This window comes from Fluviicola chungangensis (genome assembly GCF_007558725.1).
GTDB classification, from domain to species: Bacteria; Bacteroidota; Bacteroidia; order Flavobacteriales_D; family Crocinitomicaceae; genus Fluviicola; species Fluviicola chungangensis.
On record NZ_VLPL01000002.1, the window covers coordinates 1 to 115,343 of the forward strand.

At 41.7% G+C, this 115,343-nt stretch carries 93 protein-coding genes and 1 tRNA gene (1 of these 94 running past the window's edge); 40 read left to right on the forward strand and 54 right to left on the reverse strand.

The features are described from left to right. From FO442_RS03695 to FO442_RS03725, 7 genes are all read right to left on the reverse strand, one after another. Positions 1-4,040 (reverse strand): delta-60 repeat domain-containing protein (locus tag FO442_RS03695; protein ID WP_186279877.1); only part of this gene is annotated, 4,040 nt, incomplete at its 3' end. A gap of 194 nt (positions 4,041-4,234) precedes the next feature. Beyond that, positions 4,235-4,960, reverse strand: a complete 726-nt coding sequence (locus FO442_RS03700) for a hypothetical protein (RefSeq protein ID WP_144331806.1) — start codon at positions 4,958-4,960, stop codon at positions 4,235-4,237. A 139-nt stretch (positions 4,961-5,099) separates the two neighbouring features. After that, positions 5,100-7,052 (reverse strand): tetratricopeptide repeat-containing sensor histidine kinase, encoded by a 1,953-nt coding sequence (locus FO442_RS03705; RefSeq protein ID WP_144331807.1) that lies wholly within the window; start codon positions 7,050-7,052, stop codon positions 5,100-5,102. Continuing rightward, positions 7,052-7,795, reverse strand: a complete 744-nt coding sequence (locus FO442_RS03710; protein WP_144331808.1) for a LytR/AlgR family response regulator transcription factor — start codon at positions 7,793-7,795, stop codon at positions 7,052-7,054. Before FO442_RS03710 ends, FO442_RS03705 begins: the two co-directional genes overlap by 1 nt. 89 nt (positions 7,796-7,884) lie before the next feature. After that, entirely contained in the window at positions 7,885-11,709 is a 3,825-nt protein-coding gene (locus FO442_RS03715) for a T9SS type A sorting domain-containing protein (RefSeq protein ID WP_144331809.1), read from the reverse strand. Between the two features lie 82 nt (positions 11,710-11,791). Further along, the gene (gene gcvP / locus FO442_RS03720) at positions 11,792-14,629 is read right to left on the reverse strand and encodes an aminomethyl-transferring glycine dehydrogenase (RefSeq protein WP_144331810.1); all 2,838 of its coding nucleotides are present in this window, start codon (positions 14,627-14,629) and stop codon (positions 11,792-11,794) included. A 191-nt stretch (positions 14,630-14,820) separates the two neighbouring features. Beyond that, positions 14,821-15,075 (reverse strand): hypothetical protein, encoded by a 255-nt coding sequence (locus FO442_RS03725; protein WP_144331811.1) that lies wholly within the window; start codon positions 15,073-15,075, stop codon positions 14,821-14,823. 97 nt (positions 15,076-15,172) lie between these two features. Between FO442_RS03725 and FO442_RS03730 the strand changes: the two genes are divergently transcribed. From FO442_RS03730 to FO442_RS03745, 4 genes are all read left to right on the forward strand, one after another. Then, positions 15,173-16,303, forward strand: coding sequence for a methionine aminotransferase (locus FO442_RS03730; RefSeq protein WP_144331812.1), 1,131 nt, complete (start codon positions 15,173-15,175; stop codon positions 16,301-16,303). After that, on the forward strand, positions 16,291-17,082 hold the full coding sequence (locus FO442_RS03735; protein ID WP_144331813.1) for a nitrilase-related carbon-nitrogen hydrolase: 792 nt from the start codon (positions 16,291-16,293) through the stop codon (positions 17,080-17,082). Before FO442_RS03730 ends, FO442_RS03735 begins: the two co-directional genes overlap by 13 nt. 73 nt (positions 17,083-17,155) lie before the next feature. Further along, positions 17,156-18,988 (forward strand): T9SS type A sorting domain-containing protein, encoded by a 1,833-nt coding sequence (locus FO442_RS03740; protein ID WP_144331814.1) that lies wholly within the window; start codon positions 17,156-17,158, stop codon positions 18,986-18,988. Between the two features lie 61 nt (positions 18,989-19,049). Further along, a complete protein-coding gene (locus tag FO442_RS03745) occupies positions 19,050-19,466 on the forward strand; it encodes a YqaA family protein (RefSeq protein ID WP_144331815.1) in 417 nt (138 codons plus the stop codon). Here the strand turns inward: FO442_RS03745 and FO442_RS03750 are convergent. Then, positions 19,453-20,604: a 1-deoxy-D-xylulose-5-phosphate reductoisomerase gene (locus FO442_RS03750; protein WP_144331816.1), complete on the reverse strand. Its 1,152-nt coding sequence runs from the start codon at positions 20,602-20,604 to the stop codon at positions 19,453-19,455. The two genes, FO442_RS03745 and FO442_RS03750, sit on opposite strands and share 14 nt — an antisense overlap. Before the next feature lie 88 nt (positions 20,605-20,692). Between FO442_RS03750 and FO442_RS03755 the strand changes: the two genes are divergently transcribed. From FO442_RS03755 to FO442_RS03770, 4 genes are all read left to right on the forward strand, one after another. Next, positions 20,693-21,745 carry a hypothetical protein gene (locus FO442_RS03755; protein WP_144331817.1) on the forward strand — a complete coding sequence of 351 codons (1,053 nt, stop codon included), beginning with the start codon at positions 20,693-20,695 and terminating at the stop codon, positions 21,743-21,745. A gap of 92 nt (positions 21,746-21,837) precedes the next feature. Next, positions 21,838-22,305 (forward strand): DUF6495 family protein, encoded by a 468-nt coding sequence (locus FO442_RS03760; RefSeq protein ID WP_144331818.1) that lies wholly within the window; start codon positions 21,838-21,840, stop codon positions 22,303-22,305. 154 nt (positions 22,306-22,459) lie between these two features. Next, positions 22,460-22,861 carry a hypothetical protein gene (locus tag FO442_RS03765; RefSeq protein ID WP_144331819.1) on the forward strand — a complete coding sequence of 134 codons (402 nt, stop codon included), beginning with the start codon at positions 22,460-22,462 and terminating at the stop codon, positions 22,859-22,861. A 102-nt stretch (positions 22,862-22,963) separates the two neighbouring features. Further along, positions 22,964-23,578 carry a suppressor of fused domain protein gene (locus tag FO442_RS03770; protein ID WP_144331820.1) on the forward strand — a complete coding sequence of 205 codons (615 nt, stop codon included), beginning with the start codon at positions 22,964-22,966 and terminating at the stop codon, positions 23,576-23,578. Between the two features lie 146 nt (positions 23,579-23,724). Here FO442_RS03770 and FO442_RS03775 read toward each other — a convergent pair whose 3' ends face one another. Genes FO442_RS03775 through kynU form a run of 4 tightly spaced genes read right to left on the reverse strand, consistent with a single transcriptional unit; the run spans position 23,725 to position 27,738 of the window. After that, the gene (locus tag FO442_RS03775; protein ID WP_144331821.1) at positions 23,725-24,084 is read right to left on the reverse strand and encodes an arsenate reductase family protein; all 360 of its coding nucleotides are present in this window, start codon (positions 24,082-24,084) and stop codon (positions 23,725-23,727) included. 11 nt (positions 24,085-24,095) lie between these two features. After that, positions 24,096-25,010, reverse strand: a complete 915-nt coding sequence (locus FO442_RS03780; protein ID WP_144331822.1) for a hypothetical protein — start codon at positions 25,008-25,010, stop codon at positions 24,096-24,098. Between the two features lie 39 nt (positions 25,011-25,049). After that, positions 25,050-26,396: an FAD-dependent oxidoreductase gene (locus FO442_RS03785; RefSeq protein ID WP_186279942.1), complete on the reverse strand. Its 1,347-nt coding sequence runs from the start codon at positions 26,394-26,396 to the stop codon at positions 25,050-25,052. A 58-nt stretch (positions 26,397-26,454) separates the two neighbouring features. Beyond that, positions 26,455-27,738 (reverse strand): kynureninase, encoded by a 1,284-nt coding sequence (gene kynU / locus FO442_RS03790; protein WP_144331824.1) that lies wholly within the window; start codon positions 27,736-27,738, stop codon positions 26,455-26,457. A 166-nt stretch (positions 27,739-27,904) separates the two neighbouring features. On the opposite strand from kynU, the gene hemL reads away from it, so the two are divergent. Further along, entirely contained in the window at positions 27,905-29,209 is a 1,305-nt protein-coding gene (hemL, locus tag FO442_RS03795; RefSeq protein ID WP_144331825.1) for a glutamate-1-semialdehyde 2,1-aminomutase, read from the forward strand. Positions 29,210-29,748: 539 nt separating this feature from the next. On the opposite strand, the gene FO442_RS03800 is transcribed toward hemL, so the two are convergent. Both FO442_RS03800 and FO442_RS03805 read right to left on the reverse strand, forming a co-directional pair. Continuing rightward, positions 29,749-30,225, reverse strand: a complete 477-nt coding sequence (locus FO442_RS03800) for a BTB/POZ domain-containing protein (protein ID WP_144331826.1) — start codon at positions 30,223-30,225, stop codon at positions 29,749-29,751. Between the two features lie 211 nt (positions 30,226-30,436). Further along, on the reverse strand, positions 30,437-30,652 hold the full coding sequence (locus tag FO442_RS03805; RefSeq protein WP_144331827.1) for a helix-turn-helix domain-containing protein: 216 nt from the start codon (positions 30,650-30,652) through the stop codon (positions 30,437-30,439). A 92-nt stretch (positions 30,653-30,744) separates the two neighbouring features. Between FO442_RS03805 and FO442_RS03810 the strand changes: the two genes are divergently transcribed. Further along, on the forward strand, positions 30,745-31,029 hold the full coding sequence (locus FO442_RS03810) for a hypothetical protein (protein WP_144331828.1): 285 nt from the start codon (positions 30,745-30,747) through the stop codon (positions 31,027-31,029). Between the two features lie 114 nt (positions 31,030-31,143). After that, on the forward strand, positions 31,144-31,713 hold the full coding sequence (locus FO442_RS03815) for a tetratricopeptide repeat protein (protein ID WP_144331829.1): 570 nt from the start codon (positions 31,144-31,146) through the stop codon (positions 31,711-31,713). A 78-nt stretch (positions 31,714-31,791) separates the two neighbouring features. Here FO442_RS03815 and FO442_RS03820 read toward each other — a convergent pair whose 3' ends face one another. From FO442_RS03820 to FO442_RS03835, 4 genes are all read right to left on the reverse strand, one after another. Next, on the reverse strand, positions 31,792-32,337 hold the full coding sequence (locus FO442_RS03820) for a hypothetical protein (protein ID WP_144331830.1): 546 nt from the start codon (positions 32,335-32,337) through the stop codon (positions 31,792-31,794). Positions 32,338-32,339: 2 nt separating this feature from the next. Continuing rightward, positions 32,340-33,290, reverse strand: a complete 951-nt coding sequence (gene metF, locus FO442_RS03825) for a methylenetetrahydrofolate reductase [NAD(P)H] (protein ID WP_144331831.1) — start codon at positions 33,288-33,290, stop codon at positions 32,340-32,342. A gap of 342 nt (positions 33,291-33,632) precedes the next feature. Further along, a complete protein-coding gene (locus FO442_RS03830) occupies positions 33,633-34,283 on the reverse strand; it encodes a hypothetical protein (RefSeq protein ID WP_144331832.1) in 651 nt (216 codons plus the stop codon). A 250-nt stretch (positions 34,284-34,533) separates the two neighbouring features. Beyond that, a complete protein-coding gene (locus FO442_RS03835; protein WP_144331833.1) occupies positions 34,534-36,042 on the reverse strand; it encodes a hypothetical protein in 1,509 nt (502 codons plus the stop codon). Between the two features lie 122 nt (positions 36,043-36,164). On the opposite strand from FO442_RS03835, the gene FO442_RS03840 reads away from it, so the two are divergent. Then, on the forward strand, positions 36,165-37,721 hold the full coding sequence (locus tag FO442_RS03840) for a monooxygenase (RefSeq protein WP_144331834.1): 1,557 nt from the start codon (positions 36,165-36,167) through the stop codon (positions 37,719-37,721). Between the two features lie 11 nt (positions 37,722-37,732). Here FO442_RS03840 and FO442_RS03845 read toward each other — a convergent pair whose 3' ends face one another. The 3 genes from FO442_RS03845 to FO442_RS03855 are packed head-to-tail and all read right to left on the reverse strand — an operon-like array spanning position 37,733 to position 40,465. Then, complete coding sequence (locus FO442_RS03845; RefSeq protein WP_144331835.1) at positions 37,733-39,304, reverse strand: S41 family peptidase; 1,572 nt, start codon at positions 39,302-39,304, stop codon at positions 37,733-37,735. Then, positions 39,305-39,757 carry a deoxycytidylate deaminase gene (locus tag FO442_RS03850; RefSeq protein ID WP_144331836.1) on the reverse strand — a complete coding sequence of 151 codons (453 nt, stop codon included), beginning with the start codon at positions 39,755-39,757 and terminating at the stop codon, positions 39,305-39,307. It lies immediately after the preceding gene. A 15-nt stretch (positions 39,758-39,772) separates the two neighbouring features. Further along, on the reverse strand, positions 39,773-40,465 hold the full coding sequence (locus tag FO442_RS03855; protein WP_144331837.1) for a response regulator transcription factor: 693 nt from the start codon (positions 40,463-40,465) through the stop codon (positions 39,773-39,775). Positions 40,466-40,556: 91 nt separating this feature from the next. On the opposite strand from FO442_RS03855, the gene FO442_RS03860 reads away from it, so the two are divergent. The 3 genes from FO442_RS03860 to FO442_RS03870 are packed head-to-tail and all read left to right on the forward strand — an operon-like array spanning position 40,557 to position 45,265. Then, complete coding sequence (locus FO442_RS03860) at positions 40,557-43,043, forward strand: T9SS type A sorting domain-containing protein (RefSeq protein WP_144331838.1); 2,487 nt, start codon at positions 40,557-40,559, stop codon at positions 43,041-43,043. A 1-nt stretch (position 43,044) separates the two neighbouring features. Next, on the forward strand, positions 43,045-44,169 hold the full coding sequence (locus FO442_RS03865; RefSeq protein ID WP_144331839.1) for a glycosyltransferase: 1,125 nt from the start codon (positions 43,045-43,047) through the stop codon (positions 44,167-44,169). After that, on the forward strand, positions 44,162-45,265 hold the full coding sequence (locus FO442_RS03870) for a glycosyltransferase (protein ID WP_144331840.1): 1,104 nt from the start codon (positions 44,162-44,164) through the stop codon (positions 45,263-45,265). Before FO442_RS03865 ends, FO442_RS03870 begins: the two co-directional genes overlap by 8 nt. Positions 45,266-45,386: 121 nt before the next feature. Here the strand turns inward: FO442_RS03870 and FO442_RS03875 are convergent, their stop codons facing one another. Continuing rightward, positions 45,387-46,097: a cell division ATP-binding protein FtsE gene (locus FO442_RS03875; RefSeq protein WP_144331841.1), complete on the reverse strand. Its 711-nt coding sequence runs from the start codon at positions 46,095-46,097 to the stop codon at positions 45,387-45,389. Between the two features lie 260 nt (positions 46,098-46,357). Between FO442_RS03875 and FO442_RS03880 the strand changes: the two genes are divergently transcribed. The 3 genes from FO442_RS03880 to FO442_RS03890 all read left to right on the forward strand — a co-directional run bounded on the left by FO442_RS03880 (position 46,358) and on the right by FO442_RS03890 (position 51,669). Beyond that, a complete protein-coding gene (locus FO442_RS03880; protein WP_144331842.1) occupies positions 46,358-49,444 on the forward strand; it encodes a tetratricopeptide repeat protein in 3,087 nt (1,028 codons plus the stop codon). Then, positions 49,444-51,171: a TonB-dependent receptor gene (locus tag FO442_RS03885; protein WP_144331843.1), complete on the forward strand. Its 1,728-nt coding sequence runs from the start codon at positions 49,444-49,446 to the stop codon at positions 51,169-51,171. Before FO442_RS03880 ends, FO442_RS03885 begins: the two co-directional genes overlap by 1 nt. 84 nt (positions 51,172-51,255) lie before the next feature. After that, on the forward strand, positions 51,256-51,669 hold the full coding sequence (locus tag FO442_RS03890; protein ID WP_144331844.1) for a hypothetical protein: 414 nt from the start codon (positions 51,256-51,258) through the stop codon (positions 51,667-51,669). Positions 51,670-51,677: 8 nt separating this feature from the next. On the opposite strand, the gene FO442_RS03895 is transcribed toward FO442_RS03890, so the two are convergent. From FO442_RS03895 to FO442_RS03915, 5 genes are all read right to left on the reverse strand, one after another. Continuing rightward, positions 51,678-52,037, reverse strand: coding sequence for a winged helix-turn-helix transcriptional regulator (locus FO442_RS03895; protein WP_144331845.1), 360 nt, complete (start codon positions 52,035-52,037; stop codon positions 51,678-51,680). Positions 52,038-52,212: 175 nt separating this feature from the next. Then, positions 52,213-52,893, reverse strand: a complete 681-nt coding sequence (locus FO442_RS03900; protein WP_144331846.1) for an ABC transporter ATP-binding protein — start codon at positions 52,891-52,893, stop codon at positions 52,213-52,215. Position 52,894: 1 nt separating this feature from the next. Further along, the gene (locus tag FO442_RS03905; RefSeq protein ID WP_144331847.1) at positions 52,895-54,145 is read right to left on the reverse strand and encodes an ABC transporter permease; all 1,251 of its coding nucleotides are present in this window, start codon (positions 54,143-54,145) and stop codon (positions 52,895-52,897) included. After that, on the reverse strand, positions 54,142-55,218 hold the full coding sequence (locus FO442_RS03910; RefSeq protein ID WP_222101970.1) for an efflux RND transporter periplasmic adaptor subunit: 1,077 nt from the start codon (positions 55,216-55,218) through the stop codon (positions 54,142-54,144). Before FO442_RS03910 ends, FO442_RS03905 begins: the two co-directional genes overlap by 4 nt. Positions 55,219-55,287: 69 nt before the next feature. After that, positions 55,288-56,499, reverse strand: coding sequence for an HU domain-containing protein (locus FO442_RS03915; RefSeq protein WP_144331848.1), 1,212 nt, complete (start codon positions 56,497-56,499; stop codon positions 55,288-55,290). A gap of 97 nt (positions 56,500-56,596) precedes the next feature. Between FO442_RS03915 and FO442_RS03920 the strand changes: the two genes are divergently transcribed. Then, entirely contained in the window at positions 56,597-58,846 is a 2,250-nt protein-coding gene (locus tag FO442_RS03920; RefSeq protein WP_144331849.1) for a T9SS type A sorting domain-containing protein, read from the forward strand. 47 nt (positions 58,847-58,893) lie between these two features. On the opposite strand, the gene FO442_RS03925 is transcribed toward FO442_RS03920, so the two are convergent. The 6 genes from FO442_RS03925 to FO442_RS03950 all read right to left on the reverse strand — a co-directional run bounded on the left by FO442_RS03925 (position 58,894) and on the right by FO442_RS03950 (position 64,023). Further along, positions 58,894-60,357, reverse strand: a complete 1,464-nt coding sequence (locus FO442_RS03925) for an oligosaccharide flippase family protein (RefSeq protein ID WP_144331850.1) — start codon at positions 60,355-60,357, stop codon at positions 58,894-58,896. Continuing rightward, the gene (locus FO442_RS03930) at positions 60,358-61,140 is read right to left on the reverse strand and encodes an enoyl-CoA hydratase/isomerase family protein (protein ID WP_144331851.1); all 783 of its coding nucleotides are present in this window, start codon (positions 61,138-61,140) and stop codon (positions 60,358-60,360) included. An 83-nt stretch (positions 61,141-61,223) separates the two neighbouring features. Then, positions 61,224-61,772, reverse strand: a complete 549-nt coding sequence (gene hemJ, locus FO442_RS03935) for a protoporphyrinogen oxidase HemJ (protein WP_144331852.1) — start codon at positions 61,770-61,772, stop codon at positions 61,224-61,226. Between the two features lie 68 nt (positions 61,773-61,840). Continuing rightward, entirely contained in the window at positions 61,841-62,371 is a 531-nt protein-coding gene (locus FO442_RS03940; protein WP_144331853.1) for a hypothetical protein, read from the reverse strand. Positions 62,372-62,443: 72 nt separating this feature from the next. Further along, a complete protein-coding gene (locus FO442_RS03945) occupies positions 62,444-63,211 on the reverse strand; it encodes a cyclase family protein (RefSeq protein WP_144331854.1) in 768 nt (255 codons plus the stop codon). Between the two features lie 8 nt (positions 63,212-63,219). Beyond that, positions 63,220-64,023: a M48 family metalloprotease gene (locus FO442_RS03950; protein ID WP_144331855.1), complete on the reverse strand. Its 804-nt coding sequence runs from the start codon at positions 64,021-64,023 to the stop codon at positions 63,220-63,222. A gap of 126 nt (positions 64,024-64,149) precedes the next feature. Between FO442_RS03950 and uvrC the strand changes: the two genes are divergently transcribed. Beyond that, positions 64,150-65,937, forward strand: coding sequence for an excinuclease ABC subunit UvrC (gene uvrC, locus FO442_RS03955; RefSeq protein WP_144331856.1), 1,788 nt, complete (start codon positions 64,150-64,152; stop codon positions 65,935-65,937). Here uvrC and FO442_RS03960 read toward each other — a convergent pair. Continuing rightward, a complete protein-coding gene (locus tag FO442_RS03960) occupies positions 65,934-66,584 on the reverse strand; it encodes a hypothetical protein (RefSeq protein WP_144331857.1) in 651 nt (216 codons plus the stop codon). The two genes, uvrC and FO442_RS03960, sit on opposite strands and share 4 nt — an antisense overlap. Positions 66,585-66,751: 167 nt before the next feature. Further along, the gene (locus FO442_RS03965) at positions 66,752-69,094 is read right to left on the reverse strand and encodes a TonB-dependent receptor (protein ID WP_144331858.1); all 2,343 of its coding nucleotides are present in this window, start codon (positions 69,092-69,094) and stop codon (positions 66,752-66,754) included. A 44-nt stretch (positions 69,095-69,138) separates the two neighbouring features. Between FO442_RS03965 and dprA the strand changes: the two genes are divergently transcribed. The 3 genes from dprA (at position 69,139) to FO442_RS03980 (ending at position 71,881) form a co-directional block, all read left to right on the forward strand. Then, the gene (dprA, locus tag FO442_RS03970) at positions 69,139-70,242 is read left to right on the forward strand and encodes a DNA-processing protein DprA (RefSeq protein WP_186279879.1); all 1,104 of its coding nucleotides are present in this window, start codon (positions 69,139-69,141) and stop codon (positions 70,240-70,242) included. 54 nt (positions 70,243-70,296) lie between these two features. Beyond that, entirely contained in the window at positions 70,297-71,493 is a 1,197-nt protein-coding gene (locus FO442_RS03975; RefSeq protein ID WP_144331860.1) for a C1 family peptidase, read from the forward strand. Between the two features lie 64 nt (positions 71,494-71,557). Next, positions 71,558-71,881, forward strand: a complete 324-nt coding sequence (locus FO442_RS03980) for a BlaI/MecI/CopY family transcriptional regulator (protein ID WP_144331861.1) — start codon at positions 71,558-71,560, stop codon at positions 71,879-71,881. 261 nt (positions 71,882-72,142) lie between these two features. Here the strand turns inward: FO442_RS03980 and FO442_RS03985 are convergent, their stop codons facing one another. The 3 genes from FO442_RS03985 to mfd form a co-directional block, all read right to left on the reverse strand. Beyond that, the gene (locus FO442_RS03985) at positions 72,143-74,251 is read right to left on the reverse strand and encodes a M43 family zinc metalloprotease (protein WP_144331862.1); all 2,109 of its coding nucleotides are present in this window, start codon (positions 74,249-74,251) and stop codon (positions 72,143-72,145) included. A gap of 97 nt (positions 74,252-74,348) precedes the next feature. Further along, positions 74,349-74,933, reverse strand: a complete 585-nt coding sequence (locus FO442_RS03990) for a hypothetical protein (protein WP_144331863.1) — start codon at positions 74,931-74,933, stop codon at positions 74,349-74,351. Between the two features lie 312 nt (positions 74,934-75,245). Then, the gene (gene mfd, locus FO442_RS03995; RefSeq protein WP_144331864.1) at positions 75,246-78,593 is read right to left on the reverse strand and encodes a transcription-repair coupling factor; all 3,348 of its coding nucleotides are present in this window, start codon (positions 78,591-78,593) and stop codon (positions 75,246-75,248) included. A 256-nt stretch (positions 78,594-78,849) separates the two neighbouring features. Between mfd and FO442_RS04000 the strand changes: the two genes are divergently transcribed. The 6 genes from FO442_RS04000 (at position 78,850) to FO442_RS04025 (ending at position 85,416) form a co-directional block, all read left to right on the forward strand. Then, positions 78,850-79,374 carry a DUF4382 domain-containing protein gene (locus FO442_RS04000; protein WP_144331865.1) on the forward strand — a complete coding sequence of 175 codons (525 nt, stop codon included), beginning with the start codon at positions 78,850-78,852 and terminating at the stop codon, positions 79,372-79,374. Positions 79,375-79,589: 215 nt separating this feature from the next. Beyond that, entirely contained in the window at positions 79,590-81,116 is a 1,527-nt protein-coding gene (locus tag FO442_RS04005) for a T9SS type A sorting domain-containing protein (RefSeq protein WP_144331866.1), read from the forward strand. A gap of 98 nt (positions 81,117-81,214) precedes the next feature. After that, positions 81,215-82,105: a hypothetical protein gene (locus FO442_RS04010; RefSeq protein ID WP_144331867.1), complete on the forward strand. Its 891-nt coding sequence runs from the start codon at positions 81,215-81,217 to the stop codon at positions 82,103-82,105. Positions 82,106-82,286: 181 nt separating this feature from the next. Next, positions 82,287-84,182 (forward strand): formylglycine-generating enzyme family protein, encoded by a 1,896-nt coding sequence (locus FO442_RS04015; protein ID WP_144331868.1) that lies wholly within the window; start codon positions 82,287-82,289, stop codon positions 84,180-84,182. Positions 84,183-84,197: 15 nt separating this feature from the next. Further along, positions 84,198-84,806: an RNA polymerase sigma factor gene (locus tag FO442_RS04020; RefSeq protein WP_144331869.1), complete on the forward strand. Its 609-nt coding sequence runs from the start codon at positions 84,198-84,200 to the stop codon at positions 84,804-84,806. Between the two features lies 1 nt (position 84,807). Beyond that, positions 84,808-85,416: a hypothetical protein gene (locus FO442_RS04025; RefSeq protein WP_144331870.1), complete on the forward strand. Its 609-nt coding sequence runs from the start codon at positions 84,808-84,810 to the stop codon at positions 85,414-85,416. Here the strand turns inward: FO442_RS04025 and FO442_RS04030 are convergent, their stop codons facing one another. The 3 genes from FO442_RS04030 to fbp form a co-directional block, all read right to left on the reverse strand. Next, positions 85,417-86,091, reverse strand: coding sequence for a tetraspanin family protein (locus FO442_RS04030; RefSeq protein ID WP_144331871.1), 675 nt, complete (start codon positions 86,089-86,091; stop codon positions 85,417-85,419). Between the two features lie 105 nt (positions 86,092-86,196). Next, positions 86,197-86,538 carry a hypothetical protein gene (locus FO442_RS04035; RefSeq protein ID WP_144331872.1) on the reverse strand — a complete coding sequence of 114 codons (342 nt, stop codon included), beginning with the start codon at positions 86,536-86,538 and terminating at the stop codon, positions 86,197-86,199. A gap of 1 nt (position 86,539) precedes the next feature. Continuing rightward, entirely contained in the window at positions 86,540-87,556 is a 1,017-nt protein-coding gene (gene fbp / locus FO442_RS04040) for a class 1 fructose-bisphosphatase (protein WP_144331873.1), read from the reverse strand. A gap of 100 nt (positions 87,557-87,656) precedes the next feature. On the opposite strand from fbp, the gene FO442_RS04045 reads away from it, so the two are divergent. Further along, positions 87,657-88,562 (forward strand): DMT family transporter, encoded by a 906-nt coding sequence (locus FO442_RS04045; protein ID WP_144331874.1) that lies wholly within the window; start codon positions 87,657-87,659, stop codon positions 88,560-88,562. A 66-nt stretch (positions 88,563-88,628) separates the two neighbouring features. Here FO442_RS04045 and FO442_RS04050 read toward each other — a convergent pair whose 3' ends face one another. Then, positions 88,629-90,146, reverse strand: a complete 1,518-nt coding sequence (locus tag FO442_RS04050) for a GH3 family acyl-acid amido synthetase (protein ID WP_144331875.1) — start codon at positions 90,144-90,146, stop codon at positions 88,629-88,631. Positions 90,147-90,302: 156 nt separating this feature from the next. On the opposite strand from FO442_RS04050, the gene FO442_RS04055 reads away from it, so the two are divergent. Next, positions 90,303-91,121, forward strand: a complete 819-nt coding sequence (locus FO442_RS04055) for a universal stress protein (protein WP_186279882.1) — start codon at positions 90,303-90,305, stop codon at positions 91,119-91,121. A gap of 50 nt (positions 91,122-91,171) precedes the next feature. On the opposite strand, the gene FO442_RS04060 is transcribed toward FO442_RS04055, so the two are convergent. From FO442_RS04060 to FO442_RS04070, 3 genes are all read right to left on the reverse strand, one after another. Beyond that, positions 91,172-91,570 (reverse strand): hypothetical protein, encoded by a 399-nt coding sequence (locus FO442_RS04060; protein ID WP_144331877.1) that lies wholly within the window; start codon positions 91,568-91,570, stop codon positions 91,172-91,174. A gap of 62 nt (positions 91,571-91,632) precedes the next feature. After that, positions 91,633-95,541, reverse strand: coding sequence for an adenylate/guanylate cyclase domain-containing protein (locus FO442_RS04065; RefSeq protein WP_144331878.1), 3,909 nt, complete (start codon positions 95,539-95,541; stop codon positions 91,633-91,635). Positions 95,542-95,602: 61 nt separating this feature from the next. Then, positions 95,603-96,115 carry a ferritin gene (locus FO442_RS04070; RefSeq protein WP_144331879.1) on the reverse strand — a complete coding sequence of 171 codons (513 nt, stop codon included), beginning with the start codon at positions 96,113-96,115 and terminating at the stop codon, positions 95,603-95,605. Positions 96,116-96,217: 102 nt separating this feature from the next. Between FO442_RS04070 and rnr the strand changes: the two genes are divergently transcribed. Continuing rightward, a complete protein-coding gene (rnr, locus tag FO442_RS04075; protein ID WP_144331880.1) occupies positions 96,218-98,374 on the forward strand; it encodes a ribonuclease R in 2,157 nt (718 codons plus the stop codon). Between the two features lie 59 nt (positions 98,375-98,433). Here rnr and FO442_RS04080 read toward each other — a convergent pair whose 3' ends face one another. From FO442_RS04080 to FO442_RS04100, 5 genes are all read right to left on the reverse strand, one after another. Further along, positions 98,434-98,940, reverse strand: a complete 507-nt coding sequence (locus tag FO442_RS04080; RefSeq protein ID WP_144331881.1) for a hypothetical protein — start codon at positions 98,938-98,940, stop codon at positions 98,434-98,436. A 62-nt stretch (positions 98,941-99,002) separates the two neighbouring features. Beyond that, on the reverse strand, positions 99,003-99,671 hold the full coding sequence (locus FO442_RS04085) for a hypothetical protein (protein ID WP_144331882.1): 669 nt from the start codon (positions 99,669-99,671) through the stop codon (positions 99,003-99,005). A 40-nt stretch (positions 99,672-99,711) separates the two neighbouring features. Next, on the reverse strand, positions 99,712-100,119 hold the full coding sequence (locus tag FO442_RS04090; RefSeq protein ID WP_144331883.1) for a GNAT family N-acetyltransferase: 408 nt from the start codon (positions 100,117-100,119) through the stop codon (positions 99,712-99,714). A gap of 54 nt (positions 100,120-100,173) precedes the next feature. Continuing rightward, complete coding sequence (locus FO442_RS04095) at positions 100,174-101,808, reverse strand: S8 family peptidase (RefSeq protein WP_144331884.1); 1,635 nt, start codon at positions 101,806-101,808, stop codon at positions 100,174-100,176. Between the two features lie 115 nt (positions 101,809-101,923). After that, positions 101,924-102,685, reverse strand: a complete 762-nt coding sequence (locus FO442_RS04100; RefSeq protein WP_144331885.1) for a response regulator — start codon at positions 102,683-102,685, stop codon at positions 101,924-101,926. A gap of 664 nt (positions 102,686-103,349) precedes the next feature. Here FO442_RS04100 and rpiB point away from each other — a divergent pair. Beyond that, positions 103,350-103,790: a ribose 5-phosphate isomerase B gene (gene rpiB / locus FO442_RS04105; RefSeq protein WP_144331886.1), complete on the forward strand. Its 441-nt coding sequence runs from the start codon at positions 103,350-103,352 to the stop codon at positions 103,788-103,790. Between the two features lie 78 nt (positions 103,791-103,868). Continuing rightward, on the forward strand, positions 103,869-105,329 hold the full coding sequence (locus FO442_RS04110; protein ID WP_222101971.1) for a M28 family peptidase: 1,461 nt from the start codon (positions 103,869-103,871) through the stop codon (positions 105,327-105,329). On the opposite strand, the gene FO442_RS04115 is transcribed toward FO442_RS04110, so the two are convergent. Then, entirely contained in the window at positions 105,313-106,542 is a 1,230-nt protein-coding gene (locus FO442_RS04115; protein ID WP_144331888.1) for a peroxiredoxin family protein, read from the reverse strand. The two genes, FO442_RS04110 and FO442_RS04115, sit on opposite strands and share 17 nt — an antisense overlap. Positions 106,543-106,641: 99 nt before the next feature. Between FO442_RS04115 and FO442_RS04120 the strand changes: the two genes are divergently transcribed. Next, positions 106,642-107,175 (forward strand): RNA polymerase sigma factor, encoded by a 534-nt coding sequence (locus FO442_RS04120; RefSeq protein WP_144331889.1) that lies wholly within the window; start codon positions 106,642-106,644, stop codon positions 107,173-107,175. Further along, a complete protein-coding gene (locus FO442_RS04125; protein ID WP_144331890.1) occupies positions 107,168-108,106 on the forward strand; it encodes a T9SS type B sorting domain-containing protein in 939 nt (312 codons plus the stop codon). Before FO442_RS04120 ends, FO442_RS04125 begins: the two co-directional genes overlap by 8 nt. A 261-nt stretch (positions 108,107-108,367) precedes the next feature. Here FO442_RS04125 and FO442_RS04130 read toward each other — a convergent pair. The 3 genes from FO442_RS04130 to gltX form a co-directional block, all read right to left on the reverse strand. After that, positions 108,368-108,438 (reverse strand) — tRNA-Cys (locus tag FO442_RS04130). 38 nt (positions 108,439-108,476) lie between these two features. Next, positions 108,477-108,839: a dihydroneopterin aldolase gene (gene folB / locus FO442_RS04135; RefSeq protein WP_144331891.1), complete on the reverse strand. Its 363-nt coding sequence runs from the start codon at positions 108,837-108,839 to the stop codon at positions 108,477-108,479. Next, positions 108,836-110,347: a glutamate--tRNA ligase gene (gene gltX, locus FO442_RS04140; RefSeq protein ID WP_144331892.1), complete on the reverse strand. Its 1,512-nt coding sequence runs from the start codon at positions 110,345-110,347 to the stop codon at positions 108,836-108,838. Before gltX ends, folB begins: the two co-directional genes overlap by 4 nt. Before the next feature lie 181 nt (positions 110,348-110,528). On the opposite strand from gltX, the gene FO442_RS04145 reads away from it, so the two are divergent. From FO442_RS04145 to mnmG, 4 genes are all read left to right on the forward strand, one after another. Continuing rightward, positions 110,529-113,864, forward strand: coding sequence for a hypothetical protein (locus tag FO442_RS04145; protein ID WP_144331893.1), 3,336 nt, complete (start codon positions 110,529-110,531; stop codon positions 113,862-113,864). A 26-nt stretch (positions 113,865-113,890) separates the two neighbouring features. Further along, entirely contained in the window at positions 113,891-114,304 is a 414-nt protein-coding gene (locus FO442_RS04150) for an ATP-binding protein (RefSeq protein WP_144331894.1), read from the forward strand. After that, the gene (gene ybeY / locus FO442_RS04155) at positions 114,304-114,741 is read left to right on the forward strand and encodes an rRNA maturation RNase YbeY (protein ID WP_144331895.1); all 438 of its coding nucleotides are present in this window, start codon (positions 114,304-114,306) and stop codon (positions 114,739-114,741) included. The genes FO442_RS04150 and ybeY overlap by 1 nt, the downstream gene beginning before the upstream one ends. Before the next feature lie 123 nt (positions 114,742-114,864). Next, positions 114,865-115,343 carry the beginning of a tRNA uridine-5-carboxymethylaminomethyl(34) synthesis enzyme MnmG gene (gene mnmG, locus FO442_RS04160; RefSeq protein ID WP_144331896.1) on the forward strand. Its footprint extends 1,393 nt past the window's final position, so only the first 479 of its 1,872 coding nucleotides appear in the window; its start codon is at positions 114,865-114,867; its stop codon lies beyond the right edge, outside the window.

Genomic DNA, 115,343 nt, shown 5'->3' on the forward strand with positions numbered 1-115,343 from the left:
GTAGAAGAAGTGTATGTATTTCCATCAATCCAATCGTAGGAATCACAAGCAGTTTGAATATCCGTTCCCGTCGTCGAATGATTAATAGTTAGATTCAAAGTAACGGTGGAATCACAACCTGCGACATTTTGTAATACAAAAGTCGGTGTGTTTGTAGAAGAAGTGTATGTATTTCCATCAATCCAATCGTAGGAATCACAAGCAGTTTGAATATCCGTTCCCGTCGTCGAATGATTAATAGTTAGATTCAAAGTAACGGTGGAATCACAACCTGCGACATTTTGTAATACAAAAGTCGGTGTGTTTGTAGAAGAAGTGTATGTGTTTCCATCAATCCAATCGTAGGAATCACAAGCAGTTTGAACGTCCGTTCCTGTCGTAGAATGTGTAATCGTTAGATTCAAGGTAACTGTAGAATCACAACCTGCGGCATTTTGCAACACAAAAGTCGGTGTGTTCGTAGAAGAAGTGTATGTATTTCCATCAATCCAATCGTAGGAATCACAAGCAGTTTGAATATCCGTTCCTGTCGTAGAATGATTAATAGTTAGATTCAAGGTAACTGTAGAATCACAACCTGCGGCATTTTGCAATACAAAAGTCGGTGTGTTTGTAGAAGAAGTGTATGTATTTCCATCAATCCAATCGTAGGAATCACAAGCAGTTTGAACGTCCGTTCCTGTCGTAGAATGATTAATAGTTAGATTCAAGGTAACTGTAGAATCACAACCTGCGGCATTTTGCAACACAAAAGTCGGTGTGTTCGTAGAAGAAGTGTATGTATTTCCATCAATCCAATCGTAGGAATCACAAGCAGTTTGAATATCCGTTCCTGTCGTAGAATGATTAATAGTTAGATTCAAGGTAACTGTAGAATCACAACCTGCGGCATTTTGCAATACAAAAGTCGGTGTGTTTGTAGAAGATGTATACGTATTTCCATCAATCCAATCGTAGGAATCACAAGCAGTTTGAACGTCCGTTCCTGTCGTAGAATGATTAATAGTTAGATTCAAGGTAACTGTAGAATCACAACCTGCGGCATTTTGCAACACAAAAGTCGGTGTGTTCGTAGAAGAAGTGTATGTATTTCCATCAATCCAATCGTAGGAATCACAAGCAGTTTGAATATCCGTTCCCGTCGTCGAATGATTAATAGTTAGATTCAAAGTAACGGTGGAATCACAACCTGCGGCATTTTGCAATACAAAAGTCGGTGTGTTTGTAGAAGAAGTGTATGTGTTTCCATCAATCCAATCGTAGGAATCACAAGCAGTTTGAACGTCCGTTCCTGTCGTAGAATGTGTAATCGTTAGATTCAAGGTAACTGTAGAATCACAACCTGCGGCATTTTGCAATACAAAAGTCGGTGTGTTCGTAGAAGAAGTGTATGTATTTCCATCAATCCAATCGTAGGAATCACAAGCAGTTTGAGTATCTGTTCCACTATTCGGATGAGTAATCGTTAAATTCAATACAATGATCGAATCACAGCCAAATATATTCGTCAGGGTATCTGTATATTGACCGGAAGACGTATAAACAGTACCATTTTGAGGCCAAAGATAAGTCACACAGTTGCTAACTGTTTGAATCAAATTTGAGGGTGGATAAATCGTTAGGTTCAAGGTATAAACCGAATCGCACCCGTTTGCCAATGCTCCGCTAACAGTATGTGTGTAAACTCCGCTTGTGGTATAAGCCTGACCTGTTAAATTCCAGTGATAGGATGAACAAACTGCTTGATTCTCCAATGCTGTTTCCGGTTCACATACCCGTAATCGCGCAATGCGATTTCTTGGAATTCCGTTGTAATTCGTAAATGCGCCACTAATCACTATGCGGCCATCGGATTGGATATTTATTGCATTTATAGAAAGGTTTGTTCCTGTTTCAGTTTCAAAAACGGAATCTATCGAACCGTCCGGATTCAGTCTGATCAAACGGTTAACCGGTGTACCATTATAAGTTGTGAAATCTCCTCCGATCAGTAGCTTCCCATCCGTTTGAACGTTGATTGTTTCAACGGCGGCATTAAATCCGGATCCGGAATTAAAGGTCCCATCCATTGATCCATCCGAATTTAATCGGAGGATTTTAGCGGCTGCCATACCATTGTAAGTGGTAAAATCTCCACCAACCAGTAATTTCCCATCTGTTTGTAATTTAAGGTCCCTTACTTTTCCATTAGGACCGGCTCCAATCACAAATGAAGGATCCGGAATTCCTGTAGCTGTGAGTCTAAGCAGTTTATTTGCAGAGGATCCGTTGAAAGAATTGAAGTTTCCGCCTACCAAGATTTTTCCGTCCGGCTGCAAACTGATTGAAGTTACTGTTGTATCGAATCCCGAGCCGATGGAGAATGAATTGTCTATCGATCCATTTGTATTCGACCTAACAATTCGATTTACACTATTTCCATTGTAACTTGTAAAATCTCCGCCAAGAACAACTTTGCCATCAGACTGTGATACAATAGTTTGGATTGTTTTATTTGCTCCTATAAAAGAGTTATAGGACGAGTCCAGATCTCCATTTGTTGTTAATCGGGCAATTCTGTTAATTGACGATCCTTTATACGTAGTAAAATCCCCTCCAACGAGGAATTTACCATCACTTTGAACTGCAAGTGTTTTTACGGATGCATTCATACCGGAGCCAATATGGAACGATGTATCGAGTACTCCATCGTCTTTCAATCTGGCAATTTTACTATAAGGGATTCCATTATACCCGGTAAAATCTCCTCCAATCAGTATTTTGCCATCCGATAGAATTTCAGAAGCATTAATTGTAGAATTTGTACCTGATGAAGGATTAAATGTGAAATCCAGATGACCGTTGGAATCTAATCTGACAATTCTGGAAGTTAAGTAACCATTAAATACAGTGAAATCTCCAACAAGAATAATTTTGCCATTCGCCACCAATGCTGAACTATAGACCGTACCATTAAACCCTGTTCCTGCATCAAAGCCCGGATCTATCGTTCCATCAGAATTCAATCTTATTATCCTATTGGCAGTGGTTCCATTATACGTAGTGTAGATTCCTCCCAAGATTAACTTATTGTCAGATTGCTGGCTTATTGTATAAACATATCCGCCGCTAACTCCCGTTCCGGGGTTAAAACTATTGTCTAAGGTTCCATTCGCATTTAATCTTGCCAAACCTCTAATTGAAGTTCCATTATAGCTCAGGAATGAACCCTGTATCATAATTTGATCATTCGCTAAAAGGGCACTTGTTTCTATATAGGATGCTCCGCTACCGGAAAGGAATGTATTATCGATTGACCCGTTTGCATTCAACCTCGCAATACCGTTTCTACTATAGCCATTGCATACACTGAAATCGCCACATACAATGATTTTATCGTTTGATTGAACAGATATTGAATTAACCGGATCGTTTGTACCTTGACCCGGTCCTCCGAAAGAAGGATCTAGTGTTCCATTGGCATTCAATCTGGCAATAAAATTTCTTGTTGCTGTATTGATCCTGGTGAAATAGCCACCAATTATTATTTTTCCATCGGATTGACGTTGCATAGTATATATTAATCCTTGATTAAGGGCATTTCCACCAGGATAAGAAGGAGTGGACTGAGAGAAAAAGGATTGATCCATTGTTCCATTCGCATTCAATCTGAAAACTCCCAATGCCAGTATTCCGTTATAAGATGAAAAACCACCACCGGCAAGTACAATTTTCCCATCTGGCTGAAGTACCATGCAACGTAAATATCCTGCATTCAATCCGGTCCCTGTATGAAAAGAAGTATCCAATGTCCCATCCGGATTTAATCTTGCAATTCCATTAATTGGAATGCCATTATAAGTAGTATTGGCTCCCGAAGCAATAAGTATCTTTCCGTCCGGTTGAATGACAGTTACCCAGGTAAGATTACTAACTCCATCGCCCATCCCATTAACCAAGTTGGGTGGGCTAAATGTCGGATCGTTGCTACCTGGTTGTGCAAAGGCATTTTGTGTAATAAAAATTGCAAGAAGTAGTAAGAATGTGCAAAATTGATTCATCTGATTAAATTGATTCGACAAACATACAAAATCTATTTGCAGTTTCAAGATTAAGTCGCTCAAATTGTTGGTTTCAAGTGTTTCACTTCAACAAAAAAATCCGTCTCCCATCCTATGACAGGATGAAAGACGGATTCGGGCATTGGCTTGAGTTACAGCGCCCTTTCTTTTAGTAGGGTGGGTTATTGAGTTTCTTATTTCACGGTTACCACTATTTTGGAAATGTTGTCCCCGTCCCAGCTTACTTCCACTGATTCGTACCACAGTTCCGCAGAACAAACATACGTTCCATCTGCTTTGATGTTGGTAATTTGAAGTCCTTTCGTTGCAGGATCTCCAAACATTGGTTCTCCGTTTTCAGTAGTGATATCGTAAGGATTCACGCCACTTTTCACATAGTTCTTAGCTGCTTCCAAAATGCGACCACCTTCCGCAAATTCATTCAGGAATGCGTTCATCCGGTCACTCACTTTCACCGTTGCTTCATCTTTCAGCACTCCCACATTCAATGTTGCGGATGCATCCCCGAATGAATTGATTTCAATGGTGTACTTTCCATCTGCATCTACTAAGTACAAATTGCTTTTATCCGGACTTGTTGCAATATCCAAATCTCTAACAAAAGGTCCCGCTACCAGGAAATCCACTTGTTCGATTTCTTTATCTCCTTCTTTCAGGGAAAGGAAATAATTGCTGTTTTCAGCTTTTACATCCACTACGATGTAGATTTTACCTTCCGGTGCAATCAGTGTTTGTTGCTCTTCTTCGTTTACCAAAACAGAACTTGCTTTAAAATCAACTGTGATTTTTTGATCATCAAATTTGGTTTCAGTTCCTTTTTTGATCGATACAGGTGGTTCGGAGGTACAGGACCCAAGCAGTAATCCTACTGCTGCGATTGATACTAGAATTAATCTCATAATTTCTTTGTGTTTGGAAGCAAAAATATAGCAACCAAAGCTAGCGAAACAGCCTGTTTTGGTGTCCGGACAGGAACAATTGGTAAGTGTACCCTTTTTTCAAATAAGCGTTCCGGCTTTTGGTCAATTGTCCGAAGTTTTAATCAAAAAGCGTGTTGTATGGAATGGAGAAGACCACCCTTGTTCCTTCCATCGGGATGGAGCTGATTTCAAATTTGAAAGCCCCTTTCCATTTTTTGTTTAACAGTTGGATCCGCTTTTCAGTAATTTGAATGGCCATGGATTCGTGTTCTTTTTTCGTGTTCACGGGTCTATTTGTTGAAAACCCTCTTCCGTTATCCGTAATTGAAATCGCTACCTCTTTTCCTGTTTTCTTATAGGAAATGGTCAATTTTCCGGGTTTATCCAATTCTGAGAATCCATGCTCGATGGCATTCTCAATAAAGGGTTGAATAAGCATCGGTGGCAATAACAGGTTATCGGGTGATAATTGTTCGTCTATTTCAATGGTATAATCAAATGCATTGCTAAAGCGCAATTGTTGTAAACGCATGTAATCTTTCAACCATTTTAACTCTTCCTCCAGGGAAATATTATCGGTTGAAGAATGCTGTAGGATAGACCGCACCAATCGTGCAAATGAAGTAAGGAGTTTCCCGGATTCTTCCGTATCTTTTCTCAACATATAGGTATGAATGGCATTGAGTACATTGAAGATAAAATGCGGGTTCATTTGGCTTTGCAATAAACGCTGTTCCATTTCAACGGCAATTTTTCCAGCCTTCAATCGGTTATAGCGCACGGTCGTATAAGCAATGACACTAATAAGCAAAAGCAATAAAACGGACCCGTAGATGAAATAATTAAGTCGGTCTAACTTAATGTCTTTCAGCAGGTTTTGCTGTCTTAACTGCAAATTCTCCCGTTGCTTTTTTTCTGTTTCATACTGTTCCTTCATGCGGGAAATCCCATGTTGGATCTCCATACTGCTGTTATTGTCTTCCAGTTCTTTAGCCTCTTCAAAATATTCCAGCGCAACTTCCATTTTTCCCATGGTTTTGTAAACCCTGTAATAATGCCAAAGCATATCTGCTTCCAATTCAGAGTAATCGCGATTATTGCGTATCCAATTATGTTTTGAGTTCAAAACAGCAAGTGCTTTGTCGTACTGCTTTTGTTTCATATAGGCAATACATTGGTAAAAAGAAATTTTCACTGCATTCACTGTGTCTTTTTCTTCCAGATAAAATGCTTCACATTCTTTGACCAGCTCCAATGCTTTCCTGCTCCTTCCGGTTTCAGCATAAACATGGGCCAGATTCGCCTGAGCGGTTTTAATCACCCTTTCTTGTTGAAAATCTTTTTGCAGCCGCAAAGCTTCCAGCAAATATGGTTCTGCACTGGTGTATTGTTTTTGCTCCGCGAGCATCCCTCCCAGATTCAATGAAGCGATGGACTGTCCGCTAAAATCTTTGATCTCTTTCCGGATCCGAATCGACCGTTTATAATAATCCGCGGCTTCCTTGTACCGTTCGAGCTGTTGCAGTAAAATTGCTATTGCTCCCAACATCTTTGCTTCATCCGACTTGGGGCCGTTCTTTTCATGGTAATGGAGTATCTCCAGGTTAATTTGAAGTGCTTTTTTATAATCCCCTTGCAATTTGTAGTAATGTGCATATAATCCCTTACTGAACATTAATCGGGATTGCTCATTTCCTAACTTTCTGAAAATACTATCGGATTTCTGAAGATTGTACTTCATTTTATCCCAGTCGTTGAGTGACATATAGTAATTCCCGTAAGCCGCATAAGCGAGTCCTATTCCTTTGCTGTAATTGATCCTGCGTGACAGACGCTGAACACTGTCCATATAAGAACGGAACTGTGCTTTATCACTGTAGAAATAGCTAACCCCAATATCGTAATAGAGCTTTGCTTTAATCGAATCTTCCTGCTGGTAACGGACTTTGCGCAACAAACTGTCGAGCGGTGGCTGGGCATTAAACGAGTGCGTAAATGCACAAAAAAAACAAAGGATCAAACGGCGTCCGCGTTGCTGCGCACTGAAATGCTTTCGGAAGAACTCTTTCATTATTGATTTGCCTTAAAATGCGCCATTACTTCTTCCTTTTTGCGCGTAGATACCGGTATTTCGATTTCATTTGCTAAGATCAGGAATCCCCCGTTGCGTTTATCGAACTGAGTTACGTAGCGCATGTTTACCAGGTAACTCTGATGGGTCCGAATAAATTGGTTACTGTCGATAATGTTCTCGAAATGCGCAAGCGTTTTGGAAACCAGAATGGGTTTGCGGTCCGCAAAATGGAAATGGGTATATGCGCCATCTGCCAAGCAATAGGTAATATCGTTTAGGTCAATAATGTGCAGCACATCTGCCGTATTCAGCACAATACGCTTTGGTTCTGCAGGTTTGAATTGCTGGCGGAATACATCCAATTGTTCCAGGATCTTGTTATTCTGAATGCGGGTATGCGTTTTTAGCAACGCGGCACTCAAATCCGACGGATCAAAAGGTTTCAGCAGGTAATCCAATGCGGATACCTGGAATGCTTTCAAAGCGAAATCGTTATATGCAGTTATAAAAATGGTCGGAATATACCGTGGTGCGATGGTTTGAAGAATATCGAATCCGCTTTTATCATGCAATTGGATATCCAATAACAACAAATCGGGATTGAACTCGTCAATTTCTTTTAAAGCAGCGGGAACACTGTCTGCTTCGCGAACCACCAAGTTGTCAATACTGCTTCTGGACAGTACCATCTGACAATTTTCACGGGCCATTTTTTCGTCATCTATAATTAAGATTTTCATTCATGGAGGTAAATGGGAGCTTAAAAATACAAAATCCAGTTATCGATTGATAACCGGATCTTGAATATAGTTAGTAATAACGGATACTGTCACTGCTTCACCATCCGCTGAACGCTATGTCCCTGCGAATTGTTGAAATCGAATAAATACACTCCGCGTTCCATATGTTGCAAGGAAACGACTCCCTGGTTTTGGATTTTCTCTTTCAATACCACTTTCCCCTGAACATCATAAACCGTCAATTCGGCATCGGAGCCGGAGAAAGAAATATGAACCTGATCGTTGGTTGGGTTCGGATAAAGTTCAAAGAGATCCTTACCGTTATTGGTCAGGCCGGCCGTGCTCACATTTCCATTGTTGAAGTAGATTGCTTCCGTTACTGTGAAGTACTCTCCCAACGATTTATTCGGACAGAAGACGCTCAATTGCAGCCAGTAAACGCCATTTCCATTATTCAGAACATAACTGGTCGTGTCGAAATTAGATCCGTTGGAGTCTACAATATTCCAGATTACGTTTACGGTATTTCCGTTTGCCCAGATCGAATCAATGTAAGCCGTGTCAATTCCGGCGTAGTAAATGTCACAGTTAGTCATCGTGACGCCCAAAGAATCCTGCGCCAACGAATCGATGAACGGGTTATTGAAGACAAAGTTGGAGTCGACCGGAATGACGATCGTCGTGGAAAGGGTGTCTCCACAATTATCCGTTACATGCAGATCGTGAGTTCCGGGGCATAAGCCTGCGACCAAACTGTATCCGTTTGAAGTGATGATTTGTGAACCGCTGTCGAAATCGAGTTCGAACGGTGCGTTTCCTGAAAGATCAATTGCTGCTTCACCTATACAGGTATTTGCATCGGAAGGCAAGGAGAAGGAACTTTCGATTACTAACGGCAAGGCTGGAATAATTGTCAGATCTAATGTTATGATGGAATCGCAACCTGCTGCATTCGGAATGGTATCCACATATTGACCGGAAGCTGCATAGGTTTGACCATTAATCGGCCACGTGAAAGAACCGCAGGCAGTTTGGGTTTCGGTATTCGAACTTGAATTCAAAATCGTTAAGTCTAATGTAATGATCGAATCACAACCTACTGCGTTTGGAATGGTATCGATGTATTGACCGGATGCCATATAAGTTTGATTGTTGACCGACCAGGTAAAAGGACCACAGTAAGTTTGGCTTTGGCTACTACTAGTCGAGTTTAGAATAGTTAAGTTAAGGGTTATAATAGAATCACAGCCAGCTGAATTTGATATAGTGTCTAAATATTGACCCGAAAAAAAATATTGATTACCATTGAATAAATAACTATTACATTCAACCGTATTAATCGTGCTTGATGATGGATTACTTACAATAAGAGACAGGGTAATAATTGAATCACAACCATACATATTCGTAAATTGATGGGAATAAAACCCACTAGTTGAATAAGCTTGACCATACCAGTTATATACGTCACATGTTGAAACAAATAATGTATCGTTTGTATGTTGAATACTTAAGTTTAAAGTAATAATTGAGTCGCACCCTTGAGAATTAATTAATGTCTGGGTGTAAATCCCACTTGACGTATAATTTTGGCCATTCAGAGTATAATTGTTGCACGCCGAGGCAGTAATTGAACTAGTTGAAGGGTAACAATTCAATAACCGAGTCAACCGGTTTCTTGGATTACCATTATAATTGGAAAATCTTCCACCCACAAAAATTTTCTGATCCGCTTGTAGCAGTAACGAAAGTACTTCATCATCAAATCCGGTACCTGAAATAAATGTACCATCCAAACTGCCATCACTATTCAAGCGCACTATCCTGTTTCTACTAATTCCATTGTATGATGTGAAACTTCCTCCAATAATTATTTTACCATCGTCCTGAACAATAATCGTTTTCACATCCCCATTAAGTCCACTTCCTGTATTAAAAGTAGCATCCAAACTGCCATTACTATTCAAACGAACCAGTCGGTTTTTAGGTAAACCATTAAATGTTGTGAAATTACCCCCGACTAAAATTTTTCCATCCGCCTGAATAGCACTAGTATAAATACTATAATTTGGTCCGTTTCCTGAATTAAATGTAAGATCGATACCGCCATTTGTATTCAAACGCGTAATTTTATTTACACTATTTCCATTACAATAAGTAAAATCACCTACAACAACAATCTTTCCATCAGGTTGTATAATGGATGAGTATACCGGATTATTTGAATTCCAGATAAATGTTTGATCTTGGCTTCCGTCAGCATTTAATCGTATAAAATAGTTTTGAGTATTTCCATTAAACGATGTAAACGTTCCCCCTGCAAGTATTTTTCCATCACCTTGAACACATAAATTTCGAACATAGTTATTAAAACCACTTCCAGGATCAAATGTGGAATCCAAACTGCCATCAGGATTCAAGCGGGCTATTTTTAAACGACTTAAACCATTATACAACGAAAAATCACCTGCAACTAATATTTTATCATCATCTTGTATCCTTATTGTTGATACCGTATTGTTAAATCCTTCACCAATATCAAAGGTTGTATCTATATCGCCATTCGAATATATGCGTGTTATCTTATTTTGGATAATCCCATTGTATTTTGAAAAGTTTCCTCCTATTACTTGCTTCCCGTCTGCTTGAAAACCCATGCTGCCTGCAAATTCATTAAACCCGGAACCTTGATTAAAGGTCTCATCTAGATTCCCATCAACGTTTAATCGAAGCATGCTACCTGTTAGCGTCAAATTATAAGAGGAAAAAGATCCAAGTACAATTATTTTCCCGTCATTTTGTATACTAATGTCCTCAACTTGACTATTAAGCGCAGCACCCAAATTTGAACTAAAAACCGGTTCGACAGAGCCATTTGAATTGATTCGAACTAAATACGCACATAATGTTCCATTATAAGAATAATGGGTTCCGCCTACCATAATCGTTCCATCATTTTTTATTTTTACAGCTGTACAATACCCCGTATTAAATCCGCTTCCAATTACAAATGAAGCATCAATAGTACCATTGCTATTTAGTCTTGCTATTCGACTACTACTTTGACCATAAAATGATGTAAATCCACCAACAGCGACAATTTTTCCGTCTGTTTGTATATCCAAATCCCAAACTGTGCCATTAAAACCAGACCCTGGATTAAATGTTGCATCTAAACTACCATTTGTGGTTAATCTTGCTATCCCAAGTCTCGTGGTCCCGTTGTAACCTGAGAAACTTCCAACTGCTATCAGTTTACCATCTGGTTGAAGTTTAATTGAAGATACTCCACTATTACTTAATCCTGTAAAGCCAGTTCCGATAATATAACTTAAATCTATAGAACCATCTGTATTTAATCTAACTATGCGTGAACGAGAAAATCCATTGAAAGAATTAAAGTTTCCTGCTACAATTATTTTTCCGTCTGTCTGAACTGCAATTGATCCAATACTACTTCCAAAAGGAAAACCCATTCCAGGATTAAAAGTTGTATCCAAGCTCCCATCTGTATTTAAGCGTGCTATTCCATTTCTAGTAACACCATTACAAGTCGTAAATGGACCTCCTGCAATAATTTTACCGTCACTTTGAAGAGCAATCGCATTAGTCCAAGAATTGAATCCTGTGCCTAAATTAAAAGACAAATCTATACTTCCATCAGTATTAATCCTGGTTATTCCATAATGAGTAAACCCATTATAATGTAAAACAGGATGAGAATTGGCTCCTCCAACCAAAATTTTACCATCTGCTTGAATTAATGATGAATAACATACAGTTGATAAACCGTTACTATTGCCATAAAAGCCATTATCTGACGCATTGAAAGATGGATCATTTGTACCTGGTTGTGCTAGGGAAATTGTTGTTAATAAATAAAATATTGCTAGAATAGATTTAAATGGTTTCATAAACGTCAGTATTTAAAACAAAAATAAACAAAAAATCCGGCTCAATTTCTCAAGACGGATTTCCTTATTAATTATTCTGTTCCTAAGCCTCCACGTGCATGTAGCTCTCCACGCTCGGACAAGAACACACTAAGTTTCTGTCTCCGTATGCGTTGTCTACTCGGCGTACCGGAACCCAGTATTTCCACTCTTTCAAATAAGCAACCGGGTAAGCTGCTTCCTGCGGAGAGTATGGGTAGTTCCAGTCTTTGTTGATGATACAATCTGCAGTATGCGGAGCGTTTTTCAACAAGTTGTTTTCTTTATCGGCGTGGCCGTTCTCGATTTCTTTGATCTCTGCACGGATCTTGATCATGGCTTCGATGAAACGGTCCAGTTCTTCTTTGTCTTCGGACTCTGTTGGTTCAACCATTAAGGTTCCTGCTACCGGGAATGATACCGTTGGTGCGTGGAATCCGAAGTCGATCAAACGCTTCGCCATATCAGCTACTTCTACGTCTGCTGTTTTCTTGAAATCGCGGCAGTCTAAGATCATTTCGTGTGCTACGGTTCCGTTTTTCCCGGTGTACAATACGTTGTAATGTCCTTTCAATTTCGCTGCAATGTAGTTTGCGTTTAAAATTGCTGCTTCCGTTGATTGACGCAATCCTTCCGCTCCCAACATCTTGATGTACCCGTAAGAGATCAACAAGATCAAAGCACTTCCGTATGGTGCTGCAGAAACTGCGTGGATCGGGTTGCTTCCTCCAGCAGCAACAACCGGGTTGCTTGGCAGGAAAGGAGCCAAATGCGCAGCCACTCCGATTGGTCCCATTCCAGGGCCACCACCTCCGTGAGGAATTGCAAATGTTTTGTGTAAGTTCAAGTGACAAACGTCTGCACCGATATTTCCCGGATTGGTTAATCCGACCTGTGCATTCATGTTTGCACCGTCCATGTATACTTGTCCACCGTTTTCGTGGATGATCGATGTGATTTCACGGATTCCTTCTTCGTAAACACCGTGCGTTGACGGATAAGTGACCATCAAACCGGCCAATTCGTTCCCGATTTGGTTGGCTACCGTTCTTAATTCTTCGATGTTGATGTTCCCGTTTTCGTCACAACCGGTTACAACCACTTCCATTCCTGCCATCACTGCAGAAGCCGGGTTGGTTCCATGTGCGGAGGAAGGAATGATCATTTTTGTACGTTGCTTGTCGCCACGGCTTTCGTGGTATGCTTTGATCACCATCAATCCGGCATACTCACCCTGTGCCCCTGAATTTGGTTGTAAAGACATCGCGGCAAATCCGGTAGATTCACACAAATCTTTTTCCAACTGGCGGAACATGGCGTGGTAACCGGCTGCCTGCTCAACCGGAGCAAACGGGTGCATATTTGCGAACTGAGGATTCGTGATCGGAATCAACTCAGAAGCTGCGTTCAGTTTCATGGTACACGATCCCAACGGAATCATGGAATGAACCAATGAAAGGTCTTTGTTTTCCAAACGTTTCAGGTAACGCATCATTTTGGATTCCGAATGATGCTTGTTGAAGGTTGGATGAGTCAGGATCGCATCCATGCGCAATGCAGAAGAGGCGATGTTTGAATTATTGATGGTTCCTGCCTTGTTTGCCCCGAATACTTCCAATACGGCATTCACATCGTCCAACGTGTGTGGTTCCCCGAAACTGATTGTCAGTTCCGATTCATTGATGATGCGGAAATTCATTTCTTTCGCTTCAGCTGCAGCTTTAATCTTAGCAGTGTCTACTCCTTTTACCCAAATAGTGTCGAAGAAAGAATCCGAACCAACCTGGATTCCCGCTGTTTTCAATCCGCTTGCAGCTGTTGCAGCCAACTTGTTTACGTATTCTGCGATTTCTTTCACTCCTGCAGGACCGTGGTAAACGGCATACATGGAAGCCATAACTGCCAACAAGGCTTGTGCCGTACAGATATTCGATGTTGCCTTATCTCTTTTAATGTGTTGCTCACGTGTTTGCAAAGCCATGCGCAAAGCCAGGTTATCATCTGCATCTTTCGATACCCCGATGATGCGGCCAGGAATGGTGCGTTTATAATCTTCTTTTGTTGCGAAAAATGCAGCATGTGGTCCGCCATAGCCCATCGGGACCCCAAATCGCTGGGAAGAACCGAATACGACATCAGCTCCCAATGAACCCGGAGATTTCAACACGACCAATGAAAGAATGTCTGCAGCGACTGCCGTTTTCAATCCGTTATTGCGGCCGATAAACCCGGCTACATCCGTAATATTCCCGTAAACATCCGGGTATTGGATAATTGCTCCGAAATACGTACCGTCATTGGTGAACGTTGTTTCATCTCCTTCAACCAATTCAATTCCCAGGTTGATCGCTCTTCCCAGAACCACCTCTTTCGTTTGAGGAAATGCATTTTTGGAGATGAAAAACTTATTTACTCCATCTTTCACTTCCTGGCGTGAGCGGGAATTCCAAAACATGATCATAGCCTCCGAAGCAGCAGTTCCTTCATCCAGTAAAGACGCATTTGCTATTTCCATTCCAGTCAGATCCAATACCATGGTCTGGAAATTCAGTAAAGCCTCCAGGCGGCCCTGTGAAATTTCTGCCTGGTAAGGCGTATATGCAGTATACCATCCCGGATTTTCCAAAACATTCCGTAAGATCACGGAAGGCACAATGGTTTCATTATAACCCAATCCTATAAAAGACTTATATACTTTATTCTGAGCTCCAAGTGCCGTGATGTGCTGCAAATATTCCTGCTCGCTCAACGCGTGATCGATCTTTAATTCTCCGGATAAACGAATCGGTGAAGGGATCGTTTTGTCTACTAATTCTTGAATTGATTTGACACCAATAGCAGCTAACATCTCAGATTTCTCAGCTGAATCAGGTCCAATGTGACGGGATGAAAATGCACTCATAAAAATTTCACTCTTTTTTGAAACCTACCTTAACTGGTAAGCAGGTGCAAAGATAGCGATTTTCACGTTTTATTTTTTCGATTTAGTGTGGAATATTTGTTAACTCAAACCGGGAGTTTTCCATAGACATTCAAGAATGGAATTAAAATCTGGAAAGCTACTGATATTCAGACACAAATGATTATGGCTTTCTACTTGCAGCTTGCTTTTCTTTTCATCATTTCCGGACCACTCATTTGCTCAAATTCTTTGCACTTAGCCTTCTTCGTTTTGATGAGTTCTTTGACTTCTTTTTGCCCTTTGTTACTCAATGCTTTTGTTCGCAGCTCATCGTATTTAGCATTCAGTTCATCGCTTGCGCGGATACAATCACAAATGGAATCTTCCCCACAAGAGGTTAGTATCAAACCAAAAAATACCGGGAAAGCTAAAATACGGAGTTTCATCAAGTTCATTTTAAGTGAATTCCTGCTAAAATGTGCCTGTTTCGATACCATATAAGGCAGGAATGATTTACTTTGCTATTGCAAACAAATGTAATTCATGCAAACAAAACTTCCAAAAGTAGGAACCACCATCTTTACTACGATGAGCCAAATGGCAAACCAGTATCAGGCCATTAATCTTTCCCAGGGGTTTCCCAATTTTCCAATTGATCCCTTGATTGAAGACCTATTGGCAAAAAACAGCAAAGAAAATGTTCATCAATATGCGCCAATGGCAGGACTTCCCGTTTTATTGGAAGGAATTGCCCAAATGGTTCATCGGGTGTATCAAAGAGACATAAATCCATCGACTGAAATTTTGGTGACTTCCGGAGCAACCCAGGGAATTTTTGCAACTCTCCAGGCATTGGTTCATCGGGGCGATGAGGTAGTGATCCTCGATCCGGCATACGATTGCTACAGCCCGGCGGTACATTTGGCCGGTGGGAAGCCCGTTCACATTCCTATGCGGGAAGATTTTACGATTGATTGGCGCGAACTCAGACAAACCGTGAATCAAAAAACGCGGGTTCTAATCATCAACAACCCTCATAATCCGTCCGGTAAGATGATGGACAAGGAAGATTTTGATGCCTTGGTACAGGTGATGATTGATCACCCCAACCTGATTCTTTGCTCGGACGAAGTATATGAGTTCATTACCTTTGAAAAGAAGCATTTTTCCGCGCATAACCATGAAATTTTGCGAAACAGAAGTGTGATCGTTTCTTCATTCGGTAAAACATTTCACATAACCGGATGGAAGGTAGGTTACCTGATCGCTCCGGAATACATTTTAAAGGAAATTAAAAAAGTGCATCAGTACCTGGTTTTTTCCGTAAACAGTGTCGCTCAGAAAACCCTTGCAGATTATATTTCCGGGACAGACGTTACCACCCTTGGAAAATTTTACCAGGATAAACGGGACCGTTTCAAAGAACTGATGGCTAAAAGTAAATTCGAGTTTCTTCCAAGCGAGGGGACTTACTTTCAAACAGTGCGGTACAACACCATTTCAAATCTTCCCGACGTGGCTTTTTGCGAATGGATGGTAAAAGAAATGGGAGTAGCGGCTATTCCACTTTCCGTCTTTTACGAAGAGCGGAATGACTATCATACCATCCGGTTCTGTTTTGCAAAAACCGACGAAACACTCATTCAAGCAGCAGAAAGATTATGCAAGATTTAAGCATCACATTGATCCAGGCAAATCAGATTTGGGAAGACAAAGCTGTCAATTTGAAACACTATGAAGAGTTGCTGAAACCGGTCTCCGGAAGCAATCTCATTCTACTGCCGGAAATGTTTCAAACGGGATTTTCGATGAATACCCGCGCTCTGGCGGAAAAAATGGATTCCAGTTCCAGTATTTTGTGGCTGAAGCAACAAGCTAAGCAAAAGAATGCTGCTTTTTACACTTCCCTGATTATTGAGGAAGAAGGGAAATACTACAATCGCGGCGTTTTTGTAGAACCGGATGGGACCATTACCTGTTATGATAAACGCAAACTGTTCGGGATGGCGGAAGAATCCGTTCATTTTACAGCAGGCACAGCAGAAGTCATTGTGAATTATTTGGGGTGGAAAATCAATTTGCAGATTTGCTACGATCTCCGTTTCCCGGAAAATATCCGTAACGGGGAGATTGATGGAAGACCGGTTTATGATCTCTTACTCTATGTAGCTAACTGGCCTGAGAAAAGGATTCAGCATTGGTCAACATTATTACCGGCAAGGGCGATTGAAAATCAATGTTACGTTGCAGGTTTAAACAGGGTAGGGACCGATCATTCCGGGTTGTCTTATACAGGTCAAAGCAAATTAATTAATCTTTTGGGAGAAGAACTTTCCAACCTTTTGGATTCCGAAAACGTCATTACACGTAGTATTAGCTACCAGGAACAGACCGAATTACGTAGGAAATTACCCTTCCTAAGGGACAGTAATTACCGTTCGTTTCGTAATTAGTACCGTTTAATAAATAAATTGACCATTTATAGGTCAAATAACTAAATTTAAAACTTCGTAAATTAAAGAAAACATGAAAAAACAGATTACTTTGTTATCGGGATTGTTGTTAGTTACAGGTGCATTTGCTCAAAATGCAAAAGTGGCTGCTTCCCCTCGAATGGCACAAAAATTCAGCACAGAAAACCATAAAGCAACTCCGGTAGCTCCTGCAAAGGCCTTGGGTACAACTTTGTGGTCAAGTGACTTCTCAAATGCATCTGACTGGAATATTGATAATGACGGTCAAACTGGTGGTAACTTTGGTTGGAACATTAACGCAACGAAAGAAGGGTGGGCAAACAGTACTACTCAAGGAATTATCAACTCTACTTCACATGGTAATTTTGCCGAGTTAGGAAACGGAAACCCTACATTAACTCCTCCAACTCAAGCTTTAGATGTTGATTATTATTTGACTCAAGCTACTCCGATTACTATTTCATCTTCAAACCTGATCTTGTCATTCATGCAAAACGGTGCATTGTTCAATGACTTGCAAGAGTTCCAAATTTCAGTGAATGGCGGTTCAAGCTGGATTACTGTAGGTGACAACACGGATAAAGGAGTTTTGTCTCAATCCGGTGGTGATCCTTACGCTAACCCAACTCAGGAAACCATTAACTTAGCTTCTTACATCCCTGGAGGATCTACTTCGCTTATGGTTCGTTTCCATTGGACAACACGTTTCCCTCAATCTGCAACAAACCCGAACGTATGGATTACATACGGATGGAACATCGATGATGTAGCAATTTCTACTCCTGCAGATTACGATTTGGCAATCACAAATGATTACTGGGGTACTGAAGGTTTGGGATATTTCAAAATTCCTACAACTCAAATCGCTCCGATCGATTATACATTGAAAGTGAAAAACGAAGGTGCAGCTGATATGACAAACGTAGTTTACGGTGTTGATATTACAGGTGCAGGTACTTTTACAGGAACAAGCGCACCTGCAACCGTTGCAGTAGGAACAAGCGATAGCTTGGTTTTGACTACGCAATTTACTCCAAGTGCTGTTGGTACTTACAATGTTACAAGAACATTGACTGCTACAGATGTAGATGACGTTCCTACAAACAACATGTTGAACAACTTCTCTTTCGATGTAACAAATTACATTTATGCAAGAGATAACGGTGTTGCTAACGGATACACAACAAACCTGGCAGATCCGTTCGAAACAGGAAACTTGTACGATATCTGGGCTGCTCAAACAGTAAAAGGTGTTGACGTGAAATTTGCAACTGGTACACCGGTTGGATCTCAGGTTTATGTTCGAATCTACAAAAATGATGCAACTGCAACTGATCCTGTTTGGGTTGGTGAGTCTCCTGACTTTGAATTGACAGCTGCTCAAATTAACACAAACTTGACTGTTTACCTTGGGTCTGCAATTCCATTGGAAGCAAACACGACTTATTTTGTAATGGTTGGTTCTTACTCTCCGGATGTAAAAGTTGCTAACGCTGGTTCTTCAGTTGCGCAAACTTCCTTCTTGTTGGATGGAAACGACATCGCAAACAGCACATTGTACTACCAATTGGAAACTCCTTGGGTTCGTTTGAACTTTGATCCTTCATTGGGATTGGATGAATTGACTTCTGCAACAGATGTAACTGTTTATCCTAATCCATTTGCGGGAACAACAGAAGTTAAATTCAACTTGAAAGCTGACGCTAGTGTTTCTGCTGTAGTTACTGACCTTTCAGGACGCACAGTTGCAACAGTTCCTGCATCTCAAATGGCTGCTGGTTCTCAAACAATCGCTATCGACGGTAACAGCTTCGACGCTGGAGTTTACAACGTAACTCTTTCAGTTGGAAACGAAACTATGACAAAACGTATCGTTAAGAAATAATTCTTAATCCATCAGAAAATGGGGGCTTCGGTCCCCATTTTTTGTATCCGGAGGTTTGGCTATGATGATCGAATGGGGTTTAATCGGTTTGTTTGTGATGTGTTTTTTGGCATCAACCATTGTTCCGTTCCCTTCTGAAGCAACACTCCTCTTTTTCTTGAATTCCGGAACTTACTCTCCGGTTTCCGTTTTAATTGTAGCGAGCCTGGGAAATTGCCTGGGTGGTAGCACGAATTACCTGTTGGGATATTACGGCAGAAAAATACTAGGCAAAAAACAATTAGTAAGAAGCGAATCCCTGGTACAGCGTTACGGTTTTTGGACAGCGCTATTTTCCTGGTTGCCGGTTATCGGGGATCCCTTGTTGGTAGTGCTTGGAGTTTATCGTGTATCCTTTTGGAAAACCATGGGCTTGATGAGCCTGGGGAAAATCACTCGTTATCTAATTGTTTACTGGACTTACTTCACTTTCGCTTAAGTGCAAATTCGCGTGCCAAACGATCGGTTTCCACGTAATCTTCATACCCCGGCTTGGAGATAAACGGAGTCTGTATCATGGTGTGCTCATTGATTCGGGCAATATCCAAAAACCCGATTTTTTCTTCCAAAAAAAGTTGTACGGAAATTTCATTTGCCGCATTTAAAGCACACGCCGCTGTGCCGCCTTTTTCCAATGCGTCGTAAGCCAGTTGAAGGTTTCGGAATGTTGTTTTATCTGTCTTTTCAAAAGTCAGTTGAGGATAATCCAAAAAGTTGAAACGTGGAAATTCTGTTTTGAATCGGTCGGGATATGTCAAAGCAAACTGGATAGGCAACTTCATATCCGGAAGACCCATTTGGGCTTTCATGCTCCCGTCCTGGAATTGTACCAATGAATGAACAATGGATTGCGGGTGAACGATTACGTCTATTTGTTCCGTTTTCAGACCAAAAAGCCATTTCGCTTCAATAACTTCCAATCCTTTATTCATCATGGAAGCGGAATCAATGGTAATCTTCGCTCCCATCGACCAATTCGGGTGTTTTAATGCCTGAGCAGGCGTAACGGATTTCAATGCAGCTGCTTCCCAGCCTCTGAAAGGTCCTCCCGATGCCGTCAGGTAGATTTTTTCTATTGGATTATGAAATTCCCCTACCAAACATTGGAAAATGGCAGAATGTTCCGAATCAACCGGGTAAATATTGATTCCTTTGGTGCGCGCCCTGGTTGTTACCAGTTCGCCTGCCACGACCAAGGTTTCCTTATTCGCCAATGCAATGTCCTTTCCAGCTTCAATTGCCGCCAAGGTAGGTTTCAACCCTGCATAACCAACCAGCGCAGTCAATACCACATCTACTTCACGAAATTCAACGACCTGGCAAAGTGCCTGATCTCCGGCATACACATGAACATCTTCAGAAAAAAGCCCATCCTTCACTTCCTGGTATTTGCTTTCATCACCGATCACAACCGTGTTTGGCTGGAATCGTTTGGCCTGTTCAATCAATAGCTTCGCATTTGACTGAGCAGTAATGACTTGCAAATCAAATTTATCCGGATAGGCCTGAATCACTTCTAACGCCTGTGTCCCGATAGAACCAGTAGAACCTAGAATTGCAACTCCTTTTTTCTGCATGTAACAAAAGTACGGTTTTATGTAGATTTGGAGTGTAACCAACATGGTATTTCAACTTATGGGGTATAACTTAAAAAATAACTGCCTTATGAAAATGCTTTTACTTTCGATGATCTTGCTTCCGGGTGTCACTTTTGCCCGCTTCCCTCCGAATTCGGATGCTTACATGCTGAGTTCTCTTCGCTGGGCGGCGAAATATGAAGTGGGAATTGATTACCAGCAACACCTTTATTACGGAGCAAAGCCGGAGGTCATAAAACAAAACAAGGTGGGAGTTGTAAAATCATTCAATATCAATAAGCGTGGAAAGAAAAAGGAATGGTATGTTCGCACATACGATTTGTCGGGAAGATTAGTCCAAATGAAAACAATTTACGGTACAGTTAATTACACGTATAATGATACCTTGTTGAGTGAAATACACCGGATAAATAAAGCCCATTCATTCCACACAAAAATTACCTATGACGGGCAATTACGCATCGTGAAAATTCAATCTTCCAAAGACAACAAACCAACTGCCGAAACTGTTTATGTTTATTTCAGCGGTGAGCAAACTTCCCTGGTAGAACGAAAAATCTTCGGAAAGAAAGAAAAGACTTACAGGCTGGAAACCGATTATGACAACCTATTAAAAAAAGCCACAGAATCACGTTATACGATCAATGGTGAATTGCAAAAACGCTGGACATACAGTTGTGATGAAAAAGGAAAGATCCGGGAGGAAAAAGTAGATGAGGTAACTCATTGCCAGTATTATAGTTCCAATAACGACGGTTCGTACATCAGTTATACCCGGACAATTGAAAATGGCAAGGATTACCTGCAGGAATCTGTCTACACAAAAGATTCCGTATTGACCGAATACAATCGTTTCCTGCACGATTCCATTTTAGTGAATCACAATACCTATTCAACGAATAAAGATCTATTTGAAGGATATCGCAAAAACGGAAAACGCAGCTATAAACTGATCGAGGAAAAAGACGCGAAGGGAAATATCATCCGGCGCATTGATTGCTACAAGCCCACCGATAAATCATTAATTATCACCACTTTTTTGTATTCGGAAAACAACCTGATACAGGAAGTGACCTACAAGGACGGAACCAAAGTACGATTCGAATACACCTACCTGTAATGTAAGTAAGCTAAGCAACCTGGATGTGACTATGAATCAAAAACACCTGTTCTATATTACACTTACACTGAAAAGAACACTACCTTTGCGGCATGAAATACCGCATGTTGTCCGATGAAGAACTGCAGCACCTGGAAGGCGATTTAAAGGCGTTTCTGATTATTAACGGAGTCCATGGTGAAGAATGGGCAATGTTGAATCAGGAAGAACCTCAAAAGGCGCTGGAACTGGTTGAATTATTCTCCGATCAGGTATTGCAAACAGTTTATGAAAAGGTGAAATTTCTGGAGCACCGCACTCCGGATTCCTGCATCGTATTCCATTTTCAGGAAAGCGAACAGGAACTGATTGCTATTCAAAAGAACCCAGGATCTGCTGTCGACCTTTCCACCGTAGACGGAATTCATGAAGCTTTGACAAAGACCCCTCATGATCTCTCCTTTTTCACCAGTAAGAAACAGTATGCAAATTCGCGGGAAATGGAAATTCATCAATTAATTGCACAGGGGGCTGTTCTATCCGATGCCATTTTTTGGAATTCTTTGAAGGAAATTCTTTAGAATCATACCGAATGCTAGGAAAGCATAAGTAAATTGCACAGTCAAATCGGACAATTGCTCACTCAAAATTTGCTTAAATACAATCTGCAGAAAAAGTAGTTCATACTATACTCAGAAAGCTTAGTTTTACCCTAGCACCCCGGCTTAATTTATTATGAAGATTCGTTTTACTTACTTACTATTCGGACTGCTTTTTTTAGTCCTTTCTGCTTGTTCAAACTCTAACATTGATGACCGTCTTGTCAAAAAATGGACACTTGTTAAAGTAGACGGTTTCGGACCGGACAAAGACAAAATTTTGGGAATCAACAATATTTATTTTGATCTGAAAGATGACGAAACGTTTAAGGGTCGTTGGTATGATCAAAACAATATGACAGATTTTATTGAAATGGAGGGAAAATGGTTAAGCACCCAATACGACGATAAAATTGATTTATTCTTATTTTACGGTCCCAACCAAAAGAAGTCTATCATTTTCAACATTACAAAAGTTGAAGGAGATGATATGACGATGCGCATTTCAGAAATCGATCATTTCTTTAAAGCGAAGTAGCAATATAAACCAATAACCAATAAGGGGCTTCGGCCCCTTTTTTATTGATATACTTCCCGGACTTATAGGTAGAAGCAAAGCGGAAGCACTATATTTGTCACCATGGAACTATTAAAGGCATTTGAAAACCGTTTTGGAGCTCACCGCGTAAAATCTATCCAAAATCCGTTGCACAATGAACAGGAATTAATGATCCTGTTTCTTGAACTGGATGTTCCGGTAACAGTTATTATGACCGCTTCCCTTTCCGATTATAAAATGCCGGTCCTTGAAAAATGGGTTGGCAGAGAGTTTAATGAAATTTTTTTCTGTCTGCCCGCTTACTGGGATTTTGAAGATTATACCAACCCGAACTGTTCGTGGATCTATTCCTGGCTCTACAAGTTGGAGCGGTTCGTAAGAGATAAAAACACCTGGTTTGGCCCGGGACATACCATTCCGACAGGTAATCCGGAAGTTCCGATTTCCAATCTGATGAAACAGGAATATTTCATCTTTTTGGATCCCATTTTACTTCAAAAAGAATTGAGTCCCGTAATTATTTCCGGCAAAACCATTCAGTTCCTAAGTATCGTTCCGATTTTCGGTGACGAACTGGATTTTAAAATGGGTAAAGGAACGCAGAAATTCATTCGTCGGTTTATTCAACGTAACCAGGATGAGAAACTGGACGATTATCGCAGTTCCATTCTAAATAGTCGTTTGCGCTTTTTTTGAGGTGATCCGATAAAATAAATGAGAAATCCGGGTTAATTATTAGCAAGTTAGTAAACTTACTTACAAGCTTTGTTCAATTTGCGTTTTTCCAAACAATTACAATTCCATTGCGCACCATTTCCCTCGTTAACCCACCCATTAAAACATCACTTATTCTTAGCAAAAAATTCCCGGGCAGATTCCACCTCCTTCTTCGCATTTCCGATCCAAACATGCTCGTCATAAATAACAAAAGGCCGCTTTAAAAACGTGTATTCCTCCAACATGTATTTGCGGTAATCCGCTTCTGTCAAATTCATTTCATGTAATCCCTGAGAACGGAATTTCATCGCTCTTTTTGAAAACATTCCCTCATAAGAACCCACCTTTTCTTTTAACCAATCCAAAGTCTTGGCATCAATATTTGTTTGTTTGATATCAATCAGCTCCACATCTTTTGGTAAGTCCAGAGTCTTCATAATCTTTTGACAAGTGTCGCAAGAGCTTAAATAATAAAATTTTCTCATGGAATGCGCTATTAACGGTTTTGCATGTATTCGTCATTTCTTTTCCGGTCTTCCGGTGTTCCGGTGTTACAACCGTTCGATTTCTTAGTAAAATGATGAATCCAGCGAATTTGAAATTGGATGGGCCAGTAATTGCTTGAAAACCATTGAATCGTTGGGCGCGCTTTGTTCGGTTCGTAAATTCCAATGGCCGGAACCAAAAAGCCAAAGGTTAGATAATCACCCCGGCGAATCGTTCGGGTGAACCCTAAGTGCAAATGGAATTGCGCCATGAAATCCTGTTGGAACTTTACCGGAGCAATGGTAGGAACGTAAGGTGCTTTCGGTGCAGGAAGTGCATTAAACAAAAAGTTAAACCCCAATCCCGTTTCCAAATGCCAGCCATCTGCAATCTTGGTAAACCGATCGATTGTTACGCGTGCAGTTACATAACCATTGTAGAAGGACCCGGTACTCTCATCAAAGGAAGAAACACCTGAAGGATCGACCAATTCAAAACGTGTCCGCTCACTTCCACCGATGTAATTAAAGCCCAATCCCCAGTCCAGTCTATGAAATAAGTTCGCACCGATCCATTTTATTTCGCCTTTATCCCCACGTTTTTTATACCATGCGTCCAAAACACGCGACTTTTTCAAGCGGTAATGAGCCGCACCTATTTCAATAAATGCTCCCGGTTTTCCGATCGGATCAACTGATGCAGTAACCGGCCGGCCAGTCGCATCCGTTCCGGAATATTCGGTTATTTTCGGATTGGTAAACGTGAAATTCGGTCCCAGGGAAATTTGGATTCCATCCTTTGTCAATTGACGGTAATCACGTGCACCTCCAAAAAAATCCTTTCGGCTCTTCCCTCTCAAATTGCGGGATTGACCGAATGAAAATCCGGTAATGACAATCAACAAAATACAAACGACAAATTTCATGGTCTAATTTTATTTAAATATCTAAAGATTTCTGATTCGTTACGAAATAAGTTCCAACATTTTATCCATAACGAATGGTTCGTCCCATTTTTCATGGATGTTCTCAATCTTCAGAATTTCCTGCATCAAGGCGTCTTGTTTTCTTCCATTTTTCAATGCATCGCTGTAACGCGTATTACTAAACGTAACCTGTGAATAAAGTGGTGTCCATTTATCCGGATGTAATCGGGAGAATTTTCCCTCAATCTTCTTTTGCAACAGGAATTCAGGATCTGCCGTTTTATCGCGCATTTCCACGTAATTATCAAGCGCTAAATCCAGGATTGCATTCGCATCCGGAACCCGCTGATCAGAAAAACGACTCAACAGACCTGTCCAGTCTCCTTTACTCTCATCATACATCTCGTTGAAAACGGTACAATCTTCGAAACCGCAGTTCATTCCTTGTCCATAGAATGGAACAATGGCATGTGCAGCATCACCCAGGAGAACTATATTGTCCTTATAATTCCATGGCTCACAGCGAACCATGATTAATGAACTGGTTGGATTTTCGAAATAATCGTCCAGCAATGTCGGCATCATTCCTACGGCATCCGGGAATGTCTTGTCAAAAAAAGCAGCGACCTGCTCCCTCGTTTTCAGCGTCTCAAACGAAGTTTCTCCTTCCATCGGGAAGAAAAGGGTACACGTAAAGCTTCCGTCGAGGTTTGCCAGGGCGATCATCATAAATTCACCTCTGGGCCAAATGTGCAGGCAATTTTTATCCAATTTGTGGCTTCCGTCCGCATTTGCCGGGATCACCAGTTCCTTATATCCATGATCCAGGTATTTTTGTGAATAATTGAAGGTCATGGACTTTTGCATCCGCATACGAACTGCCGAATAGGCTCCGTCAGTAGCAAAGATCTTATCCGATTCGAACTGCTCCAGCTCTTTTGTTTGTTCATTTTGAAATGAAAGTGTATTTGTTTTCAAATTCACATCCAAACATTTCCGATCAAAGAAGTATTCAATATTCGGATAATTATCAGCCAGGTTCATCAACTTCTGGTTCAATCCTCCGCGCGAAACAGAATAAATTGCCTCATTGTTTACACCGTACGGCTGGTAAGTCAGCGTCCCGTCCAAAGCATGCATACAGCGGTTGTACATCGGAATGGCGATCTGGCGAATATCTTCGGCAATGCCGGCAATTTCCAAAGCTTTCCAGCCACGGTCAGAAAGCGCCAGGTTAATAGACTTTCCACCTATCAATGTTGCTTTTCTCAGATCAGGTCTTCGTTCAAATACGGAAACGTGGTATCCTTTCTGTGCCAGTAAAATGGCTTGCAAACTTCCTACAAGTCCTGCCCCTACTACTGCTATTTTTTTCATAATCCTAATTTCAGTTTATAATTGAAAAGCGGGTTATCTTACTTTTCAATTGACCAATTTTCCATTTTCAATTCCCGTTAATTGCTTCCTCCAAATACTTCCCAAGGAAATAAACATCTTCAAAGGAATTGTATAACGGAACCGGTGCTACACGAATGACATTTGGCTCCCTCCAATCTGCAACCACTCCTTTTTCAGAGATCGCATCGAAAATTTGCTTTCCTTTTCCATGGACCAGGATCGACAATTGTGCTCCTCTGCGTTTCGGTTCTTTCGGTGTGATGATTTCAAAACGGCATTTCTCCGCGTATTTCTCCGATAAACCATTCAAAATAAACTCCAAATAACCTGTCAGCAATTCACTTTTTGCTTTGAGTTTGTCCATTCCCACCTCATCAAAAATTTCCAAAGATGCCCAATGCGCGGCCATTCCCAATACGGGTGCATTACTTAACTGCCAGCCTTCAGCCCCCTCCATCGGAACAAAGCCGGGTTCCATTTGAAAACGTGTACTCTTATCATATCCCCACCATCCTGCAAAACGCGGAAGTGAAGCATTCTTTGCATGTTTTTCATGAACAAACATCCCAGAAACGCCTCCAGGACTTGAGTTCAAATATTTATAGGAGCACCAGGCAGCAAAATCAACTCCCCAATCGTGCAGTTTAAGCGGGACATTTCCTGCAGCATGTGCCAGGTCAAAACCAACCATCGCTCCAACTCCTTTTCCGGCTTTCGTGATTGCTTCCATATCCAGCAACTGCCCGGTGTAGTAATTCACTCCGCCAAACATTACCAGGGCTAAAGAATCTCCTAATTCCAGGATTTTAGCCAATATATCTTCGTCTCTTAACGTATGCTCTCCTTCTCGTGGCACCATTCCCACCAAATCCGTTTCCGGGTCCAGTCCATGAAAACGCACTTGCGATTCCAATGCATACAGGTCACTAGGGAATGCTTTTGCCTCACACAAAATTTTGGTTCTCTTTCCTTTTGGCTGATAAAAAGAAACCATCAGCAAATGCAGATTGGTCGTCAGGGAATGTGTTACTACTACTTCTTTCGGCAATGCGCCCACGATTCTTGCGGAAGCATCTGTGAGAAATTCATGGTATTTATACCATGGATTCGTTCCCAGGAAGTGTCCCTCTACTCCCCATTTTGCCCAATCATCCAATTCCAGGTTCACTTTTTCACGGACGGTTTTAGGTTGTAAACCCAATGAATTTCCGGTGAAATATCTCACGGAATTTTTGGTGAAAGTTGGAAAATAGAAGCGGTCTCTATAAGACTTTAATGGATCTGAAGCATCCATCTGAGCTGCAAACTCGGGAGTAAATTCGTATTTCATCTGATAAATCGATTGTTCTTTGCGAACTGCTAAAAATTTTGTCCCAAATATAACCAATCTTACTCTTTCTTTAAAGCCGGATTGAAATGACAAAAATCATGGCGCTTCCCGTCGAGCCAGCGAATCGAATTCGTAATTTTGCATTAAATTAAAAATCGTCGTCACTATGGCAGCAAAACAACTGAACAGATCGAACTCGGAAGCGCTTTATGAAAAAGCAAAAAATTACTTTCCGGGAGGAGTAAATTCACCCGTTAGAGCATTTAAATCAGTTGAAGGTTCTCCTTTGTTCATCAAAAAAGGAGATGGTGCTTACATTTGGGACGAAGACGACAACCAATTCATCGATTTTTGCGGGAGCTGGGGACCACTGATCTTAGGTCACAATCACCCGAAAGTGTACGCGGGAATTGTTGCCGCCCTGGGAAACGGTGCAAGTTTCGGGGCGCCGACACGATTGGAAAACGAACTAGCCGAATTAATTCTTTCGAAGAATCCGTTTATTGATAAGATCCGCTTTACAAGTTCAGGAACGGAAGCTGTGATGTCGGCAATTCGCTTGGCAAGAGGGTATACCGGAAGAAACAAAATCGTCAAATTTGAAGGCTGTTATCACGGTCACAGTGATTCCTTATTGGTAAAAGCAGGTTCCGGGTTAGTTACTTTCGGGAATACTTCCAGTGCAGGAGTTCCCGAAGCTTTTGCCAACGAGACATTGGTTCTTCCGTTAAACGATTCTGAGGCTTTGCAAAGCTGTTTTGAACAATTCGGAAAAGAAATTGCCTGTGTGATCATTGAGCCGATCCCGGCTAATAACGGTTTGTTATTACAAGAGTTGAGCTTCTTGAAAGAACTGCGTGAAACGTGCACCAAGCATGGAGCTTTGTTGTTCTTTGACGAGGTCATTTCAGGATTCCGCGTAGCTTTTTCGGGCGCCGCGGAATATTATGGAATTGCTCCGGACCTGGTTACTTACGGAAAAATTATCGGCGGTGGTTTGCCTGTTGGTGCTTATGGCGCTAAAAAAGAAATTATGGCATGTGTTGCTCCCGACGGACCTGTTTACCAGGCAGGAACCCTATCCGGTAACCCGGTAGCAATGGCTGCAGGTCTGGCCCAATTAACCGAATTGAGCAAACCCGGTTTTTACGAAGACCAGGAACGCCGTACCAACTTGTTTACAGATCTGATTAATTCACACGCGAAGGAAAAAGGATATGCCTTCGAATTGGTAACAATCGGCTCCATTTTCTGGATCTCCTTTGATAACTCCAAACACATCCGTGCAGCGGAAGAGATCAATCCGGATATGACGAACTTCAAGCATTTGCACCGTGCATTATTGGAAGAAGGATTCTACATGGGACCAAGCGGATATGAGGTCGGTTTTATTTCTCAGGCACATACGGATGAAATCCTGGAAAAAGCGGCAGAGTTATTTATCGCTGCTTTAGATCGGATTATGAATTGAAAATGTAAAATTGAAAGGTAATGACCACCCTACGTAATCTACAAAGGAGAATTATGGGCTAATTAGTGCTATATCTATTAACATCGTAATCAAGGGTGGAAAAATGAATAAAAATTTGTAACTTTGTAAAATGAAAAAGCCCGACTAAGTCCTCTATACAAACGAGGCAGCTTAATCGGACTCTTTCTTTAAACCGCATTGCACTGCGGTTATTCAGAAGAACAGAATAGGGAGGCGCGTTTCATCATAGAAATGACTTAGATGTCTGCCCTTTCAGCTACTGTTTCGCAGTAGTCAGCTATTTATTCTTCTGGAGAATGTTAGAGTTTTTCAGACTCCAGCTAAGATTGGCTCATGAGACCATCTTCGCCCATCCTCAGTATTTTGAAGCCTTGTTCTTACGAATGAGGCTTTTTGTTTTTCATATTGTAAAGGTAATCAATCTTTCTATTTAACATAATCAATCCTATTAAAAGTTTTCAACAATATAATTCGTTTATTGTGATGAGCGGTAATTTAAATGTTATAAACGGTTACTGCTATAATATTGGATCATTCCAGTCTATCAAACCATACTTAAAAGCTGAATCCTGATCATCTTTGAATCTTTGATACCGTTTATTTGATTTTGCATACGGACTGAGAGTTGAAGCAACAGTAGCTTTCAAATCATTGAAATTGGGGTATTTAGAATCAATGTTGTAAATGAAAGTTGCAATTTCCCCAGCAGTCATAAATTCCTTCTTACTATTTAATGTGTAGTCGATTTTCTCCAATAGAGCCCATTCTGGATTGTAGTCTACATGCTCATGTTTTTGAGAGTTATCAGATGCTTCTTTAACCTGAGCGTTTATTTCACCTGAGATAACTCTAGATAATTGGTTTAGTAGCGTTTTGTCAGCCTCAATTTCAGCAATGAGTTTAGAAGCTACAACTTCTTTCTCTTTAAGACTCTGCTCCAATGCTTTATACATTAGGGAGGCATGTGCTTTTGAAAGATTTATGATGTTTGACATACTCATCTATTTAATGACTTTACAAAGGTAAGTCAAAATAATAGATAAATCTACAGTATCTATCTAATTATTTTAGATTAATTTCAGGGCAATAGATAAAACCCTAGTGTTTTAGGGGTTTTAGATGGTTGAATAAATGAAATTTTAACAAATTTAACAACTCCATTTGGAAATAATGTTTGATTAGCGATAAACACACTGGTTACTTTTGCTAATCTATCAACTTTAAATCGCCACACATTTCTTCCAAAAGATCAGCGGGTGAAACCTGAATAGCTAGTGCTATAAGATAAAGTTCGCTTGCTTTCAATTTAGTGTTTTCGTTTAGGCTTAATTCGCTCAAACGTTTTGTACTTAAACCAGTTTTTCGGGCAACTTCTGCTTTGTTTATCGCACGTTTTGCTAAATACTTTCCAAGTCTTGTCATACACAAATGTGTATTAAAAGTATTGAATCATAGCAATTTTTGCTATTATGCAGATATAAAGTATATATTTGTGTATCTGAAATACATAAATCATGGATAAGAGAAGACAAATTTTGACTTTAATAGAAAATGAACTGACGAACTCCAAGTTGATTTTCACACTTCAAAATATCGGTATTGAAGCTGGAGGATATATCACTGATACCTCGCATGTCGTCTTTGTCCAAATTGGAATAAGAAAAGAGAACCGAACGGAAGAACTCTACAAAAAGTACTTCGATCTAATTAAACAAGTTCAATATTTAGATTTACAAGTAAAAGGTGAAAAAAGTAGGCTTGCTTTAAAGATATATGGCTTTTTGATTGCTAATATCTAGCTTGGGTTACACAATCCGTTTACGGTTATTACCAATTGTGAGAAAAGTAAAGCAGGATTTAAAATCTTTTCCATTTTAAAATTCTCCATTTTCAATTAGTTGTATCTTTCGGGTATGAAATCTGCCGTTGAAATAATCCCGATCGGAACGTATTTTTACTTTCGTAAAGATTCGCTTTACTACCTGTTCCAATTACTGGAGGTTTCATCAAACCAGATCCTGGTTCAGACATTTTGGTCCACAACCAATGTTCCTTCCATGGACAAACTGCATCAATTTGATGTCAAAAGTGCCTGTTCTGAATTCGAAGAGGAATTTGATGAATTGATCGTTATCGGGAAGGAACCTGTCACGGAAAATCAACGGCTGGAAATCACCCAATTCCTGAAAATAAAAGCAAGCAAAATTGCCCGCGAGTCCGGATTTCTAACGCTGAAAAAAGAAGCGGTCGAGGCGTTTGAAAATGGCGCGTACCAAGAAGCTGTGCGCTTGTTTTCGCTAGCGGCACCTTATTCCAAATACGACATTGAATTGTATGAAAAACGCGGCCTGTGCTACCTGAAATTAGGTTTGTACATCGATGCGATAGCAGATTTTGATTATTACCTCATCCACGATCCGAACAATGAACTTGTTCGGGCAGCAGCAGAATCAGCAAAAAAAGAATTCAGTAAATACAAATGATTGAAAATGACCCATTGAGAATTGAAAAGAGATTCGCTTTATCTCCTTTTCAATTTTACATTCTCAATTTTCAATTTCTTAAATCCAGTCCTTCACGACCTTTTTTGCCAGTTTCTTGCGTAATTTTCTCAACACTTTGTCTCTGGAGTTAATCCCTCCAACTTTCAACAAGTCTGTATACACCAATTTTCCATCCCTGTAAAAATGGAACTCAAATGTGACCGAAGTAATGTCCTCTTTGTAAATCGGGAACAGGTTATCTGCAGCCAAATCTTCCGCCAGGGTCATATTCCCGGTTGATGGTCTGAACCGGTTGTCAAAACCACGAACCGAAACCAGCATCAGGGTATTGATCCCTTTTCCTTTTAACAATTGAGTTAAGGAATCTGTCATCAAAACCTGGGGATCTCCACCTGCTTTCAGCACATTCAATGAAACGGTGTTTTTCACCTTTGACCTGGAAAGTACATCCGATACGGCAATTTCCAGTGAAAACTGGTCTGCTTCCTTATCCAGATGGCTAACAACCAGCGCATTGGTTAATTTTAACGGCGGGAATTTTGCCTGGGAAAATGCAAGCAATGAAGCGCTTAAAAACAGAAAACTTACAAGTGATTTTTTCATAATTAGAATATTTGCTCCGCAATCGCCTTCACGCTTTCAGAGGTTGACATCGTATAATAGTGGATTCCTGGCACATTGGCCTTTTTGAGTTCCTGTGATTGATGGATTCCCCATGCAACACCTACTTCAAAAACGTCCTTATTGCTTTTACATTTAATCAGGTCCTTGCTCAATTCTTCGGGAAGATCAATATGGAAAACCTTCGGCAGGAAGGAAATGTGGTTCAGGGTCGTTATCGGCTTGATTCCCGGGATGATGGGAACAGTAATTCCGATAGCACGGCAAGCATCAACGAAATCAAAGTATTTTTGGTTGTTGAAGAACATTTGAGTCACGATGTATTCAGCACCTGCTTCTACTTTGGATTTCAAATACTGCAAATCCGTACTCAGGTTCATTGCTTCGAAATGTTTTTCGGGATAACCCGCCGCACCAATACAGAAATCTGTCGGAGCCAGCTGGATATCGTCTACCAGGTAATTTCCCTTGTTCATTTCCGAAATCTGATTGATCAGCTCGACTGCATATTTGTGTCCTTCCGGATCCGGTTTGAAAGTCGATTCCGTTTTAATCGAATCGCCCCGCAACGCCAGTACATTATCAATCCCCAGGAATTGCAGATCGATTAAAGCATTTTCGGTTTCTTCACGTGAGAATCCGCCGCAAATTAAATGTGGAACTGCATCTACATAGTACTTGTTCATAATCGCTGCACAAATCCCAACCGTTCCAGGTCTTTTGCGGATCGCGATCTTTTCCAGCAATCCTTTTTCGCGCTCTTTGTAGATAAATTCTTCGCGGTGATAGGTTACGTTGATGTATTTCGGTTTGAATTCCATTAAGGGATCAATACCGTCGTAAATGGATTGAATATTCGCTCCTTTTAGCGGAGGTAAAATTTCAAATGAAAATAGCGTGTCTTTCGCTGCGTTTAAATGATCGATAACTTTCATGCCTTCAGAGAGGATATATTATAATTCGACGTCAAAGATACATGAAATCTTATCTTACGTGCCCATTTCACTAAATTTCCCGATTTGCAAATAATGTTAAAAAGAACTTAGTTATGAAACAAAATCGAAATGCGTCCGTTATCTTTGTATACGCTAACATCAGAAGCAAATAGAATACTTTGGTACGCTATTTGTTATGATTTTAGAGGTTAGTTTTCATAAGTAGTAGTAGTTTAGGTTGGAACAAGAGAGGAACGCCCGTTTCTCTCTTGTTGTTTTTAGGACCTTCGAAAAACGCCGGCAGCTGCATTTGTTTAGCCTCCTATCCCGGAATCTTCCTTCTTATTTGTTCAACAATTCTCCGATAAAATCAGATCCGACTAGCGAATCTCCCACTGTCTTATACGACCGGTATTTGGTGAAAACAATTTCGTTCTTTTGATTGAAAACCAAATTATATGGAACTCCTATCAGATCGTTCGTGCAGCTTTCACACAACAAGTTCCGGATAATGAATCCCTTCTGGCGATTATCTTTAAATTCTCCGTACGAATTGTTTATGATATACGTTTGGAAATTGATTCCGTAGAAATACAATTTCTTCTTGAGGGTATTTGTTGTTGCATAATCGTCGGATGCCAGAAGAAATATATCCACATCTTTCCCATATTTCCCTTTTACTTCCTTTGCGTATGGCAATATGTGCGGGGTACCACTGCACATCGCCGTGTAAATTAAAACCCACTTCAGTTTTTTGGTGCTTTTGTCTAATGCTCCTTTCAACTGATCAAAATTAATGTCTTTAACAAGGATGTCTGCTGCACTCGTCGGGGCAACCGGGGTACTTATCACCGAATCGAAAGGTGCTACCCGGATGGTCGCTTTTTCCTTTTCAGAAAGCTTGCTGTATGTAGGATTTACAGTAATACAAGAAGCGAAACATACTAAAAGGCAGAAAAAAAGCGACCACTGGAATAATTTCGTTGTTTTCATAATGGGATGAATTTACCAAAAAAATTATTTCGGAAAACCTGTTTCTAGGAAAATTCAAAAGAGGGGAAAAACGTTAAAATCCGTTAACTAACCAATTGGTATGTACCAAAACAAAAATACCTGCGTTAGAAGAGTATAAGTAGTAGTAGTTAGGTTTAGTTAGGTAGCGTGTGAAGAGAGATCTTATTTCCGGTCTCTCTTCTTTTTTGTTCAATATTTAAACGGTTCCATTTTGAACTTTTGAACATCTTTATTCCTTGATTAGTGCTCCTGACAAATCGACCAGGTACGATTCATTGTTCCCGAGGTTTCCCCAAACCAGTTTGATCCGCTTTCCATTGATATAATCCACGCGATAAGCAATCCCCAGATTTTCGAAAAAATGCCCGTCCAGCTCCCTGAACGGCAGTTCCCCGAATTCCGCATCGGATGGAACTTTGTTTCCCGGTAAGACGAAGAGGTATTCTCCGATATTGATTTTCCATTCAGCGAGGGCCCGTGCATTCACGTACTTGGTATAAACAGGTTCTTTCGGATTATTTTGAAATACAACAACCAAGACCATTCGATCTGTTTCATTGTGCAATTCCACGGAGATCTCTCCGGGTTTTCTGTCCAAATCACGGGTTTTCACATAGGGTTTGCCATAGGGTTTTCCCTGCGTAAAGAATTTGGTAAAAGGAACCGAATCATTGTTCCGCCAGCCTTGGTATAACTGATTAAAAAGCGCATTATTCCATGTGCGTTCCTTTACCAGATCAAGTCCGACAAATGGCAGGTTGGAATCCAATTGTGCATCATCGATCATCCGTTCTTCACTCTTAATTTCCGTGATCAGAGAATCCAGTTTCAAACGCTCTTCCTTACTAAATTCCATATAAGCTGTTTTCTCCTGGAGCAAATCTTCTTCCGGATCAGCTTCCACGAAAAAGAGTGCAACACTTCCTGCTACGGATAGCAATAAAATCCCTATCACCAAACTCAAGCGCAACCAGGATACACGCGTGGATTCCACCACAATTTTTCCCTTTTTTACATCGGTTCCAAAATTGCTTAACTGTTTCTTGTGTTCGTCCGTAAACTGGATTTCCATCAGCTTATTGGTCAGGTATACCAGGAAGCGTGTGGAACTTTTCGGATGATAGGCCAAACTCATGAAAAATTCCAATAACTGTGTTCTTACACCGTAGTGATTCACATTCAGCAGGTTCAATGCTGCAATCATATTGGCACTTAGGAACGAGTCGGTCAAACGATGAAGATCCGTATCTTTTCTTGCCTTGTTTGTTGCCAGGCTCAAGACGTCCTTTTGTTTGAAGATCCAATCCGAAAGTGAGTCCTGAACCAGGTTCTGCTGGTAATCGGGCAACAAAACAGAATAACTCATGAAAAAATGAATATTCTTTGCAGAAACGGAAGGAAACTGAGCGGTGAAAATCGGGAATAGATACAATTCGAGAAAGACTTTATACTCTTCAAAAAGTGCGTGTTCCCGGAGTTTTAATGTGTCAACGAATAATTCTGAAAAAGTTCCCGTTTTCAGAATATGGAGCAAACTGGAATTTTCCTCCGTCCAGGAAGCAAAGATGATTCCTTTCGGACTCGAGCAACAACTTAAAAATTGTACTTCGTCCATTTCTGATGCATCCGGAAAAAGCTTTTTAAATGTTTCCAGGAACGCTTCCTTTTGGTCTTCGGAAAGTGGGAATTGCAGATTCGGATTTTCTCTTTTTACAGCACCTAATTGGAGATACTTCATGTCTTACGATTGATGGACTGAAAATACTACTTTTTGAATAATTAAAGCTTCGTCTGTAAAACTTATCCAAATAATTGGAAATCAATTGATATTCCTTTAGATTTAGATTCAAAACTAGTACTATGAAACAACTGCTTCTTGTATTCATCCTTGTTAGCCCCTCTGTTTTTGCACAAAACTGGAGTGATAATGTAGCAAGTATCGTTTACAACAAATGCTCATCCTGTCATCACCCCGAAGGAATTGCACCCTTTTCATTAATGAGTTATTCGGAAGTCAGCCCGATGGCAACCGCTATTTATGATGCAATCAATACCAACGAAATGCCGCCATGGCCGCCTAATGAAAACTATCAGCAATACAGCCACTCACGTGCATTGAATTCAACCGACAAAGCAACGCTTATGTCTTGGCTTACCAACGGAACACCCGAAGGAAATCCGGCAAATGCCCCCGCTCCACCGGTTTTCAATTCCGGCAGCATCTTAGGAAACGGTGATTTGATGCTTCAGATTCCGCTCTACCAAAGTAAAGCGCAAGGCGGACAAGATGATTACGTTTGTTTCAGTCTTCCTACCGGATTGACTCAAAACAGGTATGTCCGTGCGATGGAAATTGTTCCGGGAAATAGACAAATTGTTCATCATGCACTCATTTACGTTGATCCAAGCGGAAGTTATCAGGGAGATACAATCGGTGGAAATTGCGGTGGTCCTCCACAAAGTTCCACCCTCATCGGAGGATATACTCCGGGTTCTTCGCCATTAATTTTCCCTTCAGCAACAGGATTTAAATTGGGAATGTCCATTCCAGCCAATAGCAATCTCGTTTTTGCTATGCATTATCCTCAGGGAAGTTATGGTCAGTATGACAGTACGAAGGTCATTCTTCATTTTTATCCACCGGGAGAAACCGGGATTCGGGATGTCTATGCTGCACCTGTGCTACAAAACTGGTCGCTTTCAATTCCCCCCGATCAACTTTCATCATTCACAGCACAATATCCGTTATCCGGAGGGGTTCCGACGAATTATAGCATTTTGAGTGTTTTTCCGCACATGCATTTATTGGGTAAAAGCATTCGAGCCTATGCTGTATCACCTGCAAATGACACTGTCAAGTTCGTCGATATTCCACAATGGGATTTTCACTGGCAGGATTTCTATTTCTTCAAACACCTGCAAAAGGTATCTACCGGATCGGTTTTAAAAGGGGAAGCGACTTATGATAACACCGTAAACAATCCCGATAATCCAAGTAGTCCTCCTGTTTTGGTGCTCGCCGGTGAAAGTACTACTGACGAAATGTTTTTGGTTTACTTTCATTTTCTGCAATATCAGCCAGGTGATGAATTGATTGATTTGGAAGCATTGCTTAGTCTTGGAATGCAGGAACTTATTTCAGATGACGATTGGAAAATATTCCCCGTTCCTTTTACTGAAAGCGTATCGATTAGACCAAATCAGCTAAAAAGCGGAGACATCGTTTCATTAGCTATTTATGATTATCAGGGAAGGCTGATTCGTACGATTTGTAATAAACAAACCATTTCGATCCCATTCAATGGTTTCGAATGGGATGGTTTATCCGAAAACGGCGCTGAATCCAAAGCAGGAACCTATTTTATCTCCATGATTTGCAATGGAGTAACCAGCTCTCACCCGATTATCAAAAACTAATAGTTGTTCAATCAGCGTTCCAGAAACCGGAGCGCTGATTGAACTTCCTTGTCGTAAGAAGCGACAATGAAAAAATAGCCTTCTTCAATGAAAAGCTGGCGCGCTATCTCGGCTTTCATCACATGTTTGATCAATTCTTCGCTTCGTGCAAAATCGGCGGCATCGAATGGAATTTTCAATTTTTCACCTTCCACAATCAATTTTTTGATCAGCGGTTCCGGAGTGTCAAATGTTCGTGTAAATTCCTGAATCGAAGACCAGGAGTTGCGTTTATTCGCTACAAAGTCAAAAGCAACTTGCTGGAATACTCCCGAATAGCGAAGGGTCAAATAATAAAGCGTGGAATTGGAAGTGTCCAAGGGAACAAAAATATCCGGCATGATTCCACCACCATCGTACACAATTCTTCCTTTCAGGGTTTTGAATTTTGTTGCATTCTTGAAAACGGAAGAATCCGGTGTAAAATATTCCCCGTTATCTCTTCGCTTTTCATTGCTGTGATAATAATCCTCATAGCTCTCACCGAATGGTTTTTGGATACAGCGTCCGGAAGGTGTATAATACCGCGCAATTGTCAATCTCAAATCACTTTTATCCGAAAGTGAGAAATCCTGCTGGACCAGTCCTTTCCCGAAAGATCTTCTTCCGATGATCATTCCGCGGTCATTATCCTGGATAGCACCCGCAACAATTTCGGAAGCTGAAGCAGAGTTTTCATTGATTAACAGAACAAGCGGTGTTTTCTCCAACAAGCCACCGGCTCTTGCAAAACGTGTCGTACTCAGGAATTTCTTGCCTTTAATGATCACGATTTTTCGTCCCTCCGGCAAAAACTCATCCGCGATTTTCACTGCTCCGTCCAACACTCCGCCACCATTATCTCTCAGATCGAAGATTAGTTTTTTCATTCCTTTTGCTTTCAGCCGGGCTGCGGCATCATGAAATTCCTCTGCGCTTGAAACAGAAAAATTATCCAACCGGATATACCCTGTTTTTTCGTCAAGCATCTGTGCGCATACGATGGATGGAATCGGAATCACTCCGCGAACAATTGTTTTTTCGATCTTCTTTTTATTGCGGTAAAGCTGAATTTTTACCTTCGTATTCGGTTCACCTTTCAACTTGGCCATTACATCATCGTTCCTGATCTTCTTGTGAGCGATGCTTTTTCCGTCGATCATCAAGATCTTATCTCCTGCCAGCACCCCCATTCCAAAAGAAGGCGAATTCGGGATTACATTGGTAACACACAAGGTGTCGCGGATAATTGCAAAACGAATTCCGATTCCGCCGAACTTCCCGTCAATTTGCTCATTCATTGCCTGCAGATCTTCGTAAGGAATGTAATTCGAATGCGGATCCAGTTCGTGGAGCATGTCGGAGATGGTCTTCTCAAACAATTTCTTGCTTTCGATCGAATCCACATACTCCCGATCCAATAAGGTAATTATTTCCTGCATTTTGGAATAATTGCCGGAAACAGCTTGTGGCTCCGGTTGATTTAACCGGGCTCCCAGTAACAAACCAATGGCCAGGAAGATCATTAGCAGGACCGGGTAAATAAAGGCATATTTTCTATTCATTTAATTGGGGTCTGGGATATGAACAACTTCAACACCTGCACTTCTTAAGAAATCAACGCCGGTAGTATCTTTGTATTCCATCATGTAAACAACTCGTTTGATTCCGGCCTGCAGGACCAATTTACTGCAATCTTTACAGGGTGATAAGGTAATAAATAAGGTTGCTCCGCTGCAATCATTGGTAGAGCGCGCCACTTTCAAAATCGCGTTTGCTTCGGCGTGCAATACGTACCATTCCGTATTTCCCTGCTGATCTTCACAACAATTCGGAAAACCTGCCGGAGTTCCGTTATATCCGTCAGAAATAATTCTTCCGTCCCGCACGATCAATGCACCCACTTTTTTCCGTTCACAATGCGACAATTCTGCCCAGGTTTGAGCCATTCTCAAATAGGCTTTATCATATCGCAATCTTTTTTCTTCTGTTATTTCTCTGTCAAGTTCTACAACCATGCTGCAAAGATAGGATTAATCGGGTAAGGTAAATTTATATCCGACGCCCCTGATCGAATGAAAAAATCGGGGATTCTTCGGATCCTGCTCAAATAACTTGCGAAAGCTCAAAATATAATTGTCGATCGTCCTTCCGGTCGGAAACTGGTCATTTGTCCATAAAGTATTGAGAATCTCGTCCCGGGAAACGACCTCGTCTTTTCGGGAAAAGAACAACTGGATCAGTTCCATTTCGCGTTTACTCAATTCCTGTTTTTCACCTGAAAGCACATGTTCCACTTCGAAAGATGCCGGCAACACCCGGTGATTGCCTATGGTTATTTCAACAGGAATTGCTGTTTGCTTTTTTTTCGGTTGAACCAAAATGGAACAGCGAAGAATAAATTCCTCCAGGTCAAATGGTTTCGGCAGGTAGTCGTTTGCGCCCAGTTTCAGTCCTGCAATCCGGTCAATGGTATTTCCTTTTGCAGAAATAAAGATAATCGGAACAGCAGACACTTCCCTGTACGCACGACAAATATCCAATCCGCTCACTTCCGGCAGCATCACATCCAAAATCACCAAGTCATAATTATCCAGTTGGTTTTTCATCAACAAGGCCTCTCTGCCATTGTTTAGTGTGGTCACTGAATACCCTTCCAATTCCAGGTTAAATTGAATGATTTCCAGCAGACTTTGCTCGTCTTCTATGACTAAAACCTTATTCATTCGACAAACTTCTATAAAAAAGCGTTTTCAAGTTGGTTTCTTGTGTTAAAAGAGTGTAATTTTGAGAAAACTACACATAAATATAAGCACAATGCTAAAATATCTTTTAATGCTCGGCAGTTTCCTGCCACTTTGCGTAGCATTAAATGCACAGGTAAGTGAAGGTGGACTTCCGATAGGGCTGCAAAAAGTAGCAACTACGGGCAGTGCTCCGTTTCAATATTCACCTGCTGTTTATGTGCTTAGTAAACCGAATGTTGTGGCTGCCAAGAATGAAGATTCGGCAAACGATTCAAAAGGTGCATACCGGGTTGGTCTGAATGTGCCGGTTTCCATCACTATGAACAATTCAGGAACATGGACCTTATTACCGGATGGAACACGCGTGTGGAGGTTAATTATTTCCGGTAAGGATGCATTGGCCCTCGGATTGTATTTTTCAGAGGCCGTTCAGATTCCCGCTGGTGGAAAATTGTTCGCATACAACGAAAACGGAAAACAAGTCCTCGGAGCTTATTCTTCCGCAACTGACGATTTCCAGGCAATGGAAATGGTACAGGGGGAAAAGATGTATCTCGAGTACAGCGCTCCGGCATGGGTTCAGGAAATTCCTGTTTTCACCATTCGTGAGGTCGTTTATTTTTACCGCGGAGTGGAAGAGCATGTCAATGCCTTTGTCAATGACGAAACAGTTCATGAAAAAGCCGGTACCTGCGAAGTAGACGTGGCGTGTTCGGAAGGGAACAACTGGGCAGACCAGATCAAGTCGGTAGTTCATTACACATTCAATGACGGAACATCTACGTATGTTTGTTCTGCCTCAACGATCAACAATACAGCAAACGATTGCAAGCCCTATATTCTTACCGCCTGGCATTGCGGTGAACGTGTTGCCGGCCAATCTATTGCAACCTGGGTTTGGTACTGGAAATACCAGAAAAGCACTTGTGCTCCCGGTTCGGGCAATTACACGGATCCTTCAAAAGGAAGCAAAACAATGACCGGTGGAATGGTAAGAGCATCTGCCGGAAACGGCACATTAAATAATCCTCCCGGACCATACGAGGTTGCGGGCTCTGACTTTTACCTGGTTCAATTGAATGCTCAACCTCCGGCTTCCTATGACGTATATTATGCCGGTTGGGACAGAACAAATAATCCATCCGAAAGTGGCGTGGGAATTCACCATCCTGCCGGAAGTGCAAAGAAAATTTCTACTTATACTGACGACCTTGAATCCGAAACATTCAACGGGGGTGCTACCAACGCGCACTGGCGGGTTTTCTGGGCAACAACAACCAATGGTCACGGTGTGACAGAAGGCGGTTCTTCAGGTTCCCCTATTTTTAACTCCTACGGAAGAATTGTCGGACAGCTTTCCGGTGGTGCTTCGGCCTGCACTGCTAACGGGGCCGGACAAGGAACAGGGCCGGATAAACGCGATTTGTACGGGAAGTTCTCTTTCGATTGGGACCAAAACGGGTCTACAGCAAATGCACAGTTAAAACCCTGGCTGGACCCAAGCGGTTCAGGAGTCACTTCGCTTGCAGGATTAGCCACTCCGTGTGCGATTACTCCAAATGCCCCTGTTGCGGAATTTATCGCAAACCCAACCACAATAAGTGTCGGCGGCACTTCACAGTTCACCGATCAATCTACGGGAACACCGAGCAATTGGTCTTGGGTGATCACACCTGCAACGGGTTGGAGTTTTGTAGGCGGAACGAATGCAAACTCCCAGAATCCGCAGGTTACTTTTACTGCCGGCGGACAGTATACTGTTGAATTGACAGTTTCAAATTCAGCAGGATCGGATGCGGAACTGAAGATCAATTACATATATGTCACAACAGCAACATCACCGTGTACTGCTACATCCGCATATTGTGATGAATTTATTCAAAAAGTAATGCTGGAGGCTATCAACAATGAAACGGGATGTAACAACTACACCAATTATAATTTAAGTGCCACCCTGATCAAAGGTCAAAGCTACGACATCACGATCATACCTCAAATCAGTGGCGGACTGCCCGGAAGTGCTTATATCGGTGACGAGATTGCTGCATGGATCGACTTCAACGGCGATTTTGATTTTGATGATCCGAATGAACGCATTGCCTTCGTCTCCATCGTTGCCGGGTCTTCATTGGTTTTCAATTTTACTGTTCCTTCCAATGCAGTGACCGGTGTTGTTAAAATGCGTGCGCGCATTGTCTTCAATTCGACTCAGGGAGGAGAAGGTCCGATAGAACCTTGTGGAAATACAAATTACGGTGAAGTGGAAGACTACAATATCATTCTTTCGAACTCCCTTGGTTTGGAACAAAATCACCTGGATGCGGTTTCCATTTACCCGAATCCGGCAATGGATGAGGTGAAAATAGATCTTTCCGGAATTGCGAATGAATCGATTTCACTTGAATTATTGGACATGACCGGAAAAATCATCCGAACTCAGCAACCTATTTCCGGAAGTGTCGCCGTTTTTGATTTGAGTACCGTTGCAAAAGGAAGTTACCAGATCCGGATCTCCGATGGAACTGTTCAGCGAATGGCGCGAATTGTAAAACTATAGTTTGAAGAAACCAAAAGTTATTGTCAGTGTTATCAACGATTTGAATACGGATCAGCGTGTTCACAAAGTTTGTTCGTTTATTGAAAGCCAGGGATACGATGTGCTGCTTGTTGGCCGCAAGCTCAAGTCGAGCCAAAAAATGGAACACCGCACTTACCACACGAAACGTTTCAATATGTTTTACGAAAAAGGTGCACTGTTCTATGCCTGGTTCAATTTTCGCTTATTTTGGTTCCTGCTCTTCCATTCTTCCAGCATATTAGTGGCAAATGACCTGGATACTCTACTTCCGAACTACCTGGTATCCAAACTGAAAAGGAAAAAACTGGTTTACGATTCACACGAATATTTTACGGAAGTGCCCGAACTCATCAGCCGGCCGAAAGTAAAAGCGGTTTGGGAGCGATTGGAACGTTTTATTTTTCCAAAACTCCGGTTTGTAAGTACCGTCAATCAATCCATTGCTCAAAAATACCAGCAAAAATATGGCGTTCCGCTCAAAGTAGTTCGCAACGTTTCCCCGCTTTGGAATCCATCCCACATTCGTTCCAAACAGGAACTGGGCATCCCGGAAGGGAAGCACATTTTGATTATGCAGGGGGCCGGATTGAATGTTGACAGGGGCGTTGAAGAAGCGATCCGTATGATGCCATTCCTGGAGAATACCGTTTTAATAATCGTTGGGAATGGCGACATTATTCCTGAAATGAAAAAATGGGTGGAAAAAGAAAACTGGCAGGACCGGGTACTTTTCTTTGGAAAACGCCCTTATTCGGAATTACTTCAATTCACACATCACGCGGATTTGGGTTTAAGTTTCGACCAGCCCACCAATCCAAACTATTTGTTTTCGCTGCCCAATAAGATCTTCGATTACATGCATACCTCAACTCCTATTATTTGTTCCGACCTGGTCGAAGTTTCGAAATTGGTGAAGAAATATCAAATCGGAGAAGTGGTGACCGATTTTTCACCGAAGCAACTCGCACAACAGATTCAGGCAATTCTCAATCATCCGGAATGGATGAAACTCTGGAAAAACAATTGTAAAATTGCAGCAAGTAAAGAAAATTGGGAAGTAGAAGTGCAACAGTTAACCGATTTCTATCCAAAAGTTCATGAGTAAAAAAATCCATTTGGTTTCTTTTGATGTGCCGTTTCCACCTGATTACGGAGGTGTTCTGGATGTGTACCTGAGAGCAAAAGAATTAAAGGGTCTGGGCTATTCGGTAATCCTTCACTGCTATGAATACGGAAGAGGAAGGACACATGATTTTTCAGAAATTGCGGATGAGATTTACTATTACGATCGGAAAAATGGGGTGAAATCAATTTTTTCGAACCTTCCTTACATTGTGAAAAGCCGGAATTCGGAAGAACTTTTGAAGCGTCTGCTTGCAGACGATCATCCGGTTTTACTGGAAGGACAACATTGCACTTTCTGGATTGACGAGCTGATCAAAAAGCACCGGAAAGTGGCCGTGCGCATGCACAATATCGAGTGGCAGTATTACCGTGATCTGGCACAGGATGCCAAAACCACTTCGGAACGTTTGTTTTTCAGGCTGGAATCCCGGAAATTGAAGAAGCACGAGCTGAAACTAAAGGATATTCCGCTTTTGTGTATTTCGAAAAGCGACTTGGAATACTATCAAAATAAGGGTTTTCAGACCGTTTATCTTCCCGTAACAATTAACGCTGATTTGGTGCTGACTCCTATGGAATCGGAACCTTTTGGACTGTATCACGGAAATTTATCTGTTCCGGAAAATGTGGAAGCAGTCCACAAATTAATACGGGAAAATCAGCGGGAGAAAATCGATCTGCCAATCGTGATTGCAGGGAAAAATCCAAGTGCCGGCCTGCAAAAGAAAATAGAGACGCAAGGCTGGAAATGTATCGCAAACCCGAATGATTCTGAATTAAATGATTTGATGCGAAGCTGTTCGGTACACTTGATGATCGGATTCAAATCCAGCGGGATCAAACTGAAAGTAATCCGTGCATTGCTCACAGGTAAACCGTGCATTGCAACGAAAGAAATGACCGGAACGGGTAGTTTGGAGAACCATTGTGAGATTTGGGATCCGGCTTTGCCTTTAGCCGAAAAAATAAAACAGGTATTGGCTGAAAATCACCCTGCTGAAAATCGGCTGGAAGAATTGGAGGAGGAATTCGGGGTTGAGAAGCTGAAAGCCGCGTTGGATGAAATTGGGTTTTAACCGGCTTAAAGTTAATTTCTTTCACCGCAGAGAAGTCAAGGCGCAACGAAAGAATGGGTGAACTTTGCGTTCTTTCGTTCTTTGCCGTTAATTCTCAAGTGCTGAATCCTTTTCTAACATGTCAATCAAACAGTGGCTGGAACGGATCAAACCGGTGCATCGTATCCAAGGATTTTAATTCCCTGTTTTCCACTTTGTAAACCTTTCCCGGAAATTTTTCGATCAGGGACATGTCATGCGTGGCCATGATCACTGCTGCCTTTTCTTCTTTCGCGACAGCTACGATCAGGTGCATGATTTCCGTTGATGTTTCCGGATCCAGGTTTCCTGTCGGTTCATCCGCTATAATTACTTTGGGGTGATTGATCAGGGCACGGGCAATGGCAACCCGTTGTTGCTCACCTCCTGAAAGGCGATGAGGCTGAATGTGTTCCTTTCCTTCCAAACCAACCATGGACAACACCGTACGGATGCGCTGGTCCATTTCGCGCTTATCTTTCCATCCGGTGGCTTTCATGACGAAACGCAGGTTGTCATTGATCGAACGATCGGAAAGTAACTGAAAATCCTGGAAAACAACACCCAATTTCCGGCGCAGATTCGGGATTTGCCGCTTGGAAAGTTTCTTCAAATCGTGATCTACAATCGAACCGGAACCATCACTGAGTTCCAATTCTCCATAAAGTACTTTCAATAAACTACTTTTCCCGGAACCCGTTTTTCCAATTAAAAAGACCAATTCATCCGATTCCACCTCGAAATTGATGTTGTCAAGAACCGTTTGACCCAGCTGATCAATTCTCCCGTTTTGAATGCGAATTACTTTTTCCACTTTTTTCAATTTATTGAATGATGCCTCTTTTCCTTAAAAGCCAACTAATCTGAATTTTCTATCAAATACATTCCGTTCAAAGGATTCAAAAGTTCTATTTGAACATTTTAAAAAATAAACTAGGTAAATTTCAGGATTCCAATTCGTAAAATTCAGGTGTAACAAGATTATCTCTTAACAGTTATACGTTTAAAACTTTTGAACGCACGCGCCCTTTCTCCCCGGGTACTCCTTAATTTTACTATCTTAAAATAGTTGTAATGCGTTTTATTTTTATCCTTTTTCTACTTGTTGCAAGCTCTTCGGCATGGTCCCAGGCAAGTGAGAAGTACCATTCTCCGCTTAGTGGATTCTACAAAGCAGAAGATTTGTTTGAGAAAGAACAATACAGTGCAGCACGCAAAGAATTCCGTCTCTTTATCACTGATTACAAGGGTTCCCGAAATGATTCATACTACATCAAGGCCTTATATTATGAAGGATTGGCCGCATTGGAACTATTCAATAACGACGCCATTGATCTGCTGGAAACCTTTAACAGGGAATACCCCGAAAGCATTTACCGCAGCAATATTCTATTCCAGATCGGACGGTATTATTATCAAAAAAAGGATTACAAAAAATCCATCGAATACTTCAAACAATTAAACAGATCCACGGTTGATAAGGAAAATCAGGAGGAATATTACTTCAAACTCGGTTATGCCTACTTCGATGAAAAGAATTACCTGGAATCCAAATTGGCTTTCTATGAAGTAAAAGATTCCAGCAGTCAGTATGGAGCACCAAGTTTATATTACTATTCTCACATCTGTTACTTGGACAGTTCCTACCAAACGGCCCTGGAAGGTTTTGAAAAGCTATTGACCGATAACCGCTTCAACCGCGTGGTCCCGTATTACATTACACAGATTTATTACATTCAGCACAAATACCAGGAGGTTGTTGACTTCGCACCAGGCAAGGTAGACAGTTTGAAACCCGCAGAACAGGTTGAGATCAGTCATATCATCGGGGACAGTTATTTCCACCTGGAAAAATACGATGAAGCACTTCCTTACCTGGAATTGTACAATTCGAAATCAAACACCACGCGGGACGATGATTACGCACTGGCTTTAGCGTATTCACGCACCGCGAACTGTACCAAAGCTGTTAAGTATTTTGACCGCGTGGCGCGCGAAAAAGATGTCCTGGGGCAAATTGCCCTGTACCATGCCGGAGAATGTTACACCAATCTGAATGAGCTGGTTTATGCCAGAACAGCATTCGAAGCGGCCAGTCAACTGGATATGGATAAAATGATCCAGGAAGATGCCTTGTACAATTACGCCCTGCTTTCCTATAAACTGGACATGAATGCTTACGATGAAGCTGTCGAAGCATTCAAATTGTACCTTGAAAAGTACCCGGATTCCAAACGCAAACCGGTTATTTACCAATACCTGGTAAATGTGTACACTTCTACCAAGAATTACCAAAAAGCACTGGAATCCTTAGATCAGCTGACCAATAAGGACATCAAACTGAAATCTGCTTACCAGTTGATCGCGTTCAACAGGGGTGTCGAATTATTCCAGAAGTCGGAATATGCAAACGCAATAAAAGCCTTTGAATTGGTCGAAAAATATCCGATTAGTCCCGAAATCAGTGCCAAAGCAATGTATTGGAGCGCAGATGCAGAATTCTATTTGAAGAATTATTCAGAAGCAATCAAGAAATACAACCAATTCATGGGAATGTCCGGTTCCCAGTCCAGCGGATTGCGAAATGATGCCATGTACAACAAAGGATATGCCTACCTGGCACTGAACGATTACAAACAAACGGAAGATGCTTTCAGAGATTACCTGAAACAGCCCAACCTGACGGATGTCAGCAAAAAAGCGGATGCGTATATGCGTTTGGGTGATGAATACTACCGGATTGTTCAGGCAGATCTTGCCACCAATCAAAGCGCGATTGATAATTATAAAGCTGCGTATAATCTAAAAGCCGGCTATGACGATCAGGCCTTATATTACATGGCCCGTACATACAACTTCATGGGCAAGCAGGCAGAGCGTATCCAGAGTTTAACGGATTTGATCAATAATTATCCGAAATCCAGGTATATGCAGCGCGCCATTGTAGATGTTGCACGTGCTTATTTCGAACAAGGGAACCTGGATAAATCCGAACGATACTACAAGCAAATTATTTCCGATTATCCGACCAGCAACCTGGTGAAGGATGCTTACCACTATTTGGGGGATATCGCCTTCAAACGTGCAAATTTCAACCAGGCGGAAACGTTTTATACCAAAGTATTGAATGAATTTACGGTCAATGATACCATTTGCGAACGTGAAGTGAGCTCACTGGTTGCCGTATACCGTGCACAGCGCTTGCTGAACAAGATCGAAAGCCTTGCCGGTAAATACAGCTGTGCTGATTCCATCGCCACGCAAGTGGAAGATGAATATTACCGCCTGGGATTTGACTTGTATGATAAATCTGAATGGAACGCTTCCATTGTCGAATTTGACAAATATTTGAACAAATACCCGAATGGTAAATTTTACCGGGATGCAATGAATCAAAAGGCAGATGCCTTATACCACTTGAAAAAAGAGGCAGATGCGGTTGCCATTTATAAAATCACGCTTGCCGGTCCGAATGACGATTACACCGAATTGGCTTCGGTAAGGACCGCCAAGTTCCTTTTCAACGGAGACCAAAAGGAAGCTGCACTTCCGTATTATGAACGAACGGAACAAACCAGTTCCAATCCGGAATATTTGAACAATGCCCGGATCGGATTGATGCGCTGTCATTTCTTATTGGAGAATTATGCAAATGCGGTGGAATATGCTCAAAAGGTATTGGGTGTTCAGCAAACAACGCAATTGAAACTGGAAGCAGAATACATCAAAGGAATTTCACTTTCGAAAGAAAAACGTTACGCCGAAGCACAGCTTTCTTTGGATTACGTGATCAAAAACACGACAACCGTTTGGGGCGCAGAGTCCAAATATACCCTTGCTTTAAATGCCTTTGAACAGGCCGACTACACCAAAACGGAAACCATCATCCGGGAATTGCTTAAAATGAAGCCGGGTTATGATTACTGGATCGCAAAAGGATTGATCCTGCAGACGAAAGTATTACTCCAGAAAAAAGATCTGTTCCAGGCTGAAAATACCATCAAGTCCGTAATTGACCATTACCCGGTAAAAGACGACGGTATTCAGCAGGAAGCAGGCGAATTGTACAATGAGATCATGCAATTGAAAACACAACCCAAAACTTTGACCGATCCGAGTGAACCAACGGTCATTGAACTGGATGAAAAAACAGGGAAATAATGATGAGAAGTACACACATATTAATGCTGGTAAGTGCGGTATTGATCGGATCATTTTCGAATGTGTTCGGGCAAGGTGGCACGGATGTCATTATTAATGCTACCGGCACGAGAACGGTTGAAAACGCAAGCCGTTTGAATTCGCAGCCCAAAGTTCTGGATACGGTCTTTCCAATTCCATCCACTTCCTATCCATTGCTTTCGATTAATTATGAGCCGACATTTGAAATTCCGAAGATCGAACCTGCAAAAGTGAACCTGCAGCAAAAATTACCGCAATTATATAACGGTTACGCACGCATTGGAATCGGTTCTTTATTGATGCCGCTTGCTGAAGTGTATTACAATAACGGCCGCAGTCGAAAAATGAACTATGGCGGAAGTATTCAGCATTTGAGTTCATTCGGGAAAATGCGGAATGTTGCCCCGGCAAATTTCGATCGGACAACTGCTCGCGGATTTGTAGGAGTCAACGAAAAGAAGTATAGCTGGGATGCCGAATCCTATTACCGCAATCAGGGGCTTCATTTCTACGGTTTTCCCAATGAGGACGCAAACAAGGACAGTATTTCACAGCGCTTCAATACCTTCGGATTAAAAGGAGCTTTTCATTCGCATAAAAAAGACAGCCTGGGCCTGAATTGGAAGATCGGGCTGGAATACCGCCATTTCAACGATAAAAAGCCGAAGGCAGATTCCCTGAGCGATTGGAATGCACGTGAGAATTTCTTTGCGATCCGGACAGGAGCTGAATACAAATGGGGAACAGAGATTTTTGCAGCTGATTTGGACATTTTTCACAACTCTTACAAATATGGGGTGTTGAATGACACCATGCCTGGCTTCCTGAATTACGGATTGGAAAACAAGAACACGATCATCAGTTTGAAACCAAGTATCAGCACCTATTCCAAAAACAGGAAACTGAAAGCCAAGATCGGAATAGACCTGACAGCAAGTCTTGGACCAAAAAACAAGGTTTATCTGTATCCGATCGCAGAAGTAAAATATTCGTTGTTCAATGACATTTTGATTCCTTATGTTGGTGTAACGGGAGGCCTGACACAGCAATCCCTTAAACGGATCACAGATGAGAACGAATTCTCCCTGTCGAATGTTTCCCTGCAAAATGAGCACAAAGCTGCGGACGGGTATGTCGGAATTAAAGGAACGTTATCCAAACGCATCGGGTTCAATGTATTTGCGAGCTTTTCGCATGTGAAAGGTAAAGCACTTTTCGTAACAGATACGCTTTATTCGGGTAGAAATCGCTTTAATGTGATCTACGATACGATGAATATCACTAAACTGGAGGGATCAATCTATTACCAATTGAAAGAGAAGGTAAAAATTGATGTTATCGGAAGGTATTATTCTTACAACGCCCGAAACAACATCTTTGCATGGAATCTGCCTCAATTCCAGATCGTATTGAGAGGAACTTATAACTTGTACGATAAATTCATTTTAACCGTCGATGCAAACCTGGAAGGCGGAAGACGCGCCAAGGTATTTGCTCCCGGAAAAGATGTACTGGAAGAAAACAACCAATACGGGATGAAGCTTGGTTTTCTGGCAGACGCCAATATTGGGTTGGAATACCGGTATAACAAACGCGTATCCGGATTCATTCATTTGAATAATGTGGCTGCTCAACGATACAAAAGATGGTATAATTACCCGGTTCAGGGCTTCCAGGCAATGGTCGGTGTGACAATCCGCTTTTAATTGAAGGTTCGAAGGGTTCAAAAGTTAAAAGAGTTCAATGTTATCTTTTTGGATTCTAATCTATGATTTTCATACCTTTGGAACATGAAGAACATGCTACCCCTTATCGTACTCCTTTTAATTCTTGCGGCATGCAAGGATCCAAGCGTAAAATACAACCAGGTCATTCAAAACGATTCTGACTACGATGTGTGGATCAAAGTATATGAACGAACAGATTCCGCTGCAACGGTAAGCTTTACGGTAGACAGCTTTTTCGTAGCAAGCAAAGGTGAAACGATTATCCTGGAAAGAAACGGACATAAGAACATGGACCAATTCAAACCATGTAAAATGTATGTGGATTCTATCAGCGGCCGCGCAGCAGATACCTTACTGGTTCTGGATTTAAATTTAAACAGTGACAGCAACTACGTGTTTAACGAAGTAGACAGAAATAAAAAAGGCGGAGGTACTTGCGAATGCCGTGCTGTTTTCAAAAACATTCACTTGCACTGACCACACCCTCAACTGTTGCTGAACAAATGTTTCCGATGATTGGAACCCCAGGTTGCCAATTCAGCGATGATCGGTTCCAGTGTTAACCCGTAAGGTGTGATCTTATATTCAACTGTAATGGGTTTGGTGTCACAAACTGTCCGTGTGATCAATTGATTGATCTCCAGTTCCTGCAATTCCTTCGAAAGCATTTTTGCACCGATTCCCGGGATGTTTCGTTTCAGTTCCATAAACTTCATGGATTTCTCGAATATCAGAGTCCCGATGATCTGAATTTTCCATTTTCCGGAAAGCAATTCCAGCGTATCCCTGATAGCCAGCATTCTTCCTGCGCAGGCCGCCGGCTCGTGGATCATTTTCTTTTTCATTACCATTTTGCAAAAATACAGCGTTAAGCTATTGATTTTATAATGAGTTTCTTCGTGGAAACCGGTTTCCAAAAGGAAATATAGGTAAAAAGTAAACGCATTATTGAAACGTTAACATTTTGAAAACTAAAAAGGTCGGGGCCTCGACCTCTTCCAATTCTCCATGTTCCATTTATTACATCCGGATAATCGCCCCATCCTCCATTTCAATGATCCGGTGGGTTCTCTGAGCAAACTCATTGTCGTGCGTTACGATCAATAAGGATTGATTAAATGCTTCGGCCAGTTCTTTAAAGATTTCGAAGACAATTTCCGAGTTTTTTTTATCCAGATTCCCTGTCGGTTCATCACCCATCACAATTAACGGATTGTTGATCAGGGCCCGTGCGATAGCCACTCGTTGCTTTTGTCCCCCCGAAAGTTGATTGGGCAATTTAAGCGCTTCATCCTGAATTCCCAGAATCTTCAGTTTTTCATATGCATGTTGCTCCACTTCTGCTGCGCTTAACTTATTTAATTTCAATCCAGGCAACATGACATTCTTCAAGACCGAAAACTCATTGAGCAAGTAATGAAACTGAAAGACGAACCCAATTTTTTCGTTCCGGACACGAGCCAAATCGCCTTCTTTCTTCCCCCGCATGAGTTGTTCGTCCAGCAGTAAATCTCCCTGGTAATCCGTATCCATGGTGGAAAGAATATAAAGCAAGGTCGATTTTCCACAACCTGATTTCCCGATAATGGAGGTAAATTCTCCCTTTTTAACTTCAAAACTAATTTTCTTCAATACCTGGATATCATATGGATCGTGAAAATATTTCGAAATTTCCCTGGCCTGTAAAACTGTTTTCTCCATATTATTTCCCTCTGATAATAACCACCGGATCTACCTTGCTTGCTTTCCGCGAAGGGAAATACCCGGCAAAGTAAGTGGTGACGATTGAAAAAATTCCGGCGATCAGGTAATACCTCAAATCGTAATTGATCGGGTATGTTTTAATGGTTGGAAGTGCTTCTGTCTTAAATGGGATCTGGTCAATACCCGAAGAGATCAGGAACCCGAAAAAGAGTCCGAATAAACCCCCGAAAACGCCGATAGTAAGAGCAATGGAAATAAATACGCGTTTGACATCTTTTCCTGAAAACCCGGTTGCCTTTAAAATCGCAATCGTATCCATTTTTTCGTAAATCATCATATTCAGGATATTGTAAATTCCGAAACCGGCAACGATCAATAAAGTAATCCCCACCGCATATGAGATTAACGTCCTGATTGCAGTTCCTGTTTCAAATTGGGCATTTGCCGTTTGAATATCGACTGCCTCCACTTCGTAAATCTGTTTGTATTCTTTCGCTATTTCGGGAGCCTTGTTCATGTCACGCAATTTGACCTGGATATCGGTGATGTAACTGTTGCTTTCTCCGAGAAGTTTCTGAGCAGTAGTCAGCGAAACATAACTTTGCACTTTATCAATATCCTGGATCCCGGATTGAAAATAACCGACCACTTTCAATTGAACCCGCTCTCCCCGGGAAGTAGTGATTTGGATATTGTCTCCTATACTCGCCAGCATTTTTTCAGCTGCTCCCTTTCCCAAGACGATACTGTTGGGAACACTTTTTAATTCCTGGTAATCTCCTTCAACAACGTATTCGGAAAAGGAGAACAAGCGGTTTTCTTCCACAACGTCAATTCCATTCAACACCCCGTTCAGATCCACGGCACCGATATTATAAAATACCTGGACATTTACTTTCGGACTAACGCCCAGGACGCGCGGATCATCTCTCAGCGATTTCATAATCACCGAGCTGTTCCGAAGATCCAGCAAGTCATTCTTCGGCTTAACCGAACTAATGAAATTATGTGCATCGGATGTATAATCTATCGGTTGTTTCTCGGAGGGAAGGATTTCTTTATAAATGTGCACATGAGGGGTCCGGTTGAGGATTAACCCGTCCAGCATTTTATTAAGGCCAGTCATAAAACTCAGAAGCGTAATGAACATGGTAATACTGAAAGTAACACCAATTGCCGCAACCAATGTTTGCTTCCAACGTGCAAGCAAAAGTGCCTTCGAAATGCTTATGATCAGTCCAAATCTCATTCGGTTTCCAGCATTATTTCATCATTCGGTTTCAGTCCCGAACGAATTTCTACCAACTCAAAATCGCGCAAACCTACTTTTACTTTCACTTTCTTCCCATTTGCCAATTGCACGGAATCTCCTTTCAGCAAATACGTTCGCGGGATTGTGAGCACCTTTTTCTTTGATTCCAAAACAATACTGGCTTCAAAAGAAGTATTCGGAAAGATGCGCTTCGGTGGTTTTGTAAATACCGCTTCTACTTTAAACGTTTTGGATCGCTCATTCATCAGCGGATTGATCTTCGTTACTCTCGCTTCGAATACCTGTCCTTTGTAGGCGTCCATTGTTACCAAAACACGCATGTTTAAGTCGATTTTTGCGATATCATATTCATCCACCTGCATTTCAAGAATAAAGCTATCTGCCGATCCCAAAACAGCCAATGGGATTTGCGGCCCGACCAGATCTCCTTTTTCAATTAAAACACTGTAGACTCTTCCGTTAATATCACTTCGGATTTCAAAATCCGATGCCGATTTAGAAGACAATGCCAGGTTGTTTTTAGCCTGCTTGGCGCTGAAATTGATCTGCCGTTTTAAATCGTTGTAACGGATTATGGCATTGGAAAGGGCGTTTTGGGAACTTTGGTATGCTAATTCACGCTGTTCCAATTCTACTTTAGAAATGACATTTTGATTGAATAAGCTCAACTGACGTATATACATCAATGAATCGTTCTTTAGTTTTTCTTTTGCAAGCTGAATGGCATTCCGGGCATCTTCCAATTTATCCTGGTTGGAACTCAAATCGTAATAGGAAGCGGAAAGTGCTGCATTTTCTTCGTTGATCAATTGCGCCTTATTATCGATGCGGAACAGCAACTGTCCTTTCCGCACATACGCACCATCGTCAACTAAAACTTCCCGAATAATTCCCGAAACCAGCGGAACTGCCTGGTACTGACTTTTGCTCTTGATTGTCCCGGAAGCGTACACCGAGGATGAAATATTCTGTATTTTGGGATGAACGGTCTCACTTTTTGAGCCACATCCTACCAGCAGTAACAGTAAAATCGGAACAAGAATTTTCATTGGCAAATAGAAACAATAAGTTACTATACCAAATTACAAACTAAAATCCAAAATAAATAATGATCTTGATCACTTTAAGATCCAAGGAACGATTCCAATTGCTTTTAGCTTTGGCTGCAATTGCGAAAATTGGGATGAATTTCCGGCAGTCACACGGATTTTACCGTCTTTTTCAAGAATCTGGCCCGTCATTCCGTTTGATTCCAATAATTTGATCAGGTCTTCTGCGTTCTTCTTATCGGAGTAACTTCCAACGATGATCTGGCCACCTTTTGGTGTTCCGACATTTACTGCAGGTTTTGGCTGCTCAATCGGTTTTTTCGGAACTTCGGTAGCTTCCGGTTGCTTGCTTGCCATTTCCTCCTCATTTTCCGGCTCAACAGAAGTCATTTTCTTTTTCAGGGAAACCGGTACATACGTATCTTCATCCATTTCATAAGAAAAAGTTTCTACGTTTTCCGGCAAATTCTGAAGTTGTTTCTTCCCTTCCCGCTTTGGAAAATGATAGTTCGCCGGAGGAAGAACATATGTTCCCTGTTTGGTTGAATGGAACGGATTAAAATCGGAAAGTGATACAACACCGGATTCCAGAACATCTGTCTTTACCGGAATCCAAAAAGAATAAAATGCAATTGGAAGCAAACAGGCCGCTGCCACATACCTCCAGGTACTGGATTTCTTTTTAGCCGGGATTGTTGTTTGCTGAATATGTTCTTCGTGAACCACTTCCAAAACCGGGATAATGGGTTCCTCAGTCAAAACAAAAGAGGGCTCGGAAGCAGGAATTACTTGTTTTTGCTCCATTTCAACCGCTTTCACCACATGCAAAATTGCCTGATGCGATTCTTTTGCCTCGGCGTCAGCAACGGATACAAAATGTACGGCGCTTAATCCAAACGATTCGAGCAATAAATTATAGAACCGATCCTGTTCAAAACACAAATTCCGTTCCTGATCATAAAACAGGTTTCCAACCCGGTCAATGGTGATTCTTCCACCCATTTGAAGCCTTGCTTCCCATTCGTTAATATGCGCCTGAACTTCTTCTGCGGCTTCCGAATAAGGAATGGAATTCGCCTGAGAGAGCGCCGCTATCAATAAGCCATCGTTATTGATCAATTGCTTATTGAACAGAACCGATTTCTTCGGCGGTAGGATGACTCCCTTTGCCGGATCAATTTTTGCGGATGTACGTTGTGCAACAAATCCTCCGAAAGAAGGAACGATTACACAATTGTGCTGCAATAATAAATCACCGATAAGTTGTTCAACTGTCAACATGACACAAAGTTATGAAAATCACACCATCTATACGCAATAAATGAAAAAGAGTTGCAGGATTTCAATCAATCTGTTAGATTTGAGCAAAATTAAACCAATGAAGCACCTATATCTGCTATTGATCGTACTTACCAATTCGTGCCTGGTTACAGCACAAACTATTTCTACAATTCATACTTCCGGTTCCGGACAGTGTGACGGAATTGCCACTTTTTACGACAGTGCATATTTTAGTGGCTGTACCTGGAATTGGTATGAAGACGATACCATCACAATCATCGCAACAGGCGGACAAACCGTTTCAAACTTATGCGCCGGAGATTACTTCCTGGTATTAGATTCCACCGGTTTTACACAAATTGTTTCTTTCACGGTCAACGATTCTTGCCCGAACATCACTTTTTCGACTTCGTTAACGGACTGTACTCCGGGAAATTGTGATGCTGTCGTACAAACTTTTGCATTTGGAGGAACGGCTCCTTACCTATTTACTATCGGGGGTGGGTCTCAAACATCTGCTTCAACCTTTTCCAATCTTTGTGCCGGAACTTATTTGGTAACTTGTACGGACGCAATGAACTGTACGGCGTCTTTTACAGCTACCGTTTCAGATACTTCTCTCAGTACCATTTCTCCGAATTTAACGATTGTTAATGACATGAACATGTCTTGTGTTGGATCTGCACAAGTTGCTCCAACGGGATCAGGTGGTCCTTACAATTATTTGTGGAGCACCGGAGAAACAACCGGTTTTGTCAATATGTTATGCGTTGGAAATTACTGGGTAACTGTTTATACCGGAACAGATACGGTTACTGTTAATTTCACTATCACGGATGACTGCACAGGTTTCACAGGTATAACCAGCTACACTCCGACATCCGGCCCGGGGATATGTGACGGTACCGTTACATTCACTCCATACGGAGGTGTTGCACCATATACATACAACTGGAATTCAGGTGCTACAACACAATCCATTTCCAATATATGCATAGGAAACTATACCGTATATTGTACAGATGCAATGGGTTGCGTAACAAACAATTTGTTCGTTACGGTAACCTATACGCCACCTCCGTTTTCAATTAACCTCACAACTGAAGGTGATCTTACCGGTAACTGTATGGGTAATGCTTCAGCAGCGCCAACAGGTAGCCCAGGTCCTTATTCCTACCTTTGGAGCACCGGAGAAACGACAAGCGTAATTGGCAATTTGTGTGTTGGGAACTACAGTGTCATGGTTTGGGATAGTGCCGATACAGTGACCGCCAATTTTACGATTACAAATCCATGTGTCAATTTTACCGCGTCTTTCAGTGAGACCGGAACAATAAACGGCAACTGCATTGGTTCATCGACGATTACGGCAACGGGAGGGGCTGCACCTTATGAATATTCCTGGGACGGCGGAACTTCATTCAATGCTGCTTCAATAATTCTTAATCTTTGTCCGGGAAATTACGATATTGTTTGCCGCGATCAAAACGGATGTGAGATCACAGAAATCATAACAATTACCGACTCCATAAACATTCTCTCCGCAAACTTAACTTCAGCGGATGATCTGACAAATAATTGCAGTGGTTCCGCTTCAGTTACTCCGAGCGGTGGAGTTGCTCCTTACACCATTGCATGGAGCACCGGTGAAACGACCAATTCCATATCAACCCTCTGCGCGGGGATTTATTCCGTTTCGGTTTGGGATTCCGGAAGTGATTCTGCAACCGTAAACTTTGTCATTGCAGATTCTTCTTCCACTTACAACAACAATCCCTACCCGAACGGTGCAATTAACGATACTTTGTATACGGACCTGGTGACGAACTGTGTAATCGATTACAACACGATCGATTCGGCTTCTTTGTACCAGGCAGTTTACAATCCAAGCAACCAAAGCTTGTACGTTACCTGGGCAGTTTATTCCCCAACGGACACCGTTTACATTAGTGATACACTTGCTTTGATTGGAAATCCCGGGTATTACACCTTGACGATTACTGTTTATTGCCCGAACAAATCCGGAAATGACTTCTTTAAAATCGAACAGGTCGTATACTTCGATGGAATGGCCATTCACTTCTCTACACTTGGAGTGGACGAACATGCCCTGGATATTATTTCTGTTTACCCGAATCCATTCGGTAATGCTATTTCCGTAGACAACAAAGACGGCGCTATCCGATCCTTGAAGCTGGTTGATTTGAACGGTCGTGTGCTTTCGGAAATGAGTTCTGTAAATTCCGGAATGGTGAAATTGGATCAATTGGAAACGATTTCATCCGGAACATATTTATTGATCCTTTCGGGAGAAAATTCCTCTAAGACTTATAAAGTAATCAAGTAAACTTTCATTCATCTTAAACCCCCGTTTGTCAATGTGATAGACGGGGTTTATTTTCTGCGCAGTGCAGAAAGTTTGATTCCTTCTATTGAAAGGACGACATAAACGAAGAAGATGATCAATAAATTATTCAAGACGAATTTAATAACCCCATGATCGCCGTAAGGTATTCGGGTAGAAATAAAATAGATCAGAATACTTAATCCCATGTATAAGAAGAACTTACGCAGGTTGTATTTAATCGGGAAATGTTTTTGTCCCCAGAAATAGGAAACCACCATTTGGAATGCATAGACGATTAAAGTAGCCCATGCACTTGCTTTGTAACCATATTCCGGAATAAACAAATAATTGATGGTGATGGTCAGTATGGCTCCCATAATAGAAATATAAGCTCCAAACTTGGTTTGGTTCGTCAGCTTGTACCAGATACTTTGGTTGAAATAAATTCCCAGGAAAACGTTTGCCAGCAAAAGAATGGGTACAATGGAAAGTCCTTCCCAATATGCTTTGGTGGAAATGAAATACCTGAAAATATCCAGGTTCATGGAAACACCCAAAAAGACGATACAAACCATCGCCACGAAGTAGTTCATGAGTTTGACATACAGCTTATTGCGATCCTGGTTCTTCATTTGGTTGAAGAAGAACGGTTCTGCCGCATACCGGTAAGCCTGCAGCAAAATAGTCACTAACATCGCCAGTTTGTAACAGGCACTGTAAATCCCGATTTGTGCATCCGCCATTTTCGCGGTCACACCATTTGCAGGATCATACAACATCTGCTTCAGCATGATCCGGTCGATCGTTTCGTTGATTATCCCGGCAAAACCGGCAATCACAATCGGAATAGCGTAAACCAGCATTTGTTTCAGCAACACCGGATCGATCTTAAAAGTAATCTGAATGAAATCCTTCCGCAGCATAATTGGCTTGACCAAGCTTGACACCAAATTCGCTGCCAGGATATAAATGACCCCTTTGGAAGGATCGTCTTTGTCGAAGAACAAAAGAAGCAGAATAACATTCAGCAGGATATTGACTCCGATCGAAGAAAATTGAATGATGGCAAATTTCCGTGCGTTTTCCTCCGCTCGTAATTTAGCCAGAGGCAAGCTGGATGAGGCATCAATCACTACAATAGCGCACATCAGGATAATGTATTCCGGATGATCGTTAAAAAGCAACAGGTCTGCAATTCCACGATTGAAGAAGAACATCCCGAAAAAAAACACGACATTCAGTATAATAACCGTTAGAAAACTGTTCCGGAAAATCCGCTGCCGGTCCTCATGATCCTGGATGAAACGGAAATAAGTCGTCTCCATTCCAAAAGTCAGTAGAACCATTAAAAAAGCAACAAAAGCATACAACTGTGAAACCACACCATAATCAGAAGGCTCTTTAAAAACCAACGTATACAATGGTACCAATAAGTAATTCAGGGTTCTGCCCAGAATACTCGACAACCCATAAACAGCCGTTTGCCCCAGTAACTTTTTAAGCGGATTCAATTATCCTCGGAAGTTTGGTTTTCTTTTCTCTATGAATGCCGTAGTACCCTCTTTGAAATCAGCTGTACCGAAGCATAAGCCGAATTCTTCCACTTCTTTGTCAAATCCTTTTTGTCCGCCTTCCGAATACAATGCGTTGACTGCACGGATAGCAGATGCTATGGCCGTTCCGGAATTTTTCAGAATTTTTCCTGCCAGTTCATTTGCCAGGTCCATCAGTTCTGCCGGTTCACATATATGGTTGACCAATCCCCATGATTTTGCTTCATCTGCAGTAATCATTCCGGCAGTAAAGATCATTTCGTTTGCTTTCCCACGACCAACCAGCTGAGCCAAACGCTGTGTTCCTCCGTATCCCGGAATGACTCCCAATGAAACTTCAGGAAGCCCCATTTTTGCATTGACAGATGCGATACGAATGTGTGATGCCATTGCCAGTTCCAATCCACCGCCCAAAGCAAATCCGTTGACCGCGGCAATCACCGGAGTGGTCATGTTTTCAATGAAAGAAAATAATAGCTGTTGTCCCTGAGCAGCCAACTCACGACCTTTTTCAATGGAAAAATCCGCAAACTCCTTAATATCGGCACCTGCAACAAATGCTTTCTCTCCGGACCCGGTAAGAATCACCACTCCCGTTCCGGAATCTTCATTAGCTGCACTCAGTGCGTAATTCAATTCGGAAATCGTTTGTTTGTTTAATGCATTTAATTGATTCGGGCGATTAATTGTGATTGTTTGAATGTGTCCGTTTTGAGACACAAGGATATTTTCGTAAGTCATTTTCAAGTCTTTTTGTAAAGGTATTGACTTATTTTCGAAATTGTGCTTTTTTGACGTAATAACGCAATATTACGTGAGGCAAATTAGTTCTTCCGCAGCTTTTTATACAGTCTGATCCCCAACATCAATGCAATCCCAACCCCAAAGAATCCGATCACACCACCAATCCAGCCCAAACTTGTTTTCAAAATAACCAGGAACACGATCGCAACCAAAATTAATGTTGCCAATTCATTCCACATGCGCAAATGACCCGAAGTCCATTTAGACGAACCATCTTTCAATCGGTTCATAATTCCCTGGCAGATGAAATGGTATACGAGAAGAATCACTACAAAAGTCAATTTGATATGCATCCAAGGCATTTTTAAAAGTCCCGGATTTGCAAAAAGCATCAATGTTCCGAAAACAACAGTAAGGATCATTGCCGGAGTTGTGATAATATACCACAAGCGGTTTTGCATGACATTGAATTGCTGTTGTAAGACCCGTTTTTCATCATCGGGTCTCGCGTTGGCTTCCGTATGGTAAATAAACAATCTCACCATATAGAACAACCCTGCAAACCAGCTTACCACAAAAATAATGTGCAGTGCCTTCCAAATGTTGTAATTGTCAATCAAAAAATTCATTGCTGCAAAGTTAAAAAGAAACGGGAACACAATTAGTGTTCCCGTTTCCAATATTCTTCTATCCGGAACTAAACTTTCATTCCTTTAACCACCCGGTCTTTTCGTTTTGTCTTCTGAAGTTTCTTTATACGAACCTGCAAAAACGCGCTGCTTCCACCGGAAGCAATCGTATATGTCTCACCTCCGTATTCCATCGTTCCTCCGTTGTTTTTCCAATCTGCAACCAGATAGTATTTTCCGCTTGTCTGCGTAGCACGTGTTGCAAATTTAACGACACGACCCGAGCCAACTTCAAAACGAACGATTACCTCGTTATTCGGTCCTATTTTTTCAAAAACGCCTCTGGTATTTGTCGGGATAATTATCCGGTCCTGTGTTTTGGAAGAGCTCACAACCAACTCTCCCGAATTACCGGTTCCCTGATTCCCTGAAGATTGACTTTTCTCCAAAATAATATTCGAAGACGTATAAAACTGAACCTTCGTCATGTTCTCCGGTGTCAAATCAAAATCCTGTTTTACTTGATCTGTGTAAGGAATTTTTTGAGCACAACTTACAACAAGAAGAGATAAAACTGCAAAAGCAAAAATTCGTTTCATGTTTTAAAAATTTGTCCGTTTCAAGGCACCAAAAATAGCGCCAATTTTTAATTTATAGCAAATATAATCTTTTTAATCCTCCGCGTTTCGATGAAGCGGAAACAAAACCGGTCTGCTTGGTGTTGCATCGTTTACAAAGGGTGCGGTTTGAAGATTCAGCATATATTCTCCATCCGGAATGCCGTCCGGAACATAAATCATTTCCGTAATTGTTCTATCAAACCGTTCTTGCTTCGGAACACCCCAAAAACCATGGTGAAAAGCCAATTCTCCCCCATCTTTTTCCCGGTCGACCGAAGGCGTGTCGATCAATAAATGAAGCACCTCCAATTCATTCAGGATCGGCAAAATATCCACATCGCAATAAGCAGGATTCGTATCGGAATAATTCACGTGCATTTTCCCCTCCTCATTCGGAAGTGTGCGTATGAGAAGTGCTTCACTCTTCATTCCTGTTAATTGAGAAGAAATAGTTGCTGCCGTAATTACGCGGTCAACGGATCCGTCGGGCTGTAAGCGGATTTCCGGGGAAACCGTAATAACAACCGCAGAATACAGCAATTTATCAATGATGCCGTTTACGGAATGTACCTCAGAAGTAATGTGTCCCAAACACTCCGTATGCGTTCCATGTCCGTGCGGATTGAACCGGATTGAACGGAAATTAACACTTCCGCCTTCTACCACTGCGCCTACCCAGCCATTTTCCCGCACAGGTTCAATAACCGGTGGTGAAACGTACCACGCACACACATTTTGTTCCGATCCTTCCAGAGGAATAGCACAATCTATTCCTTCATTTGTTAAAATATAGCTTCCGTCTCCAAGAAATAATTGCATACTGATGTTTAAGGTAATTTGGCCATGATCTTTTTATACTCAGAAGCAAAATCATTTACTCCCTGACAGGCCATTTCAATGCGGTAGTTCCTGAATGCTTCTATGCGATTTTCAGGATTCGGATGTGTACTTAAGAATTCCGGTACGCGGGAACCTCCTGCAGCGTTGATCTTTTCAAAAAATCCTGCTCCGCCATCTGCCTGGTAAACCGTCGGGCAAAGGTATGTTACCGAGCCTTTATCTGCTTCCGCTTCATGGTTGCGGGAGAATTTCAAACCGACCAGTCCGGAGGTAATCTGTGCCAACTGCTGATGATCCCCGGCAATAATTGAAAGCAATGTTTGAACCCCGTACATCTGTGTCATTTGACGTGTAGAATGGCGAAAATCCGCGTGTGCAATTTCATGTCCCAATACACCGGCCAATTGAGCTTCATTGTCCAAATATTTCAGAATCCCGGTATAAACGTAAATGTAGCCACCCGGAGTGCAAAATGCATTCAATGTGCTGTCATCGTGAATGATACGCAATCTCCACGCAAAATCCCCTTTGTGCTGCACTTGTCCTGAATTCAAAATGGTATTCCGGATTTTATACAGGTACTGATATATTTCTTTGTGTGAAGCCGAATCCAGTAAGGGATATTCCTTCGGGTTTCCATCAATTTCAGCTGCTACCTGAGCACCCAACTGACGATCTTGTTCTACCGGGAAAAGATTAAATCCCGATCCTAACTTTTTGGACCCGTTACAATTCATTAAGGACCCTGCGCCACCAATTAACAATAAAGAAAAAACAATAACTCTTTTCATCATCTTGAGATTTATGCAAAAATAGATTAATTCCCAAAACTTTAGGCTTAAGCACTTATTTATCCCTGCAACTATTTCCCTATTTTAATACTTCTTGCTTAACTTTACATAGTGGAGGACAAAAAAATGGACATCGGATTAAAATTGAAAACACTGCCTGATAAACCCGGAGTGTATCAATATTTCGATAAGAACGGAACCATTCTGTATGTTGGGAAGGCCAAAAATCTCAAAAAAAGGGTTACTTCCTATTTCAAAAAGAATCATGAGCACGCGAAAACGTACATTCTTGTAAAGAAGATCGCCGATATTCAATACATCGTTGTGGATTCGGAAATGGATGCGCTCCTACTGGAAAACAACCTCATTAAGAAATACCTTCCAAAATACAATATTCAGTTAAAGGACGATAAAACCTATCCCTGGATTTGTGTCAAAAAGGAACCGTTCCCCCGCGTTTTTTCTACACGGATCGTTGTCAAGGACGGGTCCCGGTATTATGGTCCGTATCCGAGCGGACGTGTGATGCATACCTTGCTGGACCTGATCCGGGATTTGTTTCCCCTGCGTACTTGTGCTCTGGACCTGTCGGCGAATAAAATTGAAAAAAACGCCTACAAAGTTTGTTTGGAATACCACATAGGCAAGTGCAAAGGACCTTGTGAAGGAAAGCAGAAAGCATCCGAATACAATGGAATGATCGAACAGATCGAAGGAATTCTAAAAGGGAATATTTACAGCGTAATTCAAAACCTGAAGCAGTTGATGCAGCAGGCTTCTGCGGATTTCCGATTTGAAGAAGCCCACGATATCAAAACCCGTATCGAGATCCTTGAAAAATACAAGGCGAAGTCAACGGTGGTTTCTCCGACCATTCACCAGGTGGATGTGGTTTCCATGGTGGAAGATAACGACCTTGTTTTCGTGAATTACCTAGTTATTAACCACGGTGCGATCATTCATGGAATTACCGTTGAGGTGAAACGAAAACTGGACGAAACACAAGCAGACATCATCACGTTTGTTCTCCCCGAATTGCGGGAGCGTTTCCAAAGCGAGGCAAAGGAGATCCTGGTCGAAACGAACGTTGATTGGGAAATGGAAGGTGTTCGGTTTTTTGCCCCGCAGCGTGGCGACAAAAAAGCATTGATTGATCTTTCTCTGCGAAATGCAAAGTCTTACCGCATGGAAAAAATCAAACAGGAGAAGATCAAGGATCCTGAAAAACATACCAATCGCATCCTGGAAACCATGAAAAACGACCTGCGTTTGAAGGAGCTTCCCGTACATATTGAATGTTTCGATAACTCGAATATCCAGGGAACAAACCCGGTCTCGGCCTGTGTTGTGTTCAAAGATGCCAAGCCAAGCAAAAAGGATTACCGTCATTTCAATGTCCAAACCGTGGAAGGTCCGGATGATTTTGCTACCATGCGTGAAGCGGTTTATCGTCGCTACAGAAGACTCCTGGAAGAAGAACAGCCTTTGCCTCAGCTGATTATCATCGATGGTGGAAAAGGCCAGCTGGGCGCAGCACTGGAATCGCTGGAAAAACTGAACCTTCGGGGAAAAATTGCCATTATCGGAATTGCGAAACGTTTGGAAGAATTGTTTTATCCCGGTGACAGCTTACCGCTTTATTTGGATAAGCGTTCCGAAACCCTTAAGGTCATTCAGCACTTGCGGAATGAAGCACATCGTTTCGGGATCACGCATCACCGCAATCGCAGAAGCAAAAGTGCATTGAATAACGAATTGGAAACCATTCCCGGAATCGGTGAAAAAACCGTTCAGGACCTCATCAGGACGTTCAAATCCGTAAAACGTGTAAAGGAACAAAGCGAAGAAAGCTTAGCTTCCGTTGTCGGGAAAGCGAAAGCGAAGGTGATTATCACATTTTTCGGATCAAATTAAGCTAGCATCATAATCAGGAAAAGCCCTAACCCTGCAAGTACAATTCCACCAAAAATAATCGCCGGTATTACGAAACCGTAACTCAACTTTTTCAATCGGTATTTCTCCGGATGCTTTCTAAGAGAATGGATAATGAAAAACGCGAAAATCATGGCCAGAAAAAAAAACACTGCAACACCAATCAGAGCTTCAGCATAGAATGTGACGAAGAAAATAAAAACAATCCCAATACTCCACGCGCCCCAAATTGCCCAGGTCAAGGGATGCATTATTCGTTTCGGAACTTCTTCTGCCTCATCATCGGTTTCTTTCACCGGTGAAGATTCGCCGGACTTAATTTGCTGCTCTTTTTGAATTTCCACTTCGAATGGAAAGGGCGGTTCTTCCACCCGAAGATCTTCGATCACATTTTTGGTTTCAACAGCAACTTGTTCCATGCTTTCCGTTTGGCCTACACTTAAAGAGTCGTTACTTTTCAGTTCCACATGCACATCCGGCGATTCCATACTCAAAGTTTCGGAGGAATTCGGTATCGATTTAATTTTTCGGTTCCATTCTACGTGATATCCGTTTCCGAAATGGCGTTTTGTAATGGTGCAGGAACAAACTATTCCTCCACATATTAAAAGTAGCATTAGGTGTTTCATTTCTCTAATTTTAGAAACAAAGAAATAAATTGTTCAGCAAAAGAGAGTTGCGGTTTTCCGTACTTGAATTCAGACTGTACGCTTTAATCCAAAAGCAAATCATTTTTCAACCTTCGAGGTGAAAGAACGAAGAACATTTGAATATGTGAGCCTATTTGACCTTCTGGTTAAAGCTTGTAATTCAGCTGCAGCATAAAAGTCCGCGGCGCCTGAATATCACCCGGCCTGGTCATGTATTCGGTATTTGCAATGTTGTTTATGATAAACGCGATTTTGTACTTCTCCTTGTAACAATAACCGATCCGTGCGTCAAATACAACGGTAATTCCGTGGTGCTCTTCCCGGTAATTTTTCAATCCCGGCAGGATTTGCTGACCCAAAAACCCATTCTCAAAAATGTTATCGATGTTTTTCATGTAACTATTCAAGCGCATCGACCCTCCGACACTGATTCCTCTATACTCCAATTGAAGATCTGCTTTTGCCAGATGGTTGAAACGGTATTTCAATAAATTGGAACTCGTATCGGAAAAAGTGGAACGGTAAGCGGAATCCTGGTTTTTCGAGATCGGGTTCATATAGGTATAGCCCAATAAAGCCAAAACCCGGAACGGTCCCATGTATCCTTCACCCGAGATGGAGATTTCAGCTCCCGTTATTTCTGCAGATTCTGCATTTTGCGCGCGAAACCCGAACCATTTTTTATAGTATCCCGGAGCATTCGGATTAAAACTGAACGGGATTGAATCCGGTTTATAGAAGCCGAAGGTGAATTCCATCATGTTGTCGTAGTGATTGATAAATCCTGCAACATCCACAAATCCCTTCCATTTTCCAATCTTCACTCCCTGTTTCACCCCGATTTCCGCTGCCCAACCGGTTTCCGGTTTCAAATCCGGATTTGCAAAGATGAGCAGACCACCAACAGAAGTTGTTGTATATCTTTCTGCAACACTTGGATAACGAACCCCTTGTCCGAAAGAAGCACGTAAATGGGTATGTTTTGTCACAGCGTAATGAATTCCGGCTCTGAGAATTGGTCTGACCGGAATTTTCGTTGTGGAATCCTTCCCAAAATAATAATCCGAATCCCCTTGTCTTCCGTCCTGTTGGAAATATTCTCCGCGAATTCCCGCAACGATATTTACTTTTTTCCAGTTTTTCTCTCCCTGCAAATACAACGCACCGTTCAGGGAATTGTGATCACCGAACAGATAGGATTTCACCTCATTCGCAATGGCAGTCACTCCGGTCGTCAGTACCCACGAATTATTGTTCCATCCACGCTGAAACTGGTAATCTCCATACCAAACCTCCGATTTGGAACTTTGGGACAGGTTCGTATAATTCTTATTGTCTATAAAGTAAAGTCTTCCTCTCAACTGGTGTTTGTTCCCGAATCGATCGACGTATTTGATCGACGGATCAACAGATACGCGCACTCCGCGGTTGTAAGTCAGGCTAGAGCCCGCTACGCTGGTATCTGCGCCACCAAATGGTTGGTAAGCCAATGAATCACTTTCCCAGATGATGAAATTCCCTGTTTTTTGCAACTGTGCGTTCCAACCCAATGAAGCTTTGAAATTTTTAATTTTACCCGGCCGGTAACTGATCGTTCCGTTAAATCGACCGCGATCTTCCGTTTCTCCCTGGCGATACCCATCATTTGTATAACCGTAAGCGCCCAGTGTCAATCCAAATCTGCCGAATTGCTTTGAAAAAGTCAAATCTCCCTGGTAAAAGGTCGGGTTCTTGCTCCACCATTTCAAACTTGCACGTTTCGGGTTGTCGTAGATTCCTCCCTGCACCTGGACATTCAAACTTGCTTTTTCAGTCGGTTCCCGCTCGATCAGAGAAATCATCCCGTTCAACGCTCCCGAACCATACAATACGGAAGACGCGCCTTTGATCACTTCCACTTGCTGCACATTTTCAATGGGAATCGAATTCCATTTCGCATCACCCACATCAGCCGAAAGCAATGGAATTTCATTCCACAGGACCAACACCCTGCTTCCCGCTCCGTATGTAAATCCGCTTCCGCCCCGAATGCTGACTTGTCCGTCCATGGCATAAGCTCCGGGAACTTGATCAACAGCCTGTTCCAGATCCGTTATTCCTTTATTTGCAATCAATTCCGGTTTAATGATATCGAGCGAAATGGTCAATTCCTGTACAGACTGCTTTCTACGCGATGCTGCTACAACAACCGGTCCGATGTCCTGCACGGATATCAGGGGTTTTAATCGGATCGCTTCAATCCGGTTGGAAGTAATAATAATGGTATCCGAATAATAATCCGTCGCCGAGATAACACAGGTAGCAGGAAATGCCCCGATCTTAAATGAAAACTCCCCGTTTTCGTTTGCTTGCGTGCTGTTTCCACCGATGATTTTTAACTGTGCAAAAGGAATCGGTTGCTTTGTTTCCACGTCCGAAACAGCTCCAACAATCTCTTGAGAAAAAAGTGAAATCGGGGCCAAAAAAAGTAGGAGTAGCACTTGCTTCATACCGGTGTTTTTTCTTATATTCAATAGACCAAAGTACCAAAAAATTGAATTTTACAACCATTCATCATCAAATTGCACTTACCTTTTTAAGTGGTATCGGAAGTCGACGAGCACGGGTAATTGTTTCTCACTTCAACGACCTGGAGGCATTTTTCACAGAAAAGCGTTTGAACCTTGCCCGAATTCCGGGAATTCCGGCCGATTTCGTTTCCCTGAAGTTGCGGTTGAACGCCCTAAAGGAAGCCGATAAAGTTTTGCAGGAACTGGACCGGATTGGCGGGAAGACCGTTTTTTTCACGGAGAAAAACTACCCACGAAGATTGAAACAATGCGCCGATGCACCTTTACTGCTTTATACCAAGGGAAATATCGATTGGAATCCTCCTAAATTGGTTTCCATAGTTGGGACCCGCCATGCAACGGATTACGGAAAAGCCCTCACTCATGAGCTCATTGAAGGATTGGCGTCACAACACGTTACGATTGTCAGTGGCATGGCCTACGGAATCGATGTGTATGCGCATCTCGAAGCCCTGAAACACCAGCTTCCGACTTGGGGAGTTTTGGGTCATGGCCTGGCAAAAATGTACCCGGGAGAACACCGGAAAATAGCAGAACGCATGTTGGAAACCGGCGGAATCATTAGTGAGTTTATTCCTTCCCAAAAACCCGAACCACAACACTTCCCCATGCGGAACAGGATTGTTGCGGGTTTGACCGATGCAACCATTGTTATTGAAAGCGGTGAAAAAGGCGGCTCCTTAATTACAGCCTCTCTTGCTGCAGATTATAACCGGGATGTTTTTGCCTATCCAGGCGATGTCTCCAGGCCGTTTTCCTCGGGCTGTTTGGGTTTGATCCAAAAAAACCAAGCCCAGTTGATCCGCAATTCGAAGGATTTGATCCAAAGTATGAATTGGCAGACTGCGGAAACACCTTCCGGGCAACAGCGGTCGTTATTTGTGGAACTTAATGTAAGAGAGGAAAAAATTATGGCTGTCCTAAAAACCAAACCGGAACTGACCTTAGATACCATCGGTTACCTCTCGGCCCTCACTGTCAGTGAAGTTTCCAGTGATTTATTGAGCTTGGAATTCAAAGGCTTAGTTCGCTCTCTTCCGGGAAGGCGCTTTCAACTTATACAGTAAAGAACAAGTGTGTTTGCGCTTAAATTTCTATTTTAGGGGCCATAAACTAGAAAAATGAAAAAACATCTTTTATTTGGAGCCTTGGCTCTAAGTACCCAAATTGCCTTTGGACAAACAGTAACAAACGCTACAGACAGTAAGTACCAATTCACCAAAGTAGTTCAATTAGATGCAAATCCGGTTGAAAGCCAGGGAATGACAGGAACCTGCTGGAGTTTTTCTTCCTTGTCCTTTTTCGAAAGTGAATTGATCCGTTTGGGACACAAAAATCCGGCTGAATTATCTGAAATGTACATTGTACGTAAAGCATACGAATCCAAAGCAGAGCGTTTTATCCGTATGGACGGAAAAATCAACTTTGCCGAAGGAGGTGCATTTCACGATATTCCTTACGTGATCAAACGTTACGGGATTGTTCCTAAAAGTGTTTACACGGGATTAACGAATGGAAAAACCACTTATAATCACGAAGAATTATTTGCCGTATTGAATAGTTTCATGCAAACCGTTCTTGCCGAAGTTCAGAAGGGTCACGGAATCGGTAAAGAATGGAAAAAAGCATTCTCCTCGATCCTGGATGCTTATTTGGGTCCCGACGTAACGGAATTTACACTCGATGGGAAGAAATACACGCCGATAACCTATGCAGCTTCTCTCGGACTGAATATGAACGAGTATGTTTCCATTACTTCATTCAGTAACGATCCGTTCTACGAAACTTGTGAAATCGCTATTCCGGACAACTGGGCTTGGGGAGACAGTTACAATGTTCCGTTGGAAGATATGGTTGCCGTTGCAGAAAACGCATTGAAGAATGGATACACTTTGGCTTGGGGAGCGGATGTTTCCGAGAAAGGCTTCAATTTCCGTCAGGGTATTGCCATTTTGCCGGAAGACGAGTCTACTATCCAAACGCGTGGAAAAGACAACAAATCATTCAACGATGCGGGAGCTGCAAAAACTTCCAATGCATTTTTGGAACCGGTAAAAGAGAAAACCGTTACGCAGGAATTACGTCAGGAAGGGTACGACGGGAAATTAACAACAGATGACCACGGAATGCACATTGTAGGTTTGTTTAAGGATCAAAACGGAACACGCTACTTTTTGGTGAAAAATTCCTGGGGAACGGATAATTTACCACAAGGATATCTATACGTTTCCGAGAATTATTTCCGTTTGAAAACAATCAATATTTACTTAAACAAAAACGGTTTAGCAAAGGATTTGAAAGTAAAACTAAAATTGTAAGTAAATAGTTTGCAGGATACACTTTTTTTGTTAGATTTGTCACATTACCACAAACTATTATAACATGGAAAGACTAACACCCGCAGAAGAGAAAGTCATGTTACGGCTTTGGAAATTGGAAAAGGCGACAGTAAAGGAAATTGTTGACATGTACCCGAACCCAAAACCCGCTTACAACACTGTCTCAACTATTGTAAGGATCCTGGAACGCAAAAAATTCATCAAGCACAAACCAATGGGAAGAGGTTACATTTACCTTCCGAAAATTGGCCGCGAGCAGTACCGCGATTATTTGGCGGACTACATTTTGAAGTTTTACTTTGACGGGAGCCGAAACGAAATTGTTTCTTTTTACAATAGTAATGTTACGCTCAACGAAATTTTATAACACACACCAAAAAACCCCGACTCATCATCGGGGTTTTCTTTTCATATTTGTAAACGAATACCATTCCCCTTATTAACTCAATTGATTTAAAATCAGTGATTTAAATAAAAATCTGTTCGTATCTTTGGGAACACCCGAATTTACAACTTTGCGATCTGAAAACCCGGACAACCTAAAAACCCTACCCGAAAAGTGATTAAAAACTCAGAGCAATCCGAGACCACTTTTATCTTCCATAGTACAAATCCGGGAACCAACCGGTTAATCGATAATCAATCGAGTCAAAAACTTAGATCCTTTTTGCGTGACTTCTATCAAATAACATCCCGATTTCAGATCCGTATTCAATTGCAGGTCACTTCCGGATAATTCTTTTTGGTAAACCAATTTTCCCTGGATATCTCTGATTGTTAAATCTGCTTTGGAGCCGCTCAATCCAGAGATTCCAATCGTTCCTCCTTTTTGCGAAGGGTTTGGGAAAATGCTGATTCCGGATAATTCGCTGTCAGATATACCAAGCACACCATCAATCACAAAATTATCGATGTAGAGGTTATTGGAAAAGTTCGAAGCAATGAACTCAAACTTGAAACGCGTCTTCGTATCTGTTGAAGTGGTAGTAAAAGGAAAAGATACCTGTTTCCACTGATTTTGAGCTGGCAAATACATCGAATTCTGTGCTGCAAAAGCAGTAATCAATGCCGTATCACTAATCATCTTTTTCTGTACCCAGGTTTCCCCGCAATCCCTGGAATAATATACCTTCAACACTTCGGTTGCAGAATCCGGAACGGCTGCCGAGCCATATGCATAATCAAATGAAATTGTGATACCAGTTGACGTCGACAAATCAAAAGCAGGTGAAATCAGGTTGTCCTTACTTCCATTAATCTGCCGGGCATCTGCCAGATAACAAGGCTCAGTAGTGTCTGCTTCGTAATGGTTTCCCAGTAAAAAACAGCCGGTATTCTGCATTCCGCCGTTAGCGATATGTTGGAAATAGCCGCTGTCATCCTGCATATTCTGACTCTGCCAGAAATTTCCTGAAGTGTTGAAATCCTGAACCGTAGGTCCGGTAAATTCCGGCCAGCTGCCGCTTACATAAATCATCGCATTTCTGGTTGTTGTTGTTGATCCATGCGGACCCGTAGCCGTCAATGTTACGTTGTAATATCCCGGATTCGCATAAGTCACAATCGGATCTTCCAGCGGAGAAGTCGCCGGGTTACCTCCCGGAAAAGACCAGGAATAAAAAGTTGTTCCGAAAGGAGTTAATCCGTTTTCCGTAGAAAATTGAACGTCATCGCCAGCACAAATCATTCCGTAAGTAAAAGGGTTCGAGTTGTTGTTATTGCTCAAAATAGAAAAGTTTGAATTTGGGGCAACCTCAGCAACCGGAGGGGTAGCACCAGCAGTTCCTGTTGCGTTCAAATTAGCTGGAGTCCACAGCTGATCCCTGCTATAAAGCGGACTTTCCACCACAGAGCGCATCAAATCCACCTGTCCGTTGGTAAACATGCGCTGGCAGTATGACAATTCCATGAAATTCTCAATATTATCGCGCGGATCAAATCCCCAATAGGCAAAACTGGCAGCATCGTCAGTGTCATCACAGGAATTAACACTTAAATTGCAGAAACTGTTTCCTTTCGAGATCGGCGTATCAATTATTCCGTCCGAGTAATTGCATGATTCCCCCAAATCCTGGTTTCCACACGTGTGAAACAATCCGAAATACTGACCCATTTCATGAGTCAGTATGTGCCGCAACGAAGTGTTTCCTGTTCCGATCGATCCCACAGATTCATTCAAAATTACAATCCCCTGATTACATGAATTCAGACTTGTTAAAGGATTACTAGTAAACCCAAACACTCCGGGAATCGTTTGTCTCACAACCCAGATATTTACGTATTTGTGAGAATCCCAGGCATTGATCATGGCTGTTTCATCACCTACATTCGTCAGCGGACTAAAAATCCGGTCTATTCCATCAGTCGGGTTTCCATTAGGAGCGATTGTCGCCAAACGGAATTCGAAATTTGCCTTGCCCTTAATCGTATCAAAAGGAGCTGTTACAAGCGTAGTGTCCGCATTCATTCTCTGGAAATCTTCATTCAGGTTCTGTAACTCGTCCCAAACCTGGGCCTGGCTGATATTCTCCGACCCATTCTGATGCAGCACGTGAAAAACCACCGGGATAATTTTCAGATCAGTAGATTTCTGAGAATGGGCCAAAAGCGATTTGATATTCTTCAGCGCCTCCGTATCGGGATTGACATGCCGGCAGGTGTGTGTTTGCTGGGCATTTACCCCAAAGGATGTACTCAATAATAGCGCAAATAGAAATGAGGTGGTTTTTAGCTTCATAGCGTACTAGTTTGGTGCAAGCTACGGGTTTTATCCGAGTTGAGAAAGATGATTAGTAATCCATTGATTTAAGGGGAGCTTTGGTTGAGGGAAGGGGTTAATTAACCAGTTTTATTTCTGGCATTTCAACTTGAAATATCTTGCCGATTAATTCCAACCTCATTTCACCCAATGATTTTAAAAAAGGAGTGATTTTGTAACTATAGGCTCTCTTTGAAAAGGCAAGAACCAGAATTGCATTTTTATTCTTTCCAATCTTAACCTGCTTGTATCGATATAAATTGAATTCAACGATTGTACTATAATCACCTTCGGCTTCTCCTCGCAGAAAATCGATCAATATGGTTTTATCATCCGAATTCCTTGTTATTGCATAGTTACAAACAGGATCTGTTTTCTTAGCCTCCTTTAATTCGTTTATTTTTACCGCAACAGCATCCTCAATCGATACGTTCTCATTCAAAACAAATAAGGAAATCATTTCATTGAAATCCGGAAGCGAGTCATTATCTGTTAAATATTCCTGGATATAATAATTGTCGTTTTTTGCGGACCATTTCAAGTCATACACTTTCTCATCGAATGTAATCGTCTTTACATTCAAATAATCGGTTGGCTTATTGTCGGATGTGAATGACAGCAAAGTCATTGCAACTAGAAGGAAGAATTGAATTTTCATCATTTAATTTGTGGAAAATTAAACAATTCATTTGACTTGAAGAAAGTCCTGAAAAGTCATTGATTAAAGTTCACATAATGTACTTAGAATCCGAGATTTTTGTACGGACAATCCCCAGGTTCAATTTATCCGTGCTCAGTTTGATTCATCAAATCAAGCAATGATGCATAGTCATGGTGGTACCTGATATTCCTGTCAAGCCGGATAAAGGAAAGCAGGTGGTTGATTGTTTTCATCCTTCGAATTTATGAATTTCTTGTTTATTAAAAACACCTATCATTCCCCTTTCCAAACAGAAAGCATGAAATACCTCTTTCATTCGGAATCAACCACCTCCCCCAAGCGCTCAAACGCCTGGTCCATGTTCATTACGTTGCTGTAGATCAAACGGAGCTTGTCGTTCTTCTCGCTCATTTTGCAGTCTTTCGGGTTGCTTTGCACGTACTTCAGGACTTGTGTGAACATCGGCGACTCGTAGTATTTGCTCTGCGGATTGGACACAAAATAACCGATCATGGAACCCTGTTTGATCACCAGTTTCTCGAAGCCGATTTCCTGTGCCAGCCAGCGCAGCTCGAAAGAACGTAATAGTTCTTTCACTACCCTCGGAAGCGGCCCGAAGCGGTCGATCAATTGCTGTTTGTAGTTCTCGATCTCTTCCTTGGTCTCCAGGTTGTCCAAATCCTGGTATATGCTCAAACGCTCCGAGACGTTGTTGATGTAATCTTCCGTGATGCGCAGCTCGAAATCCGTTTCCAGGACGCAGTCTTTCACGAAATGTGCACCCATCGTTTCGGTGTTGCGATCATCGTAGAGGTCCTTGAATTCTTCCTCTTTCAATTCGTCCATGGCTTCGTTGAGTATCTTTTGGTACATCTCGAAACCGATCTCGGAAATGAATCCGCTTTGTTCACCTCCTAATAAGTTTCCGGCCCCGCGGATGTCCAAATCTTTCATGGCAATGTTGAAACCGGAACCCAGGTCGGAGAATTGTACCAGCGCTTCCAGGCGTTTGCGTGCTTCGGAAGTCAAAAGGCTGATCGGCTGTGAAATGAGGTAACAGAATCCTTTTTTGTTGGAACGGCCCACCCGGCCGCGCAGCTGGTGCAGATCGCTCAACCCGAACATGTGTGCATCGTTGATAATGATCGTGTTCGCATTCGAAATGTCAATTCCGGATTCAATGATGGTCGTTGCGATCAAGACATCGTATTCTCCCTGGATGAAATCCATCATGATTTTTTCAAGCTGTTTTCCTTCCATTTGTCCGTGACCAACAGCTACCCGGACTCCCGGACATAAGCGCGAAATCATTCCCGCGATTTCTTTGATATTTGCCAGTCGGTTATTGACAAAATAAACCTGTCCGCCGCGACTTACTTCATAAGAAATCGCATCGCGGATGGATTCTTCGTTGAAGGTAATGACTTCCGTTAGGACCGGCTGACGGTTTGGTGGCGGCGTATTGATGATGCTCAGATCTCGTGCACCCATCAGGGAGAATTGCAGCGTTCTCGGGATCGGTGTTGCGGTAAGCGTGAGCGTATCAACTGTCGTTTTCAGGGTTTTCAGTTTGTCCTTCACCGCTACCCCGAACTTCTGTTCTTCATCAATAATAATCAGGCCCAGGTCCTTGAACTTCACTTTATCACTGACAATTTTGTGTGTTCCAACCAAAATATCGATTTCGCCGCTTGCTACTTTTTTCAGGGTAGCTGTTATTTCTTTCGCGGATTTGAAGCGATTGATGTAGTCCACGTTAGCTGGAAAATTTTTTAACCTTTCTGCAAAAGAACGCGCATGCTGATGACTCAGAATGGTTGTGGGAACCAAGATTGCTACCTGCTTGCTGTCGGCCACTGCTTTGAATGCTGCACGAATAGCCACTTCCGTTTTCCCAAAACCGACATCACCGCAAACCAGGCGATCCATCGGCATGGGTTTCTCCATGTCTTCTTTCACCGCTTGCGTTGCTTTCAACTGGTCTGGAGTGTCTTCATACATAAAGGATGCTTCCAGCTCATTCTGAAGATACGTATCGGGAGAAAACGCAAAACCGGGTTGAGATTTGCGTTTTGCATACAATTGGATCAAATCGAACGCCAGCTCCTTGATTCGTTTTTTCGTCTTTTGCTTCAGGGTTGCCCAAGCCTGCGTTCCCAGTTTGTTCATTTTCGGAGCGGCACCGTCTTTCCCCGTAAACTTCGAAATGCGGTGCAACGAGTGAATGCTGACATACAACACATCGCCGTCTTTGTAAACCAGCCTGATTGCCTCCTGTGGTTTCCCGTTCACATCAATGGTCTGCAGGCCGGAAAACTGTCCCACACCATGATCGATGTGCGTCACGTAATCTCCTTTTTGCAGGTTGTATATTTCTTTTAAGGTCAGTGCTTGTTTTGCCTGGCGGAAACCTTCCTTTAATTTGAACCGATGGTAGCGCTCAAAGATCTGGTGGTCGGTATAGCAAACCAATTTTAGTGAAGGCAGGATAAATCCTTCGTGCAAAGCAATGTTCATAGGTTCGAATTCCACTTCGGCACCAATGTCTTCGAAAATCTGGTACAAACGCTCAATTTGTTTCGGCTGATTGGAAAAGATCAGGTTTGAGGCGCCAGCTTTTTTCCGCGCGATCAGATCATCCTTTAACAGATCAAAGTCTTTATTGAATGTGGGTTGATGAAGCGTTTCAAACGCAATTGTTTGCGAAGGTTTGAAAGCATATTCCGGACCGATCTCCACAATCGAATGCACCCCAATCTGTTCTTTCCAGTCGGAAGGATGCATGTACAATTCACTTGGCAAGCTGTGTTTGATCGTGTTTTTGGGAAGTGAATCGTACACCTTTACGGCCTTTTCATAATCTTTTTCCAACGCAGCTTTCACCAGGTCATTGGATGCGAGCCAAATCGTGGTTTGTTTCCCGATAAATTCCAAAAAAGTTCCGTTTCCGTTCAGGACCAGTTGGCGCTGCACATTCGGAACTACTGAAAAATGGGTATGTGTATTGATTGACAATTGCGAAACCGGGTCAAACGTTCGGATTGAATCTACCTCATCCCCGAAAAACTCTACCCGGAAAGGCTGATCATTCGAAAAAGAGAAAATATCGACAATCCCGCCACGAATAGAGAATTGTCCGGGCTCATAAACGAAATCTACCCGTTCGAAGCCGTACTCCAATAAGAATTCGTTGAAGAAATCAATGGAATAGGTTTTTCCCCGTTCTACACGCATGGTGTTTTCGGAAAGTTTTTTCTGGGTCGGGACACGCTCGAATAGGGCTTGGGGATAAGTGACAATCCAGGTGTTTTTTCCGGTATTGACCTTTTCCAGTACTTCCGCGCGCGCCACGACATTTGCGTTATCGGTTTCTTCCAGTTGGTAAGGGGTACGGTAAGATGCCGGATAGAAATAAATGTGTTTGTTTTCCGGATATAATTGTTCCAGGTCATTGAGGAAATACGCTGCGCTTTCTTTGTCCTCCAAAATGAATAAGTGATTCCCCGGAACCTGTTCACACACAGAAGCCACCGCAATCGATTTGGAAGATCCGATCAGTCCTTTCCAATGAATGCGGATTTCTGCCTGCTGCAATAGATTGGCTGTTTCGTCTAATCCTTTGAGCTTTTTGAAAAGTTGTAAAAAATGTGCCTGGTCCATATTTTGAATAAACAGTTTAGGGGACACAGCGCACTGTACCCCCTTGTAATATTGTTGCAAAGGTCGGGATTTTTCGTGGATTGGTCTGTGGTAGTGGCGGAAAATTTTCTGCCACTACTCAATCCTTGTTTTTGCTTTTTGAAACCATTTTTTTCAAAATGAAAAATTTTTAAGTTCCTTCCAAATCCAAACCCTTTAAAATCAAGCTTTTCTTTTTCTGGCATAGCTTTTACTAAGGAATAGAAAAACGAAAGTTATGAAAGCAGTATATATTGTAGCGTTGGTTGCAGTGGGAATGTTGGGGATTTCAACTGGGTGCAAGAAGAAAGAGGGAAATAGTCAGATGACTGTGAAGATGGTGGATGCGCCCGGTGATTTCCAACAGGTCAATGTAGAAGTTCTGCAGGTGCAGGTACATCACAGCGGTCAGGGCTGGATCAATCTTCCTACAAATGCAGGAGTTTATGATTTGCTGACCTTACAAAACGATGTTTCTGCAACGCTTGTAAATGCAGGAACACTTCCTTCGGGTGATTTACAGCAATTACGCCTGATCCTGGGAGATGAGAACAATGTCATGGTAGACAGTTTGTACTATCCTTTAGCGACTCCCTCAGCGCAGCAATCCGGACTAAAAATTAATTTGAACTCAAATTTTGCACCGAATACACAGTACGAATTGGTACTTGATTTTGATGCAGAGCAAAGCATTGTGATCCAGGGAAATGGGTCTTATTCCTTAAAACCTGTTATCCGTGTTTTATCGATCAATCCTATTTAAATTTCTTTAGGTGTGGTGTAATAAGTAGTAGTAGTATGTCCACAAAAAGCCATTCGTCTCCACGAGTGGCTTTTTTAGTTTGGCCCGAATCCTTTAATCAACCACTTGTGCCGCTAACTAGCCGCCTTGTTCCGTTCCGTCAATAGAACATTCATTCGTTCAACTCTTTTCCCCGACCCGGCGTTCAGTGTTATTATTCACTTAATAACTCAATTATGAAAGCAATCATTACTTCTATCATGTGTTTACTCGCATTTGAGCGGGCATTCAGCCAGGGATCCGTCTCTCAATCCACTTCAAACTCACAAGTTACATACTGGGTATCTAATAATGGCGTGATGTTCAACAACCCATTGCCTGGTGGTACCGGAGGATACTTTATTCCAAAAGACAGCTTAGTAAGCGCACTATTTGCAATGTCTCCGATGATTATAGCAGCAGACGTGAATGGTCAGCTAAAAGGAGCAGTTGCCAAATACCAATCTTCCGATTTTTTTCCGGGACCGATTGCTACAGATTACAATGCTCCTGAGTTTACTTCCGGCGGATTTGCAATTGCTATCTGGGAAATGACAAAAGCAGTTGTTGATAACCACATCGCGCATTGGATGGATCCCGGATACGTTGTTCCTCCGGGTATTAATTCCTGGCCCGCAAATGGTAATACAGCTAATGGACAAGCTTTTCTACTGGCTCCTTTTCATGATAATAATTCGGATCAGTATTACAATCCTTTAGACGGTGACTATCCATTGATCCTGGGAGATAAAGCAACTTACCTTATTTTAAACGATATGAAAGGGATTCATCCGTCCGGAATAGATCCTATGAACCTGGAAATGCATCTCATGTATTATCAGTATGAAAATGCGTCCGATCCGATACTGACTCAAACAACTTTTGTTCAAACAACACTGTATAATCGTGGTACAATCCATTGGAATAACCTTCGTTTCGGGCACATCATCGATTTCGATTTGGGAAATCCGATGGACGATTACATAGGAACGAGCGTAGCACAACAGATGGCCTATGTATACAACGCTGACCTGAACGACGAGTCTTTTTCCGGTCATCCGGGATACGGAATTAATCCACCGGCAATCGGTGTTATCTCACTGGATGGCAACCTTACTTCAAATTTACCGGTTCAGGCTATGAATTTTCCAAGTACGGGCACTGAATACAACAACCTGATGAATGGATTCGACGTTGATGGCAGTCAATTCTTTGATGGTTCGGGAGCGCCGACAACTTACATTTTTAATCAAGCCGGATCAAATGGCTGGAATGAGCTCACAGAAAATAATCTACCCGGAGACCGCATTGCTGCCTCAGGTCATGCCGTTGCCAATTTCCCTCCCGGGGCTTCATTGGTTTACAATCATGCTGTTGTTTATGCACGGAGCGAATCAGGAACCATTTTTTCCAGTGTAGACAGTTTATTGGGCGTTGCCAACCATATCCAGGATTTTTACGACCACGCTATCAGTCTAAATGTCGGTGAACTACAGCAATCGGTCCTGAACGTTTCCATCTATCCGAATCCTGCCAAAGAGCTACTCATAGTGGAAGGTGCTACTCATGCGACTTACCGCATCCTTACTTTAGACGGAAAAGAAGTGCAAGCCGGCAACCTGGAAAATCCGATTATCCGATTGGACTTGTTAAAAGGAGGTTTCTATGTACTGGAAATTACTGCAGGTGGAAAATATGACCGCAAATCCTTTGTAAAAGAATAGGTTGAAAATACCGGACCCTGACATGGATTGTCAGGTTTTTTTTGACAATTTCATACCTGCGCAACACTTAGATTCTTAAATTTGAGAAAATTGAATGTATGAAAAAAATCATCTTGTCATTAACCACCCTGTTTCTTGCAGGCATGTATCAGGCTCAGGTATTACAGTACACTCCCGATTCAAAACAATTTCAATCTTTAATTACCCGTACAATCAATGTGGTTGAAACAGGAAACGAAGAGTTTGATAAAGCCCTTCACTCTGCTTTCGATACGTATTGGAAATCAACCAAGTTTGAATACATCAGTTACGACGATTTTAAGAAGTCGGTAACAGACCAAAGCAAATCGTTCTTTATCCCAATGAACATCAATGTAACTTTTACAAAAACAAAAAACGGGATGCAACAACAGGCGTTGTATGAAAAAACCAAATTTTGGTATGGTTTGATCAACGGCGGTAAAAAATCCATCGAGAATTATGGCGATAATGATGTGATTGTTTTGAGTCCGATCGGTTTATACAGCGGTGAAGATCAACTTTTCCCTTCCATGTACCGATTGGATTACGTGGTAAAATCCATGGATGATGCGATCAGCGGAGCAAAAAACGGTGAGGTTAAAGGAAAATTACTGGAAAGCTTAAAACCGATCAATGCCGGATTTGTAAAAATTGCCAAAGAAAAAACACTGATCATTAATAAAGACGCACATTCTGTTGCAATGGGGAAAGACCGTGGCCAAACCACACTTGAAAAAGCTCTGGCTGAATACCCTTACAAATACAAATTTGTGAGCGACAGTGAGTTCAAAGAGATTATGGCCGGAAACGACGAAAACTATATTTGTCTGTTACCCGTAATTGAGGTGAACAAGCACATCCTGGTTTTTGAACCTGCTACCAAAAAAATCGTTTACTACGGATGGCAGATGCAGGGACTTGAAGTAAAAGCAGGCGACATTAAGTCTCTTTCAAAGGGCGAAATTTAACTTTTTAAACTTTTGATTATTAAGCGGTTTTTACGGAAACCGCTTTTTTTTTGAAAATTTTTTTGATCTGATCTGAACCTTTTACCAGCGGCTGAGTAATCCTTTTAGAAACCAAGAGGTCAAGCCCGCTATGCTTACGTCATAGCTTTAGCATAGGCGCAGATTTTTTTAATTTAAGAACATGAAACACATATTTATCGGACTTACATTTTTGGCCTGTCTGAACGCATTTTCTCAGGAACAAAAACCGGAAACGGTTTACAGCATAGCAAAGGAAGTGAAGGAAGCTTCCTGGTACCAAACACAGATCAAGCTTTGGAAAGCGGAAATCGATAAAAACACGAAGAATGGAGACGCATGGTTGAATTACTATGCGGCAACACGTGCAATGCGGCTCCTTGCACCGCATGATTCAGATGAAAAGAAAAAATATGTCGAACTGTGTTCAAAAATCCCGGAAGAAGTTCAAAAAGCGATGCCCAACACTTTTGAAAGCCACTTTATTACCTTTGCAGAAACCCAAGGCGCCGGAGGAAGCCCGGAAGAGCTCCTAAAAGCCGCCGCCATCAATCCGTACCATCCTCAGATCCTGGACGAGCTTTTAATCTATTATACTACTCAACGCGATCAAAAAAATGTTGACCTGTACGGAAGAAAAATGTTTGAATCCAATGATATGCCGGTTGGGATGTTAAATTGGGGATACAACGTGCTTTCGGAGCTGGATGAAAACGCGATCTTATTTACTTGCGGGGATAACGATACCTATTCTACCTGGATTATACAGGCGGCCAAAAATGTTCGAAAGGATGTTACGGTAATCAATACCTCTCTCATCCTGTTAGATGATTATCGAAACAAGTTATTCCGGGAACTGGGATACGAATCTCTTGAGTTAAATCCAGCCCAAACTCAGGAAGAGATGGAAGCCAATTCAAAACGCATTTTCGAACACCTTTTCAGGGGAAAAAGATCCGTGTATGTTGCAACAACTGCCATCAGCCTGTTTGAAGAACAGTATGCAGATAAATTATACCTTACCGGGCTCGCTTACAAATACAGTGAATCCGGTTTTGACAACACGGCGATCATCCGCAGAAATTATGAAAAAAGGTACTTACTGGATTACCTGAAAGAAGTGTTTTCCTATAATATCGGTGATTTAAAAGCGGAGGAATTCAATGGTATGTACCTTCCTTCCATGATCAAATTATACCAGCATTATTCGGAAACGGAAGAATTACTGAAGAAGCAAAACCTCGAAATATTATTGCTGAAAGTAGCCGAACAAAGCGGTCAGCAAAGTGAAGTGTTCGAACTTCTTTCTGCCCAATATAAGCCCGTTTCCATTCTATCAACGGTGATGGACCTCAAAAAACTTGAAAGCAATCTGATTCCAATTAGCGGAAATGTCTATATCGATAAATATGAAACGACCAACGGTGATTATACCCGGTTTTTGAATAACCTGAAGCTTTCCGGTCAAAAAGAACTGTATGAAGCCTTCTTGTATGATTCCACTCAATGGACAAAAGGGAAATATGCAGTCAGTTTCAATGATCCAATGATGAATTTATACCATTGGCATCCGGCTTATGAAAACTATCCTGCTGTTTGTATTTCATACGAAGGAGCAAAAGCTTATTGCGAATGGTTAACCAAACAATACAATTTGCAGCGCAAAAGAACCTACACCCAGGTTGTTTTCCGCCTGCCAACCGAATCGGAGTGGAGATCCGCGGCTGGTTCAGGAGATCCGAAAGCAACGACTCCTTTCCCGAATAACCAGATCCAAAACAGTAATAACTGTTATTTAGGGAACATTCGTACTTCGAAAGACCGGTTTTTTGATGACGGTGGTTTTCACCAGGTAAAAGTATACAGTTACCAGCCAAACAAGCTCGGGCTTTACAATACATTGGGGAATGTTTCCGAAATGACCATCAAAAAAGGAACCGCACTTGGAGGATCGTGGTATGACTTATTTGAAGAATGTACCTTTGATAAAACACAGCAGTATTCAAACCCAGACCCAACAGTCGGCTTTCGCGTTGTGATGGAAATAATAGAAAAGTAATAAGCCTAAGTATACTTGAAACGTTTACATCATAAACAACAAAGCGACGAAGAGCTGATGGTCCAGGTAATGGGCCATCACGCTTCTTTTTCTGCCAAACAGGCAGAAGCTGCATTGGTGGAATTGCATCGCCGGTACAGCAAGAAGTTGTTGGGTTATTTTATCAAGATGCTGAACAAGGATGTGGATTTGGCACAGGATTTTGTGCAGGAAATATTCTTAAAGCTCATGGAGAAAAAGCACCTGTTTGATCCGGACAAGAAATTCTATTCCTGGATTTTTGCCATCGCTTCCAACATGTGTAAAACGGCTTACCGCCATCATGGAAAAACGGTTTCACTTCACCCTGAAATCAATCATCCGCAGGGATTGGCTGAAAACCTGGTGGAAAAAAGGCTGTTTTTAATCGCATTGCAGGAGGGAATCGACAACCTGGAGCACCATCATAAAACGGTCTTTGTATTGCGGTACCTGGAACATTTTTCCCTAAATGAAATCGCTGAAATAACCGAAAGTTCCCTGGGAACGGTTAAGTCCAGGTTGTTCTACGCGACCAAAAAAATCACGGATCATCTCAAACACTTTGATCCGCGTTTTGAAACAACACTTTTTAAATTGAATTGATATGGAGGAACAACACGAACGCTTATTCGATTTGATAGCATCCAAACCTTTTGAGGACCTCAACAAAGAAGAACGGTCTTTTGTTTTAAATCACCTCACGGAAGCCGAATACAGCCTTCAGCGAAAAGTGATCGCTACTGCTGAAATGCTCGAATACGATTCCGGGGAACCACTTGCGTTGCGGCTTCCCAAAACGAAAACCCATTTGTTGAACAGAAGCATCCCGCTTTACCAGGTATTGATCGGCGCAGCCTGTTTGGTGCTTCTTTTTATGGCCGGAAAACAGAAAAACTATTCGTTGAATTGGCACTTTTCCGAACACCCGTTGGAAATTTCCCTGGCAAACGGCGTTTCTTCCGGAAAGATCATCCACGACACGATCATTAAAGAGATTCCTGTTTTACGAACCGTTTCAGACGTCATTCATGATACGATAACGATCGTTCAAACAATTACCCGGCAGCCGGAAAGACGCATGCTGGAAGCCGGTAATACCCTTATCTATCCGGAATTAAATGAAAAACTGTTTGAAACCAGGAGTGTTCCTTATAAAGAGGACCAAACGGCGCGCTTTTTGCCGGATGTATCGGTTATGAATACGCTGAAATAACTATCCGAAACTTGAATTGCTTATCGCATAGATTAAAAAAACAAACGTTCCGGCAACAAGTAATATCAGTGCCATCAATGCAAAAAAGGTCCCCCAAAATCCGGTTCGGTTACGCCGCCATTTCAATAACCCGACAATGGCAAAAATAACAGCCGTAATAAGGCAAATTACCGCCAGAACAATCGGCCAATTCAAACTGCTCTGATCAAAGGCATAGAAAATCAATATTAAATAACCCATTGCAAACACAAATGCATTCAGAGCGAAAAGGTTTACTTCTTTTTTAGGAGTTTCTTCTTCCTCTACAGGCAATCTTTTTTCCCTTACACTTTTCACTGCCATGGCTAATTTGTCCGCAAGTGCCGTTTCAGAATACGGAATTTCCGGTTTTTTCAGTTCCTGGTTACTTAGCAGATCTTGCTTGGTTTGTAAGGTATCCGGTGCATTCATTCCCGTGCGCTTTTCAGCCAATTCCATTTCTTCTTCCCAAATGCTATCCGCAGAAGTTATCGGATCTGTTTTTGGTTCGGGTTCTTCCGCTTTCACACTATTTTTTCCTGTTGAAACGGATTTATTCCAGGAAATATAATAACCGTTTCGAAACGTCCGCTTTTGAATTGTACAAGATGGCATAAGAGTAATGCAAGTGGTAATCAATAAGACAAGTAGTCGCATAATCAATCGTTTTGTTATGCAAACTAAGTGAAAATCGATTTTTTGATTGTTGCGGAAATCCGTACTTGAAAAAAGTATTCCGTACAGTTTATTGATCTAGCCAGTCTAGTTCGAACGGAACTTCAAAACCAGCTGTTGACCGTAAAAAATGAAAAGTATGATCAACCCGCTTCCGAAGAAAATTAATGCGAGCGGCCGCGTTCCATCTTCAAAGAAAAACTCCCCGATCATCCAGGTCGAATTGGCGAGGATCCAGAGAATGACTGCCAGGTTGTGCATCAGCTCGGAATATGATTTGCGCATTTTCCATGTCAGCCAGATTGCCACAGAAATGGTTGGCAGGATCATAAACGTTCCCAGCCATTTCAAATCTGCCGCCCAACAAATATCTTTGAGAAGCCACAGTAAGATATGAAGGTTTTCTATTTTCCGGAAGTCGAAGAACATTTCAGGCTTTCGCGCGGGCAGTTTCCAAACAGTTCATTGCTTTTTCCATCATGTTTTTGGAGCCTGTAAAGAATCCGCAGCGCTGATGCAACTGGTGCGGTTCCAAGTCCAAAATGCGTTCTGTACCATTTGTTGCCATTCCACCGGCCTGTTCTGCAATAAAGGCCAATGGATTGCATTCATACAACAAACGCAATTTTCCTTTCGGGCTCTGGTTTGTAACAGGGTAAATATAAATTCCCCCTTTGATCAGGTTTCGGTGGAAATCTGCTACCAGCGACCCGATGTATCTTCCGGAATAAGGTCTTCCGTCCGCCTGCACTTCCTGGCAAAACGAAATGTAATCTTTTACTCCTTGTTCACATTCGTGAATATTTCCCTCGTTCATCGCGTAAATACGTCCCATTTCCGGCATCCGCATATTCGGGTGAGATAAACAAAACTCACCGATAGAAGGATCCAATGTAAATCCGTTCACCCCATGTCCGGTGGTATAAACCAACATGGTTGATGAACCGTACAACACGTATCCTGCAGCAACCTGCCGGGTTCCTTTTTGCAGCATGTCTTCCAGGGTTGCCGGAGAACCTTTTTGGGAAACGCGTTTGTAAATGGAGAAAATGGTACCGATCGAAACATTACAGTCGATGTTGGACGAACCGTCCAGCGGATCAAATAACACGATGTATTTCCCGCTTTGAGCGCGTTCCGAAGTAAATGCCAAAAAGTCGTCATTCTCTTCCGATGCAATCCCACAAATTTCACCACTGGATTCAAATACCCGGATAAACTGATTATCCGCCACCACATCCAGCTTTTGCTGTTCTTCACCCTGCACGTTCATATCTCCGTGAGAACCAAGAATGTGATCTACCAAACCGGCTCTGCGAACATCTCTGGCCACAATTTTTGATGCAATTGAAATATCGTTCAGAATGCGGGATAATTCTCCCGAAGAACCGGGAAACTCCGCCTGGCGTTCCATAATAAAATCGCTCAATGTGATGATGTGTGACATAACTGCTGTTTTTTACAAAGATAGGAAATAGACATTAGGATTTTAAGACTTTCCTATATTAAGACCGTATCTTTAAAATCCGAATACCTAACTTTGGCGCATGTTTGAAAAATTCCGGTATCATATTTTGATGCACCTCATTATTTTCATGTGGGGCTTTACGGGAATTTTAGGAAAACTCATTCATATTGAAGCCCAGTACCTGGTTTGGCACCGCATCCTGATTGCCTTTATTTCTTTAATGATCGGGTTGTACTTTCTGAAAATGCCGATGCGGATTCGCAACCGAAAAGCCCTGCTGAAAGTTTTGGGGACCGGGATTATTGTGGCATTGCACTGGATCACATTTTACAGTGCGATTAAGCTTTCTACGGCTTCACTGGGAATTTTGTGTTTGTCAACAGCAACATTGCACGTCACATGGATTGAACCCATCGTTTTCAAAAAGAAGTTTTCATGGGTCGAATTCGCTTTCGGGCTGTTGGTCATTTTCGGGATCTATTTTGTCTCTTCCGACTTTGATGAAAAACAATATTTAGCTCTTGCCTTAGGGTTGACTTCAGCACTTTGTGCGGGTTTCTTTTCGGTATTCAATGCAAAACTGGTAGAAGAAGTTCCGTCATCCGCTATTACCCTGCATGAAATGGGAATTGGTTTGGTTTTCCTTTCCGGAATGCTTTTATTCAATGGAAAACTGGACAGTAATCTATTCAAAATGACCGGCGGCGATTTTGCATGGTTGTTGTTCCTGGGAATTTGTTGTACTTCCTTTGCATTCATTGCAACCATTGAAGTCATGAAAAAGCTGGGTGCTTTCACCGTCTCTTTAAGCATTAACCTGGAACCGGTTTATACCATTCTATTGGCAATTCCGATCCTGCACGAAGATGAGTTGCTGAATGGGAACTTCTACGCGGGTTCAGCGATGATCATTCTCGTAGTAATTGCCAATGCTCTTTACAAATCCAGGCAACGCGACCGTGTTCTTAAAAGAAGAATGGGCTAATGAATGTTGTGTCATTCGTTTGAAAGACGTGACAGAATGTAAAAAACACGAATCATTTTCCTGCTTTTAAATTCCCAAAAACAACCTCCATTCCTGTGCTTGGTGTTCATTCATCACCCGCGGGAATTTATTCTGCGATCCCAGCTTCCCTTTTTCTTCCATGAATTGATAGAAGTTGTTTACATCCGTCTGATAGGAAGCCGGTGTTTTCAAGGTATCGTATTTTCTGACAGAAGCATAATCGTCGTTTAACTCACACAGGAAAGTATCCACTGTTCTCATCACCAATTCATTGTCCATAGGCTTGTCCGTTCCGAAACACCAGTAATGTCTTTGTTCGTCTGAATTGGCATACAGGCAGAATTCGGGAATGGCTACATTGAGTTTTTCGCCGGCTTTCATGATTGCCGTGTTGATATTGTCCAGGGATAAATGCTCACCGACTAAGCTCAAATATTGCTTGATCCGTCCACTGATGCGAATTTCACGTCGCTCCAAATCTACGAACTGGACCAGGTCACCAACCAAATAGCGCCACAAACCGGCATTGGTTGAAATCACCAATGCGTAATCTTCTCCGGTAATTACCTCATTTACCGTCAACGCTTTGGCTTCCGGTTTCAGGTTTCCGTATTCATCAAAATTACCGCGGTTAAACGGAACGAATTCGAAGAAAATACCCGATTTCAAAAGCAACTGCATTCCGTTACTTTCCGCTCTTTTCTGGTAGGCGAAATATCCTTCCGAAGCCAGGTAAGTGTTCAGAATGTGTACTTTCTTCCCACATACTTTTTCAAAACGTTTCAGGTATGGTTCCACGTACACTCCTCCCGTTAAGTATAATTCCAGGTTCGGCCAGATATCATGGATCGAATTCACCTGGTATCTTTCGATGATGCGTTCCATGAGCATGATGCACCAACTGGGAATTCCGGCAATGGTACTGATGTCCCATTCGGGAGCTTTTTCCACCATGCGATCCAGTTTTTTATTCCAATCTTTGATTGCAGCCGTTTCACTATCCGGTTTGGTCAGCGGGAGCAGCACAACGGATGTATGTTTCTTCAGGATTCCGGATAAATCTCCCTCATAATGTTTTCCTTTTTTTTCCGGTTTGGAAGATCCTCCAACGGCAATCAATGATTTTTGGTAAAATCCATCCGACAAATTCAGGTCTGCTGTGGCTGTAAATTGTTTGATCGTATTTCGCTGAAACGAACGGATCATTTGTTTTGTTACGGGAATTCGCTTACTTGGCGAACCGGTTGTTCCGGAAGAAAGTGCAAAATATTTAATTTTCCCCGGCCAGATCACATCTTCTTCGTCATCCAGGCAACGGTGCAGCCAGGTTTGATAAAACTGATCGTAATCGCGGATTGGAATTGCTTTCTGGAACTCTTCAACCATGTTTTCCGAATCCAAAATAGACTGAAAATCATAATGATAGCCAAATTTGGTTTCCTGAGCAAACTTCAAAATTTTTGAGAGAACTTTTATTTGATCCTTAAAATCAAGTCCTTTCAACGCATTTCTCCGCGCCGAAAATTCGGTAGTCTTTTTAAGTAATTTCCCGATTATTGGCATCTTTTCTTCATTTTGTAATCCTTACAAAAGTGAGAAAAAACAACGACTTATTGTTTTATTAACGTCTTATTTTTAATATTGATTTAAGAAATAGAATCTAGCTTCTAATGCTTTGATTACATTTGCACTACTATATAAAACCCACAAATGCTCCTTATGGAAAAAAAGACCATTATTGTTCCCCATGATTTTACCCCGGTTGCGGAAAACGCTCTGAATCATGCTATTAATACGGCAAAGAGAACCGGTGCAGAAATTTTGCTTTTACATGTCGTGGCAAAAGAAAAAGCTGTTGGTGAAGCTGAAGAAAAACTAAAAGCCGTTGTTGAACAACACAAACAAGAAATAAAAATTACTTCGTTTATCCGGGTTGGAAATATTTTTGATGATATCGGCGACTTTGCCTCTGAGAATCATGCCGAATTAATTTTCATGGGTACGCACGGTCAAACCGGGTGGCAGCACATCACAGGAAGTCACGCGTTAAAAGTGATCACGCATTCTACCGTTCCTTTTATTGTTGTCCAGGAAAAACCGATTAAAGAAACCGGGTATGACGATATCGTTGTTCCCCTGGACTTAAACAAGGAAACGAAGCAAAAACTGGCATACGTTGCCAACATTGCTACTTACTTCAAATCACGTGTACACGTAATCACCCCGGACGAATCCGACGAGTTTTTGCGTCACCAGGTAAAGGCAAATATCCAGTTTGCGGTCCGTTTCTTTCATGAAAGAGGAATCGACGTGACGACAAAAGTGGTTCCGACCAGTGGATTTGACAAAGAAGTAGTAAAGCACGCTGTTTCCCTGGACGCGGATTTGATCGCAATTATGAATTTGAACCGCAATAACATGTTGGGGGTCATTACAGCAAATCACGAGCAGTATATTCTTACCAATGATGCGCAAATTCCAACATTGATCGTTAATCCGGTTGCAGGAAAATACGGAAGCAGTGTTTTATTCAGCTAAGATTTATTGAATACTTATAGAAAAGGGGCTTTTAAGAAGCCCCTTTTTAGTTAATTTGTTTTTAGGTATCTGTATGTCTTGCTTCCGCTTGCAATGTCTTCCCGGAGCCAGAGCGTGTCGACTAAACGATCAATAATATAACCATCAGGAATTCCGGTCAGGTCCATGATCAATTCATGTGTTCCGGTCAGGACGGATACTTTTGAATGGTATACGAATAATCCCGTGTAAAAAACACTGTCATTTCGTTTCCATTCCAGGTTCTTGTAATCAATAAAAGTTAATACCTGACTGTTTGAAGAAGAAGCGGTATCTTCATAGAATGTGCTGTCCTGAGTGGTTGAAACCCAGCTCCAGGTTGTGTTTTGTAAACTGCTGTAAGGTGTGGATTCCTTTGTTTTACAGCTACAGGTGATTAGGACAAGCAGCGCTAAAAAACCAAACTTCATTTTCATTTTTTTTTCAAAAATAGACTTGTTTTTTTATTCTACCTAATCAAATCCTACTTTGATCAATCCTTATACTCATTTCTGGCCAGACGCTCTTCCACCTCTTTCAGGTTTTGCATTTTTTTGGTTTGTCTGCTGGCAATGGCTGTTGGCGTAAAGTACTTATGCATATTCAGGAAAGCAACCTGCATAAGGTCCCATTGCCGGTCACCTTGAATCTTTCCGTGTTCGCGCAATTCTCTTCTTAAACGGTCCGAGATCTCATGAAAATCGTCTCTTCCAAGGTAATCCAAATCGGCATCACAAATAATTTGCTCCAATTTATTCTTCGGTTGATGCGGAATTTGCGTCACGAAAATCAACTCTTTGATCTGGGCGATGTGCTGGTCCGAATATCCGTATTTCGGAAGAATTTCTTCCGCCATCCGGGCCCCGATGGGCTCATTTTTTTCATAGCTTTCTACAAACCCGGCGTCGTGATAGGTAGCTGCGGATTTGAGCAGGAACAACCCTTCATCCGTTACACCTTCCAGGAGTGCGTAACGTTCCACTGCACGCACAACATCTTTGGTATGTTCAATACTATGATAATGTAACATCGGAGACAATCCCTTTTCCAGCACTTTAATGATATGCCGTTCTGCTTTGTAGTAATTGATGCTGCTGTATAAATGCAGATTGACAATTTGCTGGAAACGATCATTCGGATAGAGTCCTTCTCCGTTTCTGGAAAGTTCCGGTTTGATGCGCTCTACCGTAAACATTTCGATCAATCCCTTACTTTTTGTTTTTACCTTTCCGCGGTAAGTACATTCAAAGTAAGGTTCTATCAGTTTAAAGGTAGACCCTGAAATGGTTACCCTTCCAGGTTCTCCCATCATTTCCATTCGCTGTGCCTGGTTGACTGTTGCTCCCCAGATATCATACGCCAATCTTTCCGAACCGATTACCCCGGCCGTTACTTCCCCGGTATTGATCCCGAGACGCAACTCCCAGTATTCTTCTCCTGTTTTCAACGCATTTTCTTTCAGCGTATTCATGTAGTCCTGGATCTGAAGAGCTGCCAGAACTGCATCAATCGGGTTGGTATTGTTTCTAACAGGAACACCTCCGGCACACATGTATGCATCACCGATCGTTTTAATTTTTTCCAGGTTGTTTTTTACAATGATCTCATCGAATTTCCGGAAATACACATCCAGTTTGTTTACCAGGTCTGTTGGTTTTAATCCTTCCGCAATCTTGGTGAACCCGACAAAATCCGTAAACAATACAGAAACCGTTTTATATGCCCGCGCCGAAGCTCTTCCTTTCGTTTTTAATTCTTCTGCCGTTGATTCCGGTATAATGTTTCGAAGCAGGGTTTCTGTTTTGTCTTTCTCAATTTGAAGCAGGCGTTTTTGTTCTTCAACCTTTGTTTTCTCTTCTTCAATGACCTTTTTCTGAGATTCGATTTTCATGTTTTGAGCGCGAATCTCCTTTGTTCTTTCCACAATTTTCATCTCCAGCCGGACCTGGTCTCTTCTGGCCAAATTAATTCGGGAACGGATGAAAATGATAATTACCAGGGTCAAAACGATCAAAACCAGTACCCAAAACCACCACTTCCACCAAAAAGGAGCAGCTATCTCGATATTCATGCTGGATGTTGCCTGAACCCAATTTCCGTCAATGCGTTTAACATATACTTTGAGAACGTAAGATCCGGGAGTCAGGGACGTAAAGTGAATTTCACTTGAAGAACCCAGATATACCGAACCTTCATCCAATCCTTCCAATTCGTATTTGAACTGGAGCAAATCGCGGTTGATCAGGTCTGTGGGTACAAAGCGGATCGTAAAACTTCGTTCATCGTATCCCAATTTGATCTCCGACTGATAAAAAAACGATTCTTTAAAGGGTGCATTTTTATCTCCCGGTTTCAGCCACTGATCATCGAAGCGGAATTTCAGGAAGTTGACATATACTTTTTCCTTCAATTCCTGCAAATTTTCTGGGTTGAAAAAATTGTATCCTTCAATACCCCCAAAATACATTTCTCCGGTTCCGGAAAGCAAATAAGCACCGGTATTAAACTCGTTGCTCATCAGTCCGTTTACTTCGGAGTAATTCGTGCAGTGTTCCTGGGCCGTATTAAATCTGCACAACCCTTTATTGGTACTCAACCACAGGTTTCCTTTTTTATCCGGAAGGATTCCGTAAACGAAATTATTTGGCAACCCTTGTTTACGTGTGTAGGCAACAACATCTCCTGTTTTCAAATTCAATTTAAGCAATCCGGATCCGGAAGATCCCAGCCACAACGTAGTTTCATCTTCCTGGTAGATACTCGAGATCACGTCCCTGCTCGCCTTCAGAATGGATTTGTTCATCGGATAGGGAACGATTTGCTCTTTTCCTTTTTTATCGTGCGTGAGAATATTGATTCCCCCTACTCCGGTGGCAAAATAATAGGTGTCATTCAATCCCTTGTATGCAACCCGGCAAACACCCGCACCAATGGTCGTTTTTGGTTTTTTGGGATCGTAGACAAACGGTTTAAACTCTCCGGTCTTCAGATCATACAACAGCACTCCGCCTTTTGTAGCGATAAAAAATTGGGATTGTTTGTATGGTGTGATCCTATACACCCGTTGGAAACCGGATGGGTTGGAAATTCCTTTGTAATTGATCTTTTTAAATATTCCCTGGCCGTCCCGGATCTTTAATTCATACAACCCGTCGTTGGCCCCGATCAAAAAGTGCCGATCACTTATGAGGTGAATGGAAACAATGCTGTTTTCGTTGAAATCCTCGGATTTTGAAATATAATAGTGTTTGAACGTCCCTGTTTTCCTGTCCAATTCGGAAATAGCAAAATCCGTGGCGATGTAAACCTTCGAGTAATCATCTGATTCTTCGAAGCCCCAAACACTTTCCGAAGGTAATCCCTGGGAGAGATTGGAAGCGGGACCGACGCCGAAAAACGAATCGTTTTTGGGGTTGAAGCCACTTAATCCTCTCAGTGTTCCGATCCAGATCGTTCCGTTCTCATCGCAAAACAATTCGTTGAGTTCGTTGAACAAAATCGCATTCTTCTGGAAAATATCTTTTTTACTGAATGTGATCCGGTAACCATCTTTGGAGTTATTTACACTGATCAGCCCATTGTTTACCGTTGCAATGTAAAATTCGTTCATTGATTTTACATATACGTCTGAGAATTCTTCAATTCCGTATTCTTTGCCAATAAATTTTAAGAACGGAAACAGTTTCCCCGATTGAGTATCGAACAGCCACAGGCCTTCATTACTTGATAAAATAAAACTGCTTTCGGTAAAGGCTTCCACATCTGAGACCAGCCAGGTTTTTTGACTGTTGGGCGGAGTCAGTTGTTTCCATGCTTTCGATTTCAGGTTGTAAACATATACCCCCACATCTTCAAACGAAACGACCAATTGTTCCTTCGAAACGAACCGAATGTAATGGATGCGTTTGGAAGGAATTGCTCCCGTTAAAAAGGAGATTTTTTTTGTGGTCCGATCGTATTTGGCCAATCCATGCGTGGAGGATCCCAGCCAAATATTCCCGTTCTCCTCTTCCGAAATACTTTCAATGGAAAGGTTGTTTTCGTCTGAAGCCAAAAGGGAGCGGAATGTTTCCTTCCGTGGGTTGTAAACAGAAATTCCATCTGCCGTCCCGAACCACAATTGTCCCGATTGGTCTTTTAATCCGCAATGAATGTAGGAACTTGCCAACCCCGGCGTGTCATCGGAAGTAAATACTTCAAATTGCTGTCCGTCAAAACGGTTCAAGCCGTCTTGCGTTCCGAGCCATAGGGTGCCGGCTTCATCCTGCACAATAGTCGTCACCGAACTCTGCGAGAGTCCATCGTTAATAGAAAAATTTCTAAAACGATACGAGACTTGACTTACCGCGCTAGTAGTAGCAAACGCAACAACAGCTCCAATTCCTAGTAATCGAACGAGCATACGTATTTTATTTCGTTTATTTCAACGAATAATTCACTGAAAAAGTTTCACTCTCAGGGCCTTATGCTTTCTGACCGACACCTCCTGCTTTGGCAGCAGTTTCCATATCACGGTCAAACAAATAAAGACCTCCTTTATCTCCGCCAATCAAACGCAATTTATCCAGAATACTGCGCCCCAACGCTTCTTCTTCCAATTGCTCGGAAACATACCATTGCATGAAATTGTGTGTGGAATAATCCTTTTCCTGCAGGCAAACGTCAACAACGTTGTTGATGCTTTCAGAAACTCCCACTTCATGCTCAAGTAACAATTCAAAAACACGCTCCAGGGAATCGTATTCTCTTGGAGGTTCCGGAATTGAAGGAACAACAGCTACACCTCCGCGCTCATTCACAAATTTGATCAGCTTCAACATGTGGAACCGCTCTTCATCTGAATGGGAGTACATAAATTTGGCTGTACCGTTCAACCCTTTTGTTTCAGCCCAGGAAGCCATCGCAAGGTAATATTGAGAGGAAGAAGATTCTTTTTGAATTTGATCATTTAATGCCGCTTCAATTCGCTTATTCATTGTTGTAAATTTTTATTCTGTTTCTATCAAAGTTACCATTTTAAGCTTAAAATTGAACATCTTACCTGCAATTAATCGTATTTTTACACTACAACGCGAATTATGGGGAAAAAAGGACCAAAAAAAATCAAAGACAAATCGACCAAGAAATTAAAAACCGGTCTGTATCACATCATTCGAAAATTATTTGAACAACATCCCGACGCTCTTTTGAACTACAAACAGGTCTGCAGTTTGCTGCATGTTCACGACAGTGAATCCCGTAAATTGGTTGTGGCCCTGCTCCGTGAATTGGAAACAGAAGGTTTTCTGCGCAAAAGCGGTCATGAAACCTATGCTTATTCCAATATTACCGAAACGATTGAGGGAGAATTGGAGCTGACGCAGCGTGGTTCCGGATTTGTTACGGTTGGGAAAAACGAGCCGGATATTTTCATTGCCCCGCATAATATCGGTCACGCCATCCACGGAGATATTGTGAAAGTCACACTCATCAAAAAAAGCGGTACCCGTCCGGAAGGCAAGATCATGGAAGTGGTTTCTCGCGAGCGGACCCAGTTCGTTGGAACGATCCACATGTATGATAAACATGCATTTTTAATTCCCGACAATACCAAAACCGGAGTCAAGATCTACATTCCCCTTGAAAAACTCAATAAAGCAAAAAACAAAGATAAAGCACTGGTAAAAATTACCGTTTGGCCCAAATCTGCGGAGTTTCCTTTCGGGGAAGTGATCCAGACTTTGGGAGGAAATTCGATTCACGATACGGAAATGATCTCGATTTTGATCGGGCAGGGAATTCCGATTGAATTTGAAGCGGATGTCATGAACGAAGCGGAGCAAGTGAGTTTGGAACTGGATCCGGTGGAAGTCGCGAAGCGACGGGATTTCCGCGATATTCTGACCTTTACCATCGATCCGGTAGATGCAAAAGATTTCGATGATGCGCTATCTATCCGCAAATTGGAAAACGGACATTACGAGATCGGTGTACACATTGCGGATGTGAGTCAGTATGTGAAATCGGATTCAGCGATGGACAAAGAAGCTTACCGGCGCGGGAATTCCGTTTACCTGGTTGACCGCGTCATTCCCATGTTGCCGGAACAGCTTTCCAACATGGTCTGCTCCCTGAGACCGAAAGAAGATAAATTTACCTTTTCGGCCGTTTTTGAATTGGATGAAACTGGAAAATTGTACAACGAATGGTTCGGCAAAACCGTGATTCATTCAGACCACCGTTTTGCATACGAAGATGCGCAAGAAATTTTGGAAGGAGCAGAAGGTCCATACAAGGAAGAATTGCATTTGTTAGATAAAATCGCAAAAATCTATCGAAAAGAACGGTTTAAACAGGGCGCTTTGATGATCAACTCGGAAGAAATCCGCTTTAAACTGGATGAAAACAAAGAGCCGGTTGATGTCGTTGTGAAGGTTTCAAAAGATGCGCATCAGCTGATCGAAGAGTTCATGCTTTTGGCAAATAAACGCGTAGCGATGTTTGTTGGAATGCCGCAAAAGGGCAAAGATCCTGTTCCATTTGTTTACCGCGTCCATGACAAGCCCGATCCGGAAAAAATCGCATTATTCAGTTTATTTTTAGATAAGTTCGGACATGCTTTGGAATTTACAAGTCCGGAAAAGGCAGCACAGAGTATCAACAAATTATTGAACGATATCCGTTTGAAGAACGAGTACAGTATCATTCAGCAAATGGCAATCCGGAGCATGGCGAAGGCAACGTATGATACGGACAACATCGGCCACTACGGTTTGGCTTTCCAGTACTACACCCACTTTACTTCACCTATTCGCCGGTATGCCGATTTGATGGTTCACCGCATTTTATTGGAGTGCCTGGAGCACAGGCCGCATAAATACAACTCGGCACTGGAAGATATCTGCAAACGCATTTCACGCACGGAGCGCAAAGCAACGGAAGCGGAGCGCGAATCCAATAAGTACTTCCAGGTGGTGTTTGTTCACGACAAGATCGGAGAAGAATTTGACGGAATTGTTTCCGGTTTGGCTGAATTCGGGTTGTTTGTGCGCATGACCGAAAATGCATGTGAAGGAATGGTTGCACTACAAGAACTTCCCGGCGACCGTTATACCTTCGATGAAAAGACGATGACGATTGTGGGCCAGAAAACCGGGAAAACGTTCCATTTCGGAGATAATGTCCGGGTGAAGATCTCGGAAGTTCACCCAAAGAAGAGACAAATTGACCTGGAGCTGGTTTCGGTGGCGGAGTGATTAACCACGAAGCTCACAAAAACCACGAGGCTTTCGTATTTTCTCTTGATTTAGTTCATTTACCTGATCTCCCGGTAAAACAGGACTTTTTGGTCCAGGAACCACAACTTTCCTCCTTCGCTTTCGAAGAACAAGTCCGGGTGACCGTGATAATCCGCATCGGAATTTTCCAATTCAGTCGAAAGCTCCTTGCTCAACCAGGGAAAATCAAATGTTTTTTTCCGGTAATTTGGTAATGCATAATCCGTTTTTTTACACAGATCAAGCATTTTTTTAAAGGTCCGCGAATCAAAATAAAGAACCGCCTGCAAATAATCGTCTTTTGGTTCATCAGAACCACCTCCATTTATTGTCTCAATAAAGGTGTGATGAAACTCCACTTTTTCGGGCCGGAATTTTTCCAGGTTGATCAGCTTTCCCAACTTGTTTACACTGGTGGATTCGTCTGCTTTGACAACATAAGAGGTCGGAGTGCCTTCTTCCGATGATCCCTCCAAATCACAAGAACCCAAACTGAATAAAATGAGTAGACTGTAAATGACGATTATTTTTCGGTTGACTTTCATATTTGTTCTTTATTGTAAATTAATTTCATCCAAATTAGTTCAATGTGTTGATTTTTCAAACACTATTTTTTCCAGGATTTTTGTTTTTTCAGCCGGAAAGAACCTGTTTGGAATACCGCATCTTCTTTAATCGTGTAAAGAGAATCACCGGAAATAACGATGTCAAAATCCACCTCATCACCCTGCACAAAGTCATAAGCACTTCCAAAGCTGGCTTTGATGGTGAGTAATTCTCCGGTAAGCGGATGTGTGTGGTCCGTTAGTATGGTTGCCGGTGTGTATTCATTGAATAATTGATCGTCAAAAGCAAAGGTAAGCTTCGATTTATCGATTCGCTTCAGTTTCATCAGATCATCATTCCCGTATTGCACCAGGATCGATTTTTTATCAAGTGCTGCCGACGGATCAACAAAGATCGTCAGTGAATCAAGTGTGGGTGCTTTGCAGATATATTGTCCGAATGTTAGCTTGCAATTCACGTGATAAGTGGAATCATTGATTGCTTTAATCGTTCCGGAATGTTCGCCGTAAATGGAATTTCCTGCCGTTTCATAGGTAAAAAGCACCATGTTATCAGGGGTAATTTTCAGGCAGCACAAATAGCCGCCACTGTTGGAGTAGCCTTTGTAGAGTTGTTCGGTTTTGAACGGGTTCTTTTCCGATTTCACTGACTTCGAGTCTGAACAGGCTGCAATCGAAAGCAGCAGCACTGGAATAATTAAACGTACCATATGTATTTTGTTTTTCCGGCGAAGCCGAAAAATTTGATTTTTAAGGTCTAAATAACTCCATCAACTTCTCCGGGCTCTTCAATTCCGTAAATCCAAATTGTCGATACAATCCGTGTGCATCAGAAGTAGCCAAACGCCACACTTTGACGTTTTTCAATGGTTCACATTCCAGGATGTATTCCATGAGTAATTTGGAATAACCCAAGCCCCGGTATTTTTCGTCAATGAATACATCCATGAGATAAGCAAATTGTGCGTAATCCGTTACCACCCGCGCATAACCGATTTGCTGATTATCAAAGAACAGACCAAAATTCAGGGAATTATCAATGCATGTCCGCATCATTTCTTTTGTGCGGTCTTTTGCCCAATACGATTGAGAAATAAAGCCGGTAATGTATTCCAAATCCAGTTTTTCTTTGTCAGAAGTAATGATTAGATTCTCCATAGCTTAAAAATAAGGAATCTATAAAAACCCTACATTTTAATGGTATACTAAAAATCAATCTAAAACCTGAACCGGCTTGGTAACCACCGTTCCATCTTTGTAAATCACCGATAAATAATAAACTCCTGCTTGCAGATGGATATTTTCAACTTCAAATCCCGTATCTGTTTTTACCTCGTTGATTTCGATCTCCTTTCCCGAAAGATCTCTCAGGTTAAATTCCTTCACCATTTCATTTGGTACATATATGGAGAAAGAACCGTTCGTTGGATTGGGGAAAACCGAAAACGCATTTTTGTTGTAGGCATCTATTCCCAAATGGTCTGTTAAATAATTCCCTGCGGCAAAAATATTCGGTAACGGGCCTATTTTTTCAGTAACCGGAAACAATACTCCGGCAACCTGTGGTTTTCCGGTACTTACCAACAAATCCCTGATTTCATCTCTTGTTAGCGTATTTCCCGTAAAATTCCGGTATAGTGACTGCAAAAGGGTGACTGCACCTACAACAATCGGGGAAGCTCCGGAAGTTCCTCCGAAATCATCCGAGTAGAATTTGTTTGGTCCGTCAGCCCCATACGCAGAACCGTAACCTGTTGTTACAACGCCTTCTCCATTCCCTTGTAAATCAATCCGGCTACCGTAATTGGAAAACCATAAGCGCGAACGCGGGGCATCGTTAATCCCAACAGCTCCTGCCCCGACCATAATGGCTTCCGACCAATTTTCTTGCAAAAAGGGATAATGTCCGTTATTGTCCATGCTAAAAATCGGGTCATCCAAATTTTGATTTCCGTTTCCAGCTGCTTCCACTACGATTAGTCCGTTCCCGGAGATCAGCTGGATGGCATCATAAAATGGTTCATACCATTCTACCGGTACATAGTCCTGATTCTGATTCGGACCTCCAATTTGCTGTTCGATCAAAACCACATCTCCCGGATCCAATTCACTTAAGGTATTGATCAATGCCTCTTCCAGGTAGTAAGTCTGATTAATATAAGCACCCGAAAAATACAATTGACTTTGATAGGCAATACCGGTTGTCCCTATTCCATCGTTCAGGGAAGCAATTTCACCCAGTACTGCGGTTCCGTGATTCGGTCCATAACCCGGATCCTCCGGTTGTGGTCCCACAATAATCACTGGAGGTAAATCTGCATGATCCGAATTAAATATATATTCCACATCACACACTTTCACACCGGCACCATAAATGGAATAGGCATTCCAAAATTCCTGAACATGCATTCCCGGATCCTGGTCAAACAGGTAAAGTTGTGCCGGCTCAAGATTCGGCACGGCAGGTGTGCTTAATTTCGGAGGTATACTGACATAGTTGAGTGCGTATGTATTTTCCTGGATTGCTTTCCTCGCAGATTCAAGTGTGACACCCGGTTTTACGTGAAATTCAAAGATCGTATTCGGGTCCGAAAGGTTTTTTTTCAGGTTCTGTTTTGCCTGGAGGTAATACCTTTGAAGCTGTTCCGAAGGAATATTGTAAAATGGTTCCCAATAGCCAAATTGGCTCAGATCCGGTAATTTTCCAAATTCAGAAACCAATTTTCCGTCCCGGACATATACTGCGGTTCCGTCCTGCAATTTCACGTGCAGAATTCTGTCAGCATTATTTTGAGCTACTGTCAGGCCAATTGAAAAAGATAAAACGGTGAGTAGACAAAACTTCATAAGCACGTAATTTTTACCAATGCTAATGAATTAATTCGATACCATTCCAAACAAAAATGTATAGACAGCAATCTGGTGAGGGAAAGGTACTTAAGAAATAGTCTATTGCTTGTTCTTAAAGCAATTTTATCCGGTTTGTCAATTCATCCCTGTATGAACCGCCGATAGGAATGAGTTTACGGTCATTTTCCAATTGCAGATTGGGAAAATCAATGGATGCTATTTTATCCAAACGGACAATAAACGAACGGTGAACACGGATAAACTGGTCTGTACCCAATTTTGTTTCGATATCCTTCATCGTGGAATGGATGGTGTATCGCGTTTCATTGGTGTTGATAACTACGTAATCTTTCAGCGCTTCAATGAAATAAATATCGTTCATATTCAATTTCACCAATTTGCTGTTGGACTTTACAAAAATGAATTCATTGAGAGAATCTTTTTCCTTGTTTTCCACCAGGGAGTATAGCATGTCGCGTTCGCGTTCCACTTCCTGCTCCTTCTTGTGTTTATAAAGTGCCATTTCAATCGATGTGTGTAAATCGATTTCTTTGAAAGGTTTTAAAATATAACCGTAAGGTTCGGTAACTTTTGCTTTTGATAACGTTGCTTCATCCGCATAAGCGGTTAAATAAATCACCGGAATGGAATACTGATTACGTACAATTTCTGCTGTTTCAATTCCATTCATTTCCCCCTTCAACATGATGTCCATCAGGACGATGTCCGGCTGATTTGCTTCCAATAATTCAAGTGCTTTTTCACCCGATGGAGCTGCGCCAACAACATGATAACCAAGCTTTTTCAAACTGGATTGGATATCCTTCGAAACAATGAATTCATCTTCTACAACTAATACATTAGCCTTCGTCATTCTTTACAGCTTTGGGTTCAAAAGTAATTAATTTTGAACGTTAATTACCATCTGTTTTAATTATTTAGCAGACGCTTCATTTTCATTCGTCTATTCGAATATAAACTTTAACTATGAATTGTGCAAATTAGTCTTCAAAATGAGCGAAAACAAAATAATATAGAATAAAAAGATTTTAAATAAAGAAATCTATTATATCTATTAGGGGTGTTAATTCGTGTAAAACTTTCAATGGAAAGATTCGTTTTTTTAACTTATCAGTTGTTTCGATGGATTTATTGACAATGCGATTGGTTATTTTGAGGTTCTGTCACAAGGTTTTACGCAGATATGAACAAATCGGGTCAAATTGTTCATGTGGATAAAATAGTTTCTTTTCACGGTGTTAATATGTGTTTAACATGGTGATAAAAGAGCGATAATTTGATCAAACTTTTAGATGCTCAATTCAAAAACTTGTACATATGATCAAATAGTTTGAATTTCCTAGAAATAGTTATTGAATCTTTCCAACAGATATTGACAATTTGAATGTGAATCCTGTGTAAAACTCCTTTTTGTACTACCAACAAAATCAGTACTTCCGGAGCTGGTATTTTTTCTTATTGTTAATTGATTGTTCCATTTGTTGATAAGCCTTAACTTTGACGAAACTTTCAGTATTATGTCACAAATCATTCCAATCGGAGCAGATCATGCAGGATTTCAATTGAAGTCAGAAGTTATTAAACATTTAGAATCACTTGGTTACCAGGTGAAGGATTACGGATGTTACAGTGAAGAAAGCATTGATTATGCAGATTTTGGTCACCCGGTAGCGGATCATGTGGAAGCAAATGAAGGTTCGAAAGGAATTGTGATCTGTGGAAGCGGGAACGGTATTAATATGACTGTTAATAAACACCAGGGAATCCGTGGAGCTCTTTGCTGGAAAAAAGAAATAGCACAATTGGCTCGTGAACACAACGACGCAAATATTTTGACTTTACCTGCGCGATTTGTTTCCGTAGAAGAAGCACTTGAAATGGTGGATATTTTCTGGAATACTGCATTTGAAGGTGGAAGACACCAGAAGCGTATTGATAAAATTCCCATGTGCAAGTAAGGTAAAATTGAAAATTGAGAATTGAAAAGTCATTGACTCTCTTTTTCAATTCTCAATGATACATTCTCAATGATAATTATGAAAGGAATCACCAGTCTATTATTCTTCAGTGCCGTATGTGTTTGTTTTTCCCAGCAAATCGATGCAGCCAAAAAGTACAGTACCTATATTAATGAATCGGACCTGAAAAAGAACCTGACCATTTTATCTTCGGATAGTTATCTGGGACGCGAAACGGGGAAAGAAGGTCAGAAGATGACAGCTGAATTTCTGAGTGCTTATTTTCAAAAACTGGGTTGTTCTTTTGCTCCGGGAATGTCGGGTTATGAACAAAGCTTTGATGTGATTGAAAGTACACCGGGAGGAACTATGTCTTTGAATGATCAATCGTTTCGTTTCAAAACGGACTTTATTTATTATGGATGTAAGTCAAAAACGACCTTGGATAAGGTGCCGGTTTACAGCGTCGAACAATTACCGAAGATTGAAGAAAAGCCATGTTATGTTATTTATGTCATGAAGGGCATGGAAGTTCGAAAAGAAGTTTCTGTTTTGAAGAAGCAGTTACCAAAGAACGTCAAGGGGATCATCCTGGTTTCAGAAAAATACGGAACACTTTACGAATACATGGAGCATTACGTTACTACAAAAACCATGTACCTGGCAGATGAAAAGAAGAAAGATGAATTTCCGATCCTGTTTGTGAAGGACTCGGCCATGCTTTCTTTGAAGAATAAGTCAACCAATTATATCTTTGGAAAAGGGAAATTCAAAGAAACAGAACACCCGAAGCCCTTGTTTGTATTGAGTGGGCAATTGAACACGCAGGAGGAAAGACTGACAAGCTCCAATGTATTGGCATATATTGAAGGAAGCGATCCGGTATTGTCAAAAGAAGTCGTGGTGATTACGGCACATTATGATCACATTGGTGTAGATCACGGAGTTGTATACAATGGAGCGGATGATGACGGAACCGGAACAGTTGCGTTGCTGGAACTGGCAGAAGCGTTTATGGAAGCAAAGAAGCAAGGTGAAGGACCGAAGCGTTCTATTTTGATCATGCCCGTTTCCGGTGAGGAAAAAGGACTGCTTGGTTCGGATTACTACTCTTCGCATCCGGTTATTCCTTTGGAAAATACGGTTGCTGATTTGAATATCGATATGATCGGCCGAAACGATATCGGCCACGAAAAAGATACCAACTACATCTATATCATCGGTTCAAATATGTTGAGTGACGATTTGCATAATGCCAATGAACGTGCGAATACAAAGTATACCCAATTGAAACTGGATTATAAATTCAATAGCTTGTCTGACCCGAACCAATTTTATTACCGTTCTGACCATTACAACTTTGCAAAGCACGATATTCCGGTTATTTTTTACTTCAGCGGAGTACACGAAGATTACCATCAGCCGACAGATGATGTGGAAAAGATCATCTTCCCGAAAGTAGAAAAAGTAGCACGACTGGTTTTCTTCGTTGCCTGGGAAATAGCGGATGCTTCGAAACGGCTTACTTTGAACCGGTAATTCCCAGAAGGGATTCTATCAACGCATTGGTTTTATTAACATATTCCGCGTATACTTCTCCGGTTCCCGGGCCGTTGAACCCGGTGTGAATGCGTTTTACTTCTCCGTCACGTCCGATGTAAATGGATGTTGGAAAGGAAATTACTTCATTCAACATTTTAAACTGTTCGGAAGCAATTTCTTTGGAAGCCTTTCCACCTACCAGGAAAGTGAATTCCAGGTTTTTACGTTGTTTCAATGTGAGTATTTTCTTCGCCTGTTCTTCAAATGAATCTGCTGCTTCATACCCAATGGAGATGATTTCCAATCCTTTTGAGTGGTACTTATCATACAATTCTTTATAGTAGTTTGTTTCGTCCATACAGTTCGGACACCAGGTTCCCATAATTTGTATGATAACAACCTTCCCCCTGGTTTCCGGGTTTGGAAATGAATAATCTGTGCCGCTAAGCGTTTTAAGGTTGAAATTGAATGCAGTGTTATCCTTTTTAAGAGTAGTAATGGAATCCGGATCCCGCAATTCATAATTCGGATTGTAAGTAGCAACAAAATCCGTCGCATAATGTTTTCCACTGTAAAAATAGCCCTGGATGTAATGTTCCTTCAAGGTACCACTTAGTAAAAAGGCGTGTGAACCATCAAAAGCAGAAAGGTAAAACTTGGATCCTTCAATGGTTCCTTCCAAGAAGCGATAATCGCCGGTTTCTGTTCTGAAAGTTCCGGTAAGGTGATTTTGGTTTTGAGCAATGATCCCCAACGCGCTTTCCTCATCGGTGGTTTCGGGAGAAAAGTGTGTTTCCCATTTTCCATTGAGATCTCCCGCTGGAAACTCCTTTTTCCGTGTTTTCTGATTGAAATTAGCGAAAAAAGGAATTTTGTAATTGGTACCTTTATTATAGTTGAACCAATAACCCCTGATTTCTTTCTTCTTATCGGTAATAAACCGCAACTCGGAATCAAAGCTTGGAAAGGGTAAAATAATGGTATCACCTTTTTTAATACCGTTTGTTAATTCGATCCGTTCTTCTGCATTGTGAACTACAAGGAGTATTCTTTTCTGTTTTTTTTCGACAGTCAAATGAACAGGTAATTGCGTGGTTTCGTTCAATTGAAGATAAGCAGAATAAGCTCCTGGCAGAAGCGGGATCTTTTGAGAATAGAGAGTTGTTGCTGAAATAAGCATCAGTAACAAGGAAGCAATACTTCTTTTCATGGGGTGTTAAAGTCTTGCTAAATTAATTTTTTATTTTGAAGAATTCAGAGAGGTGCAACCTTTTTTGGTAGTTTAGAGTCTATTGATACAGCAAGTGCTATGGATGATTTAACATTGGTAAATGAATGCGCCAAAGGAAATTCAAAAGCACAGCGAGCGTTGTTTGATAAGTTTGCTCCCAAGATGTTGGCAGTTTGCCAGCGTTATCTAAGAAATACCCAGGAAGCTGAGGACGTATTACAGGATGGTTTTGTAAAAGTTTTTCAGAAGATTGTGGATTTCAAAATGGAAGGATCTCTGGAAGGATGGATACGAAGAATTGTTGTAAATACTGCTTTGGACACCATTCGAAAGAACAAAAAATTATTGGATGACGTACAAGTTGAAGAGGTTCAATACAAAGTATCCTTTACAGACCATCAGTTTGATGGAATGGACCTGGCACAGTTAATGAAGTTAATTGATGAGATGCCGGACGGATACCGCATTGTATTTAACATGTTTGCAATAGAAGGTTATTCACACAAAGAAATAGCAGATACATTGGGAGTGACGGAGAATACCTCCAAATCACAATACTCGCGTGCACGAGCTTTTCTACGCACTCAATTAGAATTATTAGGACGTGATTGAAAAAGATAATATACAAGAACTGTTTTCGAAAGCATTTGAAAACCAAACCGCTACGGTAAAGCCGGAGCTATGGGCTGGTGTTCAGGCTAAGATGGCTGCTGCTGGCGTTGCTTCTACAGCAACGGTGGCAACAAAGGGTCTTTCTGCTTTGACGAAATGGATTATTGGCTCAGCTGCAGTGGGAACTGTAGGTGTAGTCACTACTGTTGTTGCTTTGAATTCAGGTGAGGAAAAAGCAAATAAGAAAACGGATTCTCCGAAAGAGGTTGCTCAGCATATTACTGTATCGAATCCTGAAGAGAGTAAGCTTGAGAATACGAAACTGGCACCGCATACTATTTATACAAAACCTATGGAGGTTGCTGATAAGCCGGTTGAAGATATTTCGCAGCTTACAAAATCGAATGACAAAGAATACAAACAGGATGATCACAGTATGATCGATGATAACGACCCTGTTGAAGCAACAAAACCGGATAAGGGAAGACCAGCCGATAAGGCTCCGAATGACAACAGTAAGAAAGAATCGGATGAAAAGACAACAGATTCGAAGAAGTCTTCCGTTGACAAGAAACAGGAACAAGGAGAAACACCGCCTGTAAAACACCCTGAAGACATCAAAGAACCTGTTTTCGTTAAATTGGAAGCGAAAGTTACCAAATTCCCGAATGTCTTTACTCCGAATGGTGACAGAAGCAATGATATCTATTTTGTAGAAGCTGAAAACATCAATGAGTTCCAACTGGTAATCATAGATCAGAATAACCGTGAAATGTTCCGATCAAATACGCCTGGTGAACAAGATGGATGGAACGGAAGAGATAGATCCGGCGAAGAAGCGCCGAACGGAAGTTATGCAGCCATTGTTACAGGAAAAGATCAGAACGGGAAAAGTTTCAGGGATATTCAACTGTTCGAATTAAGACGCTAATAATTACACGTATACTGAAACATAAGAAAGAGCATTCGTCGTTTGACGGGTGCTTTTTTGTTTTTAATCAACATGGTTAGGATCGTAAAACTTTATGAGCTTACAGACATGCAGTAATGAATAAAACAAAAAATCCCGACGTTAATCGTCCAGTTTTTTGAGGTCTCGTCCGGTCCACGATAGCTATCGGAACAACCGGAATAAACGTTTTATAATCAATAGAAAATAAAAAGCTTCCACCGATGATGAAAGCTTTTTAAGAGGTCTCGTCCGGATTCGAACCGGAGTAGACGGTTTTGCAGACCGTTGCCTAGCCGCTCGGCCACGAGACCGTTTTGTGAGCGCAAAAATAGTAATTATTCTTTAAAAACTACCAAGTTCCGGTTTCAATAATAATTGCAACGTTATCTACGTCTCCGTTGATAGGAGGACAAATTTTAGTGACTTTCACCTGCAGACCGATTAATCCGTTGATCTCTCGTTCGATACGGGAAACAATTCGTTGTCCCGCATGTTCGATCAGTTTGGAGCGAATGGCCATTTCCTGGGTTACAATCGCATTGATATGAACATAATCAATGGTTTGACTCAATTCGTCACTCAAAGCTGCCTGTTGGAAGTCAGTCTTCATGCGGACATCTACGATGTAATTTCCGCCGATTCTGCCTTCTTCCTCTAAACAGCCATGATAGGCATAGAGTTTTATTCCGTTGACTTCAATGATGTGCTTCATCCCAGTTTGGCTAATCCGTCGTTCATCCTGTTCAATGTTTCTTCCTTGCCCAAATAGGATGCTATTTCAAACATAGAAGGTCCCGTTCCGGCTCCTGTAAGCAGCAATCTGAATAAAGGCAATACGGCACCAATCCCCAAGGATTTCTCTTCCAAAAATGATTTAAATGCCGTTTCGATAGTTGGAGCATCAAACGTTGAAAGGGCATCTAATTTGCCTTTCCATTCATTCATCAGTTCAGCGGAACCTTCTTTCCATTTCTTCGAAACAGTTTGTTCGTCGTATGAAGTTGGCTTATGGATCAGGTAAGATCCTTCTGCCATCATATCTTTCACAAAGGTTGCGCGCTCTTTCATCAACTTGCAAAATGCTTCCAGGCGCTCTTCGGAATCCGTTAAGCTGAATTGTTCCTTTAATAAACGGGCCAATTCTTTCTCGGAAGTATGCTTCAAATATTGTTGCTGGAACCATTTGGTTTTCTCGGGATCAAACTTGGCTCCTGCTTTCCCTACCCGATCTAATGTGAATGCCTGGATAAGCTCATCCATGGAGAAAATTTCCTGTGTTGTTCCCGGATTCCATCCCAGGAATGCGAGCATGTTGATAAAAGCTCCTGCAAAATACCCGTTTTCGCGGTAACCTGAATACAGTTCACCTTCTGCGGTTGTCCAATTTGCCGGGAATACCGGGAAGCCTAAACGATCACCGTCTCTTTTGGATAGTTTTCCGTTTCCATCAGGTCTTAATAATAATGGCAAATGTGCAAATTGAGGTGCTTCCCAACCGAAGGCTTGGTATAACATCACGTGCATCGGAGCAGACGGTAACCATTCTTCTCCGCGAATTACATGCGAAATTTTCATCAGGTGATCATCCACGATATTCGCCAGGTGATAGGTTGGCATGCCGTCACTTTTGAATAACACCTTGTCGTCCAGGTTGTTCGTGTTTACAACAACCCATCCACGGATAATATCTTCAAAGCGAATATCCTCATTTCGAGGCATTTTGAAACGGATGACGTAGGGATCACCTGCTTCCAATCGACGTTTAACTTCATCAGCTGGAAGTGTCAAAGAGTTTTTCAGGTTCGTACGTGTAACACTGTTGTATTGCCAGTTGGGCATTCCCATTTGTTTTGCCTGTTCGCGAACAGCATCGAGTTCTTCCGGAGTATCAAAAGCATAGTATGCCCTGTCATTTTCCACCAGACTTTCTGCATACGGACGATACATTTCCTTGCGTTCACTTTGAATATACGGACCATATTCTCCACCGATTCCGGGTCCTTCATCCGGAATAATCCCGCACCAGTTCAAAGAATCCATGATGTATTCCTGTGCACCGGGAACAAAACGGGTTTGATCGGTATCTTCAATCCGAATAATGAAGGTTCCGTTATTGTGCTTGGCAAAAAGATAATTGTAAAGTGCTGTCCGTACACCACCCATGTGCAGGGGTCCGGTTGGAGAAGGTGCGAAACGAACGCGAACGTTTGAGGAACTCATGCTTGTAATTTTTATGCAAAAGTAATTAAATAATGAGCTGATCCTGCAAAATCAATGCGCATGGAAAGGAGGAAAGATTAACCTTTTTTATGAATTAAGTGTACAGCCGGTTAGAATTTAAATAAGAGGTTCTGTGTGAACTTTTCTACTTTAGTAAGTTATTCGAATAAGAATTGTTTTTATGTCAGCTTTTGATCGCTTAATTGAGCAAATAGACGCCTTCATCCGGAAGTATTACAAGAGTGAAATCTTAAAGGGTGTGTTGATCGTCGTTGGCTTTTTATTGGCCTCCTGGTTAACGGTGAGTGTCCTGGAATACTTTGGCCGTTTTCCCAGCTCGGTGCGCTTTATTTTATTGATTTTATTCCTTGGAATGAACGGCTATTTACTGGTACGTTATTTTGCACTTCCAATTATGCGGCTGTATTCATTTGGAAAACGGATCAACCGGACACAAGCAGCGCGCATTATCGGGTCTTTTTTCCCAAACGTTTCTGACCGTTTGCTCAATACCCTTCAATTGAATGAAATCGTAAATGAAGATGACCGCAGTTTTGAATTGATTCGCGCAAGTGTATCTCAAAAGTCTAATGAATTGTTGGCCGTTAAGTTTGAAGAGGCTGTTCGTTATGAAGAGTCAAAGCGGTATTTAAAGTATGTTATTCCGATTATCCTTGTATTTGGAACAATTGCGGTTTTCGCACCTGGATGGATTACCAAAGGTTCTTCCAATGTGGTCCACTTTTCCCAGGCACAGGAAGCCCCGTTTGATTTTAACCTGGTAAATAAAAAGGACAAACTGCGTGAAGGAAGTTCGTACAACGTTGAGGTTGATATCACGGGTTTGTATGTTCCGGAGCATGTATTCCTGGTTTCTAATCGCGGCCGATACAAGATGAATAAGGTCCGTAAGAACCGCCTCGCCTTCCCGATCGATAATTTAAAATCTGACCTGGTATTCCATTTCGAAAGCGAAGGGTATGAATCGAAGGTGTTTCAGGTTCAAGTGCTGGGAAACGCTTCGCTTGGAAAGGTGGTTGCTACGCTTCATTATCCCAAGTATTTGAAGAAGAGAGACGAACGTTTATTAAATATTGCTGACCTGGACCTTCCGGAAGGAACCCGGGTGGACTGGCATGTGGAAGCACGGAATGTGAGTTGGTTTAAGGTTTTCGGCAAGGGACTTTCTAAACAGTTTGAAGGATCTGCCGGAAATTTTGAGTCTGTTTATAAAGACGATTCATATGTGAATTTTGTACTGAAAAATAAATACTTGAATTTGCTGGACACATCCAATATTCAGATTCATGTAATTAAAGATGCCTACCCCGCTATTTTGGTCTCGGAAAGTGTGGATTCCGTTAAGGCATCTATCCGTTTATTTGAAGGATTAATTTCGGATGATTATGGTCTGAGTTCTTTGTATTTCATGTACACGATAAAGAAAAAGAACGGGTCTGAACTGAAACGGAAAATGTTGGTGGACACCTATACCTCTACCAGTGACAAATTCTCTTTTGCCGTTGATTTTAGCCGGGATAACATTGATGTTGAGGACAAGATTTCTTATCACTTCCAAGTCTTTGACAACGATGGAGTGAATGGGTCGAAAAGCACTTCTTCGCAAAACTTTGTTTATGAGTTACCGACACTTACGAACCTGAACGAGAAACGGGATGAAGTTCAAAAAGAGTTAAAAAATGCATTGAAAGATGTTTTTAAGAAAACTGAGCAATTTCAAAAAGATGTCAATAAGCTGCAAAAATCCCTGATGAATAAATCAAAGAGTGATTTTAAGAATATGGAGCAAGTGCAATCCTTGAAGCAACAACAGCAGTCGTTGCAGGAAGAATTGCAATCGATAAAGGATAAGTTGGACGCAAGTAACGAAGAGAAGAATCAATTAAGTGAACAGGATGAAGAGTTGCTGAAACAGCAGGAGCTAATCGAAGAATTGCTGAAGGAAGTAATGGACGACGAGTTGAAGAAGTTGTTGGATGAGTTGGAGAAGCTGATGGAAAAAAATGATCAGCAACAGATGAAGAATGAAACCGATAAACTGGATGCTTCGAGTGATGAGATGAAAAAGCAATTAGATCGGACCATGGAAATGTTGAAACGTTTGCAGGTAAATGAAAAGATTGACGATCTCGAGAAAGAATTGGATCAATTGGCCGAGGAACAGGAAAAGTTGGAAAAAGAGCTTAAAGAAGAGAAGATTTCGGAAAAGGATGGTTCAAAGAAGCAAGATGAACTCAACAAGAAGTTTGATGATTTGAAGAAAGACATGCAGGAACTTCAAAAGCTGAATGAGGAATTGGAGCGTCCAATGCCGATGGATTCCTTTGACCAGGAGCAGCAGGAAATTTCAGATGAAATGAGTGGTGCAAAGAGTAAGTTGGATCAAGGTAAAAAGGGAAAGGCCGGAGAGAACCAAAAGAAAGCTGCCGAGAAAATGAAGGAACTTTCGGACCAACTGAATAATCAGCAGGAAGCAGCGAACAAAAAACAAAACGAAGAAGATATGAGCTTAATTCGTTTGTTGTTGGAGAATCTGATGTCCTTGAGTTTCGACCAGGAGTATGTCATGAACCGGTTTGGAAAGGTGAAGGACATAGATCCGTACTACAACAAATTGGGAAGAAAGCAGCGAAGTATTATTGATGACAACAAGCTGATTGAGGATAGTTTGATGGCTCTTGCAAAACGTCAGACAAAAATTGCTCCTTTTATTGATAAGGAACTGAAAGATATTCGTTCAAACTTCGGGTTGATTACAAATGAGATCGGTGAGCATAACCGTAGGGGAATGCAGCAACATCAGCAATATGTGATGACCAGCTACAACAACCTGGCGCTGATGTTGAATGAGAGTTTGCAATCGATGCAACAGCAAGCTCAACAGCAGAAGCCGGGTAATGGATCGTGTGATAATCCGGGAGGTGCCGGACAAAAACCAAGTGGAGGTCAAATGTCTTCCGATGATATGAAGGAAATGCTGAAGAAGCAATTGGAGCAAATGAAGAAAGGGCCCAACCCTGGAGGGAAGCAACCCGGAGATAAACCCGGACAAGGGAACCAGGGAATGCCTGGTTTGGGAAATAAAGAAGTTGCTAAAATGGCTGCGCAGCAAACGGCTATTCGCCAACGTTTGGAGCAAATGCGCAACGAAATGAATAAAGAGGGAAAAGGGAAAGGAAACCAACTGAACCCTTTGATTAAGGAACTGGAGGAGCAGGAGAAACAATTGATCAATAAACAATTCTCTCCGGAGATGATCCGCCGTCAGCAAGATATCTTAACGCGCTTACTGGAAAGTGAGAAAGCCTTGAAAGAAAGAGGTTTTGAAGAAAAAAGAGAATCTACTTCCGGAAAAAACACGGATTATGGTAACCTTATTCGATTTGATGAGTATAAGCGTAACAAGCTTGGACAAGTTGAGTTGTTGCGTGCAGTTGATCCTTTGTTGACAAAGTATTATAAAGACAAAGCAGGTAAATACTTCAATCGGTTCTAGCATTCGTAGAACATTAAATTAGAAGAATGAAAGAAGGGTTTACTTTAATTGATTCGTTAAGCATTCCTTCAGAATTGAATAATTTGCCGGTAGTTGAGTCAATGATCGACAAGGCTTGTCAAACAGTAGGTATAGATGAAGACATGTATGGAAATGTATTGATCGCGGTTACTGAGGCAGTGAACAATGCAATTATTCATGGGAACTCAATGCATGTAAGTAAAGAGGTGAAGTTGGAGTTTTATGAAACAAGCGACGGTTTCGGTTTTAGAATTTGTGATGAAGGAAAGGGGTTCGACCACCAACACCTCCCCGACCCTACTGCTCCCGAAAACTTGGAAAAAGAAAATGGAAGAGGAATTTTCTTAATGAGAAATTTAGCTGACGAAGTGATGTTCAATGATACAGGGAATGAGGTCAGCGTTTTTTTTAATAGATAATGGTAGATGTTTTTTTTGAAGATATAGAAGAAGTTCCGGGTGTAAATCCGGAATTTTTGTTTGCATGGTATTCGCAGGTGTGTGAGAACGAATCGAAGAATTTGGGGGAAATCTCAGTTGTTTTTTGTTCGGATGAACATTTGCTTGAGATGAACAAGGAATACTTGCAACACGATTATTATACGGATATCATTACGTTCGACTATACACAGGGCGATTTGGTGTCGGGCGATTTGTTTATTAGTGTGGATCGGGTTGAAGACAATGCTGATGAGTTTGATGTGCCTTTTCAGGATGAATTACATCGAGTGTGTGTGCACGGTTTGTTGCATTTGTGTGGGTATAAGGATAAATCATCCGACGATGAAAGGTTAATGAGGTTGAAGGAAAACGAAATGTTGGAACTCCGAAGGTTTCACGTGAAACATTTAAGGTGAACGAGGAGCTTGGTGCCCTCTGTTTGTAAGGATGAAATGTTAATGTTACGTAAGTTTCACGTGGAACATTTGAAGGCTTACCGGGATGATAGTAATTTTGTTCCACGTGAAACATGAAATAATATGTTGAAAAATTATGATGTCATTGTAGTGGGTGGCGGACATGCTGGTTGCGAGGCTGCGAATGCAGCTGCAAAACTGGGTAGCTCGGTGTTGTTGATTACAATGAATATGAATACCATTGCCCAAATGAGTTGCAATCCTGCGATGGGCGGTGTGGCAAAAGGACAAATTGTACGTGAGATTGATGCGCTTGGTGGTGGGTCCGGAATTGTTTCCGATTTGTCGGCCATTCAATTTCGCATGCTGAATCGATCAAAAGGTCCTGCAATGTGGTCGCCACGAACTCAAAATGACCGGATGAAATTTGCTGAAGAGTGGCGTTTGCTTTTGGAACGAAACCCGAATGTTGATTTTTGGCAAGACATGTGCAATGGGTTGATTGTTGAAAATGGGTCCATTATCGGTGTTCGAACATCGATGGGAATTCCTGTATACGGAAAGGCGGTTGTTTTAACAAATGGTACGTTCCTGAATGGTTT

Bases quoted from the DNA above. Each gene is read 5' to 3' on its own strand.
- FO442_RS03700 (WP_144331806.1), bottom strand. From the start codon at position 4,960: ATGAGATTAATTCTAGTATCAATCGCAGCAGTAGGATTACTGCTTGGG.
- FO442_RS03705 (WP_144331807.1), bottom strand. From the start codon at position 7,052: ATGAAAGAGTTCTTCCGAAAGCATTTCAGTGCGCAGCAACGCGGACGC.
- FO442_RS03710 (WP_144331808.1), bottom strand. From the start codon at position 7,795: ATGAAAATCTTAATTATAGATGACGAAAAAATGGCCCGTGAAAATTGT.
- FO442_RS03715 (WP_144331809.1), bottom strand. From the start codon at position 11,709: ATGAAACCATTTAAATCTATTCTAGCAATATTTTATTTATTAACAACA.
- gcvP (WP_144331810.1), bottom strand. From the start codon at position 14,629: ATGAGTGCATTTTCATCCCGTCACATTGGACCTGATTCAGCTGAGAAA.
- FO442_RS03725 (WP_144331811.1), bottom strand. From the start codon at position 15,075: ATGAAACTCCGTATTTTAGCTTTCCCGGTATTTTTTGGTTTGATACTA.
- FO442_RS03730 (WP_144331812.1), top strand. From the start codon at position 15,173: ATGCAAACAAAACTTCCAAAAGTAGGAACCACCATCTTTACTACGATG.
- FO442_RS03735 (WP_144331813.1), top strand. From the start codon at position 16,291: ATGCAAGATTTAAGCATCACATTGATCCAGGCAAATCAGATTTGGGAA.
- FO442_RS03740 (WP_144331814.1), top strand. From the start codon at position 17,156: ATGAAAAAACAGATTACTTTGTTATCGGGATTGTTGTTAGTTACAGGT.
- FO442_RS03745 (WP_144331815.1), top strand. From the start codon at position 19,050: ATGATGATCGAATGGGGTTTAATCGGTTTGTTTGTGATGTGTTTTTTG.
- FO442_RS03750 (WP_144331816.1), bottom strand. From the start codon at position 20,604: ATGCAGAAAAAAGGAGTTGCAATTCTAGGTTCTACTGGTTCTATCGGG.
- FO442_RS03755 (WP_144331817.1), top strand. From the start codon at position 20,693: ATGAAAATGCTTTTACTTTCGATGATCTTGCTTCCGGGTGTCACTTTT.
- FO442_RS03760 (WP_144331818.1), top strand. From the start codon at position 21,838: ATGAAATACCGCATGTTGTCCGATGAAGAACTGCAGCACCTGGAAGGC.
- FO442_RS03765 (WP_144331819.1), top strand. From the start codon at position 22,460: ATGAAGATTCGTTTTACTTACTTACTATTCGGACTGCTTTTTTTAGTC.
- FO442_RS03770 (WP_144331820.1), top strand. From the start codon at position 22,964: ATGGAACTATTAAAGGCATTTGAAAACCGTTTTGGAGCTCACCGCGTA.
- FO442_RS03775 (WP_144331821.1), bottom strand. From the start codon at position 24,084: ATGAGAAAATTTTATTATTTAAGCTCTTGCGACACTTGTCAAAAGATT.
- FO442_RS03780 (WP_144331822.1), bottom strand. From the start codon at position 25,010: ATGAAATTTGTCGTTTGTATTTTGTTGATTGTCATTACCGGATTTTCA.
- kynU (WP_144331824.1), bottom strand. From the start codon at position 27,738: ATGAAATACGAATTTACTCCCGAGTTTGCAGCTCAGATGGATGCTTCA.
- hemL (WP_144331825.1), top strand. From the start codon at position 27,905: ATGGCAGCAAAACAACTGAACAGATCGAACTCGGAAGCGCTTTATGAA.
- FO442_RS03800 (WP_144331826.1), bottom strand. From the start codon at position 30,225: ATGTCAAACATCATAAATCTTTCAAAAGCACATGCCTCCCTAATGTAT.
- FO442_RS03805 (WP_144331827.1), bottom strand. From the start codon at position 30,652: ATGACAAGACTTGGAAAGTATTTAGCAAAACGTGCGATAAACAAAGCA.
- FO442_RS03810 (WP_144331828.1), top strand. From the start codon at position 30,745: ATGGATAAGAGAAGACAAATTTTGACTTTAATAGAAAATGAACTGACG.
- FO442_RS03815 (WP_144331829.1), top strand. From the start codon at position 31,144: ATGAAATCTGCCGTTGAAATAATCCCGATCGGAACGTATTTTTACTTT.
- FO442_RS03820 (WP_144331830.1), bottom strand. From the start codon at position 32,337: ATGAAAAAATCACTTGTAAGTTTTCTGTTTTTAAGCGCTTCATTGCTT.
- metF (WP_144331831.1), bottom strand. From the start codon at position 33,290: ATGAAAGTTATCGATCATTTAAACGCAGCGAAAGACACGCTATTTTCA.
- FO442_RS03830 (WP_144331832.1), bottom strand. From the start codon at position 34,283: ATGAAAACAACGAAATTATTCCAGTGGTCGCTTTTTTTCTGCCTTTTA.
- FO442_RS03835 (WP_144331833.1), bottom strand. From the start codon at position 36,042: ATGAAGTATCTCCAATTAGGTGCTGTAAAAAGAGAAAATCCGAATCTG.
- FO442_RS03840 (WP_144331834.1), top strand. From the start codon at position 36,165: ATGAAACAACTGCTTCTTGTATTCATCCTTGTTAGCCCCTCTGTTTTT.
- FO442_RS03845 (WP_144331835.1), bottom strand. From the start codon at position 39,304: ATGAATAGAAAATATGCCTTTATTTACCCGGTCCTGCTAATGATCTTC.
- FO442_RS03850 (WP_144331836.1), bottom strand. From the start codon at position 39,757: ATGGTTGTAGAACTTGACAGAGAAATAACAGAAGAAAAAAGATTGCGA.
- FO442_RS03855 (WP_144331837.1), bottom strand. From the start codon at position 40,465: ATGAATAAGGTTTTAGTCATAGAAGACGAGCAAAGTCTGCTGGAAATC.
- FO442_RS03860 (WP_144331838.1), top strand. From the start codon at position 40,557: ATGCTAAAATATCTTTTAATGCTCGGCAGTTTCCTGCCACTTTGCGTA.
- FO442_RS03870 (WP_144331840.1), top strand. From the start codon at position 44,162: ATGAGTAAAAAAATCCATTTGGTTTCTTTTGATGTGCCGTTTCCACCT.
- FO442_RS03880 (WP_144331842.1), top strand. From the start codon at position 46,358: ATGCGTTTTATTTTTATCCTTTTTCTACTTGTTGCAAGCTCTTCGGCA.
- FO442_RS03885 (WP_144331843.1), top strand. From the start codon at position 49,444: ATGATGAGAAGTACACACATATTAATGCTGGTAAGTGCGGTATTGATC.
- FO442_RS03890 (WP_144331844.1), top strand. From the start codon at position 51,256: ATGAAGAACATGCTACCCCTTATCGTACTCCTTTTAATTCTTGCGGCA.
- FO442_RS03895 (WP_144331845.1), bottom strand. From the start codon at position 52,037: ATGAAAAAGAAAATGATCCACGAGCCGGCGGCCTGCGCAGGAAGAATG.
- FO442_RS03900 (WP_144331846.1), bottom strand. From the start codon at position 52,893: ATGGAGAAAACAGTTTTACAGGCCAGGGAAATTTCGAAATATTTTCAC.
- FO442_RS03905 (WP_144331847.1), bottom strand. From the start codon at position 54,145: ATGAGATTTGGACTGATCATAAGCATTTCGAAGGCACTTTTGCTTGCA.
- FO442_RS03910 (WP_222101970.1), bottom strand. From the start codon at position 55,218: ATGAAAATTCTTGTTCCGATTTTACTGTTACTGCTGGTAGGATGTGGC.
- FO442_RS03915 (WP_144331848.1), bottom strand. From the start codon at position 56,499: ATGTTGACAGTTGAACAACTTATCGGTGATTTATTATTGCAGCACAAT.
- FO442_RS03920 (WP_144331849.1), top strand. From the start codon at position 56,597: ATGAAGCACCTATATCTGCTATTGATCGTACTTACCAATTCGTGCCTG.
- FO442_RS03930 (WP_144331851.1), bottom strand. From the start codon at position 61,140: ATGACTTACGAAAATATCCTTGTGTCTCAAAACGGACACATTCAAACA.
- hemJ (WP_144331852.1), bottom strand. From the start codon at position 61,772: ATGAATTTTTTGATTGACAATTACAACATTTGGAAGGCACTGCACATT.
- FO442_RS03940 (WP_144331853.1), bottom strand. From the start codon at position 62,371: ATGAAACGAATTTTTGCTTTTGCAGTTTTATCTCTTCTTGTTGTAAGT.
- FO442_RS03945 (WP_144331854.1), bottom strand. From the start codon at position 63,211: ATGCAATTATTTCTTGGAGACGGAAGCTATATTTTAACAAATGAAGGA.
- FO442_RS03950 (WP_144331855.1), bottom strand. From the start codon at position 64,023: ATGAAAAGAGTTATTGTTTTTTCTTTATTGTTAATTGGTGGCGCAGGG.
- uvrC (WP_144331856.1), top strand. From the start codon at position 64,150: ATGGACATCGGATTAAAATTGAAAACACTGCCTGATAAACCCGGAGTG.
- FO442_RS03960 (WP_144331857.1), bottom strand. From the start codon at position 66,584: ATGAAACACCTAATGCTACTTTTAATATGTGGAGGAATAGTTTGTTCC.
- FO442_RS03965 (WP_144331858.1), bottom strand. From the start codon at position 69,094: ATGAAGCAAGTGCTACTCCTACTTTTTTTGGCCCCGATTTCACTTTTT.
- FO442_RS03975 (WP_144331860.1), top strand. From the start codon at position 70,297: ATGAAAAAACATCTTTTATTTGGAGCCTTGGCTCTAAGTACCCAAATT.
- FO442_RS03980 (WP_144331861.1), top strand. From the start codon at position 71,558: ATGGAAAGACTAACACCCGCAGAAGAGAAAGTCATGTTACGGCTTTGG.
- FO442_RS03985 (WP_144331862.1), bottom strand. From the start codon at position 74,251: ATGAAGCTAAAAACCACCTCATTTCTATTTGCGCTATTATTGAGTACA.
- FO442_RS03990 (WP_144331863.1), bottom strand. From the start codon at position 74,933: ATGATGAAAATTCAATTCTTCCTTCTAGTTGCAATGACTTTGCTGTCA.
- mfd (WP_144331864.1), bottom strand. From the start codon at position 78,593: ATGGACCAGGCACATTTTTTACAACTTTTCAAAAAGCTCAAAGGATTA.
- FO442_RS04000 (WP_144331865.1), top strand. From the start codon at position 78,850: ATGAAAGCAGTATATATTGTAGCGTTGGTTGCAGTGGGAATGTTGGGG.
- FO442_RS04005 (WP_144331866.1), top strand. From the start codon at position 79,590: ATGAAAGCAATCATTACTTCTATCATGTGTTTACTCGCATTTGAGCGG.
- FO442_RS04010 (WP_144331867.1), top strand. From the start codon at position 81,215: ATGAAAAAAATCATCTTGTCATTAACCACCCTGTTTCTTGCAGGCATG.
- FO442_RS04015 (WP_144331868.1), top strand. From the start codon at position 82,287: ATGAAACACATATTTATCGGACTTACATTTTTGGCCTGTCTGAACGCA.
- FO442_RS04025 (WP_144331870.1), top strand. From the start codon at position 84,808: ATGGAGGAACAACACGAACGCTTATTCGATTTGATAGCATCCAAACCT.
- FO442_RS04030 (WP_144331871.1), bottom strand. From the start codon at position 86,091: ATGCGACTACTTGTCTTATTGATTACCACTTGCATTACTCTTATGCCA.
- FO442_RS04035 (WP_144331872.1), bottom strand. From the start codon at position 86,538: ATGTTCTTCGACTTCCGGAAAATAGAAAACCTTCATATCTTACTGTGG.
- fbp (WP_144331873.1), bottom strand. From the start codon at position 87,556: ATGTCACACATCATCACATTGAGCGATTTTATTATGGAACGCCAGGCG.
- FO442_RS04045 (WP_144331874.1), top strand. From the start codon at position 87,657: ATGTTTGAAAAATTCCGGTATCATATTTTGATGCACCTCATTATTTTC.
- FO442_RS04050 (WP_144331875.1), bottom strand. From the start codon at position 90,146: ATGCCAATAATCGGGAAATTACTTAAAAAGACTACCGAATTTTCGGCG.
- FO442_RS04055 (WP_186279882.1), top strand. From the start codon at position 90,303: ATGGAAAAAAAGACCATTATTGTTCCCCATGATTTTACCCCGGTTGCG.
- FO442_RS04060 (WP_144331877.1), bottom strand. From the start codon at position 91,570: ATGAAGTTTGGTTTTTTAGCGCTGCTTGTCCTAATCACCTGTAGCTGT.
- FO442_RS04065 (WP_144331878.1), bottom strand. From the start codon at position 95,541: ATGCTCGTTCGATTACTAGGAATTGGAGCTGTTGTTGCGTTTGCTACT.
- FO442_RS04070 (WP_144331879.1), bottom strand. From the start codon at position 96,115: ATGAATAAGCGAATTGAAGCGGCATTAAATGATCAAATTCAAAAAGAA.
- rnr (WP_144331880.1), top strand. From the start codon at position 96,218: ATGGGGAAAAAAGGACCAAAAAAAATCAAAGACAAATCGACCAAGAAA.
- FO442_RS04080 (WP_144331881.1), bottom strand. From the start codon at position 98,940: ATGAAAGTCAACCGAAAAATAATCGTCATTTACAGTCTACTCATTTTA.
- FO442_RS04085 (WP_144331882.1), bottom strand. From the start codon at position 99,671: ATGGTACGTTTAATTATTCCAGTGCTGCTGCTTTCGATTGCAGCCTGT.
- FO442_RS04090 (WP_144331883.1), bottom strand. From the start codon at position 100,119: ATGGAGAATCTAATCATTACTTCTGACAAAGAAAAACTGGATTTGGAA.
- FO442_RS04095 (WP_144331884.1), bottom strand. From the start codon at position 101,808: ATGAAGTTTTGTCTACTCACCGTTTTATCTTTTTCAATTGGCCTGACA.
- FO442_RS04100 (WP_144331885.1), bottom strand. From the start codon at position 102,685: ATGACGAAGGCTAATGTATTAGTTGTAGAAGATGAATTCATTGTTTCG.
- rpiB (WP_144331886.1), top strand. From the start codon at position 103,350: ATGTCACAAATCATTCCAATCGGAGCAGATCATGCAGGATTTCAATTG.
- FO442_RS04110 (WP_222101971.1), top strand. From the start codon at position 103,869: ATGAAAGGAATCACCAGTCTATTATTCTTCAGTGCCGTATGTGTTTGT.
- FO442_RS04115 (WP_144331888.1), bottom strand. From the start codon at position 106,542: ATGAAAAGAAGTATTGCTTCCTTGTTACTGATGCTTATTTCAGCAACA.
- FO442_RS04120 (WP_144331889.1), top strand. From the start codon at position 106,642: ATGGATGATTTAACATTGGTAAATGAATGCGCCAAAGGAAATTCAAAA.
- folB (WP_144331891.1), bottom strand. From the start codon at position 108,839: ATGAAGCACATCATTGAAGTCAACGGAATAAAACTCTATGCCTATCAT.
- gltX (WP_144331892.1), bottom strand. From the start codon at position 110,347: ATGAGTTCCTCAAACGTTCGCGTTCGTTTCGCACCTTCTCCAACCGGA.
- FO442_RS04145 (WP_144331893.1), top strand. From the start codon at position 110,529: ATGTCAGCTTTTGATCGCTTAATTGAGCAAATAGACGCCTTCATCCGG.
- FO442_RS04150 (WP_144331894.1), top strand. From the start codon at position 113,891: ATGAAAGAAGGGTTTACTTTAATTGATTCGTTAAGCATTCCTTCAGAA.
- ybeY (WP_144331895.1), top strand. From the start codon at position 114,304: ATGGTAGATGTTTTTTTTGAAGATATAGAAGAAGTTCCGGGTGTAAAT.